Origin of the sequence: Rhodococcus sp. 21391, assembly GCF_016772255.1 — a bacterium.
Lineage (GTDB): Bacteria > Actinomycetota > Actinomycetes > Mycobacteriales > Mycobacteriaceae > Rhodococcus_F > Rhodococcus_F opacus.
In genome coordinates, this window is sequence record NZ_CP063781.1 from 799,000 (window position 1) to 911,195 (window position 112,196).

Annotated in this window: 112 protein-coding genes (1 of these 112 running past the window's edge); 54 read left to right on the plus strand and 58 right to left on the minus strand. The window is 67.7% G+C overall.

The genetic code is table 11. The features are described from left to right. Together GO592_RS03715 and GO592_RS03720 are read left to right on the plus strand one after the other, a co-directional pair. A protein-coding gene (locus GO592_RS03715; RefSeq protein WP_007301315.1) for a glutamate--cysteine ligase crosses the window boundary here: on the plus strand, positions 1-365 show its final stretch. Its footprint begins 760 nt before the window's first position; the window shows 365 of its 1,125 coding nt (coding positions 761-1,125); its start codon lies beyond the left edge, outside the window; the stop codon is at positions 363-365. A 118-nt stretch (positions 366-483) separates the two neighbouring features. Next, on the plus strand, positions 484-1,767 hold the full coding sequence (locus tag GO592_RS03720) for a phosphatase PAP2 family protein (RefSeq protein WP_007301316.1): 1,284 nt from the start codon (positions 484-486) through the stop codon (positions 1,765-1,767). Here the strand turns inward: GO592_RS03720 and mnhG are convergent. Genes mnhG through GO592_RS03750 form a run of 6 tightly spaced genes read right to left on the minus strand, consistent with a single transcriptional unit; the run spans position 1,736 to position 7,916 of the window. Further along, on the minus strand, positions 1,736-2,074 hold the full coding sequence (gene mnhG / locus GO592_RS03725) for a monovalent cation/H(+) antiporter subunit G (RefSeq protein ID WP_005264391.1): 339 nt from the start codon (positions 2,072-2,074) through the stop codon (positions 1,736-1,738). The genes GO592_RS03720 and mnhG overlap by 32 nt on opposite strands. Then, a complete protein-coding gene (locus GO592_RS03730) occupies positions 2,071-2,331 on the minus strand; it encodes a monovalent cation/H+ antiporter complex subunit F (protein WP_005264390.1) in 261 nt (86 codons plus the stop codon). Before GO592_RS03730 ends, mnhG begins: the two co-directional genes overlap by 4 nt. Continuing rightward, positions 2,328-2,900 carry a Na+/H+ antiporter subunit E gene (locus GO592_RS03735; RefSeq protein WP_007301317.1) on the minus strand — a complete coding sequence of 191 codons (573 nt, stop codon included), beginning with the start codon at positions 2,898-2,900 and terminating at the stop codon, positions 2,328-2,330. The genes GO592_RS03730 and GO592_RS03735 overlap by 4 nt, the downstream gene beginning before the upstream one ends. After that, positions 2,897-4,519, minus strand: a complete 1,623-nt coding sequence (locus GO592_RS03740; protein ID WP_007301318.1) for a Na+/H+ antiporter subunit D — start codon at positions 4,517-4,519, stop codon at positions 2,897-2,899. The genes GO592_RS03735 and GO592_RS03740 overlap by 4 nt, the downstream gene beginning before the upstream one ends. Next, a complete protein-coding gene (locus GO592_RS03745) occupies positions 4,516-5,085 on the minus strand; it encodes a Na(+)/H(+) antiporter subunit C (protein WP_007301319.1) in 570 nt (189 codons plus the stop codon). Before GO592_RS03745 ends, GO592_RS03740 begins: the two co-directional genes overlap by 4 nt. Beyond that, the gene (locus GO592_RS03750; protein WP_039953061.1) at positions 5,082-7,916 is read right to left on the minus strand and encodes a Na+/H+ antiporter subunit A; all 2,835 of its coding nucleotides are present in this window, start codon (positions 7,914-7,916) and stop codon (positions 5,082-5,084) included. Before GO592_RS03750 ends, GO592_RS03745 begins: the two co-directional genes overlap by 4 nt. Positions 7,917-8,076: 160 nt before the next feature. On the opposite strand from GO592_RS03750, the gene GO592_RS03755 reads away from it, so the two are divergent. Then, entirely contained in the window at positions 8,077-8,529 is a 453-nt protein-coding gene (locus GO592_RS03755) for an NUDIX hydrolase (RefSeq protein ID WP_050998721.1), read from the plus strand. Here the strand turns inward: GO592_RS03755 and GO592_RS03760 are convergent. Beyond that, positions 8,526-9,866, minus strand: a complete 1,341-nt coding sequence (locus GO592_RS03760) for a hypothetical protein (protein WP_007301322.1) — start codon at positions 9,864-9,866, stop codon at positions 8,526-8,528. The genes GO592_RS03755 and GO592_RS03760 overlap by 4 nt on opposite strands. Before the next feature lie 112 nt (positions 9,867-9,978). On the opposite strand from GO592_RS03760, the gene GO592_RS03765 reads away from it, so the two are divergent. Continuing rightward, the gene (locus GO592_RS03765) at positions 9,979-10,731 is read left to right on the plus strand and encodes an isocitrate lyase/PEP mutase family protein (RefSeq protein ID WP_007301323.1); all 753 of its coding nucleotides are present in this window, start codon (positions 9,979-9,981) and stop codon (positions 10,729-10,731) included. A gap of 39 nt (positions 10,732-10,770) precedes the next feature. On the opposite strand, the gene GO592_RS03770 is transcribed toward GO592_RS03765, so the two are convergent. The 6 genes from GO592_RS03770 to GO592_RS03795 form a co-directional block, all read right to left on the minus strand. After that, a complete protein-coding gene (locus GO592_RS03770) occupies positions 10,771-12,954 on the minus strand; it encodes an AAA family ATPase (protein WP_007301324.1) in 2,184 nt (727 codons plus the stop codon). A gap of 27 nt (positions 12,955-12,981) precedes the next feature. After that, a complete protein-coding gene (pssA, locus tag GO592_RS03775) occupies positions 12,982-13,842 on the minus strand; it encodes a CDP-diacylglycerol--serine O-phosphatidyltransferase (RefSeq protein WP_007301325.1) in 861 nt (286 codons plus the stop codon). Further along, on the minus strand, positions 13,839-14,552 hold the full coding sequence (locus GO592_RS03780) for a phosphatidylserine decarboxylase (protein WP_007301326.1): 714 nt from the start codon (positions 14,550-14,552) through the stop codon (positions 13,839-13,841). The genes pssA and GO592_RS03780 overlap by 4 nt, the downstream gene beginning before the upstream one ends. 62 nt (positions 14,553-14,614) lie before the next feature. Next, positions 14,615-15,652 (minus strand): DNA polymerase III subunit beta family protein, encoded by a 1,038-nt coding sequence (locus GO592_RS03785; RefSeq protein ID WP_039953062.1) that lies wholly within the window; start codon positions 15,650-15,652, stop codon positions 14,615-14,617. Further along, positions 15,627-16,151 (minus strand): hypothetical protein, encoded by a 525-nt coding sequence (locus GO592_RS03790; RefSeq protein ID WP_007301328.1) that lies wholly within the window; start codon positions 16,149-16,151, stop codon positions 15,627-15,629. The genes GO592_RS03785 and GO592_RS03790 overlap by 26 nt, the downstream gene beginning before the upstream one ends. Positions 16,152-16,185: 34 nt before the next feature. Further along, positions 16,186-16,641, minus strand: coding sequence for an SRPBCC family protein (locus GO592_RS03795; protein ID WP_007301329.1), 456 nt, complete (start codon positions 16,639-16,641; stop codon positions 16,186-16,188). A 477-nt stretch (positions 16,642-17,118) separates the two neighbouring features. Here GO592_RS03795 and hutH point away from each other — a divergent pair, with 477 nt between their 5' ends. After that, positions 17,119-18,666 carry a histidine ammonia-lyase gene (gene hutH, locus GO592_RS03800; RefSeq protein ID WP_007301330.1) on the plus strand — a complete coding sequence of 516 codons (1,548 nt, stop codon included), beginning with the start codon at positions 17,119-17,121 and terminating at the stop codon, positions 18,664-18,666. 70 nt (positions 18,667-18,736) lie between these two features. Next, positions 18,737-19,600 (plus strand): alpha/beta fold hydrolase, encoded by an 864-nt coding sequence (locus tag GO592_RS03805; protein WP_039953069.1) that lies wholly within the window; start codon positions 18,737-18,739, stop codon positions 19,598-19,600. A 7-nt stretch (positions 19,601-19,607) separates the two neighbouring features. Here GO592_RS03805 and GO592_RS03810 read toward each other — a convergent pair whose 3' ends face one another. After that, positions 19,608-20,864 carry an NAD(P)/FAD-dependent oxidoreductase gene (locus tag GO592_RS03810; protein WP_007301332.1) on the minus strand — a complete coding sequence of 419 codons (1,257 nt, stop codon included), beginning with the start codon at positions 20,862-20,864 and terminating at the stop codon, positions 19,608-19,610. Between the two features lie 85 nt (positions 20,865-20,949). Next, positions 20,950-22,113, minus strand: coding sequence for a helix-turn-helix domain-containing protein (locus GO592_RS03815; protein ID WP_007301333.1), 1,164 nt, complete (start codon positions 22,111-22,113; stop codon positions 20,950-20,952). A gap of 147 nt (positions 22,114-22,260) precedes the next feature. Between GO592_RS03815 and GO592_RS03820 the strand changes: the two genes are divergently transcribed. The 5 genes from GO592_RS03820 (at position 22,261) to groL (ending at position 27,548) form a co-directional block, all read left to right on the plus strand. Further along, positions 22,261-23,262 carry a zinc-binding alcohol dehydrogenase family protein gene (locus GO592_RS03820; protein ID WP_039953070.1) on the plus strand — a complete coding sequence of 334 codons (1,002 nt, stop codon included), beginning with the start codon at positions 22,261-22,263 and terminating at the stop codon, positions 23,260-23,262. Positions 23,263-23,274: 12 nt separating this feature from the next. Continuing rightward, positions 23,275-24,168, plus strand: a complete 894-nt coding sequence (locus GO592_RS03825; RefSeq protein ID WP_007301335.1) for a universal stress protein — start codon at positions 23,275-23,277, stop codon at positions 24,166-24,168. Positions 24,169-24,280: 112 nt separating this feature from the next. Then, positions 24,281-25,060: an HAD-IIA family hydrolase gene (locus tag GO592_RS03830; protein WP_007301336.1), complete on the plus strand. Its 780-nt coding sequence runs from the start codon at positions 24,281-24,283 to the stop codon at positions 25,058-25,060. 80 nt (positions 25,061-25,140) lie between these two features. Continuing rightward, positions 25,141-25,695: a DUF6764 family protein gene (locus tag GO592_RS03835; RefSeq protein WP_007301337.1), complete on the plus strand. Its 555-nt coding sequence runs from the start codon at positions 25,141-25,143 to the stop codon at positions 25,693-25,695. Between the two features lie 227 nt (positions 25,696-25,922). Beyond that, positions 25,923-27,548 carry a chaperonin GroEL gene (groL, locus tag GO592_RS03840; RefSeq protein WP_005263938.1) on the plus strand — a complete coding sequence of 542 codons (1,626 nt, stop codon included), beginning with the start codon at positions 25,923-25,925 and terminating at the stop codon, positions 27,546-27,548. Positions 27,549-27,762: 214 nt separating this feature from the next. On the opposite strand, the gene GO592_RS03845 is transcribed toward groL, so the two are convergent. Beyond that, positions 27,763-27,969 (minus strand): PspC domain-containing protein, encoded by a 207-nt coding sequence (locus GO592_RS03845; RefSeq protein ID WP_005263939.1) that lies wholly within the window; start codon positions 27,967-27,969, stop codon positions 27,763-27,765. Positions 27,970-28,208: 239 nt separating this feature from the next. Here GO592_RS03845 and GO592_RS46470 point away from each other — a divergent pair, with 239 nt between their 5' ends. The 3 genes from GO592_RS46470 (at position 28,209) to GO592_RS03860 (ending at position 30,713) form a co-directional block, all read left to right on the plus strand. Further along, complete coding sequence (locus GO592_RS46470; RefSeq protein ID WP_157234353.1) at positions 28,209-28,442, plus strand: hypothetical protein; 234 nt, start codon at positions 28,209-28,211, stop codon at positions 28,440-28,442. Positions 28,443-28,762: 320 nt separating this feature from the next. Continuing rightward, entirely contained in the window at positions 28,763-29,806 is a 1,044-nt protein-coding gene (locus GO592_RS03855) for an alpha/beta hydrolase (RefSeq protein WP_007301339.1), read from the plus strand. A gap of 73 nt (positions 29,807-29,879) precedes the next feature. Next, complete coding sequence (locus GO592_RS03860) at positions 29,880-30,713, plus strand: alpha/beta hydrolase family protein (RefSeq protein ID WP_237720650.1); 834 nt, start codon at positions 29,880-29,882, stop codon at positions 30,711-30,713. Between the two features lie 39 nt (positions 30,714-30,752). Here GO592_RS03860 and GO592_RS03865 read toward each other — a convergent pair whose 3' ends face one another. Then, the gene (locus tag GO592_RS03865) at positions 30,753-32,840 is read right to left on the minus strand and encodes a prolyl oligopeptidase family serine peptidase (RefSeq protein WP_257226416.1); all 2,088 of its coding nucleotides are present in this window, start codon (positions 32,838-32,840) and stop codon (positions 30,753-30,755) included. 67 nt (positions 32,841-32,907) lie between these two features. Between GO592_RS03865 and lpdA the strand changes: the two genes are divergently transcribed. Both lpdA and GO592_RS03875 read left to right on the plus strand, forming a co-directional pair. Further along, a complete protein-coding gene (lpdA, locus tag GO592_RS03870) occupies positions 32,908-34,308 on the plus strand; it encodes a dihydrolipoyl dehydrogenase (RefSeq protein WP_007301341.1) in 1,401 nt (466 codons plus the stop codon). Positions 34,309-34,420: 112 nt separating this feature from the next. Further along, a complete protein-coding gene (locus GO592_RS03875) occupies positions 34,421-34,867 on the plus strand; it encodes a DUF5709 domain-containing protein (protein ID WP_007301342.1) in 447 nt (148 codons plus the stop codon). On the opposite strand, the gene GO592_RS03880 is transcribed toward GO592_RS03875, so the two are convergent. After that, positions 34,860-35,270, minus strand: a complete 411-nt coding sequence (locus GO592_RS03880; RefSeq protein ID WP_005563350.1) for a winged helix-turn-helix transcriptional regulator — start codon at positions 35,268-35,270, stop codon at positions 34,860-34,862. The two genes, GO592_RS03875 and GO592_RS03880, sit on opposite strands and share 8 nt — an antisense overlap. Positions 35,271-35,393: 123 nt before the next feature. Here GO592_RS03880 and GO592_RS03885 point away from each other — a divergent pair, with 123 nt between their 5' ends. Further along, positions 35,394-36,251, plus strand: a complete 858-nt coding sequence (locus tag GO592_RS03885) for an SDR family oxidoreductase (RefSeq protein ID WP_007301343.1) — start codon at positions 35,394-35,396, stop codon at positions 36,249-36,251. Here GO592_RS03885 and atzF read toward each other — a convergent pair. The 14 genes from atzF to GO592_RS03955 all read right to left on the minus strand — a co-directional run bounded on the left by atzF (position 36,248) and on the right by GO592_RS03955 (position 53,620). Further along, positions 36,248-37,993, minus strand: a complete 1,746-nt coding sequence (gene atzF, locus GO592_RS03890; protein WP_007301344.1) for an allophanate hydrolase — start codon at positions 37,991-37,993, stop codon at positions 36,248-36,250. The two genes, GO592_RS03885 and atzF, sit on opposite strands and share 4 nt — an antisense overlap. Next, positions 37,993-41,643 (minus strand): urea carboxylase, encoded by a 3,651-nt coding sequence (gene uca / locus GO592_RS03895; RefSeq protein WP_050998722.1) that lies wholly within the window; start codon positions 41,641-41,643, stop codon positions 37,993-37,995. The genes atzF and uca overlap by 1 nt, the downstream gene beginning before the upstream one ends. A gap of 92 nt (positions 41,644-41,735) precedes the next feature. After that, positions 41,736-43,175, minus strand: coding sequence for a short-chain fatty acid transporter (locus GO592_RS03900; RefSeq protein ID WP_007301346.1), 1,440 nt, complete (start codon positions 43,173-43,175; stop codon positions 41,736-41,738). Positions 43,176-43,208: 33 nt separating this feature from the next. Next, positions 43,209-43,742 carry a carboxymuconolactone decarboxylase family protein gene (locus GO592_RS03905; protein ID WP_007301347.1) on the minus strand — a complete coding sequence of 178 codons (534 nt, stop codon included), beginning with the start codon at positions 43,740-43,742 and terminating at the stop codon, positions 43,209-43,211. Then, positions 43,739-44,575, minus strand: coding sequence for an SDR family NAD(P)-dependent oxidoreductase (locus tag GO592_RS03910; protein ID WP_007301348.1), 837 nt, complete (start codon positions 44,573-44,575; stop codon positions 43,739-43,741). Before GO592_RS03910 ends, GO592_RS03905 begins: the two co-directional genes overlap by 4 nt. Before the next feature lie 99 nt (positions 44,576-44,674). Continuing rightward, positions 44,675-45,373, minus strand: coding sequence for a GntR family transcriptional regulator (locus GO592_RS03915; protein WP_005261085.1), 699 nt, complete (start codon positions 45,371-45,373; stop codon positions 44,675-44,677). Further along, entirely contained in the window at positions 45,373-46,086 is a 714-nt protein-coding gene (urtE, locus tag GO592_RS03920) for an urea ABC transporter ATP-binding subunit UrtE (protein WP_007301349.1), read from the minus strand. Before urtE ends, GO592_RS03915 begins: the two co-directional genes overlap by 1 nt. After that, entirely contained in the window at positions 46,073-46,918 is an 846-nt protein-coding gene (gene urtD / locus GO592_RS03925) for an urea ABC transporter ATP-binding protein UrtD (protein WP_007301350.1), read from the minus strand. The genes urtE and urtD overlap by 14 nt, the downstream gene beginning before the upstream one ends. Further along, positions 46,915-48,033: an urea ABC transporter permease subunit UrtC gene (gene urtC / locus GO592_RS03930; protein WP_007301351.1), complete on the minus strand. Its 1,119-nt coding sequence runs from the start codon at positions 48,031-48,033 to the stop codon at positions 46,915-46,917. Before urtC ends, urtD begins: the two co-directional genes overlap by 4 nt. Beyond that, positions 48,030-48,914 carry an urea ABC transporter permease subunit UrtB gene (urtB, locus tag GO592_RS03935; RefSeq protein WP_007301352.1) on the minus strand — a complete coding sequence of 295 codons (885 nt, stop codon included), beginning with the start codon at positions 48,912-48,914 and terminating at the stop codon, positions 48,030-48,032. Before urtB ends, urtC begins: the two co-directional genes overlap by 4 nt. Positions 48,915-48,956: 42 nt before the next feature. Continuing rightward, a complete protein-coding gene (gene urtA / locus GO592_RS03940) occupies positions 48,957-50,210 on the minus strand; it encodes an urea ABC transporter substrate-binding protein (RefSeq protein ID WP_007301353.1) in 1,254 nt (417 codons plus the stop codon). A 262-nt stretch (positions 50,211-50,472) separates the two neighbouring features. After that, positions 50,473-51,885 carry an acetate metabolism transcriptional regulator RamB gene (gene ramB, locus GO592_RS03945; protein WP_007301354.1) on the minus strand — a complete coding sequence of 471 codons (1,413 nt, stop codon included), beginning with the start codon at positions 51,883-51,885 and terminating at the stop codon, positions 50,473-50,475. Between the two features lie 136 nt (positions 51,886-52,021). After that, positions 52,022-53,281 (minus strand): formamidase, encoded by a 1,260-nt coding sequence (gene fmdA / locus GO592_RS03950; RefSeq protein WP_007301355.1) that lies wholly within the window; start codon positions 53,279-53,281, stop codon positions 52,022-52,024. A gap of 21 nt (positions 53,282-53,302) precedes the next feature. Further along, complete coding sequence (locus GO592_RS03955) at positions 53,303-53,620, minus strand: FmdB family zinc ribbon protein (protein WP_007301356.1); 318 nt, start codon at positions 53,618-53,620, stop codon at positions 53,303-53,305. A 373-nt stretch (positions 53,621-53,993) separates the two neighbouring features. Here GO592_RS03955 and aceA point away from each other — a divergent pair, with 373 nt between their 5' ends. From aceA to metE, 3 genes are all read left to right on the plus strand, one after another. Further along, the gene (gene aceA, locus GO592_RS03960) at positions 53,994-55,283 is read left to right on the plus strand and encodes an isocitrate lyase (RefSeq protein ID WP_005261078.1); all 1,290 of its coding nucleotides are present in this window, start codon (positions 53,994-53,996) and stop codon (positions 55,281-55,283) included. A 120-nt stretch (positions 55,284-55,403) separates the two neighbouring features. Then, positions 55,404-56,300, plus strand: coding sequence for a 3-hydroxybutyryl-CoA dehydrogenase (locus GO592_RS03965; protein WP_007301357.1), 897 nt, complete (start codon positions 55,404-55,406; stop codon positions 56,298-56,300). A 123-nt stretch (positions 56,301-56,423) separates the two neighbouring features. After that, the gene (metE, locus tag GO592_RS03970) at positions 56,424-58,718 is read left to right on the plus strand and encodes a 5-methyltetrahydropteroyltriglutamate--homocysteine S-methyltransferase (RefSeq protein WP_005261076.1); all 2,295 of its coding nucleotides are present in this window, start codon (positions 56,424-56,426) and stop codon (positions 58,716-58,718) included. Positions 58,719-58,896: 178 nt separating this feature from the next. Here the strand turns inward: metE and GO592_RS03975 are convergent, their stop codons facing one another. Then, positions 58,897-59,694, minus strand: coding sequence for a SigB/SigF/SigG family RNA polymerase sigma factor (locus GO592_RS03975; protein WP_005261075.1), 798 nt, complete (start codon positions 59,692-59,694; stop codon positions 58,897-58,899). Then, a complete protein-coding gene (locus GO592_RS03980; RefSeq protein ID WP_005261074.1) occupies positions 59,691-60,125 on the minus strand; it encodes an ATP-binding protein in 435 nt (144 codons plus the stop codon). Before GO592_RS03980 ends, GO592_RS03975 begins: the two co-directional genes overlap by 4 nt. Before the next feature lie 221 nt (positions 60,126-60,346). Here GO592_RS03980 and GO592_RS03985 point away from each other — a divergent pair, with 221 nt between their 5' ends. Together GO592_RS03985 and GO592_RS03990 are read left to right on the plus strand one after the other, a co-directional pair. After that, positions 60,347-61,111 carry a GAF and ANTAR domain-containing protein gene (locus GO592_RS03985; protein WP_007301358.1) on the plus strand — a complete coding sequence of 255 codons (765 nt, stop codon included), beginning with the start codon at positions 60,347-60,349 and terminating at the stop codon, positions 61,109-61,111. Between the two features lie 358 nt (positions 61,112-61,469). Further along, positions 61,470-61,778 (plus strand): STAS domain-containing protein, encoded by a 309-nt coding sequence (locus GO592_RS03990; RefSeq protein WP_231137685.1) that lies wholly within the window; start codon positions 61,470-61,472, stop codon positions 61,776-61,778. Between the two features lie 23 nt (positions 61,779-61,801). Here the strand turns inward: GO592_RS03990 and GO592_RS03995 are convergent, their stop codons facing one another. The 3 genes from GO592_RS03995 to GO592_RS04005 form a co-directional block, all read right to left on the minus strand. After that, a complete protein-coding gene (locus tag GO592_RS03995) occupies positions 61,802-63,016 on the minus strand; it encodes a glycosyltransferase (RefSeq protein ID WP_039953064.1) in 1,215 nt (404 codons plus the stop codon). Between the two features lie 174 nt (positions 63,017-63,190). Then, positions 63,191-63,346, minus strand: coding sequence for a DUF6131 family protein (locus GO592_RS04000; RefSeq protein WP_005251863.1), 156 nt, complete (start codon positions 63,344-63,346; stop codon positions 63,191-63,193). Between the two features lie 16 nt (positions 63,347-63,362). Next, the gene (locus GO592_RS04005; RefSeq protein ID WP_007301359.1) at positions 63,363-63,920 is read right to left on the minus strand and encodes a DUF2231 domain-containing protein; all 558 of its coding nucleotides are present in this window, start codon (positions 63,918-63,920) and stop codon (positions 63,363-63,365) included. Positions 63,921-64,016: 96 nt separating this feature from the next. Between GO592_RS04005 and GO592_RS04010 the strand changes: the two genes are divergently transcribed. Next, the gene (locus tag GO592_RS04010; protein ID WP_005261069.1) at positions 64,017-64,247 is read left to right on the plus strand and encodes a hypothetical protein; all 231 of its coding nucleotides are present in this window, start codon (positions 64,017-64,019) and stop codon (positions 64,245-64,247) included. Positions 64,248-64,268: 21 nt separating this feature from the next. Here GO592_RS04010 and GO592_RS04015 read toward each other — a convergent pair whose 3' ends face one another. Further along, complete coding sequence (locus GO592_RS04015; protein WP_039953065.1) at positions 64,269-65,129, minus strand: polyphosphate kinase 2 family protein; 861 nt, start codon at positions 65,127-65,129, stop codon at positions 64,269-64,271. A 35-nt stretch (positions 65,130-65,164) separates the two neighbouring features. Between GO592_RS04015 and GO592_RS04020 the strand changes: the two genes are divergently transcribed. Beyond that, complete coding sequence (locus GO592_RS04020; protein ID WP_007301362.1) at positions 65,165-66,640, plus strand: flavin-containing monooxygenase; 1,476 nt, start codon at positions 65,165-65,167, stop codon at positions 66,638-66,640. Here the strand turns inward: GO592_RS04020 and GO592_RS04025 are convergent. Then, entirely contained in the window at positions 66,627-66,935 is a 309-nt protein-coding gene (locus GO592_RS04025) for a DUF4873 domain-containing protein (protein WP_007301363.1), read from the minus strand. The two genes, GO592_RS04020 and GO592_RS04025, sit on opposite strands and share 14 nt — an antisense overlap. A gap of 50 nt (positions 66,936-66,985) precedes the next feature. Next, positions 66,986-67,726 carry a TetR/AcrR family transcriptional regulator gene (locus GO592_RS04030; RefSeq protein ID WP_005261065.1) on the minus strand — a complete coding sequence of 247 codons (741 nt, stop codon included), beginning with the start codon at positions 67,724-67,726 and terminating at the stop codon, positions 66,986-66,988. Positions 67,727-67,871: 145 nt separating this feature from the next. On the opposite strand from GO592_RS04030, the gene GO592_RS04035 reads away from it, so the two are divergent. The 6 genes from GO592_RS04035 to GO592_RS04060 all read left to right on the plus strand — a co-directional run bounded on the left by GO592_RS04035 (position 67,872) and on the right by GO592_RS04060 (position 72,980). Further along, positions 67,872-69,143 carry a DUF445 domain-containing protein gene (locus GO592_RS04035; protein WP_007301364.1) on the plus strand — a complete coding sequence of 424 codons (1,272 nt, stop codon included), beginning with the start codon at positions 67,872-67,874 and terminating at the stop codon, positions 69,141-69,143. Between the two features lie 103 nt (positions 69,144-69,246). Further along, complete coding sequence (locus GO592_RS04040) at positions 69,247-69,753, plus strand: helix-turn-helix domain-containing protein (protein ID WP_005261063.1); 507 nt, start codon at positions 69,247-69,249, stop codon at positions 69,751-69,753. Then, positions 69,746-70,576 carry a major lipid droplet protein TadA gene (gene tadA / locus GO592_RS04045; RefSeq protein WP_007301366.1) on the plus strand — a complete coding sequence of 277 codons (831 nt, stop codon included), beginning with the start codon at positions 69,746-69,748 and terminating at the stop codon, positions 70,574-70,576. The genes GO592_RS04040 and tadA overlap by 8 nt, the downstream gene beginning before the upstream one ends. Positions 70,577-70,648: 72 nt before the next feature. Continuing rightward, complete coding sequence (locus GO592_RS04050) at positions 70,649-70,942, plus strand: DUF2516 family protein (protein ID WP_005251878.1); 294 nt, start codon at positions 70,649-70,651, stop codon at positions 70,940-70,942. Between the two features lie 212 nt (positions 70,943-71,154). Further along, positions 71,155-71,931: a MerR family transcriptional regulator gene (locus GO592_RS04055; RefSeq protein ID WP_007301367.1), complete on the plus strand. Its 777-nt coding sequence runs from the start codon at positions 71,155-71,157 to the stop codon at positions 71,929-71,931. Between the two features lie 17 nt (positions 71,932-71,948). Next, positions 71,949-72,980, plus strand: coding sequence for an alpha/beta fold hydrolase (locus GO592_RS04060; RefSeq protein ID WP_007301368.1), 1,032 nt, complete (start codon positions 71,949-71,951; stop codon positions 72,978-72,980). An 84-nt stretch (positions 72,981-73,064) separates the two neighbouring features. On the opposite strand, the gene purU is transcribed toward GO592_RS04060, so the two are convergent. The 3 genes from purU to GO592_RS04075 are packed head-to-tail and all read right to left on the minus strand — an operon-like array spanning position 73,065 to position 75,906. Further along, positions 73,065-73,949, minus strand: a complete 885-nt coding sequence (purU, locus tag GO592_RS04065) for a formyltetrahydrofolate deformylase (protein WP_007301369.1) — start codon at positions 73,947-73,949, stop codon at positions 73,065-73,067. A gap of 13 nt (positions 73,950-73,962) precedes the next feature. Continuing rightward, positions 73,963-74,796, minus strand: coding sequence for a class I SAM-dependent methyltransferase (locus tag GO592_RS04070; RefSeq protein WP_007301370.1), 834 nt, complete (start codon positions 74,794-74,796; stop codon positions 73,963-73,965). A 9-nt stretch (positions 74,797-74,805) separates the two neighbouring features. Further along, positions 74,806-75,906: an IS630 family transposase gene (locus GO592_RS04075; RefSeq protein WP_202715098.1), complete on the minus strand. Its 1,101-nt coding sequence runs from the start codon at positions 75,904-75,906 to the stop codon at positions 74,806-74,808. Positions 75,907-75,997: 91 nt separating this feature from the next. Here GO592_RS04075 and deoC point away from each other — a divergent pair, with 91 nt between their 5' ends. Continuing rightward, the gene (gene deoC / locus GO592_RS04080; RefSeq protein WP_005251893.1) at positions 75,998-76,663 is read left to right on the plus strand and encodes a deoxyribose-phosphate aldolase; all 666 of its coding nucleotides are present in this window, start codon (positions 75,998-76,000) and stop codon (positions 76,661-76,663) included. 12 nt (positions 76,664-76,675) lie between these two features. Here the strand turns inward: deoC and GO592_RS04085 are convergent, their stop codons facing one another. Continuing rightward, positions 76,676-77,443: an LmeA family phospholipid-binding protein gene (locus tag GO592_RS04085; RefSeq protein WP_007300720.1), complete on the minus strand. Its 768-nt coding sequence runs from the start codon at positions 77,441-77,443 to the stop codon at positions 76,676-76,678. Between the two features lie 113 nt (positions 77,444-77,556). Between GO592_RS04085 and GO592_RS04090 the strand changes: the two genes are divergently transcribed. After that, entirely contained in the window at positions 77,557-78,174 is a 618-nt protein-coding gene (locus GO592_RS04090; protein WP_005261055.1) for a type IV toxin-antitoxin system AbiEi family antitoxin domain-containing protein, read from the plus strand. Positions 78,175-78,192: 18 nt separating this feature from the next. Here GO592_RS04090 and GO592_RS04095 read toward each other — a convergent pair whose 3' ends face one another. From GO592_RS04095 to GO592_RS04110, 4 genes are all read right to left on the minus strand, one after another. After that, the gene (locus GO592_RS04095) at positions 78,193-79,740 is read right to left on the minus strand and encodes a TROVE domain-containing protein (protein WP_007300721.1); all 1,548 of its coding nucleotides are present in this window, start codon (positions 79,738-79,740) and stop codon (positions 78,193-78,195) included. A 339-nt stretch (positions 79,741-80,079) separates the two neighbouring features. Further along, positions 80,080-80,877 carry a hypothetical protein gene (locus GO592_RS04100; protein ID WP_007300722.1) on the minus strand — a complete coding sequence of 266 codons (798 nt, stop codon included), beginning with the start codon at positions 80,875-80,877 and terminating at the stop codon, positions 80,080-80,082. A 21-nt stretch (positions 80,878-80,898) separates the two neighbouring features. Then, positions 80,899-81,399: a DUF2505 domain-containing protein gene (locus GO592_RS04105; protein ID WP_005560412.1), complete on the minus strand. Its 501-nt coding sequence runs from the start codon at positions 81,397-81,399 to the stop codon at positions 80,899-80,901. Positions 81,400-81,450: 51 nt separating this feature from the next. Beyond that, positions 81,451-81,948, minus strand: a complete 498-nt coding sequence (locus tag GO592_RS04110) for a DUF2505 domain-containing protein (protein WP_039952862.1) — start codon at positions 81,946-81,948, stop codon at positions 81,451-81,453. Between the two features lie 25 nt (positions 81,949-81,973). Between GO592_RS04110 and GO592_RS04115 the strand changes: the two genes are divergently transcribed. Together GO592_RS04115 and GO592_RS04120 are read left to right on the plus strand one after the other, a co-directional pair. Next, a complete protein-coding gene (locus GO592_RS04115) occupies positions 81,974-83,065 on the plus strand; it encodes a UDP-N-acetylmuramate dehydrogenase (RefSeq protein ID WP_007300724.1) in 1,092 nt (363 codons plus the stop codon). Positions 83,066-83,097: 32 nt separating this feature from the next. Continuing rightward, the gene (locus GO592_RS04120; RefSeq protein ID WP_039952856.1) at positions 83,098-84,282 is read left to right on the plus strand and encodes a L,D-transpeptidase; all 1,185 of its coding nucleotides are present in this window, start codon (positions 83,098-83,100) and stop codon (positions 84,280-84,282) included. Between the two features lie 290 nt (positions 84,283-84,572). Here GO592_RS04120 and GO592_RS04125 read toward each other — a convergent pair whose 3' ends face one another. The 3 genes from GO592_RS04125 to GO592_RS04135 all read right to left on the minus strand — a co-directional run bounded on the left by GO592_RS04125 (position 84,573) and on the right by GO592_RS04135 (position 87,077). Then, positions 84,573-85,319 carry an SDR family NAD(P)-dependent oxidoreductase gene (locus tag GO592_RS04125; protein WP_005261046.1) on the minus strand — a complete coding sequence of 249 codons (747 nt, stop codon included), beginning with the start codon at positions 85,317-85,319 and terminating at the stop codon, positions 84,573-84,575. Positions 85,320-85,328: 9 nt separating this feature from the next. Beyond that, complete coding sequence (locus tag GO592_RS04130; protein WP_007300726.1) at positions 85,329-86,276, minus strand: TauD/TfdA dioxygenase family protein; 948 nt, start codon at positions 86,274-86,276, stop codon at positions 85,329-85,331. Between the two features lie 105 nt (positions 86,277-86,381). Continuing rightward, positions 86,382-87,077, minus strand: coding sequence for a hypothetical protein (locus GO592_RS04135; protein WP_007300727.1), 696 nt, complete (start codon positions 87,075-87,077; stop codon positions 86,382-86,384). 641 nt (positions 87,078-87,718) lie between these two features. On the opposite strand from GO592_RS04135, the gene GO592_RS04140 reads away from it, so the two are divergent. Next, the gene (locus GO592_RS04140; RefSeq protein WP_039952864.1) at positions 87,719-88,993 is read left to right on the plus strand and encodes an ROK family transcriptional regulator; all 1,275 of its coding nucleotides are present in this window, start codon (positions 87,719-87,721) and stop codon (positions 88,991-88,993) included. A gap of 92 nt (positions 88,994-89,085) precedes the next feature. On the opposite strand, the gene GO592_RS04145 is transcribed toward GO592_RS04140, so the two are convergent. Then, positions 89,086-89,673, minus strand: coding sequence for a DUF742 domain-containing protein (locus tag GO592_RS04145; protein ID WP_007300729.1), 588 nt, complete (start codon positions 89,671-89,673; stop codon positions 89,086-89,088). Between the two features lie 120 nt (positions 89,674-89,793). Here GO592_RS04145 and GO592_RS04150 point away from each other — a divergent pair, with 120 nt between their 5' ends. Further along, entirely contained in the window at positions 89,794-90,459 is a 666-nt protein-coding gene (locus GO592_RS04150) for a cysteine hydrolase family protein (protein WP_007300730.1), read from the plus strand. On the opposite strand, the gene GO592_RS04155 is transcribed toward GO592_RS04150, so the two are convergent. The 3 genes from GO592_RS04155 to GO592_RS04165 form a co-directional block, all read right to left on the minus strand. Next, positions 90,452-91,483 carry a tocopherol cyclase family protein gene (locus tag GO592_RS04155; protein ID WP_007300731.1) on the minus strand — a complete coding sequence of 344 codons (1,032 nt, stop codon included), beginning with the start codon at positions 91,481-91,483 and terminating at the stop codon, positions 90,452-90,454. The two genes, GO592_RS04150 and GO592_RS04155, sit on opposite strands and share 8 nt — an antisense overlap. A 3-nt stretch (positions 91,484-91,486) precedes the next feature. After that, the gene (locus GO592_RS04160) at positions 91,487-91,891 is read right to left on the minus strand and encodes a PaaI family thioesterase (RefSeq protein ID WP_005251933.1); all 405 of its coding nucleotides are present in this window, start codon (positions 91,889-91,891) and stop codon (positions 91,487-91,489) included. Positions 91,892-91,958: 67 nt separating this feature from the next. Beyond that, complete coding sequence (locus tag GO592_RS04165; RefSeq protein WP_007300732.1) at positions 91,959-92,732, minus strand: PIG-L family deacetylase; 774 nt, start codon at positions 92,730-92,732, stop codon at positions 91,959-91,961. A gap of 56 nt (positions 92,733-92,788) precedes the next feature. Between GO592_RS04165 and GO592_RS04170 the strand changes: the two genes are divergently transcribed. The 8 genes from GO592_RS04170 to GO592_RS04205 all read left to right on the plus strand — a co-directional run bounded on the left by GO592_RS04170 (position 92,789) and on the right by GO592_RS04205 (position 101,194). Beyond that, positions 92,789-93,991, plus strand: coding sequence for an MFS transporter (locus tag GO592_RS04170; RefSeq protein WP_039952857.1), 1,203 nt, complete (start codon positions 92,789-92,791; stop codon positions 93,989-93,991). Then, positions 93,937-94,764 carry an alpha/beta fold hydrolase gene (locus tag GO592_RS04175; protein ID WP_039952858.1) on the plus strand — a complete coding sequence of 276 codons (828 nt, stop codon included), beginning with the start codon at positions 93,937-93,939 and terminating at the stop codon, positions 94,762-94,764. Before GO592_RS04170 ends, GO592_RS04175 begins: the two co-directional genes overlap by 55 nt. Before the next feature lie 12 nt (positions 94,765-94,776). Beyond that, positions 94,777-96,135 carry a D-inositol-3-phosphate glycosyltransferase gene (gene mshA, locus GO592_RS04180; protein WP_193385511.1) on the plus strand — a complete coding sequence of 453 codons (1,359 nt, stop codon included), beginning with the start codon at positions 94,777-94,779 and terminating at the stop codon, positions 96,133-96,135. Beyond that, positions 96,132-96,623 (plus strand): YbjN domain-containing protein, encoded by a 492-nt coding sequence (locus tag GO592_RS04185; RefSeq protein ID WP_005258397.1) that lies wholly within the window; start codon positions 96,132-96,134, stop codon positions 96,621-96,623. The genes mshA and GO592_RS04185 overlap by 4 nt, the downstream gene beginning before the upstream one ends. A gap of 150 nt (positions 96,624-96,773) precedes the next feature. Then, positions 96,774-98,366, plus strand: coding sequence for an AMP-binding protein (locus tag GO592_RS04190; RefSeq protein WP_007300736.1), 1,593 nt, complete (start codon positions 96,774-96,776; stop codon positions 98,364-98,366). A 43-nt stretch (positions 98,367-98,409) separates the two neighbouring features. Beyond that, a complete protein-coding gene (locus GO592_RS04195; protein ID WP_169692668.1) occupies positions 98,410-99,165 on the plus strand; it encodes a phosphoglyceromutase in 756 nt (251 codons plus the stop codon). A 149-nt stretch (positions 99,166-99,314) separates the two neighbouring features. Further along, positions 99,315-100,508: a sensor histidine kinase gene (locus tag GO592_RS04200; protein WP_007300737.1), complete on the plus strand. Its 1,194-nt coding sequence runs from the start codon at positions 99,315-99,317 to the stop codon at positions 100,506-100,508. Continuing rightward, the gene (locus GO592_RS04205) at positions 100,505-101,194 is read left to right on the plus strand and encodes a response regulator transcription factor (protein ID WP_005251956.1); all 690 of its coding nucleotides are present in this window, start codon (positions 100,505-100,507) and stop codon (positions 101,192-101,194) included. Before GO592_RS04200 ends, GO592_RS04205 begins: the two co-directional genes overlap by 4 nt. A gap of 84 nt (positions 101,195-101,278) precedes the next feature. Here the strand turns inward: GO592_RS04205 and GO592_RS04210 are convergent, their stop codons facing one another. Together GO592_RS04210 and GO592_RS04215 are read right to left on the minus strand one after the other, a co-directional pair. Continuing rightward, positions 101,279-101,614, minus strand: a complete 336-nt coding sequence (locus GO592_RS04210) for a hypothetical protein (RefSeq protein WP_005258391.1) — start codon at positions 101,612-101,614, stop codon at positions 101,279-101,281. Positions 101,615-101,683: 69 nt separating this feature from the next. Continuing rightward, positions 101,684-102,469 carry a hypothetical protein gene (locus GO592_RS04215; protein WP_007300738.1) on the minus strand — a complete coding sequence of 262 codons (786 nt, stop codon included), beginning with the start codon at positions 102,467-102,469 and terminating at the stop codon, positions 101,684-101,686. A gap of 66 nt (positions 102,470-102,535) precedes the next feature. Between GO592_RS04215 and GO592_RS04220 the strand changes: the two genes are divergently transcribed. The 10 genes from GO592_RS04220 (at position 102,536) to GO592_RS04265 (ending at position 111,055) form a co-directional block, all read left to right on the plus strand. Further along, a complete protein-coding gene (locus tag GO592_RS04220) occupies positions 102,536-103,489 on the plus strand; it encodes a Ppx/GppA phosphatase family protein (RefSeq protein ID WP_037204265.1) in 954 nt (317 codons plus the stop codon). Further along, positions 103,486-104,730, plus strand: coding sequence for a hypothetical protein (locus GO592_RS04225; protein WP_007300739.1), 1,245 nt, complete (start codon positions 103,486-103,488; stop codon positions 104,728-104,730). The genes GO592_RS04220 and GO592_RS04225 overlap by 4 nt, the downstream gene beginning before the upstream one ends. Positions 104,731-104,737: 7 nt before the next feature. Continuing rightward, complete coding sequence (locus GO592_RS04230) at positions 104,738-105,679, plus strand: sugar phosphate isomerase/epimerase family protein (RefSeq protein WP_050998705.1); 942 nt, start codon at positions 104,738-104,740, stop codon at positions 105,677-105,679. Positions 105,680-105,787: 108 nt separating this feature from the next. Next, a complete protein-coding gene (locus tag GO592_RS04235; RefSeq protein ID WP_007300741.1) occupies positions 105,788-106,423 on the plus strand; it encodes a MerR family transcriptional regulator in 636 nt (211 codons plus the stop codon). Beyond that, complete coding sequence (locus tag GO592_RS04240; RefSeq protein ID WP_007300742.1) at positions 106,420-107,262, plus strand: thioesterase family protein; 843 nt, start codon at positions 106,420-106,422, stop codon at positions 107,260-107,262. Before GO592_RS04235 ends, GO592_RS04240 begins: the two co-directional genes overlap by 4 nt. A 36-nt stretch (positions 107,263-107,298) precedes the next feature. After that, positions 107,299-108,114: a pyrroline-5-carboxylate reductase gene (proC, locus tag GO592_RS04245; RefSeq protein WP_007300743.1), complete on the plus strand. Its 816-nt coding sequence runs from the start codon at positions 107,299-107,301 to the stop codon at positions 108,112-108,114. Positions 108,115-108,239: 125 nt separating this feature from the next. Next, complete coding sequence (locus tag GO592_RS04250; RefSeq protein ID WP_005258384.1) at positions 108,240-108,476, plus strand: helix-turn-helix domain-containing protein; 237 nt, start codon at positions 108,240-108,242, stop codon at positions 108,474-108,476. Between the two features lie 220 nt (positions 108,477-108,696). Further along, complete coding sequence (locus GO592_RS04255) at positions 108,697-108,798, plus strand: 30S ribosomal protein bS22 (protein ID WP_003402602.1); 102 nt, start codon at positions 108,697-108,699, stop codon at positions 108,796-108,798. 197 nt (positions 108,799-108,995) lie between these two features. Continuing rightward, positions 108,996-110,039 carry an NAD-dependent epimerase/dehydratase family protein gene (locus tag GO592_RS04260; protein WP_007300744.1) on the plus strand — a complete coding sequence of 348 codons (1,044 nt, stop codon included), beginning with the start codon at positions 108,996-108,998 and terminating at the stop codon, positions 110,037-110,039. After that, positions 110,036-111,055 (plus strand): lysophospholipid acyltransferase family protein, encoded by a 1,020-nt coding sequence (locus GO592_RS04265; RefSeq protein WP_007300745.1) that lies wholly within the window; start codon positions 110,036-110,038, stop codon positions 111,053-111,055. The genes GO592_RS04260 and GO592_RS04265 overlap by 4 nt, the downstream gene beginning before the upstream one ends. Before the next feature lie 17 nt (positions 111,056-111,072). On the opposite strand, the gene GO592_RS04270 is transcribed toward GO592_RS04265, so the two are convergent. Beyond that, positions 111,073-112,059 (minus strand): HAD family hydrolase, encoded by a 987-nt coding sequence (locus GO592_RS04270; RefSeq protein WP_005258382.1) that lies wholly within the window; start codon positions 112,057-112,059, stop codon positions 111,073-111,075. Positions 112,060-112,196: the final 137 nt, after the last annotated feature.

The following is a 112,196-nucleotide window of genomic DNA, read 5'->3' on the forward strand; positions in this document are numbered from 1 at the left end:
TCGTCGCGCTCGTGCACTGCCTGATCGTCGACCTGGACCGGCGTTTCGAGGCAGGTGAGAATCTGCCCAACCTGCAGCCGTGGCACGTGAAGGAGAACAAGTGGCGGGCCGCGCGGTACGGGCTCGACGCCGAGATCATTCTCGACGAGGACAGCAACGAGCGCCTCGTCACCGACGACCTGAACGACCTGCTCGAGAAGCTGGCCCCGACCGCTGTGCGTCTCGGCTGCGCGGACGAACTGGCCGCCGTGGCCGAGATTCCCCGTCGTGGCGCTTCCTACCAGCGGCAACGTCAGGTCGCGGAGGCGACCGGCGGTGACCTGGTGGCCGTGGTCGATGCGCTGGTGAAAGAGCTCGGGACCTGAAAGACGGTCTCGGGCAGGACACTCGTCCACTTCCCGTTCACGTGTTGTTTACACTTGGCAGGTGTCGATCGACGATGTTGCCGTTGTACGGCCGGGTGGGCCCGTCGATCGATCCCGCATGTTCGCGGCAGGCGGGGCGCTCGGGGTGGCGATCCTGCTGGTGGTCGTCCAATTGGTCGCGTCCACGCAGGGTTTCCAAGGCCCCCTCGAAAGCCTGTTCCACGACTATGTCCTGACCCCCAAGTCGGCGTCCGTCCCGTGGGCCGGCCTCGCGATCGCGATGGTCGGGCTCACCAATCGCCAGCGCGTCGTGGCACTGTCGGCCGCGGCCGGTATCGATGTCGTGGTCGCCGCGGTGCGCTATCTGTCCGGTGGCCCGCTGACCGTCGGAAACGGCGCGACCTGGGTACTCACGGCCGTGGGCGTGTATGCGGCGGTCCGATGGACGGGCGACCAGCGGCGCAGCGCCCTCAGGGGTGTCGGACTTGGTGCGCTGCTGATTCTCGCGACCAAATTCGGCGACGCCTGGCTGCAGGTCACGATCATGGCCGGGCCGATGATCCTCGACGAATACGCGCAACTGGCCGATCACGCGCTGGGCAGCCCCTCGTGGCACCTGGGGCAGTTCGTCGACGCCCTCGGACCCGTCGGCTACGGCATCCTCCACTGGGTCTACATCGAACTGCCAGTCGCGGCCATCGCGGTGGCCGTCTACCAACTGCGGAACGGCTGGCCGTCGCACTACCTGGTCCGCACGTTCCTGTTGATCGGTCTCATCGGTCCCGTCTTCTACGTGCTGTTCCCGGTGGTCGGTCCGATCTTCGCGTTCGGCACCGAGGGGCAGGGGTTCCAGGTCAGCGACTACTGGCCCAACCTCGTCCCGACACCCGACTTCGCGCCCGAACCGATGTCGTTCGATTCGGCGACCCCCCGCAACTGCATGCCGAGCCTGCACACGGCGTGGGCTCTCGCCCTGTTCATCCACTCCCGGCACGGCGCCTGGTGGCTGCGGCTCGGTGGCACGTTCTGGCTGGTGTGCACGCTGACGGCGACCCTCGGGTTCGGCTACCACTACGGCGTCGACCTGGTCGCCGGAGCCGTCCTGTGCCTGACCATCGAATCCGCGTTGCGCGACCCGGAACGGGGATGGGGCTGGTTCCGGCTCCGCCTCGTCGGAGGCGGCGCGCTGGTGCTGGCCGGACTGCTGCTCAGCTACCGCTACCTCGCGGTGCCGATGGGCCGATTCCCCGAGGTGTCCGGACCACTAGTCCTCGGTGCCCTCGCCGCGATGAGCCTCGTGTTCTACGCGACGTTCTTCGCCCGGCCCGACACCGCACTCGCACGGTGGGGCAGCGGCGCCAAGGCAGCGGTCATGGACGTTCTGGCGGCTCCAACTCGTTGATCATCAACAGCCCGTCCTGATCTCGCTGCTCCCGGTACGCCACCCGGCCGACGCTGTGCGCGATGACCGGCGCGGTGAACAGGGTGAAGATGCCGACGAGGATCAGCATCCAGATGTCGACGTTGCCACGCAGTTCGAGGACGGCGCCCGCGAGAACCATGATGAGACCGACCACCTGCGGTTTGGTGGCGGCGTGCATGCGGCGCAGGGTGTCCGGGAATCGGACGATGGCGATGGCGGCCGTCAGCGCGAGCAGCGAGCCGCACAGCATGAGCGTGGCCCCGATGACGTTCAGCACGGTGGTCACGACTTGTCACTCACCCGGAACCGGGCCACCGACACCGAACCGATGAACCCCACCAACGACAGCGCGACGATGGCGGGCACGATCGTCGTGTCGCCGGTGTACGCGGCCCACACGGCGAGCCCGCACATCGCGAGCGCGATCAGGGTGTCGAGGGCGACGAGGCGATCCAGCGAGTTGGGCCCGTCGAGCAGCCGGAACGTCGTCAGAACCCCGGCGACGACCAGGACGATTCCGGATATGACCGAGACGACTGTCATGAGCTGCCCTCCTGAGTGGGGTCGTCGTATTGCAGGTCGCGGTTGTGCCAGGGGCTCGGTTTCCAGTCGGAGTCGCGTTCGAACGCCTCGATGAACAACCGCTCCAATTGCGCGACCGTGCGGTAGAACTGGCTGACCGCCTTCTGCGATCCCATGTCCAGGACGTGCACGTAGACGATCCGCCGCACCTGGTCGATCTCGAGGACCATGGTGCCCGGAATCAGGTTCAGTACGTCGATGCACAGCGTCAGGACGAGGTCCGACTTGATTCCCAGCTGGTAGCGCAGGACCCCGGTGACGGGCGGCGGCCCGGGCCGGAGTGCGAGCCACGCGATCTGGAGGCTCGACTGGAGCGAGTAGTACACGAATATCACCGCCAGCCGGAGCAGCGGCAGGACGTGCACCCGGCCTTCCACGGGCACCCGGGGCAGGGGCATGAGCACCATGATGAGCGCGCCGACGGCGAGCCCGCCGAGGATGTTGGCCCAGCTGACGTTGCCCCACAACAGGATCCACACTGCCATCAGCCACAGCAGCGCGCCGAACTGGAGAAGTCTCTCGCGTTTCATCGCGGTGCCTCCTGCGCTTCGCCGCCGGGGTGCCCGCCGAGGACGGCGTCGATGTAGATGGACCGGTTCTGCAGATCGCTCGCCGCGCGATCACTGATCTGGATGATCTGGCCGGCGAACACCGTCATCGCCAGCCCTACGGCGACGAGGGCGACGGTGGGGATGAGCATCATCGCGGGGATACGGCCCACGTCGGCGCGGTCGTCGAACGAGATGTCGGCCTCGGACTCGTCGAGCAGCGCCGACGGGCTGACGTCCGCGAGGTCACCCTCGGGGGCGTCGGCGCGGGCCCGCCAGAACGCCTTGGTCCACACACGGGCGACGACGTACAGCGTGAGAAGGCTGGTGAGGGTGCCGCCCGCGACGAGGATCCACGCCAGCACGCTCGCATCCGCTGAGCCGGCCTGCAGCAGCGCGACCTTGCCGATGAACCCGGAGAACGGGGGAATGCCACCGAGGTTGAGGGCCGGAACCAGGAACACGATGGCCAGGACGGGGCTCGCCGCGGCGAGCCCGCCGAGACGTCGCAACGACGACGACCCGGCCTGGCGTTCGATCAGACCGACCACCAGGAACAGTGTGGTCTGCACCAGAATGTGGTGTGCCACGTAGTAGATGGCCCCCGACAGCCCCGACTGGGTGGACAGCGCGACACCGAACACCATGTACCCGATGTGGCTGACCAGGGTGAAGGACAGTAGTCGTTTGATGTCGCTCTGCGCGATCGCACCGAGGATGCCGACGAGCATCGTCAGGAGGCCGCACACCATCAGCACGTTGTCGAGTTCGCCCTCCGGGAAGAGCAGCGTGTGCGCGCGGATGATCGCGTACACACCCACCTTGGTGAGCAGGCCGGCGAACACGGCGGTGACGGGGGCGGGCGCGGTGGGGTAGGAGTCGGGCAGCCATGTCGACAGCGGGAACACCGCCGCCTTGATGCCGAACGCCACGAGCAGCACACCGAAGATGGCGGTGCGCGTGCCGGACGGGATGCCGTCGAGGCGGGTGGCCATGTCGGCGAGGTTGAGGGTTCCGGTGGCCGCGTAGGCGAACGCGATACCCGCCAGGAAGATCAGCGACGACACCATCGACACCATCACGTACGACACACCCGCACGGACACGGTCTGCGCTCGCACCGAGCGTCAGCAGCACGAAGCTGGCGGCGAGGAGCACCTCGAAGCCGACGTACAGATTGAACAGGTCGCCCGCCAGGAACGCGTTGGAGATGCCCGCCGTCAGCGCCAGATACGTCGGCAGGAAGATCGAGACGGGCTGGTCCTCACCGCCGTCGCGGATGCCCTGACCCACGGCGTACGCCATGACGGCGAGCAGCACGATCGACGAGACCACCAGCATCATCGCGGACAGCCGGTCGACCACCAGCGTGATGCCGATCGGCGAATCCCAGCCACCCACCTGGATGGCCGTCGTCCCGTCGCGGTCGGCGAGGAACAGCAGCAGTCCGGACACGACGAGGACACCGATCAACGCGACGAGCGTGATGATCCGCTGGGCCCGCGGACGCCGGCCGAGCACCAGCGTGGCCGCGGCGGCGAGCATCGGGACGAGGACGGGCAGCGGCGCGAGGGCCGTGATGATGTGCGGGGAAATGGTCACGACTTCTCCCCGATCCCGGCCTTGTCGGAGTCCTCTTCGTCGTCGAAGTCACCCTCGTGCAGGTCTTCGTAGCATTCGAGGTCTTCGAGGTTCTTCAGCTCTTCCAGGGGAATAGGGTTTCCGTCCTTGTCGAATGCGTCGCCGCTGAAACTCGGCTCGCCGGTGACCGGGTCGTCGGAGCGGTCGCGGTCGGGAGCCTCGGCGGGCGACCGGCGCCGCAGGACCTTGGTGTCCTCGGGGTCGTTCTCGACGGCGTCCTGCGTGGTGATCTTGAACGACCGGTACGCGAGCGCGAGCACGAAGCCGGCGATGCCCATCGTGATGACGATCGCCGTCAGGATCATCGCCTGAGCCAGCGGGTCGGCCATCGACTCGTGAATGGACTCGCGGCCGACGATGGGCGGATTGCCGTCCGTACCCCCGGACGTGAGGATCAGGAGATTGATGCCGTTGCCGAACAGCAGCAGTCCCAGCAGCATGCGGGTGATGCTGCGTTCGATGAGCAGGTAGACGCCGGCCGACACCAGGACGCCGATGATGACGAGAAATCCGATGTTCGCGCTCATCGCTGGTTCACCTCGATCTGTGCGTCGAGACGTGCGCCGAGACTGCGGAGCACGTCGAGTACGAGCCCGACCACGATGAGATACACACCCAGGTCGAAGAACAGGGCGGTGACCATCTTGACGTGGCCGACCAGTGGCAGCGTCACCTCGAACACCGCGGAGGAGAGTGCCGGGGCGCCGAGGAACAGCGACGCCAGCGCGGTGCCCGCGGCAAGGGTGAGCCCGAGGCCCAGGATCTTGCCCGCGTCGATCGGGACGGTTTCGCCGAGTTCGTACCGTCCGCCCGCGAGGTATCGCAGGACCAGCGCGAGACCGGCCGTGAGGCCGCCGGCGAACCCGCCGCCGGGTGCGTTGTGGCCGGCGAAGAAGAAGTAGACCGACAACACCATGATGGTCGGGAAGATCAGCCGGGTCGTCACCTCGAGGACCAGGGACCGGTGTTTCGGATCGATGAGATCGCCGCCGAGCAGCCACGTGGTCTCGGAATGCGACGCCGACGAATCGGCGGTGACCGCGGGGGCGTCGGACACTCGGGGGGCGCTGCCGAAGCGGCGGTTGCGGAACACCAGGCTCGCGACACCCGTGGCCGCCACCAGCAGCACCGAGATCTCGCCGAGCGTGTCCCAGGCACGGATGTCGACGAGCAGGACGTTGACGACGTTCTTGCCGTTGCCGAGGTAGTACGCGGCGTCGGGGAGTCGCTCGTAGATCGGCACCGAGTTCCGCGCATTGATGGCGTACGCGCCGATCGTGGTGATGGTGGCACCGACCGCGACCGCCAGCAGCGCCCGCGGAATCTTGAATCCGATGGCCCGTCGCTCGTCGACCTCGGCGGGCAGTTTCCGGAACACGAGCACGAAGATGACGAGGGTCAGCGTCTCGACCAGGAACTGGGTGAGTGCGAGGTCGGGGGCGCCGTGGAGGGCGAACAGCACACCGCAGCCGTAGCCGCTGAGACCGACGAGGATCACGCTGGCCAGACGGTTGCGCATCACCGTCGCGGCGAGCGCGGCCGCGACCATCATCAGCCCGATCACGAACTGCACCGGCGAATCCCACAACCGGACGTCGGCGCCCGTATTCGTGCCGACGACGAGCAGCACCAGCGGCACCACCACGAGGGTGCCGAGGATGGTCGCCTGGGTCAGCGGGAGCGAACCGCGCTGGGTGGCGCCGGTCAGCCGCATCGACAAGGCGTCCATGCCGCGCAGCGTCGCGTCGTAGATGCGGTCGGCGTTGCCGAGCGGCGGATGCTCGAACCGCAACCGGTTGACCCAGCGCTGCGCCACGAAGAGCGCGGTGCCGACGGCGAACACCAGCAGGGTGAGCAGCAGGGCGGTGTTCACGCCGTGCCACAGTGCGAGGTGGTAGTCGGAGACGCCCTCGGCGGGCAGGGTCTGCGAGTACGGCGTCAGAAGCTTCTCGAGCTGCGGCGCCACGAGTCCCGCCGCCAGGCTCAGTACGGACAGAACGGCGGGCGCGGCGATAAACAACGGTCCCGGTGCGTGCATGCCCTGCACGGCCGGGCTCGGCCGCGCGAGCCGCTTGCGACCGAAGGCGCCCCACATGAACCGCACGCTGTAGGCGAGCGTCAGGATCGAACCGAACACCACGACGCCGACGGTGACGATCCGCGCCGGGTCGGCGAGGACGGTCGTGCTCAACAGGGAGTCGAATGCGGCTTCTTTTCCGATGAACCCGAGGAACGGGGGAAGCCCGGCCATGCTCGCCGCGGCCAGCGCGGCGACGACCATCAGAGCGGGAGCACGGTCACCGAGGTGCGCAAGTTTGCGGATGTCGCGGGTGCCCGTCGTGTGGTCGATGATCCCGACCACCATGAACAGCGCGGCCTTGAACATCGCGTGGGCGACGACCATCGTCATGCCGGCGAGCGCGGCGTCGCGGGTGCCGAGGCCGACGAGGACCATCATGAAACCGAGCTGGCTGACGGTGCCGAACGCGAGCACCAGTTTGAGGTCGAAGGCACGCATCGCCCGCCACCCGGCGAGGACCATCGTCAGCAGACCGAGCGTGATGATCGTGAACCGCCAGGGCGCCGAGTCGGCGAAACCGGGCGACAGTCTGGCGACGAGATAGATGCCGGCCTTCACCATGGCCGCGGCGTGTAGGTAGCCGCTGACCGGGGTCGGGGCGGCCATCGCTCCGGGCAGCCAGAAATGCAGCGGCACGATCGCGGATTTCGACAGGGCACCGATCAGGACAAGCACGATGGCGACACCGGCGAGCCAGCCGCGAGGTGCGATCTCGATCAGTTCGGACAGGTTGTACGTGCCACTCACCTGGCCGAGGATGATGATGCCGACCAGCATGGCCAGACCACCCGCGGTGGTGACGAGCAGCGCCTGCGTCGCCGCCCGGCGACTCGACGCGCGTTCGGCGTAATGCCCGACCAGCAGGAAGGACAGGACCGTCGTCAGTTCCCAGAATATGTACAGCAGCAACATGTTGTCGCTGGCGACGAGGCCGAACATGGCCCCGGCGAAGGCCACCATCTCGGCGGCGAAGATGCCGAGGCGGGGTTCGTCGTCGGTGAAGTAGCGCGCGCAGTAGACCAGGATGAGCGTGCCGATGCCCAGCACGAGCACCGACATGATCGCGGCGAGCGGATCGAACCAGAAGTCGAGGTCCATCGACAGGCCCGGAGCCCACTCGATGGACACGGTCTGCTCCGTGCCCCAGTTCGCGATCACCCATCCGAGCGACGCCAGCGGGACGAGGGAGAGAGGGTAGAAACCATTGCGGCCGAACTTGCGCACCACAAGCGGAGCCAGAACGGCGGCAACGGCATGGGCGAGCAGAACAGCAAGCAAAAGGCACTCCGTCGGGGGTCAGCGGGCGGCGGGGTGTCGGAACGAAACGAACCGAGTCGTGTAGACCGTTCGCTTAGCTAGCGAACTGGGCTACGGGGTACATCCTACTGGGTCGGTTATTCGGACTCACAATCGCGGCAAATCGGACTAATGGGGCGGAATGTGTTATGGGCGGCCGGCCGGACTGTTCTATCTTGTGACGGTGCCTGCCGAGATCCGAACCGCCGCGCTCGCCCACATCCGCGACCGGAAACTCCTCCAGACCCGATCGGTGGGGAAGACCGCGTTCTACATGGCAGGTGGAAAGATCGATCCGGGCGAGAACGCCGAACAGGCTCTGCACCGCGAGGTCCGGGAGGAACTCGACGCCGGAATCGTCGACGGGACGCTCGAACATTTGGGGGTCTTCGAGGCGCCCGCGTACGGACACCCCGAGGGCACCGACCTGCACATGACCTGCTTCCTCGCCGAACTGAGCGCCGAGCCGCGGCCGGCGAGCGAGATCGCCGAACTGCGGTACTTCACCGTCGACGAATACGCGGCCATGCCCGACGTCGCGCCCGGTTCGATGCTCGTGTTCCGTCGGCTGCAGTCGCTCGGCCTCCTCGACTAGCTGCCTTCCGGGGTACTGCGCCGCTCGTGGACCGAGTAGACGCAGAACGCGACGACGAGCAGCATCACGAAGCCGACGAGATGGTCGGACGCGGCGGTCGAGGCAGGCGACGACGGCAGACGGTGTTCGCTGCTCGAGCCCGGGTAGACCACCCGGCTGCGGGGAACGGTGGTCGCCGCCACGAACACCAGCGACGCGAACGGCAATGCGAAACCGAGCACCGCGACGGGCGCCGACCCCGGCAGAGCGGCGGCGAGCGCGAAACCCGTGCCGCAGCCCAGCACGGCCAGCCGGATCAACAACGCGACGCCGTCGTCGCCGAAGTCGGGCCAGATTGCGGCGAGCAGCGGAACGACGGCGGCCAGGCTCAGTCCCCACTGCGGGCGCCGCCACTTCGGCGGGACCCTGACCGCCACCGCGATGCCCGCGGCAAGCGCGACGACGCCCACCGCCAGCAATGCCGCCGCGGGCGTCGTCACCGGCGGAGTCCGGAGGTCGTCGAGGACGAGCACGGCCGCGGCGGTGACACCGGTCGCGGCGAGCAGGAAGCGTCCGTCGATCCCCGGGATCCGGCGTGCGATCAGCACCGTGACCGTCAGAATCACGGCGAGCGAGAACGCGACGATCAGCCAGACCGTCAGGGGTTCGCCGAATTCCTGATCGTCGATCCATGCCCCGAGCAACCGGTTGAGCAGGGCGAGAGCCAAGGCGCCGACCAGCGCGGTCAGCAGGGTCTTCCGGTCGGGACGCTGCACCCGGAACTGCGACCGCGCCACCACCGCCGATGCGAGCGCGAGCACGAGAACTCCGATCAGCAGCCACTGCGGGGGTTCGCCGATCGCGGAGGTGCTCATACTCGCGGGCTCGACATACGCGGTGTCGCCGCGCGGTAGTCGCTGCACACTCGCGAGGAGGAACGCGCTCGCCACACCGAGAGTCGACGCCAGCTGCGAAACCCAGCGACCCCACACCGCGGCGACCGCCGCGCCCAGCAGGAACCCGGCAGTCGCGGTCTTCGCGAAGTGCAGGGCAATCAGCGTGTCGACCCCGCGGACGTCCGGCACGACCCAGCGCGCACCGATCAGGGCGAGCGCGCACGCCGCCGCCAGGAGCCACGACACCCGCCGGGAGCCGGACCGTTGCAGACCGGCGACCGCGATGACGGCGAGAACGAGAGCCACCACCACACCCGTCGGCTGGCTGCTGAGCCACCGGTCGATCTCCCGGTCGGACGCGTTGATCGTCCAGGCCCGGTTGCGGGGATTGGTGAGGACGAAACCGGCCAGTGCACCGGACGCGAGAGCAGCCGCGGCCGACAGGGGTTCCCGGAAGTCCATTCGCTCACGGTACTCGAGCGGGTAGGAATGGAAATGGCGAACCCGGCGTTGGCACCGAAGGCGTGCCCGAGAACGACTCCGATCGAATACCACCGAGGCGAGGAGCCCACCTATGACGTCGATCAACGAGAAGGCCACCACCCTGCTGGGACTGCACCAGCCCGGCAACCCCGTCATCCTGCCCACCGTGTGGGATGCCTGGTCCGCGAATCTGGCTGTGTCCGCTGGCTTTCAGGCGCTGACAGTCGGAAGCCACCCGGTATCCGACTCGATCGGCAAGCCCGACAACGAGGGGATCACGTTCGACGAGCTGCTGCACCGCATCTCGCAGATCACCGCAGCGGTGGATCTGCCGCTGTCGGTCGACATCGAATCGGGATACGGGCTCGAGCCCGCCCGCCTGATCGAAGGTCTGATCGGCGTGGGAGCCGTCGGCCTGAACATCGAGGACACGGTCCACAGCGAGGGCGGGCGTCTCCGCGAACCGCAGGAGCACGCCGACTTCGTCGGAGGTTTGCGGCAGGCGGCCGACGCTGCCGGGGTCCACGTGGTCGTGAACGCGCGCACCGACCTGTTCGTCAAGCAGGTGGGCGACGAGTCCGACCGTGTCGACCGCGCGATCACTCGGCTGAAGCTCGCCGCAGAGGCCGGCGCCGACGTGCTGTACCCCGTGGGCCGTCACGACGACGCCACCCAAAAGCGGCTCACGTCGGAGCTGCCGCTGCCCGTCAACGCCATCGGTCTGCCCGATCAGGACGATCCGGCGAGCTTCGGGCCGCTCGGCGTCGCGCGGGTGAGCTTCGGCCCGTTCTTCCAGGCCGCCCTCGCCGCACACGCGGCCACGCTGCTCGGCCGCTGGTCCTGACCCGTGAGTACTTGTTAACCGCGGGCGGTTAACAAGTACTCACGGGCGCGTCAGCGCATAGGATTCGAGGTGCGCCACTTGCTCGGGATCGAGTGAGGGGCGCACCTTTTCGCGTGCCTCCGCCACGTCGGCGGCGGAGACGTCGGCCGCGTCGATGTTCCGGCGCATGGCGGCCAGCGCGGCTTCCCGCAGCAGCGCCGAGCAGTCGGCGGCCGAGTAGCCGTCGAGGTCGTCCGCCAGGGCGTCGAGGTCGACGTCGGCGGCGAGCGGCACCGACTTCCCGGACGTCCGCAGGATCGCGCGGCGGGCAGCACCGTCCGGCGGCGGCACGAACACCAACCGCTCCAGGCGGCCGGGCCGCAGCAACGCCGGGTCGATGAGGTCGGGCCGGTTGGTGGCGCCGACGACCACCACGTCGCGCAGCGGTTCGACGCCGTCGAGTTCGGTGAGCAGTGACGCCACCACCCGATCGGACACCCCCGAGTCGGAACTCTGACCGCGGCGCGGCGCGAGGGCATCCACCTCGTCGAGGAAGATCAGCGACGGGGCCGAATCCCGCGCCCGCTGGAACAGTTCGCGGACCGCCTTCTCGGACGCACCCACCCACTTGTCCATCAGTTCGGCGCCCTTGACGGCGTGCACGCTCAGATGTCCCGAACTTGCCAGCGCCCGAACGAGATAGGTCTTGCCGCAACCGGGCGGGCCGTACAGCAGTACGCCGCGCGGGGGATCGACCCCCAGCCGGGCAAACGAATCCGGGTGCTGCAACGGCCACAGCACCGCCTCGGTGAGCGCCTGCTTGGTCTCCACCATGTCCCCGACGTCGTCGAGGGTGACACTGCCGATCGCGAGTTCCTCGCTGCCCGACCGCGACAGCGGGCGGATCACGTCGAGCGCGCCGAGCAGGTCGTCCTGGGTGAGCGCCGGGTCGACGGGTTTCCTGGCCGCGCGTGAGGCGGCACGCAGGGCTGCTTCCCGGCACAGCGCGGCGAGGTCGGCGACGACGAATCCCGGTGTGCGGGCCGCGATCGCGTCGAGGGCGATGCCGTCGGTGGGGACCTTCCGCAGAAGCAGTTCCAGCAGCGCCCGGCGGGTGGAGCCGTCGGGCAGGGTCAGGGTGAGTTCGCGGTCGCACAGGTCCTGTCCGCGCAACCTGGCGTCGACCGACTCCGGGTGCGCCGACGTCGCGACGAACGCGACCCCGACGGTGTCGACCGCGCGGCGGAGCTGTTCGACGATCAGCGCCGACACCGGCTCCGGCGTGGCGGGCAGCAGGGCATCGATGTCGGTGATCAGCAGGACGCCGCCGCTGCGGATCGCGTCGACAGCCGAGGTGACCCGCTGCAACCGTGAGTCGGCTTCCAGCGCGCCGGCACTCGGCCCGTCGAGTTCGACGACTCGGCGGGAGGCGAGCACCGCTCGGGCGAGCGTCGCCTTCCCGACGCCGGCGGGCCCGGTCACCAGGACGCCCAGATGCGGTGAGGCCCCGAGTTTGCGGAGCAGTTCGGGTTCGTCGAGCGCCAGTCCGAGCCATTCGGTGAGTTTGGCTGCCTGGGTGTGGGAACCGACCAGGTCCTCGACCGGGACCGGGGGAACTTCCTCGGCGGGCCGGACAGGCGGCGCGGGCAACCGGGACGGAGCCGCGGACACCGTCGCGCGCACACCCTCGCCCCATCCGACCGCGGTGTTGGGCTGCACGCTCACCGGACCACCGGCCGGGTCGACCCCGGTGACGGTGAGCAATTCGGATGTCCACGCGACCCCGAACGTCCGGGACAGTGCCTGCGTGGCGGGGGCGGTGCTGGTTCCGGGGCCCAGATCGCGGGGGAGCAGCGACACCGTGTCGCCGACGGTGAGGACCTTGCCGAGCAGGGCGTGACGCAGCGTGACGTCGGAGACGGAGTTGACGGCCAGGTTCGAGCCGCTGACCGTCACCGTCTTCCCGCCGTACACCGTCACCGGTGTCACGACGACCGTGCTGTTCTCGGTCAGCCCGGCGTTGGACAGGGTCACGTCGTCGAGGAGCACAGTCCCGGTGGGCGTTCCGGACGGCGCGCGACCTGCCACCGCGGCGGTGCGGCGCGCGCCGACGAGGGCGATAGCGTCCCACTCGCGGAGGCCGAGCGCGGCCAATGCTTCCGGATGCAGCCGGACCACACCGCGCCGGGTGTCGGCGGCCGAGGTGTTCAGTCGGACTGTGAGCGCGAGTTCCGGTGAGGTCACGTCGTCGAGCCTACGTGCGGGAGCGAACTATCGGGCCGGCCGGCGCAGTCCGAGCCGTGCGGCGGATCGCCTGCCGCGGGCGTCCGGCTGACGCCGGATGGCCCGCCGCTCGGAGGGCTTGATGTCCCACGTCTCGGGTCGCGCGGCCACCCACCGCTTCGAATGGACCGCGAACGGAATGTGCCCGAGGTACACCGCGACGAGCGCGATCAGCAGGATGTACGGGTAGGTGACCAGAGCCGCCGCCGCGAGCGCCACGAGGACGAGCAGACCGGCGGCCATGTGCGGCGGCACCGACACCGTCTTCAGCGCCAGCGTGGGGATCCGGCTGACGATCAGCGCCGCGGAGATCACGGTCCACGCCACGACGACGGGATACGACGACCACCAGCCGTCGCCCCACTGCGCCGCAGCAGCCAGCGGGGTCAGCGCGACCAGCGCACCCGCGGGCGCCGGGACCCCCGTGAAGTACTCGTTGGCGTAGCCCGGCATGTCGTCCTCGTCGAGGAGCGTGTTGAACCGGGCCAGCCGCAGCACGATGCTCACCGCGTAGATCAGGGCGATGATCCAGCCGAAACTCTGGCCGTCCAGCAGCGTGACGTAGAGGACGAGGGCCGGTGCGACGCCGAACGAGATGGAATCGGCAAGCGAATCCAGCTCCGCGCCCATCTTGCTGGTGGCGTCGAGCATCCGTGCGATCCGGCCGTCGAGCGAGTCGAGGACCGCGGCCGCACCGATCATGGCCAACGCCGTTCCGAGGTCGCCGTCGAGCGCGAACTTGACCGCGGACAGCCCCGCGCACAGCGCGAGGATCGTGACCACGCTCGGCAGGAGCCGGACCGCCTGCTGGGGTCGACCCCTCCGCTGTCGCTTCGCGTTGGCGATCACGGCAGTTGAGCGATGACGGTCTCGGCACCGATCGTCCGTTGCCCTCGCTCGGCGAACAGCGTGGTGCCCACCGGGAAGTACGTGTCGACGCGGGAGCCGAACCGGATCAGGCCGTACGTGTCACCGATCGGGAGGGTATCGCCGACCTTGGCGTCGCAGACGATTCGGCGGGCGAGCAGACCGGCGATCTGCACGACGGCGACGTCGTGGCCCTCCGGGGTGTGCAGCAGCATGCTGTTGCGTTCGTTGACCTCGCTGGCGTCGGCGAGGTCGGCGGAGAGGAACTGGCCCGGCCGGTGGACGACTTTCGTGACCTCACCGCCGACAGGACTGCGCTGGACGTGCACGTCGAGCACGGACAGGAAGATGCTGACCCGGGGGAGCGGCTCGGTGCCCATGTCGAGTTCGGACGGCGGGACCGCGGAGTCGACGAGCGCGACCTCGCCGTCGGCGGGCGCGACCACGACGCCGACACGGTTCGGCGGTACGCGGTGCGGATGCCGGAAGAACGCGGCGCAGGCCGCGGCGGAGGTCAGCGCTCCGCGCCGGACCCACTTGCGCTTGCGACCGAGGACGGCCACACCGAGTGGCGCGAGGACGAAGGGCAGCCCGGCCGGATGCAGGGGCGGAACTGCTCCGCGGACGAGGTCGACGATATGCCCGACGCTCGTGGGTTGCGGGGTTCCGGGGGGTGTGGGCTTGCGTGCCACGGGCTCCTCTAACTGTGTCGGACGGACGTGCTGCCTGCGCGCCATCGCGCCGCACTCACAGATTACGTGAGCGCGACCGGCTGCAACGGCATCAGGAGAGAGTACGCACTCGCGGGGTCCGATGTGTGAACGGATCGTGGCCGGATGGCGAGCGGCGTGATGGGTCCACCCACCTGGAACGTCAACTGCTCACCCGGCAGCGCATCGACGGCTTCGAGGAGAAAACCGGCGTTCACCTGCACATGGAAGCGCGCGGGCTGCTCCGTCGCCGGGCTGCCGACGACGATCTCGCCCGACTCGAGAACACCGAGATCCACCCGGTCGCCGGCGTCCGCCAGGAGTGCGCGCAAGTCCGCCGAGGAGAAGGTGTGTTCGATTCCGCGGTCGAGGTGCGGCAGACTGCGATGGTCGGGGAACGCGCCGTCGACGAGGCGGGTGGTGAGCTGCTCGGCGCCGCAGCGGAGGGTGATGCTGTCGACGCCGACGACGACGGTCACCGTGTCGTGGCGACCCAGCAGTCCGGCCGCGTCGTCCAGGAACGTGCACGGGACGACGGCGGAGATCGGTTCGTCCGGCGGTTCGAGGACGGCCACCGTGCGGACCGCCAGCCGGTAGCGGTCGGTGGTGACGAGCCGCAGCACGTCGTGGTCGGTTTCCAGGAGGCAGCCGCGCAACACCGGGAACGGCGAGTCGGCGTCGGCGGCGAACCGCACCGAGCAGAACGCGGTGAGGAGGTCGGTGGTGCGGAGGACGATCGTGCACTCCCGCGCCGCTCGCGCGTCGAGCAGGCGGTGAATCCTCGTCAGTTCGTGCCGGGCGTCGTCCAGCCCCTTCTCGAGCCGGCCGAGATGCCGGTCGAGAAGTCCGTGGGCGTCCGTGCCGCTCAGCACGGCCGCCATCTCCTTCACGGGCATCCCCACCCGGCGCATCGCGGCGACGAGGACCGCTGCGTCCACGTGCCGGTCGGCGTACCAGCGGTAGCCCGTGCGCGGGTCCACCACGTGCGGGGTGAGCACGCCCGCCTTGTCGTAGAACCTCAGCGCGCTGACCGACAGACCGGACGCCCGGGCGAGTTCACCGATGCTGAGCACGGTGCTCACTCTGCCCCTGCGGTCCGACAGCGTCGGCGTCGAGTTCTGCGCGGAGTCGCTCGACGGCCCCGCGGATCGTCCGTCCATATCCGTTTTCGGCGAGGTGTTCGCAGCTCTGCGCGGCCCGATCGAAATGGTGGCGTGCCTCGGACGACTGGCCGAGCGCGTGATGAGCGGCCGCCACGTTGAGGTGCAGCGACGGATAGAACCCCGCGACCCGGAGCGAGGAGTGGTGCTGCCGAGTTCGGTCGTCGATCAGTGAGTCGGCGGCGGCGAGGGCCCGCAGATCCCAGCGCAGCTCCTCGGCGGGGTCGGTCTGGACGTCCGCCAGGTAGTGGGCCAGCGTGACGACGTGCAACGGGTCCGGTGTGGCGTCGCCGGGACCGGCGAGGGCGTCCCACACCTCCTCGAAGATGCGTCGGGCGCCCTCCCGGTCACCCGTCACTGCCAGTTCCTGTCCCTGCGCGATCCTCGCCATGACGGCGTCCGGTGTGTCCATGCGGACCACGCTGAGGCCTCGACCAGGTCGAGGGTCAACCGGACTACGTGCGTTCGGCCGCCGACTTGATGCGGGCGAGGGTGGTGTTCATGCCCTTGACGAGGTCGACCTCGAAGTCCTCGTTGCCGCCGAGGACGGTCTTGACCAGGAACTGCGACACCTTCGACGTTCCGGTCGGGGCTTCGCGGCGCTCGGTGACCTTGGTTCCGCCTGCCGTCGGCTCGAGTTCGTACGACCAGATGGTGCGGTTCTCGAGGATCCGGAACGCGATGGTCTTGTTCGGCTGGAACTTCACGACCTTCGACGTGGTCGGCCACACGAGGAAGCCCTTGCGGTTGATGTTGACGGTTTTGGTGCCCTCTTCGACGACGCCACCGAGGACGCGCATCGTGCGGCATTGGGGGCTCCATTCGCCCATCCGCTTCAGATCCGACACGACGGCCCACACGTCTTGCGGGGTCGCGTCGATGTCGATGCTTGCTTCGAGGGTGTTTGCCATCGGCTGTCTCCAGTCAGGGAAGGTGGTACGTAAGGTAACAATTACTTAGACGTCATGGTAGGCGCTCGCGCCAGAGGGGTGTGCGGTAGGTCACTGAATTCTTGTCCCGACCGCAGTTTTCCAGCACTTCCGCGCGCCTCATCGAAACCGTGTAACCAAAAGGGCACGATGGGCGATGAGTCAAGAGCGCGACGAAATGTCGCCGGTGCAATGGCGTAAAATGGAAAGTTGTCGAGTCGGTGTTCGGAAGTGATCGGTAGTGAATGTTCATTCGATCCTGCGGTGGGACCGCAGCCCTCTCCCTCTACTCGAATCAGCCCGATTGCAAGGACGTCCGTCCTCGTGGCCGAGTGAAAAACTCGAACGTCTGATGACGCCACGCGAAATCGAGGAAGCTCTCCGCGGCCGGTTGTAGACGCCGTCGTCGCTCCCGCAATCCCGTCACTCTCCGCCCGACCCCGGGGGAGACTGGGGGTTGTGGGAGCCGAAGAGTCTGTCGTTGTCGGAACCGGAGCGGTCTCCGCCGAAGAAGTGATCCGGGTGGCGCGTCTCGGCGCGCCGGTGCGGATCTCGCGGGACGCGATGTCGGCCATGGCGGAAACCCGGAAGCGCATCGAGGCGCTGGCCGAGGATCCGAAGCCCGTGTATGGGATCTCGACGGGTTTCGGGGCCCTCGCCACCCGGCACATACCCTCTGCGCTACGGGCGCAGCTGCAGCGCAGTCTGGTGCGCTCGCATGCCGCCGGAAACGGCCCGGAGGTGGAACGTGAGGTCGTGCGTGCCCTGATGCTGCTCCGGTTGTCGACCCTGGCCACCGGCAGGACCGGTGCGCGGCCGGAAGTCGCGCAGGTCTACGCGTCGCTCCTGTCGGCGGGGATCACTCCGGTGGTCCACGAATACGGCAGTCTCGGGTGCTCCGGCGACCTGGCGCCGCTGGCCCATGTCGCGCTCGCGGTGATCGGTGAGGGCACGGTGCGGGACGCGGACGGCGAATCGATGCCGGCTGCGAAGGCGCTGTCCGCCGCCGGTATCGCACCGGTGGTCCTCGAGGAGAAGGAGGGGCTGGCCCTCATCAACGGCACCGACGGCATGCTCGGCATGCTGCTGCTGGCGTGCGAGGACCTGCACGGGCTGCTGCGTCTGGCCGACGTCACAGCGGCGATGAGTGTGGAGGGGCTGCTCGGCACCGACAAGGTGTTCGCCCCCGATCTGCAGGCGCTCCGGCCGCACCCCGGACAGGCCCGCGCCGCCGCGAACATGGTCCGGTTGCTCGCCGGCTCGGAGATCGTGCAGAGCCACGCCAATCCCAGCTGCACCGTGGTCCAGGACGCCTACTCGTTGCGGTGCGCACCGCAGGTGGCCGGGGCGGCGCGGGACACGCTCGCGCACGCCGAGCGGGTGGCGTCGTGGGAACTGGCGAGCGCAATCGACAATCCGGTGGTCACGCTGGACGGGCGGGTGGAGTCGAACGGCAATTTCCACGGGGCGCCGGTCGGATACGTGCTGGACTTCCTGGCCATCGTTGTCGCGGACGTGGCGAGCATGAGCGAGCGCCGCACCGACCGCTTCCTCGACGTCGCCCGCAATCACGGGCTGCCCCCGTTTCTGGCCGACGATCCGGGGGTGGACAGCGGCCACATGATCGCGCAGTACACCCAGGCGGCGATCGCCTCGGAGCTGAAGCGGCTGGCGGCGCCGGCGAGTGTGGACTCGATTCCGTCGTCGGCGATGCAGGAGGACCACGTGTCGATGGGGTGGTCGGCCGCCCGGAAGCTGCGCCGGGCGGTCGACGGACTGACCCGGGTCCTGGCGATCGAGGCGTTGACGGCCGCTCGTGCGCTGGACCTGCGTGCCCCGCTGGCGCCGTCGCCCGCGACGGGTGCGGTGCGGGACACGATCCGCGAGCACGTTCCCGGACCGGGAACCGACCGTCACCTCGCGCCGGAAATCGAGGCCGCGGTCACCCTCGCGGCCTCCGGCGCGCTGGTCGCGAGCGCGGAGACGGTGGTGGGAAAGCTGGACTGAGCGGCGTGCCCCACGGCCCGTTGATGCCTCGAGCTTTGCGAACTACCGTGGAATGCAGGAGATGGTCCTCATGACTCTCGCGGAGTTCGACACACGAAGGAAGGCCGTCGACACGGACCGTGGTCCGGTGAGCTGCCTCGATTCCGGCACCGGCCCTGTGGCCTTCTTCATTCACGGTGTCGGGACCTCCGGCTACCTCTGGCGCAACGTGATCCGTCAACTCGAGGGAGAACGGCGGTGCGTCGCCCTCGACCTCCCGCTGCACGGTCACACCCCCGCCGCGCCCGATCAGGACTTCACCCTCGGCGCACTCGCCGACGTGGTCGCGGCCACGTGCGACGCGCTGGGGCTGTCGAAGGTCGACGTCGTCGCCAACGACACCGGTGGGGCGGTCGCGCAGATCTTCGCGGCCCGGCACCCCGACAGGTTGTCGTCGCTGACGTTGACGAACTGCGAAACCCACGACAACGTGCCGCCGAAGGCGTTCCTTCCCGCCGTGCTGCTCGCCCGGGCGGGACTGCTCGCCCGAATTGCGCGACCGCTGGCGAGGAACGTGTCGAGGGCTCGCAAGTTGTTGTACGGCAGTGGGTATCAGAACGTGCGATCACTGCCGGAGGAAGTCGTGGCGTCGTACGTCGAGCCGCTGCTCGGCACCCACGACCGAGCACTACTTTTCCAGCGCTGGATCGCGTCCCTCCATCCACGCGACCTGCTCGCGGTCGAGTCGGACCTCGCGGCACTCAAGGTGCCCACACTCGTCGTGTGGGGCACCGGCGACGTGTTCTTCCGGACGAAGTGGGCCTACTGGCTGCGCGACCTCATCCCGGGAGCGCGGGAAGTCGTGGAGATCCGGGGTGGCAAGTTGTTCTTCCCCGACGAGCGGTCGCGCGAACTGGTCGTCGAATTGCGCAGATTCTGGGCAGCCCGTTCCTGAGCCGCGCTCAGCGCAGCGGGTCGAAATGCCGCATGACACCGGGAACCTCGCCGCCGGTCATGGAGTCGGCCAGCATGCGTCCGGTGAGCGGCCCCAGAGCGATGCCCCACATTCCGTGACCGCCCGCCACGTGCACGCGGGGGGAGCGGGTGGCGCCGACGAGCGGAAGTCCGTCGGTGGTGCAGGGCCGGGACCCGACCCACTCCTCCCGACGCGATTCCCAGTCGATGCCGGTGAACATGGGCGTCGCGGCCTCGATGATCGCCTGGACCCGGCGCGGGTCGAGCGGTGCGTCCGGACTGCGGAATTCCATCATTCCGGCGACGCGGAAACGGTCCTGCAAGGGCGTGCACGCCACTCGCTGGGTGGGGAAGTAGATCGGGTTCTTCGGCATCTGCTGGGGCTGGACGCTGAAGCTGTAGCCGCGGCCGGCTTGCACGAGGGCGCGGACACCGAACGGGCGGGCGAGTGCATTGAGGCGTGCGCCGCTGGCGATGACGACGGCATCGGCGGCTACCGCGTCGCCGGTGGCCGAGACCAGCCGGACCCCTGACTGTCCCCGATCCTGCACAGCCGTCACGTCGAAGCCGGACCTGATCTCGCCGCCACGGGCCCGGACGGCGTCGGCGAGTGAGTGCACGAAGCGCGGCGGGTCGATGAAGCGCTGGTTGCGCAGCCTCAGACCGGAGTGCACACCGTTACCGAGACTCGGCTCGAGAGAGTGGATCTCGTCCCTGTCGACGCGGTCGTACTCGACCTCCCCGCCAGCGGCCTCGACGTGACGGAACTCGTCGACGAGCGCTTCGCGGTCCTCGTCCGACTTGAACGCGGTGAGGAACGGGTCGGCGAGATGGGTGTGCTCCCGCACGCCGCCGTCCGCGAGTTCGTCGTAGGCGCCCAGGGAGATCCGGTTGACCTCGGCGAATACCGTCATCGCGTCCGTCCACCGGGAGGGTGTGCAGTGCCGCGCGAAGCCGACGAGGAAACGCACCAGGCGCAGATCGGTCGTGAACGGAACGTAGACCGGCGACGACGGATTCAGCATCGCGCGCAGCCCGTACTTCAACACGGCGGGCTCGGGCAGCGGCAACGTCAATGCCGGTGCGAGCCAACCCGCATTGCCCCAGGACGCGTCCGACGCGACACCGTGCCGGTCGACGACCGTGACGCGCACGCCACGCTCCTGAAGGAACCACGCCGTGGACAATCCGACGACGCCTGCTCCGACGATCGCGACATGGTCAGGGCGCTGCACTGTGCTCATGACTCCATCATCGGTCGGCGACGGCGCCGGGGGAGTAGCCGTTCGGCCAGTCCCGGACAGTGACCCCTGTGCAATCGGCCAGGGGTCACATATCCCGCAGTCCCGTCAGCTTCAGATGCAACATCAGGATGAGCCGGGTGTCCGCGTCGGTCAGGTCCACATCGCACGAATCGACGGAGCGTCGCAGCCGGTTCCTCAGGGTGTTGGGGTGCACGTGCAGTGCGGCCGCCGCATCGGCGACATCGCCGCCATGGGCCAGGAAGGCACGGGCCGTGGCCACGAGATCGGTACCGTGCTGCTCGTCGTGCCGGGTCAGCGCGGCGAGCGGGGTGAGCTCGCCCAGGCCGTCGAAGATGTCCGCGACGCGCAACGCCAGCACCGACGCGAGACTGTCCCGCATCGAACCGACGACACCGCCGGACCGGGCGTGCTGCAGGACGGTGAGGACCCGGTCGGCGTCCCCCCGCGACAGGTGAGCCTGGCTCGCCGTGGTCACTTCGCGCCCGACGGCGACCACGAACGCGGCCCCGCTGCGGGCGCGACCGAGGAAATTCTCGGCGAGTCGCCGGACGTCCTTCTCCGATGCGGCGATGACCACATAGATGACGTCGTCGAGCTGGGCGGCGACCGAATCGACCGCCAACGTGTCGAGGTACAGGCCGAGGGAGGCGAGCAAGCCGGACGGCAGTGGGCGCCCGACCGCGACCGGGGCGGCCGCCGCGACGGTCAGCCTTCCCTCCAGCCGGAGGTCGTCGGCGGCACGGAAGGCGGGCTCGCCACCGTTGATCAGTGCGCGCACCCGGTCGACCTGCATCCGGCGCGTCACGTCCACCCGTTCCCGCTCCGCCGCGATGTGTTCGGCGACGACGGGGACCGCGGACCGCAGGATCGATTCCTGTTCCGGGGTGGGGGCGGACGTCATCGCCGCCCAGATGGACCCGACCGAGCGTCCCGCGTCCCGCACCGCGATCACCGCGCGGGGAGTCATGTTCGGCATCCGCATGTCCACGTAGAAGACGTCGGTGTCGCGATGCAGGCGTTCGAAGATACCGGCGTCCGCGAGGAGCTGCCGGTACTTCCCGGGCACCTGCCGTCCCAGGATGGTCTCGATGCGGGCTTGGTCCACGGCCTGCTCGCCGCTCGAATAGGCCAGAACCGTCGAGTTCTCGTCCTCGATCGTGATCGGCGCGCCGATCAGCTCGGCCAGCGACCCCGCCACCGTGAACAGGTCTTCACCGCGCAGGTCCATGTCTGGGAGCCTAGTTGCCAGGGACGGTCCGGCCCGGTCTTCGCCGCGACACCGTGTCCTCGAGACACGAGCCTCCGGGTCCTGGCGGTGGCCACCCCGCACGGGCATTGTGGGAGTATGGCGGCGGCGCAGGGCGGACCCGGAACGATGGCCGCGTGGCGCGTGGTCGCGCCCGGCCCCGTCGCGGGCCACCCCCTGGAACTCGGACGTGAGGCCGTTCCCGAGCCGGGACCGGGCGAACTTCTCGTGAAGGTGCTGGCGTGCGGAGTGTGCCGCACCGACCTGCACGTGACCGAAGGTGACCTGCCCGTGCACCGGTCCCGGGTGATTCCCGGCCACGAGGTGGTGGGGGAGGTTGCCGCACTGGGTGATTCGGTGTCGGGGACCTTCGCTGTCGGCGACCGGGTGGGTATCGCCTGGCTGCGTCACACCTGCGGACACTGCGCGGCCTGCCTGCGCGGTTCGGAGAACCTGTGCAGGCAGTCGCAATACACGGGTTGGGATGCGGACGGCGGATACGCCGAATTCGCAACGGTCCCGGCCGACTACGCGCTGCACCTGCCGGACGGCTACACGGATACCGAACTCGCACCACTGCTGTGCGCCGGGATCATCGGCTACCGCGCACTCGAACGTGCCGCGGTCCCCGACGGCGGTGCACTGGGCCTCTACGGGTTCGGCGGCAGCGCGCACCTCACCGCCCAGGTCGCGTCGATCCGCGGCGCCCGGGTGCACGTCATGACGCGTGGGGCGGAGGCCCGTGCGCTGGCGCAGCGACTCGGGGCGGCGTCCGTGCAGGGAGTGCGCGACGTGCCGCCGGAACCCCTCGACTCCGCGATTCTGTTCGCCCCGGTGGGCGATCTGGTGCCCGTCGCGATGGAGGCGCTCGCCGACGGCGGCACCCTCGCCGTCGCGGGGATCCACCTCTCCGACATTCCCGCGCTCGAGTATCAGCGGCATCTGTTCCGGGAACGGCAGATCCGCAGCGTCACCGCCAATACCCGTTCGGATTCCGTCGAATTCCTGCGCATCGCAGCGGAGCACCGGCTGAGTATCGACACCCACCCGTACCCACTCGACCGCGCCGACCGGGCCCTGCGTGACCTGGCCGGCGGAAAGTTCAGCGGTGCAGCAGTTCTCGAGCCGTAGAGGGAGAGAGATATGAGCGAACATGCAGGGGCGCCCGTGGTCGTCGGCGTCGATGGTTCCCGCGCCGCGCTCGACGCGGCGCGCTGGGCCGCGGGCACGGCGGTCCGGCTGCACGCCCCACTCCTGCTCGCCCACACGTACCCGGACGAGGCCACGTTCTACAACGGCACCGCGATGATGATCGACGCCCAGTTCATCCAGGAACTGCGCGAGGACGGCAACTCGATGCTCGACGCCACCACCGCAGCCGTCTTGCAGGACCATCCCGGACTCGCCGTCGAGCGCGACGTCCGGTCGGGCGCGGCGGCGTCCCACCTGATCGAGTTGTCGAGGGCGGCGCGGATCGTGGCGCTCGGTGCGCAGGGTGCGGGCGCGGTCACCGACTACCTCCTCGGGTCCACCGTGCTCCGGACGGTCAACCACGCACACAGCCCCGTCGCGGTCGTCCGCGGCGCGTCCGTGACGGCGGCACCGGACACCCGCCCGATCGTCGTCGGCGTGGACGGCAGCCAGGTCAGCGAGAAGGCCGTCGAGGAAGCGTTCGCACTCGCGTCCGCGTTCGGCGTCGGTCTGGACGTGGTGCACGCGTGGAGCGGCGAGAAGCAACACGGGCTCGCCCATGCGTCGAAGTACGTGGACTGGACCGCCTACGAGGAAGGGGAGAAGGCCATCGTGTCCGAATGCCTCGCCGGCATCCGGGACGAGTACCCGGACGTGCCGGTGAACGCGGTGACGACGCAGGGGGTGTCCGCCGACGTCCTGCTGCGGCACGCGACGCGGGCGCAACTGCTGGTGGTCGGAAGCCACGGCCGCGGCAAGGTGCTGGGTGCCCTGCTCGGATCCGTCAGCCAGAATCTGGTGCACCACGCACCCTGTCCCGTCCTCGTCTGCCGGGCTCGGCAGTGACACCGTCCGAGCCGGGCTCGGCAGTGACACCGTCCGAGCCGGCTCGGCAGTGACACCGTCCGAGCCGGGCTCGGCAGTGACACCGTCCGAGCCGCGCGGATAGGCTCCTGTCATGGCTGGGGTCGAGGGTGTCCTGCTCGATATCGACGGGGTGCTGGTTACTTCGTGGCATCCGATCGACGGTGCCGCCGCCGCGGTGCGGGAGGTGCGCGAGCGCGGACTCGCGTGCGCCTACCTCACCAACACGACGTCCCGGACGTGCGACGAGATCGCCGACGCCCTGCGGTCGGCGGGCATCGAGGCCGACGCCGACGAGATCGTCACGGCGGCCCGGCTCACCGCGGAGTACGTCCGGTCGACCTACCCCGGGGCGCGGGCCTGGGTCCTCAACAGCGGCGACATCACGGCCGATCTGTCCGGGATCGAACTGGACGACGACGACCCCGAGGTGGTGATCCTCGGTGGGGCCGGGCCGGAATTCACCCACGACGCACTCAGCCGTGTGGTCGAGCTGATGCTCGACGGTGTCCCCGTCGTCGCGATGCACCGGGGCACCACATGGGCCACCCACGACGGGCTGCGCATCGACACGGGCACCTACCTCCCCGGTATGGAGGAGGTCGCGGGAACCAACGTCGTCTCGGTGGGCAAACCGTCGCTCGCGGCGTTCCTCACCGCCACCGATCTGATGGGCACGGAACCGGACGTGACGGTGATGGTCGGTGACGATCTGACGGGTGACGTCCTGGCCGCGCAGCGGGTGGGACTGATCGGCGTGCTGGTGCGGACGGGCAAGTTCCGCCAGTCGATTCTGGACCTCGCCCCGCAGCGTCCGGACCACGTCGTCGACTCGGTCGCGCAGCTGCCGAAGCTCCTCGACGAACTCGCCTGACCGCGGTCCGGGACTAACCGCCCGCGAGCGGGTACTCTCGCGGCGAATCCTCCAATTCGACGTTCCCAGAAGGAGCTTCCATGCTCGCTGTCTCCACACCCGTCACCTCGACCGCCTCGGCATCTCGTACTCGTATCTCGTCTCTGTTCGGCCGACGGCTGGCACGTGTGGGAGCGGCGATGGCCGTGGGTCTGGGCGTCGCGGCGGGAATCTCGGTGGCCGGCGCAGGCGTCGCCGGTGCCGCCCCCGTCAACTGTGTCTCCCCGCCGTCGGCGAACGACGTCCAGGTGTCGGACACCGCGAGCTGCGGCGCCAAGGCGACCGACGCCGGCGTCGCCCACGCGATGGCCGCGGACAGCGGCACCGCGGTGAGCGTCGCCAACGGACACAGCGGCGCCACCACGTACGCCAACGGATACGGAACGTCGCTCGGTGCGTCGACCGGCTCGGGGCAGGCGTACGCGCTCGCGCTCGGCGGCGGCATCGCCCGTTCCGGTGCGGCCGACGGCACCACCACCGTCGCGATCGCCGGGTGGGGTTCGGGTGCGACTGCCGACGCGAATGGCGTCGACTGCGTCGGTGCCCTGTCCCTCGCGTTCAACGTGAACACCGGTCAGGTGTGCGCGATGTGCTGATCGCCCGGCCACCGGTTCCGTCCCGACCTTGCACTCACCCTGTCCGAGTGCTAAAAATGCACTTGGCACTCACGACGCGTGAGTGCCAGGTCGGGACGGTGAGACCGGGAACCAAAGACACCCCTGGTCGTCCGTCGCGGGCACCGAACTCGGCCGAAGGCGTAAATGAGGCGACCCGACTAGCGGTCGCCTTGTGTGTCACCCCCAATCCGGAGGATCACTTCGCAATGGCCAAGATCATCGCGTTCGACGAAGAGGCCCGTCGCGGCCTCGAGCGGGGACTCAACGCCCTCGCCGACGCAGTCAAGGTGACGTTGGGCCCCAAGGGTCGCAACGTCGTGCTCGAGAAGAAGTGGGGCGCCCCCACGATCACCAACGATGGTGTTTCCATCGCCAAGGAGATCGAGCTCGAGGACCCCTACGAGAAGATCGGTGCCGAGCTGGTCAAGGAGGTCGCCAAGAAGACTGACGACGTCGCCGGCGACGGAACCACCACCGCTACCGTTCTCGCCCAGGCTCTCGTCCGTGAGGGTCTCCGCAACGTCGCTGCCGGCGCCAACCCGCTGGGTCTGAAGCGCGGCATCGAGAAGGCCGTCGAGGCCGTCACCGTGCGTCTGCTCGAGACCGCCAAGGAGATCGACACCAAGGAGCAGATCGCTGCTACCGCTGGTATCTCCGCAGGCGACCCGTCCATCGGCGAGCTCATCGCCGAGGCCATGGACAAGGTCGGCAAGGAAGGCGTCATCACGGTCGAGGAGTCCAACACCTTCGGCCTGCAGCTCGAGCTCACCGAGGGCATGCGCTTCGACAAGGGCTACATCTCGGCGTACTTCGCCACCGACCCGGAGCGTCAGGAAGCCGTCCTCGAGGACGCGTACATCCTGCTCGTGAGCTCCAAGATCTCCACGGTCAAGGACCTGCTGCCGCTGCTGGAGAAGGTCATCCAGTCCGGCAAGCCGTTGGTCATCATCGCCGAGGACGTCGAGGGCGAAGCCCTGTCCACCCTGGTGGTCAACAAGATCCGTGGCACCTTCAAGTCCGTGGCCGTCAAGGCTCCCGGCTTCGGTGACCGTCGCAAGGCTCAGCTCGCCGACATCGCTATCCTCACCGGTGGCGAGGTCATCAGCGAAGAGGTCGGCCTCTCCCTGGAGACCGCCGGACTCGAGCTGCTCGGCCAGGCACGCAAGGTCGTCATCACCAAGGACGAGACCACCATCGTCGAAGGCGCGGGAGACCCCGAGGCCATCGCCGGTCGCGTGGCGCAGATCCGCGCCGAGATCGAGAACAGCGACTCCGACTACGACCGCGAGAAGCTGCAGGAGCGCCTGGCCAAGCTGGCCGGTGGCGTTGCAGTCATCAAGGCCGGCGCTGCCACCGAGGTGGAGCTCAAGGAGCGCAAGCACCGCATCGAAGATGCCGTGCGTAACGCCAAGGCTGCCGTCGAAGAGGGCATCGTCGCCGGTGGTGGCGTGGCTCTGCTGCAGTCGGCTCCCGCGCTCGACGACCTGAAGCTCGAAGGTGACGAGGCCACCGGTGCGAACATCGTTCGCGTCGCCCTCGAAGCACCGCTGAAGCAGATCGCCTTCAACGCGGGCCTCGAGCCCGGCGTCGTTGCCGAGAAGGTTCGCAACCTGCCCGCAGGTCACGGCCTCAACGCCTCGACCAACGAGTACGGCGACCTGCTCGAAGCCGGCATCAACGACCCGGTCAAGGTCACCCGCTCCGCGCTGCAGAACGCAGCGTCCATCGCGGCTCTGTTCCTGACCACCGAGGCCGTCGTCGCCGACAAGCCGGAGAAGGCCGGAGCGCCCGTGGGCGACCCGACCGGCGGCATGGGCGGTATGGACTTCTAAAGGCGGCTACGCCTCCTGTGAGTGATTGAGGAGTCCTCGGACTCGCCTACCACTCACGGGCACGAAGTGCTCGAAGAGCCCGGGACACCATCTGGTGTCCCGGGCTCTTTCGTGTCGGTGACCCGCCCCTTCCCGTGTGCGCGTCGGCAGATCTCCTGTCGGCAGTGGCCGTGGATTCGTTACACGGCCACAGTGCTTTTCGGTGTCGCCCGGGTCAGTGTCCGGCCGGCATCAGCATCCAGGCGGCGAGGTAGACGAGGGCCGCGGTGCCGCCGGTGACCAGCGTGGCGACCACGGTGAGCAGCCGGACGAGGTTGACGTCCACCGAGAAGTATTCGGCGATGCCGCCGCAGACGCCTGCGAGCATCTTCTGGTTGTCGGAACGGGTGAACTGGCGGGGAGTGTTGCTCTCGAATGTCATGCTCCCATTCTGTTGGGCGAGACCTGCCGGCACATCGGGATGTACCCCGATCCCGACCCTGGTCTTTCACCCTGAGTGCCCGCGCCGCGGCGTCGTGTCGTTCCTGTCTGCTTCGTCGCGGCGACTCTGTTGCGCCGCTGTCGGCGGGAACAGGCTCGTGGAGGACTTCGGGCTGGTCGAGGCTCGCCCTCCGTCAGGTCGACCCGGGGCGCCGACGGAAATAGGCGCAGAGGGACATTGTGTGGCTCGGAAAATGGTCGGCTTATACCGCAGCCAAGGAAAGCATGCTCCGCTTCACGGATACCGATATCACACTGTGGACTGCAGCCAAGGGCAATGGCAAGAAATGCGCTCGAATCTATGGCATGAAGTATGTTTTGTCGCTGTTTGATTACGGCAACAAGGTGTTCGACCCGAGCGGAACGGTAGATCCGCTGGTGGTAGGCCGTGCGAGGGGAGTAATTGGGGAATAACCAGAAAATCAAACTCGTGATGCACCGGTAACTGTTCGAAATGTTATCTAGATTCTCTTTGGCTGACGCGTCGGGTCCGGTACAAAGGACAAAGCGTCATGACGGGCGCGGAGCAAACCCACACGACGATCAGGAGTTTTTATGTTCTCTTCGGAAATCATGAGCTTTCTGCAGATCATTCAGACCCTGCTGCCCCTCCTCTCCGGCTCAATGGGCGGATAGACCGAACTTCGCTGATTCTGGGGCCCACATGCAACACTGTGGGCCCCAGTTTCGGTGCTCGGAGAAGGTGCGAGCAGCGTCCAGACGGAAGGTGAAGGATGGTCAACCGCACGACAGCGGGTAGGTACGGGATTCGTTTTGCGCTCGCGGTTGCTCTGACCACGGCGATTCCGTGCCTCGGAGTCCAGGCGTCCGCTTCCGCCGATCCGACCGGAGACACCAGTGTCGCGGCCGGTGGCTCCCACCTGGTGAGCACCGACGAGATCGACGACCGGCAGTTGACCATGCAGGTGTATTCGGCCTCCATGGACCGGGAGATTCCGCTGCGGGTCATCACTCCCGCGGACACGAGCGCACCGAGGCCCACGCTGTACCTGCTCAACGGGGCGGGCGGCGGCGAGGACTCCGCCACGTGGCAGGCCAGGACCGATGTCGTCGATTTCTTCGCGGACAAGAACGTCAACGTCGTCACGCCCATGGAGGGCGCGTTCAGTTACTACACGGACTGGGAGCAGTCCGACCCGGAACTGGGCAACAACAAGTGGACGACGTTCCTCACGCAGGAACTTCCGCCCATCGTGGACTCCGCGCTCGGCACCAACGGCGTCAACTCGATCGCCGGTATCTCGATGGCGGGTAGTTCGGTGCTCAGCCTGGCGCAGTCGGCTCCCGGCCTGTACGAGAGCGTCGGCGCCTACAGCGGTTGTGCGATGACCAGCACGGACCCCGGCCGTACGTACGTGCGGCTGGTCGTCGAGGGCCGCGGCGGCGGCGACACCTCCAACATGTGGGGACCGGAAGACGGCCCCGGGTGGACGGCCAACGACCCGTACATCAACGCGGAGAAGCTGCGCGGACTCGACATCTACGTCAGCAACGGATCCGGACTGCCCGGGCCCGGCGACCAGCTGAACGGGCCGGGGATCAACGGCGACGTCGGAACGCTCGCCAACCAGATCCTCCTCGGCGGCGCCATCGAGGCGGCCACCAACCAGTGCACCCACGCGCTCGCGGACAAACTGAACGAACTGCAGATTCCCGCAACGTTCGACTTCCGGCCCGTCGGCACGCATTCGTGGTCGTACTGGCAGGAAGACCTGCACAAGTCGTGGCCGATGCTCGCCGCGTCGATCGGCCTGTAATCACCGGTCTCGGATGAGACTCGACCCCCGCAGATCCCGGATCTGCGGGGGTCGAGCCGTCTAGTCTGACGAAGTGGAGACAGTACCGATCCAGATGCCCGACGGAACCACCACTCCGGTTCGCCTGTTTCCCGGCCCGGACGAGGCCCCCGTCATCGTCGTGTTTCCCGGCCTGGGAATTCCCGCCGGCTACTACGAACCCTTCGCCGAGGAACTCGTGTCCCGGGGGTTCAACGCGGCAATCGGCGAGCTCCGCGGCCAAGGCGACAGTCGTCCCCGCCCGAGCAGCGCCAGCACGTACGGCTACCACGAACTGGTGGCCCTCGACTTTCCCGCAATCTTCGAAGTGGTGCGGGAGCGATTTCCCGCCGCCACGCCCTTCCTGCTGGGACACAGCATGGGGGGTCAGCTCGGCGTGATGTACGCGGCCCGGATCCGCGGCCGGCTCGGCGGGATCGTGCTCGTCGCGTCCGGGTCGCCGTATCACCGGGGGTTCCCCGGCATCCATGCCCCGCGGATGCTGGTCGGCGCCGCGGCGATGTCGATGACGGCCAACCTTGCGGGGTTCTGGCCCGGCGACAAACTCGACATCGGAGGGTTCGGGCGGCAGTCGAAGGCGCTGATCACCGATTGGTCGCGATTCGCCCGCACCGGCAGGATCGAACCCGACGGCGCCGACATCGACTACGAGGAACGCATCGCCCGGCTGAAACTGCCGGTGCTGGCCGTGACCGTCGAAGGAGACGATCTGGCGCCGGAATCCTCGGCGAAGAACCTCCTCGCGAAGCTCCCGAACGCCGACGTCACGCTGTGGCACCAGCCGCAGCCGCTGGGCCACAACGGGTGGATCCGCGACCCCGCCGGCACCGTCGACCGGATCGTCGAGTGGATCCACGACCACACCTGACCCGTGAGTACTTGTCAACCGCGGGCGGTTGAGAAGTACTCACGGGACGTAGTCACGGGTGAGTTGCTCCCACAGGAACGTGAACGTGAGCGCCGATTTGAATGCGGCCTGCGCGTTGTCCGCGGCCCCGCCGTGCCCGCCCTCGATGTTCTCGTAGTACCAGACCTCGTGGCCCTGCTCCTCGAGCAGTGCCGTCATCTTGCGGGCGTGGCCGGGGTGGACGCGGTCGTCGCGGGTGGACGTGGTGACGAGGATCGGCGGGTAGTGCGCGGTCGCGTCGGTGTTCTGATACGGCGAGTACTCGCTGATGAACTTCCAGTCGTCCGGGTTGTCCGGATCGCCGTACTCGGCCATCCACGACGCCCCGGCGAGCAGCAGGTGGTACCGCTTCATGTCGAGGAGCGGAACCTGGCACACGATCGCCCCGAACAGTTCCGGGTAGCGGGTGAGCATGACGCCCATGAGGAGTCCGCCGTTGCTGCCGCCTTGGATCCCGAGCTGCTTCGACGTCGTGATGCCGCGGGCCACCAGGTCGCGAGCGACCGCGGCGAAGTCCTCGAACGCCTTGTGACGACCCTCCCGCACCGCCTGGGTGTGCCACGACGGGCCGTACTCGCCGCCGCCGCGGATGTTCGCCACCACGTACGCGCCGCCGCGTTCGAGCCACGCGAACCCGACCGAACCGCTGTACCCCGGGACCATCGAGTTCTCGAAGCCGCCGTATCCGTACAGCATGGTGGGGCAGGGGCCGGTGACGTCGTCGCGGCGCACCACGAAGTAGGGGATCTCGGTTCCGTCGTCGGACACCGCGAAGTGCTGCGCCACGGACATGCCGTCTGCGTCGAAGAACGACGGCGCCTGCTTGACGGGTTCGAGCGGTCCACCGACCGTGCCGTACAGCAGCGTCGCCGGCGTCGTGAATCCGCTGGAGTTGACGAAGAAGCTGTCGCTGGTGCGGGGATCGGTGCTGATAATTCCGCTCGCCGTGAGTTCCGGTACGCCGTCGAGAGGCTTCTCCTCCCACCCGGTGTCGTTCGGTGTGAGCACAGACAGCTTGGTCTGCACATCCGACAGTCGCACGAGGAGAAGGTGGTTCCGGGTCCACGTTCCCTGCTCGAGGGACGTGTGCTCGTCCGGGGTGAACAGTGGCGTCAGCTCGCGTGACCCGGCGAGGAAGTCGGAGTAGTTCGCGGCGAGCAGCGACCCGGCCGGGTAAACGGTGCCGTCCACGTCCCAGTCGGTGCGCGGACGGATGGTCAACCAGTCGCGGTACACGGACGAGCCCGCGTCGTCGGGGGTGTCGATCCGGACCTTCGACCCGTCCGGGAGCAGCTGGTAGCGCTCGGAATTGTAGAAGTCCATGGACCGGCCGACGAAGTGCCGCTCGTATCCGGGGGTGTCGTCGTACGAGGCGCCGACGGACACGTCGGTGGTCTCACCCTCGAAGACGGTGACCGCCTCGGTGAGCGGGGTGCCGCGATGCCAGCGTTTCGCGATTCTCGGGTAGCCGGAGTCGGTCATCGAGCCTTCGCCGAAGTCGGTCCCGACGTACACGGTGTCCGTGTCGATCCAGCTGATGCTGGTCTTCGCCTCGGGGACGTCGAATGCGTGGTCACCGCCGACGAATTCGCGCTTCTCGATGTCGAATTCGCGCACCACGGACGCGTCTGCGCCACCACGCGAGAACGACAGCAGGGCGCGTGACTGCTCGGGTCGCAGCACGCTGGCCCCGGCCCACACCCAGTTCTCGCCCTCCTGTTCGGCGAGGGCGTCGACGTCGAGCAGGACGTCCCACTCGGGGTTCTCCGTGCGGTACTGCTCGAGCGTGGTGCGCCGCCAGATGCCGCGTTTGTGGTCACCGTCGCGCCAGAAGTTGTACAGGTACTCGCCGCGCATGCCGGCGTAGGGGATCCGGTCGTCCGTGTCGAGCACGTCCAGGATCCGGCTCTCGAGCGCGGAGAACTGGGCGTTCTCGGTGTACTCGGCGAGCGTGCGGGCGTTGCGCTCGCGCACCCAGTCGAGTGACCGTTCCGCGGTGACATCTTCGAGCCAGAGGAAGGGATCCGTCATGGCGCCATTCTTGCAGGCGGTGTCGTGCCTGGTCGCGGCGGCAAAGGTGTGACGGATGAGGCTACTCGCGGGTAATACGACCGCGTGGAGACAGCGATTCCGGACGGGACTACCCTGAACAACCGTGACCTCACACTATGACGTCGTTGTCCTCGGAGCCGGTCCCGGTGGGTACGTCGCTGCTATCCGCGCGGCACAGCTGGGATTGAGCACCGCCATCATCGAGCAGAAGTACTGGGGCGGTGTGTGCCTGAACGTCGGCTGCATCCCCTCCAAGGCACTTCTCCGCAATGCCGAACTTGCGCATCTCTTCACAAAAGAGGCCAAGACGTTCGGCATCTCGGGAGAGGCGTCCTTCGATTTCGGCGCCGCCTACGACCGCAGCCGCAAGGTCGCGGACGGGCGTGTCAAGGGCGTTCACTTCTTGATGAAGAAGAACAAGATCACCGAGTACGACGGCAAGGGGTCGTTCACCGACGCCAACACCATCTCGGTCGAGCTGTCCAAGGGCGGGACGGAGACGGTGACGTTCGACAACGCCATCATCGCCACCGGTTCCACCACCAAGCTGCTGCCGGGCACCTCGCTCAGTGAGAACGTGGTCACCTACGAGGAGCAGATCCTCACCCGCGATCTCCCGGAGTCGATCCTCATCGTCGGTGCCGGCGCGATCGGCATGGAGTTCGGGTACGTCCTGAAGAACTACGGAGTGGACGTCACGATCGTCGAGTTCCTCGACCGTGCGCTGCCCAACGAGGACGCGGACGTGTCCAAGGAGATCGAGAAGCAGTACAAGAAGCTCGGCGTCACGATCAAGACCGGTGCCGCCGTCCAGAGCATCGACGACGACGGCAGCAAGGTCACCGTCTCGATCAAGAACAACAAGTCCGGCGACATCGAGACCGTCGTGGTCGACAAGGTGATGCAGTCGGTCGGATTCGCGCCCCGCGTCGAGGGCTTCGGCCTCGAGAAGACCGGCGTGCAGCTCGATCGTGGTGCGATCGGCATCACCGACACGATGCAGACGTCGGTGCCGCACATCTACGCCATCGGTGACGTGACGATGAAGCTGCAGCTGGCGCACGTCGCCGAGGCGCAGGGCGTCGTGGCCGCCGAGACGATCGCCGGCGCCGAGACGTTGCCGATCGAGGACTACCGGATGATGCCGCGGGCCACGTTCTGCCAGCCGCAGGTCGCAAGCTTCGGTCTGACCGAGCAGCAGGCCAAGGACGAGGGTTACGACGTGAAGGTCGCGACGTTCCCGTTCACCGCCAACGGCAAGGCACACGGCCTCGGTGACCCGACCGGTTTCGTCAAGCTGATCGCCGACAAGAAGTACGGCGAACTGCTCGGCGGGCACCTGATCGGCCCGGACGTCTCCGAGCTGCTGCCCGAGCTGACCCTCGCGCAGAAGTGGGACCTCACGGTCAACGAGCTGGCCCGCAACGTGCACACGCACCCGACGCTCAGCGAAGCCCTGCAGGAGGCCATCCACGGTCTCGCCGGGCACATGATCAACTTCTGACCCGAACACCGAGAGGGCCCGCACAGTCTCTGTGCGGGCCCTTCGCGTTTCTCCCCAAGTTGCTTCCGCGATCCGATGGCGAAGTGCCCGCTGCGGTGGCATCGTGGGGAAGATGACCATGCCGGACAGCACGCCAGAAGGATCCGAGGGCGAGTACAGCCTGGACGAAGAGGACCAGTTGCAGCCGGAGGACACGTTGGTCGACCGAGGTGTGGACGACGTTCTCGATGAGGGCTATTCGCCTCCGGAGAGGCCGCTCGGCCTCGACGCGTACGGGACGACGGCCGCCGAGCAGCGCGAGGGTGAGACCCTCGATCAGCGGCTCGCGGAGGAGGAGCCCGACCCGGCTCTGGAAGACGACGACGCGGAGATCCTCGACGACAACGAGGTCGGGCGGCTGCGGTCGGGCCGGCTCGTCGCAGAGGACGAGGGTGTGGGCGAGGACGAGGAGAAGGACCTCGTGGCGTCCGACATCGGCATCGACGGGGGAGCGGCGTCGGCCGAGGAGGCCGCGGTCCACATCGTCGACGAGGACACCGACTTCGACGAACTCAGCTGACGCCGCGAGCGGCGTCGTATTTCTCCTGCGCTGCCCGGACGTCGGGTACGCGCGCTTCGACGAGTTCGATCAGGCCGATGAGGCGTGAGCCGACCTCGGCGCCGAGCGGCGTGAGGCTGTACTCGACCTTCGGCGGAATGGCTTCGAGCACTTCGCGGACCACGAGGCCGTCTCGTTCGAGGGCTTGCAATGTCTGGGACAGCATGCGCTCGCTGACGCCGTCGACGCGTCGACGGAGCGCGCTGAACCGGTAGCTGCCCTCGGTCAGCGCCGCGAGCGCGAGCACACCCCATCGGCCGGTGACGGTCTGCAGCGTTTCGCGCGACGCGCAGTCGCGTGCGAAGACGTCGGCTTCGAGGGTGCGGTCTTCACTTTCCTGTGCTGGGTGCGCGGGCTCGGACATACGTCCAGTCTACCCCACATGCAGGAAGTGCTTACGGAAACATTTGCACTTACGAAAAATTAGTGCATGATGGGAGGTGAGCTTGAATAGTCAACTCGCACCACTACGCGCTAGGAGTTCGTCATGACCATTGCCGTCACAGGAGCAACCGGACACCTCGGACGACTCGTCGTCGAGGCACTGCTCGACAAGGGCGTACCCGCCGGCGACATCGTCGCCGTGGTCCGTACCGCCGCCAAGGCCGCGGACCTCGCCGACAGGGGCGTAGAGATCAGGCAGGCAGACTACAGCGATCGCGTCGCGCTCGAGACCGCCTTCGCCGGCGTCGACAAGCTGCTGCTCGTCTCCGGCAGCGAGGTCGGTCAGCGGGTTGCCCAGCACACCAACGTGATCGACGCCGCGAAGACCGCCGGCGTCGGCTTCGTCGCCTACACCAGCGTCCTCGACGCACAGAACAGCCCGATCGGACTGGCCGTGGAACACCGCGCCACGGAGGACCGGCTGACGCAGTCCGGAATCGACTTCGCGCTGCTCCGCAACGGCTGGTACTGGGAGAACTACCTCGGCAGCATTCCCGCTGCGGCGGAGACCGGTGCGCTGTTCGGCAGTGCCGGAACGGGTGTCGTCGCCGCGGCTGCCCGCAAGGACTACGCCGAGGCCGCCGCCGCGGTCCTGCTCGCCGACGGGCAGGCAGGCAAGGTGTACGAGCTCGGTGGCGACGAGCGCCTGACGTACGGCGAACTGGCGGAGGTCGTCTCCGCCGTCCTCGGAAAGCCGGTGTCGTACAAGGACCTTCCGCAGGCCGAGTACGCCGCGGTGCTCGAGGGCGCCGGACTGCCCGCACCGATCGCGAGCATGCTCGCCGACTCCGATGCGGGAGTCGCCGTCGGCGCCCTCGACACCGAGAGCGGCGACCTGCAGAAGCTGATCGGCCGCAACTCGACCCCCGCCGCCACCGTCCTTGCCGTGAGTACTTATTAACCGCCCGTGGTTGACAAGTACTCACGGGCGTAGGCAACCCAACTGCCGAATTCGGTGATGTCCGTGGCCCCGTCGACCGCGTCGTGGGTGCAGCTGAAGCCGACCACGGCCCGGCCATCGGACAATTCGACGCTCGTCAGCGCCATCGGGGCGGGCAGGGCGGCGAGGAAGTTGCCCAGCCCGGCGGGCGACACCCGGAACAGTTCCCCGACGATCGCCGCTCCCGCGCCGGGACCGCGGCGGACGAGGCCGGGCTTGGGCGGTGTCGTGGCGAGTGCGGTGAGCCGGTAGGCGTCGGTGGTGGTGACGGTGTCGACGAACCGTGCGCCGATGTCCTCGAGCTGGAAGTGCAGGGGCTGCCCGCGCAGGTGGGCGCCGAACACGGCCAGTTCGACGCCGTCCTCGACGAGGGCGGGCGCCGGTACGGCGACGAGCCGGGCCGCGAGGTCCACGGCCACCTGATCGGCGAACGCCGGCACCACGAACATGACTCCGAACGGTGCGCCGGCGGCGGTCGGGGCGCCCGGGACCGCGACGGCCGCCATGTCGAGCAGGTTGCAGAAGTTCGTGTACGTGCCCATCCGCCGGTTGATGTCGATCGGATCGGCTTGTACGGCAGCGATGGTCGGGTGTTCGGTGGTGGTGGGCAGCAGGAGGCCGTCGAAACCGGCCAGCAGTTCCCGCGTCTGCGCCTTGACGCGGGTGAGTGTGTCGAGGTCGGCGGCGAACTCGTGGCCCGCCGGCTTCCTCGCCGACTCGACGATGGCGGTGACCACCGGGTCGGCGCCCGCCGGTGCGGTGTCGAGGAATTTCCCGACAGCGGTGTACCGCTCGGCGACGACGGCGCCGTCGTACAGCAGGCGGGCGGCGTCGAGGAGCGGGGAGATGTCGACCGTCTCGAAAGAGAAGCCTCGGTCCGTCAACGACGCCACCGTGGCGACGAATGCCTCACGGTACTCCGGCGTCAGCAGCGCGAGATTCTCTTCCGCGGGAATCGCGAGCCTCGGCTGCGCGGGCGCCGCGAGGCGGACGTCGGACGGCCACGCGCGGCTCCGCGGGTCCGCACTCGCCGGGCCCGACATGATGCGGGCGGCGGTCACGGCCGTGTCGAGTTCGGTGGCGAAGACGGTGACGCAGTCGTAGTCGACGCAGGCGGGAACCACTCCGTCGGCGGGGATGACGCCGAGTGTCGCCTTGATGCCGACGAGACCGTTGAACGCGGCCGGGACCCGACCGGATCCCGCTGTATCGGTGCCGATTCCGATGTCGGCGATGCCAAGGGCGACGGCGACGGCGGAACCCGAACTGGATCCGCCCGACACTCGTTCGGGATCCCACGAGCACCGGACGGCGCCGTACGGACTGCGTGTCCCGACCAGTCCGGTCGCGAACTGGTCGAGGTTCGTCTTCCCCAGCACGACCGCGCCCTGCTCGACCAGTCGGCGCACAGCGCTCGCGGTGACGTCGGGGAGGTAGGCGAACTCGGGGCATGCGGCCGACGTCGGCAGTCCCGCGACGTCGATGTTGTCCTTGACCGCCACGACCTTCCCGGCCAGGGGGAGGTGCTCGCCGGCGTCGAGGCGGGCCTGCACGGCAAGGGCATCCGCGTGCACGTGCTCGGCCGGCCGGAGGGTGATCCACACCTCCGGACGGTCCACCTCGGCGACCCGCCGGAATGCGTCCTCGACACGGGCGGTGGGGGAAAGGGTGGTCTGTCCGCGGTTCACGGCATCGACAGTCATCAGTTTTCTGCTCCAATCACGACGAGAGGGGTGCCCGGTTCGACGATCGCGCCCGGTGACACGAGGACTTCGAGGACTGTTCCGGACGTGGTGAATGCAACCGGCATCTCGAGTTTCATCGCCTCGAGTACCACGGCGTTCTGGCCCGGTTCGATGCGTTGCCCGGTTTCGACTTCGACACGCCACACGCTGCCGACCATGGGAGCTTCGACGACCGTCGCCCCGGGCGGAAGGTCGATCCGTGCGGACGGTTCGGGTGCGGGAGCCTGTTCGACGCGGTCGAATTCGCCCGACGCGCGCCACGCGGACTTCTCCGCCTCGAACGCCGCGGACTGCCGGGAGTCGAACTCGGCGATGGATTCGGCATTGTCCCGCAAAAACTTCAGATGGTCGGCAAGCGCGAACGTGCCGTCGGAGATCTCCGCGTCGAACCGCCCCGCGACCGCCTGCTCGCGGTACTCGCGCAGCTGATCCGGGGTGGCGGGTTCCCACACGATGCGGTCGAAGAACCGGAACATCCAGGGTTTGCCCTCGTCGAAAGGGCGGTGCTGCCGGTAGCCCGACCAGATCGGGACGGTGCGGCCGATCAGCTGGTAGCCGCCCGGCGACTCCATGCCGTAGACGCACAGGTACTTGCCGCCGATCCCGACCGCGTCGGACGGCGTCCACGTGCGCGCCGGGTTGTACTTGGTGGTGACCAGGCGGTGCCGCGGGTCGAGGGGCACGGCCAGGGGCGCGCCGAGGTAGACGTCGCCGAGCCCGAGGACCAGGTACTCGGCGTCGAACACGGCGTCGCGGACGTCGTCGACGCTGTCCAAACCGTTGATGCGCCGGATGAACTCGGTATTCGACGGCAGCCACGGCGCCTCGTCGCGGACACCGTTGTGGTACCGGTCGATGGCCTCCGCGATGGACGGGTCGTCGAACGACAGCGGTAACCGGACCGTGCGACTCGGCACCACCAGATCGTGCGTCGCCGGCAGCAGTTCCTCGATGTCCTGGAGGATGTCCAGCAACCGGCCGGCCGAAAGTTCGTCGGCGTCGAAATGCAGGTGCAGGGAGCGCACACCCGGAGTGATGTCGATGATGCCCGGAACGCGACGCCGGACCAGCGCTTCCGACAGTGCGTGGACGCGAATGCGGAGTCCGAGGTCGAGTTCCCGGTCCCCGTACTCGACGAGGATGTTGTCGTCGCCGCCGCGGAGGTACGCGACCTCCGGACGGTCCAGTACGGGCGCGATGCGGCGGAGGACTCCGCCGTCGCTGTTCGTCGAGCGGGTTGACGTGGGCGGAAGGTCCAGTCTGCGAGACGAATCCGAAGCCCGCAACACGTGCGCACCGTCGTCGGAGACGGCGACGAACCGCACGTCGTCGCCGGGCCTGATCTGCCCGAGTTTCCACCGGTGCGCCTTCACCACTGTGAGGGGGCACGCGAAGCCGCCGAGGCTCGGGCCGTCGGGGCCGAGCAGGATCGGAGTGTCGCCGGAGACGTTGAGGGCTCCGACGCTGTACGGGTTGTCGTGCAGGTTCGACGGATGCAGCCCGGCGTCACCGCCGTCGGTCCTCGACCAGACCGGCTTGGGGCCGTCGAGCCGGAGGCCGGTCCGGTTGGCGTGGGTCTGGACCTTCCAGGTGGTGTCGTAGAACTGCGCCATGTCGGCGTCGGTGAAGTAGGAGGGCGCCGGCTGCGGTCCCTCGGTGACGGCGAGATGCCACAGGTGCGTGAACTCGGGGCGCGAGTCGTCCGGGACGGGGTGCGGCGCGCCGAGACCCGTGGTGTTCTCGAACAGCGAGTCGTCGAAGAGACCCAGCACGTCACCGGTGGTGACGGCCCTGCCGGTGATGCCGCCGAACCCGCCGAGCGTGAACGTGGACGCGCTGCCGTGGTACAGCGGAGCGTCGATTCCGCCCCGGAACGCGAGGTACGTGCGCAGGCCCGTGTCCGCCGGGGTGCCGACGTCGAGGACGGACCCGGCCGGCGCTTCCACCGGTTCCCAGAGGGTGATCGGTTCGCCGTCGAGCGTGACCGGGGTGTCGGCGCCGCCGACGCAGATCACGGTGGCGTCCGAGAACACGAGGCGCGGCCCCTGCAGGGTGCATTCGAGTCCCGGTGCGCCGACCGGATTGCCGACCGCGGTATTGACCAACTGGAACGACAGGTCGTCCATCGGACCCGACGGCGGAATTCCGACCTCCCACAGTCCGATTCGGCCGGGGTGGTCCTGCACGGTGGTCATCGTCCCGGCGCGGAGTACGTCGACGCGTCGGCCGGTCGGCCGCAGATCGGCCAGCGACTGCGTGGTGTGTTCGGCGCCGAGAACAGTGTCGGCGACGCAGATCCGCCGCAGCTGGGGCAGGTTCGTCTGGACCCCGTAGAGGTGCGTGTCGGCGAGCGCTTCCGCGAGGGCGGCGAACGCCGCCGTGCGCCGGTGCCCGCGGGTGATCACCTTCGCCAGCATCGGGTCGTAGTAGGCACTCACCTCGGTGCCCGTGTCGACCCACGTCTCGACCCGCGTGTGAGCCGGGAACTCTACCCCGGTGAGTCGTCCGGCGCTGGGACGGTAGTCGTGGCCGGGGTCCTCGGCGTAGATGCGGGCCTCGACGGCGGTTCCCCTGATCTCGGGTCCGGAGTCGGGCAGCCCGTCGAGCATGGAACCGTCCCCGCGGGCGAGTCTCAGCATCCACTCGACGAGGTCCACCCCGGTGACCTCCTCGGTCACCGGGTGCTCGACCTGCAGTCGCGTGTTCATCTCGAGGAACGACGCCTCGCCGCGGTCCACGTCGTAGACGAACTCGACGGTTCCCGCGGACCGGTAGTTCACCGACGACGCGAGACTGCGGGACGAGCTGAGCAGTTGTTCCACCACGTCGTCGGAGAGCCCGGGCGCCGGGGCCTCCTCGACCACTTTCTGGTTGCGGCGCTGTAGCGAGCAGTCGCGGGTGCCGAGGCTCACCGTGCGGCCGAGTCCGTCGCCGAACACCTGCACCTCGATGTGCCGGGCGCGGGCGACGAAGCGTTCCAGGAATACCCCGGACGAGGAGAAGTTGGCCTGGGCGAGGCGCTGGACGCGGTCGTAGGCTTCGCGGAGTTCGGCGGCGTCGAAGCATGCCTGCATGCCGATGCCCCCGCCGCCACCGACCGCCTTGATCATCACCGGATAGCCGATGTCGGAGGCCGCGGACAGGGCATCGTCGACGGAGTCGAGGAGCCCGCTGCCCGCGACGAGCGGGACGCCGACGGCGCGGGCGGCCTCGCGTGCCGTGTGCTTGTTCCCGAACGTGCGGAGTTGTTCGGGGGTGGGGCCGACGAACGCGATTCCGGCGGATTCCGCCGCCGCGGCGAACGCGTCGTTCTCCGACAGGAAGCCGTATCCGGGATGAATCGCGCCCGCGCCCGTCGCCAGGGCGGCGTCCACGACGGCGTCGGCCCGCAGATACGACTCGTGGGCGGGAGCCGGCCCCAGCCGGACGGCGACGTCGGCCATCTCGACGTGCGCGGCCGCCGAATCGGCGTCCGAGTGGACCGCAACCGTCTTCAGTCCGAGGAGGTGCGCCGATCGCATGATGCGGCAGGCGATTTCGCCCCGGTTCGCAACGAGCAGAGTGTCGAAGGAGTACTCGATCGGCGGCGTATTCATCCCTGTGGACATGGTTGTATACGCTAAGGACGGGGTGTTTCACCGAGATTTCTCGAGGTAAAGCGTGGGTTAGTAAGACCTCTCACGGCCGGCGCGAATCGGGATCACGGTGAGGACGGCTGCACCGGGGGTACGAACTCGAATGTCGTTCCAAGCAGCCACACCAGGAGCAGGACCACCGGCAGGTGGAACATGAACTGCAGGAACGTGAATCCCACCAGATCGCGCGCCTTGAGCCCCAGTACTGCGAGCAGGGGCAGCATGAAGAACGGGTTGATCAGGTTCGGCAGCGCCTCGGCGACGTTGTACACCTGGACCGTCCAGCCCAGGTTCATCCCGACATCGGTGGCCGACTGCATGACGTAGGGCGCCTCGACCAGCCATTTTCCGCCTCCGGACGGCACGAAGAGGCCCAGCACGACCGTGTAGAGGGCGATGACGACGGTGAAGCCGCCGCCGCTGCCGATGTTCGTGAAGAAGTCGGCCAGGTGCTCGGAGATGGTGAGGCCGTTTCTGCCCTCGGCCTTCGTGAGGATCGCGGCCATCGCGGCGTACAGCGGGAACTGGACCAGGATGCCTGCCGTGGCGGGGACGGCCAGCGCGACGGCCTGCAGGAACTTGCGCGGCGTCCCGTGCAGCACCAGGCCCAGCATGAGGAAGACCAGCAGATAGGCGTTCAGGCTACTGACGACGGTGAGCACGGGTTTGGTCACCAGCTGGGAGATCAGCCACCCCAGCGTCATCAGACCGGCCAGCACCGGCAGGATCCGGCTGTATTCGAGCCATTCTCCCGGTCGCGTTCGGGGTGCCACCTCCTTCGGCCGGTCGTCGAGGTCGACGTCGAGATCCTGGGCGGTGGTGACGGCCGCACCCCTCGGCGCGGAGAAGTGGGCGATCACCACGGTCAGGGCGATGATGATCACGCACATCAGCAGCGACTGCCAGGTGAAGATCGTCGTCCCGAAGTCGAGGACACCGGTGATCTCCAGCAGCGCCGGCGGCAGGGACGCGGCGGTGGCCTGCAATTGCGCGGCGGACGAGGACATGCCGAGCGCCCACACTGCGCCCAGGCCCATGAAGGCCGCTGCACCGAGCGCACGGTAATCCACTCGCAGGTCGGATCGGCGGGCGATCGCCCGGGCGAGCAGCCCGCCGAACACCAGACTGAGCCCCCAGTTCAGGAAGGAGACCGACATGGACAGGAACGCGACGAAACTGACTGCGGTGCGCCCCGACTGAGGCACCAGGGCCAGACGATCGATCAGCCGGGCGACCGGCGGGGACGTGGCGACGACGTATCCGGTCAGCACCACCATCGCCATCTGCAGGGTGAACGCCGTCAGATCCCAGAAACCGTCACCGAACGCGTCCACGACCGTCTGCGGCGAGGAACCATTGGCGAGCGCGGCCACCGAGACGACGAAGACTCCGACGAGCGCGAAGACGTAGGCGTCCGGAAACCATTTCTCCGTCCAGCCGGCCAGTGACTGCGCGACCCGCGCCAGTCCTTTCTCGGAACGGACCTCGTCGGTGGCGGATGTCATGCGGCCGTTCCTCTTCTCTACGCGATGCGGAAGCTACGAATAGTCGCGTTCGATCCTCAGAGTCCCGATGGTGGTGGCCAGGGCCTCGTACTGGGTCACCAGAAAGCAGAATTCGATCATCCGGCGGTCGTCGAAGTGGGTGCTCAGCGCCGACCACGTGGCATCGTCCAGGTTGTCGGTGGCGACGAGTTGGTCGACGGCAGTGAGGATGGCGCGGCGGCGCGCGTCCCAGCCCTCCGCATCGGGGCCTTCCCGCACCTGTTCGAGAAGCGCCGGGGTGACGCCCGCCCGGCGTCCGAGGCGCACGTGGTGGTCCATCTCGTAGCTGCACTGCCGCAGGTGTGCCACCCGAAGGATGATCAGTTCGGTCTCGTACCGGGAGATCTGACCGCCCGGCATCAGCTTGCCGGAGTACTGCAGCCACGCACGGAAGAGGCCCCCCGTGCGGCCTACCGTGCTGAACAGATGTGCGTCCGGCACACCGGCGACACGGGAGATGATTCGCCACAGCACCCAGTTGACGGGGCCGAGTTCCTTCAGACGTCCGGGTGGAATGCGTGCGGTCACGCCGCCCCCTCTCCTTCTACTCGTCCCCTCGCGGGAACGGCTGCGTGCGCGCGTAGTTCGATCGAACGGGTCATCTCCGTGGCCCGAAGTGCGAGCATACGCACAGAATCCGACCCGGGTACCCGGGACGGCGCGTATATCCGATTCTTCCTCCCCGCGATTCCCCGTTCGAGTGCATCGACCGCCACCGTGATCGAGGAGGTTCGAGTCAGTGCACTGCCGCGGGGTGGGGGAACCGCGAGGCCGTCGAAGTCGATCAGGGTCCGGTCCGTGTCGATCTCGCCGAGCCGGGCGATACCGACCCGGGTCCCCAGCGGTTTCATCTCGTCCCGCAGGGCCCAGCCGAGCTCCTCGGCACCGCCTCTCGTGGCGCCGTGCACGCCGCGCAGGGGGCTGAACGTCGTCGACGACGCCACCACGAGCGCGTACCCGTTGCGGTGGCCGATGTACGGTCCCGCGGCCCGCAGCGTGTGATACGTCCCCATCACGTTCACCTCGATGGCATACCGCATCACCTCCGGATCGCCCTCGACGATGTGGGCCGGGGGCGTCACACCCGCGTTGGCGACGACGACGTCGAGGCCGCCGAGTCGGTCGGCGAGGTAGTCGAACGAGTCCTCGACGGCTCGCCGGTCGCGGATGTCACATCGACGCCACGGTGCCCGGCCGCACGTGGTGGCGGTCTGTTCGAGGAGTTCGGGTTCGAGACCGAGCAGCCCGACGCGGGCGCCCCGCTCGTGAAGTCGTCTGGCGAGTCCGGCGCCGATACCCCGGGCTGCGCCGGTGATCAGGACGCGGCGTCCGACCAGATTCTCTTCGAGAGTGCGTGACATGAAGCGAGTTCCCAACCTGTGTTACCGAGCGGTAGCAAGACGCTAGCACCCGCTCGGTTCGTTGGTGGGAAAAATGTCCAACCGAGTTGGACAACTGTCTCAATCCCGGATCGCCCACGCCATCCGTGCGAGGGAAAGTGCCTGTTCAGCACGCTCGATGACCACTTCACGCGACTCGCTGATATGCGCAAGCAGCGTGTCATACGCCGTATCCAGCTTGCCGTCGAGAGCGAACTCGGCCACCGAGATGTGCTCGTCGATGGTCGCGCTCATGCGGTCGGGGGTGAGGTAGTCGAACATCCGGACCGGCCGCACCTTCGCATTCACGCTGACGAGCGCATCGGACAGCGCCCGGTTGCCGGCCGACCGCAGCAGAACGGTGTGGAACTGCTCGTCGAGCGCCACGAACCCGGCGTCCGGCTCGGGGTTCTCCTTCCGCAACGCGTACCACCGGTCGAGCTCGGGTCCCAGAACGTCCGGGTCGTGCGACAGCGACTCGTCGGCGCGGACCCGGGCGATTCCCTGGAGTTCGAGCGTGATGCGCAGTTCGTACAGGCCGGCGAGCTCGTCGATGCGGGGGCGGTACGGAAACAACCCGCCCACGTCGCGCTGGACGAGTCCGTCGGCGAGAAGCCGGGCCAGGGCCTCCCGCACCGGCGTCCGGGACACCCCGTAGGTGTCGGCGAGACGCTCCTCGCCGAGACGCTGTCCCGGTGGGATCCGTCCGCTCATCAGGTCGGTGCGCAGCGACAGATACACGTGATCGCTGAGGGAGCCGGCCGGTTCTCGGCGCGCCATCAGATGGCCATCGCCGCGCGGACGTCGGAGACCGCCGTACGGACGTCGGTATCGGGTGCGGCGCCACCCGCGCCGGAGGACGTGACCCGCCCCGACTCGAGGACGTAGTAGCTCTCGGCGGATTCGAGCGCGAACCCGATGTGCTGTTCCACCAACAGGACTCCGAGCCCGCCGCGGCGGGTGAGTTCCACGATGGTGCGCTCGATCTCGGCCACGACGGACGGCTGAATGCCCTCCGTCGGTTCGTCGAGGATCAGCATCTTCGGTTCCGTGATCAGGGCCCGCGCGATGGCGAGTTGCTGACGCTGCCCGCCGGAGAGGAGACCGGCACGCCGGTCGAGCAGGCCGCGCAAAGCCGGGAACAGATCCAGCACCTCGCCGACGAGTTCCTTTCCGCGCTTGCGGCCATCGGCCACCACCTGCAGATTCTCCGCGGTGGTCAGCTGACCGAACGACTGCTGGCCCTGCGGCACGTAGGCGAGGCCGCGCGCCACGCGGGCGCTCGGCCGCAGCGCCGTGACGTCCTCGCCGTCGAACAACACCCGGCCGGTGTCGACCTTGATCAGTCCGACCGCGGCCCGGAGAAGCGTGGTCTTGCCCGCGCCGTTGTGTCCCATCACCGCGGCCACACCGTCCGACGGGACCGTCAGCGCGACTCCGTGGATCACTTCGGTTCGGCCGTACCCGGCCCGGATGTCGTCAAGCTCGAGCATCGCTGTCCTCCTTAGAAACCTCGGGCTGCAACTCGGGGGCGGCGCCGGCCGCGGCGGTCCCGAGGTACACCTCCTGCACACGCGGGTCGGCCTGCACCTGCTCCACGGTTCCCTCGCTCAGCACCTTCCCGGCGTGCAGCACGGTCACCGACGTCGCGAACGCGCGCATGAAGTCCATGTCGTGCTCGACCACCACGACGGTCCGCTCACCGCCGATGCGGCGCAGCAGGTTTCCCGTCTCGTCGCGTTCCTCGTGGCTCATGCCGGCCACCGGCTCGTCGAGGAGCAGGACGGAGCAGTTCTGCACCAGCAGCATCCCGATCTCGAGCCACTGCTTCTGCCCGTGCGCGAGGATTCCCGCCGGGGTGTCGCGGAGCTTGCCGAGACCCGTGACGTCGAGCGCCTCCTCGATGGCGGGGAGCACCGTCTTGCGTCGGCGCAACAGTGTGAGTGCCGAACGGCCGGCGCCCGCCGCGATGTCGAGGTTCTGGAGAACCGTCAACTCCTCGAACACGCTGGCGGTCTGGAACGTGCGGCCCACGCCGAGCCGGGCGATGCGGTGCACCTTCTTGCCGATCAACTCGACACCGGATTTCGTGACCGATCCCGTCGCGGGGACGAGCCCGGTGATGGCGTCGACGAGAGTGGTCTTGCCGGCGCCGTTGGGGCCGATGAGGAACCGCAGGTCGCCCTGCATGAGGGTGAGGTCGACGCCGTCGACCGCCTTGAAGCCGTCGAAGCTGACCTGAAGGTCCCGGACCTCGAGGTACTCGCTGGACATTCCGGCGTTGCCGCCGAGCACGGGTTCCTTGGCCGTGGCAGGAATCGTCATCGCGCCATCTCCATTCGTTCCGTCGGCTCGGTTTCGTCTTCCGGTTCGGGCGGGGCAGGTTCGTCGGAGGATGCCTTCTTCTTCCGCTTCAGCAGCGCGAACAGTCCCGCGACGCCGGCCGGGAAGAAGCCGACGACCACGATGAACAGCAGGCCCTGCGCGTACGTCCAGCCGGAGGGGAACGACTCCGAGAACGCGCTCTGCGCCCACGCCACTCCGATGGCGCCGAGGACCGGGCCGAGGAGTGTGGAACGTCCGCCGATGGCCACCCCGATCAGGAACGCGATCGACGGGACGATCCCGACGTCGGCGGGGGAGATGATGCCGACGATCGGCACGAACAGCGCGCCGGCGAGGCCCGCGAAGAACGCGGCCGTCACGTAGGCGACGAGTTTGATGTTCGCCGGGTCGTACCCGAGGAAGCGGACGCGCTCCTCCTGATCCCGGACGGCGACGAGCAGTTCGCCGTAACGGCTGTTCATCAGCTGCCGGGTGATCGCGACCACGGCCAGCAGCACACCTGCGGCGATGAAGAACAGCATCTGCTTGTTGGCCGGATCGTTCAGGTTGAAACCGAAGAACGTGCGGAACCGGTTGAGGCCGTTGCTTCCTCCGGTGCTCTGCTGGCCCACCAGCAGGATGGCGAACGCGGCGGCGAGCGCCTGGCTGAGGATCGCGAAGTAGGCGCCCTTGACGCGGCGCTTGAACACGCCGAGCCCGAGGACGAACGCCACCAGCGCCGGGATCAGCAGGATTCCCAGGATCGTCACGATCGGCGACGTGAACGGCACCCAGTAGCCCGGCAGTTCGCGGATGCCCGCGATCTGCATGAAGTCTGGCACGGTGTCGCCGCGGAGTTCGGCGTCGGCGATCTTCAGGTGCATCGCCATCATGTAGGCGCCCAATCCGAAGAACACACCCTGGCCGAGGGTGAGCATGCCGCCGCGGCCCCACGCCAGGCCGATGCCGACCGCGACGATCGCGAAGCACAGGAACTTCCCGAGCAGGCTCAGCCGGAAGTCGCTGAGAACCGCGGGGGCGACGACGAACAGAAGCAGTGCGGCCAGCGCGAATCCCGCCCACGCGCGGTAGCGGGCACTCGTCAGGATGCTCATACGAGACTCCTCGTCTTGACGGCGAACAGGCCCTGCGGCCGAACCTGGAGGAACACCACGATGACCAGGAACACGATGACCTTGGCGATCGACGCCGTGGTCGAGTACTCGACGAACGAATTGAGGATGCCGAGCGCGAACGCGGCGATCACCGCTCCCTTCATCTGGCCAAGGCCGCCGACCACGACCACCAGGAAGGCGTCGATGAGGTAGCTCTGCCCGATGGTCGGGCTCGTCGAGCCGATCAGGGTGAGCGCCACACCCGCGACACCCGCCAGACCGGAACCGATGAAGAACGTCGTCACATCGGTTCGGCGACTGGAGATCCCGCTCGTCTCCGCGAGGTCGCGGTTTTGCACCACGGCGCGGATGCGGCGTCCCATCGGGGACTTCTGCATCGCCAGCGACAGCGCGACCACGGCCACGACGGCCAGCACCAGGATGAACAGGCGCGTCTTCGGCACCACCGCGCCGAGGATCTCCACACCGCCGGAGAGCCACTCCGGTGCGGCGACGTTGACGGCGGGTGCACCGAAGACGTCCCGCGCCAGCTGCTGCAGGATCAGTCCCACCCCGAACGTCACCAGCAGCGTGTCCAGCGGCCGGTGGTACATCCGCTTGACGAGGGTGACCTCGAGGAGGACGCCCATCGCGCCACCGACCACGAAGCCGACGAGCAGAGAGATGAACAGAGAACCGGTGGCGCTCGACACCACCTGCTGCACCACGTAAGCCGTGTACGAGCCGGCCATGATGAATTCGCCGTGGGCCATGTTGATGACGCCCATCTGGCCGAACGTCAACGACAGCCCCAACGCCGCCAGCAACAGGATCGATCCGATACTCAACCCGGTGAACAGCTGTCCGATCACGACATCCATCGATGTATGTCCTCTCTTCCCTCGTGCTCGTCGGACCGTGTCCTAGCTACCCAGCGACTCGGCCCACGGGTAGGACTTCAGGTACGGGTCCGGCTGAATTGGGGTGCCCGAATCCCAGACCGTGTAGATCAGGCCGTCGTTCCGGATCTCACCGATGCGCGCGGTCTTGGTGATGTGGTGGTTGGACCCGTCGATGGTGACCAGTCCCTCGGGTGCGGCGAACGTGACGCCGTCCGCGTTGTCCTGGATGTCCTTGGTGGCGAAGGAGTTCGCCTTCTCGACGGTGTTCTTCCACAGGTACACGGACGTGTAGGCGGCCTCCATCGGGTCGGACGTCGGCTTGTTCGCGCCGTACCGGGCCTTGTACGCGTCGACGAACTTCTTGTTCTCCGGCATGTCGATGGTCTGGTAGTAGTTCCAGGCGGTCAGCTGTCCCTCGATGTTCTGGACGCCGATACCGCCGACCTCCTCCTCGGCGATCGACACGGACACGACGGGCATGTCGGCGGGCTTCAGGCCGACGTTCGCGTACTCGCGGAAGAACGCGACGTTGGAATCGCCGTTCAGGGTGTTGAAGACGGCGTCCGCATCGGCGGAGCGGACCTTGTTGACGATGGTCGAGAAGTCGGTGGAGCCGAGGGGGGTGTAGTCCTCGCCCTTGATCTCGATACCGTTGGCCTCCGCGTACGCCTTGATGATGCGGTTGGCGGTCTGCGGGAACACATAGTCGCTGCCCACCAGGTACAGCGACTTGACGCCCTTCTCCTTCAGGTAGTCGAGGGCGGGCACGATCTGCTGGTTGGTGGTGGCCCCGGTGTAGAAGATGTTCTTCGAATCCTCGAGCCCCTCGTACTGCACGGGGTAGTAGAGCAGCGAGTTGTTGTCCTCGAACACCGGCAGCATCGCCTTGCGGCTCGACGACGTCCAACCGCCGAACACGGCTGCGACGCAGTCACTGCTGATCAGCTTCTCCGCCTTCTCGGCGAACACGGTGGGCTCCGAGGCCCCGTCCTCCGCGACGATCTGGATCTTCTTGCCGAGCACGCCGCCCGAGTTGTTGATCTCGTCGACCGCGAGCGCGATCGAATCCCGGACGGTCACCTCGCTGATGGCCATCGTGCCGGACAGCGAGTTCAGTGACCCGACCTTGATCGTGTCCCCGGAGGTGTCCACACAGGACGCCGCGGTGGACTCGCCGGCCGTGTCGGACGCCTTGCTGCCACAACCGGTCAGCACGAGCCCGATGGCGGCGAGCGCGGTCGGTGCAGCGAGGGCGCGCTTGGAGAAGGTGCGCATGTACGGGCCTTTCCGTCGGAGGACTTGGGGACCTCCGCAACCCGGGACATGTATCCGCCCCACGTATACAGAGGTGTATTCGTGGGGCGAACATTAAGCGGCCGTTGTTGCGTCTGAATGTCTGTCGGTGACGTGTTCGTGACGCGAATTACGGTTACGTGAACAAGCGCTCACAGAGCCCCCGGCGTGGCCGGATGCTGCTGCCGCTGCGGCCAATGTCACACCGGTTCAGTCGGATTGAACCGATGTGACAAAGGACGAGTCAGCGGATCAGGTACGGGGAGACCGAACTCTGGTGCTCGCTGATGTCGAGTTGCTTGCCGAGCGGCGGGAACGCGCGCTGCGGGCAGTTGACGCGCTCGCACACCCGGCAGCCGGCGCCGATGGGGGTGCCCGGGTTGGAATCGTCGAGGTCGAGACCGTCGCCGTAGACGAGGCGGTGGGCGTGCCGGATCTCGCAGCCGAGCCCGATCGCGAAGATCTTGGCGGGCTGGCCGTAGCGCTGGGCGCGACGTTCGACGGTGCGGGCGATCCACAGGTACCGGCGGCCGTCCGGCATCTGCGCGATCTGGTTCATGATCTTGCCGGGGTACGCGAACGTCTCGTACACGTTCCACAGCGGGCACGTGCCACCGCTGGTGGAGAAGTGGAACCCGGTGGCGGACTGCCGCTTCGACATGTTCCCGGCCCGGTCGACGCGGACGAACATGAACGGAACACCGCGCAGCTTCGGACGCTGCAGCGTCGAGAGACGGTGACAGATCGTCTCGTAGCTCACCGAGTAGAACGCGGAGAGCCGCTCGATGTCGTACCGGAAATCCTCGGCCACGTCGTGGAACTGGCCGTACGGCAGCACCGTGGCCGCAGCGAAGTAGTTGGCCAGCCCGAGCCGGGCGAGCGCAACGGACTCGTCGCTCGTGAAGCCGCCCTCCGCCACCAGCTTGTCGAGCAGGTCGCCGTATTCGAGGAACGCCAGCTCGGTCGCGAACTTGAACACCTGCTGGCCGCCCGACAGGTGCGGCGAGATCTCCAGCAGCCGGGATTCGGGGTCGTACCGGTGCAGGACGTTCTCGCCCAGGTCGATGCGCTTGACGATCTGCACGTCGTGCACGGTCTGCAACCTGCGGGCGATCTCACCGCCGACGTCGCCGCGGTGGAATCGCATGCGCGCGGTCAGTTCCTCCGCCGCCGTGTCCAGTTCGTGCAGATAGTTCTGCCGCTGATAGAAGTAGTCGCGGACCTCTTCGTGCGGCATCGTGATCGAGCCGCTACCGCTGCCGTCGCTGTAGCGGTCCTCCGTGGCGAGAGCCAGCTGCGCGGTGGTGTTGCGGAAGCGGCGGTGCATGTTGACCATCGCCTTCGCCAGACCCGGATGCGACGCCACCATCTCGGCGATCTCCTGGGCGTCCGCGTCGATGCCCATCTCCTGATCCAGCGCCACCTCGCGCATCTCCGCGATGAGGCGCGTGTCGTCCTGGGAGGAGAAGAACGTGGTGTCGACGCCGAACACCTCGCTGATCCGCAGCAGCACCGGCACCGTCAGCGGCCGCACGTCGTGCTCGATCTGATTGAGGTAGCTGGCAGAGATCTCCAGCGTCTTCGCCAGCGCCGCCTGGCTCAGTCCACGCTCGGTTCGGAGCTGACGCAACCGGGTGCCGACGAAGGTCTTGGACATACGGCAATGGTACCGGCGCAGGTCAGATGTGCGAACGGATCCTTCGCAAGATTTACTCGCGGGTCGGAACGCGATGACGCGGGGCGAACGTACCTCTGGGCGCACTGGAGGCGCTGAAAGGTACATTCGCCCGTGCTCAGGCCTTGTTCTCCGAGCGCGGCGCGCCGACACCCGGGTCGATCTGGAACGGACCCGACGCGGACGGTGCGACGGGGAAGTCGAACATCGCCGTCGGCAGGTACACCGTCGAGCAGGAGTTCGGGATGTCCACCACCCCCGACAGCCGGCCCTCGATCGGTGCGGCGCCGAGCAGGAGGTAGGCCTGCTCGGGGCTGTACCCGAACTTGGTGAGGTAGTCGATCGCGTGGAGACAGGCCCGCTGATACGACAGGTGCGAGTCGAGGTACTTCTGTTCCCCGTCGAGGGTGACGGACGTTCCGGAGAACGCGAGCCACTCCGAGTACTGCGGGTCCGTGTTGCCGGGCATGAAGATCGCGTTCTCGGACACGCCGTACGTGTCCATGCCGCCCTTGATGATGTCGACGCGCAGGTCGATGAAGCCACCCATCTCGATGGCGCCGCAGAACGTGATTTCGCCGTCGCCCTGGGAGAAGTGCAGATCGCCGACGGACAGGTTCGCGCCGTCGACGAACACCGGGTAGAAGACGCGGCTGCCCTTGGTGAGGTTCTTGATGTCCTGGTTGCCGCCGTTCTCGCGTGGGGGCGCGGTGCGGGCAGCCTCGCCGGCGACGCGGTCGAAGTCGGCGCCCGCCAGGGACCCGAGGACGGCGTCCTGCGGTTCGGGCGGCAGGGCGAGTGGGGGAACCCGGCCCGGGTCGGTGGCGATGAGCGCGCCCTCCCTCGCGTTCCACTTCGACAGGAGGGCGGCCGACGGCGCGGTGCCCATCAGTCCGGGGTGGACGATGCCGGTGAACGAGACGTGCGGGACGTGCCGCGACGTGGCGGTCTGACCGGAAAAATCCCAGACGGCCTTGTAGGCGTCGGGGAACTGCTCGGTGAGGAATCCGCCGCCGTTGTGGCGGGAGAAGATCCCGGTGTACCCCCATCCCTGGCCTGCCAGCGGGCCGGAATCCTCCTGGGGGATCGGTCCGACGTCCAGGATGTCGACGATCAGCAGGTCGCCGGGCTTCGCGCCCTCCACGGCGAACGGTCCGGACAGTGTGTGAACCGTGGTGAGGGGCGCGTTCAGGATGTCGTCGGCGGAGTCGTCGTTGTGGATGGCGCCGTCGAACCATTCGCGGCAGTGCACGCGGAAGGAGTCGCCCGGTTTCACCGTGACTGCGGCCGGGATGTCCGGGTGCCAGCGGTTGTGGCCGACGATCGCCTGATCGGTGAACTTCTTCGAGGAATCGAGCGGAAACAGCAGTTCGGGCATGGGCGCTCCTTCGGTGACCGGTCAGGGACGAGGAAGTCGGCGGTGCAGCGGGTTGTTCGTGACGGGTGAACGCCCGGCCGTGGTCCGGGGCGGCGGACCGGTGACGACGTCCGGTTCGTGAGCCGACCTCTTCGTGCTGTCGAGGAGGTTCATCGCGGACGACGACCCGTGTCCGAGCCGCGGCGAGGAGACGCGCCGGACGGCGTCGCGGTCGCATCGGGGGCAGCGGGTGGTGCCGGGTGCGTCGGCCATGGGGAACGACCGCTCGAACGGGCCGCGGTCGGCGGCGCATCGGAATTCGTACAGCGGCATCTGGTGCCCTTCGCCGGAGGAGACCATTCGAGGTCACGGTAACCGACCTGATTGGTGATTGCAGTCACAACGGGCGCGTCGAGGGGTATGCGGCGGCGGGAAGGCGAGGGGCACAGGGGCGGAACTATCTGTGTACGACGAGTTGCGTGCATTTGGTTCACCACCTGCGGCTTTTTGCTACTGGCGAGTATTTTTCCTCTCCGATCGGGCAGGTATGGCGCCGAACTTTCTTAGCGGTCTTTGCAAGGAGCTGTGAAAAGCTAGCCAAGATTGGCAGTAGCAACAGGTAGACGGCACTTTTTGCTTGTGTCACTCTGGGTAAGTACATACGAAGGGCCTGGCAAGGATGTGAAGCAGTACATCCGTACCGGACCAGCAGATCGAAGAGAGTGGAGTCTTGATGTCGACCACCGGCACCCCGAAGACCGCAGCTGAAATCCAGCAGGATTGGGACACCAACCCGCGCTGGAAGGGAGTAACCCGCAACTACACGGCGGAGCAGGTCGCCAAGCTCCAGGGCACCGTTGTCGAAGAGCAGACCCTCGCACGCCGTGGTTCCGAGATCCTCTGGGACCTCGTGAACAACGAGGACTACATCAACTCGCTGGGCGCGCTGACCGGTAACCAGGCCGTTCAGCAGGTCCGTGCAGGCCTCAAGGCCATCTACCTGTCCGGCTGGCAGGTCGCCGGTGACGCGAACCTGTCCGGACACACCTACCCCGACCAGAGCCTCTACCCGGCCAACTCGGTCCCGCAGGTCGTGCGCCGCATCAACAACGCCCTGCTGCGCGCCGACGAGATCGCCAAGGTCGAGGGCGACACCTCCGTCGACAACTGGCTCGCCCCGATCGTCGCCGACGGCGAAGCAGGCTTCGGTGGCGCGCTCAACGTCTACGAGCTGCAGAAGGCCATGATCGCGGCCGGCGTCGCCGGTTCGCACTGGGAAGACCAGCTCGCGTCGGAGAAGAAGTGCGGCCACCTCGGTGGCAAGGTCCTCATCCCCACGCAGCAGCACATCCGCACCCTGACCTCGGCTCGCCTCGCGGCCGACGTCGCGGACGTTCCCACCGTGGTCATCGCCCGCACCGATGCCGAGGCCGCGACCCTCATCACGTCCGACGTCGACGAGCGCGACCAGCAGTTCCTGGACGGCACCCGCACCGCCGAGGGCTTCTTCGGTGTCAAGAACGGCATCGAGCCCTGCATCGCTCGCGCCAAGGCCTACGCCCCGTACGCCGACCTCATCTGGATGGAGACCGGCGTGCCGGACCTCGAGGTCGCCAAGAAGTTCGCCGAGTCCGTTCGCAGCGAGTTCCCGGACCAGCTGCTCGCTTACAACTGCTCGCCGTCCTTCAACTGGAAGGCGCACCTGGACGACTCGACCATCGCGAAGTTCCAGAAGGAGCTCGGCGCGATGGGCTTCAAGTTCCAGTTCATCACCCTGGCCGGCTTCCACTCGCTCAACTACGGCATGTTCGACTTGGCCCACGGCTACGCCCGCGAGGGCATGACCGCCTTCGTCGACCTGCAGGAGCGCGAGTTCAAGGCCGCCGAGGAGCGTGGCTTCACCGCCATCAAGCACCAGCGTGAGGTCGGTGCCGGCTACTTCGACAGCATCGCCACCACGGTCGACCCCAACACCTCGACGGCTGCTCTGAAGGGATCCACCGAAGAGGGTCAGTTCCACTGAGCCTTGTCCTCCAAGGCTTCGACCGATCACGGTTTCACCTGATCAACCCGACCCCGGGGAGGGGCCTGTAACCGGGCCCCTCCCCGGGCGACGACTCCACTAGACGAAAAAGGAGCTGACGTGACCAGCGAAAAGATTCAGCGCGTCGGCGTGATCGGCGCCGGGATCATGGGTGCCGGAATCGCTGAGGTGTGTGCTCGCGCGCACGTCGACGTTCTGGTGTTCGAGCAGACCCGCGAGCTTGCGGCGGCGGGGCGTTCGCGCATCCTCCGTTCGCTCGACCGCGGAGTGAGCAGCGGCAAGATCACCGAGCGGGAACGTGAGCAGGCCGCCTGGCGGCTGCGGTTCACCTCCGATCTCGGTGATTTCGCGGACCGACAGCTCGTCGTGGAGGCCGTCGTCGAGGACGAGAAGGTGAAGAGCGAAATCTTCACCGAACTCGACCAGGTCGTGACGGATCCGAACGCCGTACTGGCGTCCAACACGTCGTCGATCCCGATCATGAAGCTGGGCATCGCCACGAAGTCCCCGGAACGGGTCATCGGGATGCACTTCTTCAACCCCGTTCCGGTGCTTCCCCTCGTCGAGTTGGTGACCACGCTCAAGACGAGCAGATCGGTGTCCGAGCGGGCCGAGGCCTTCGCCAGCGATGTGCTGGGCAAGCAGGTCGTCCGTTCCGCGGACCGTTCCGGATTCGTCGTCAACGCCCTCCTGGTGCCCTACCTGCTCTCCGCAATCCGCATGGTGGAGTCCGGGTTCGCCACCAAGGAAGACATCGACAAGGCAACGGTTCTCGGCCTCGCACACCCGATGGGTCCGCTCGCGCTGACCGACCTGGTGGGCCTGGACACGGTCAAGTCCATCGCCGACTCCATGTACGAAGAGTTCAAGGAGCCCCTGTACTCGGCGCCGCCGCTGCTGCTTCGCATGGTCGAGGCCGGGTTGGTCGGCAAGAAGTCCGGAGCGGGCTTCTACGAGTACGGCGACAACGGTCGTGCCAGCAAGAAGGCCAGCTAGTAGGTAGGTAGGCGACTACACCTGTGCGCCTTTCACGACCACTGGCGGTTGTGAGAGGCGCACAGGTGCATCGAGCCCAGAGGCATACTCAGCCACTGGACTGAGTCCAGAAAGGTCGACCGCATGTCCAGCACCGCAGCATACGGATCCAGCATCCTGGGGTATCCCCGCATCGGACCTCGCCGCGAACTCAAGCGTGCCCTCGAGTCCTACTGGCACGGCACGAGCACGAAGGAAGAACTCGTCGCCGTCGCCCGGGACCTTCAGGAGGAGACGTGGAGCGAACTCGCCGCGACCGGTCTGACCCAGGTCCCGGGCAACACGTTCTCCTACTACGACCACGTACTCGACAACGCGCTGCTGTTCGGTGCCGTGCCCGAGCGGTTCGAGCCGCTCGAGAGTCAGCTCGATCCGCTGGACTTCTACTTCACGCTGGCCCGCGGCCGGCCGGACTTCCCGCCGCTCGAGCTGGTGCGGTTCTTCGGCACCAACTACCACTACCGTCAGCCCGAACTGGACGAGAACACCGAGTTCTCGCTGCGGTCCGAGACCGTGATGGACGAGTTCGAGCGGGCGAAGGCGCGCGGGATCGAACTACGTCCCGTCATCCTCGGCCCGGTGTCGCTGCTCCTGTTGTCGAAGGTCGGTCCGACGTCGAAGCGGCACGGCTTCTCGACCCTCGACCTGCTGGACAAGGTGCTGCCGGAGTACGAGCGGCTGTTCGAGCAGCTCGCGAAGGCGGGCGCCACGTGCGTCCAGCTGGACGAGCCGTCGTTCACCGAGGACCGCACACCGGAAGAACTGGCCGCGCTGGCCAAGGCGTACGAGAAGCTGTCGCACGCACCGCTGCGGCCCCGCATCCTCGTCACCGGTCCCTACGGGCATCTCGGGGAGGCGCTCGCCATCCTCGCCTCTACCAAGGTGGAGGCCCTGGGCCTCGATCTCGTCAGTCACCGGCTCAGCGCCGACGAGCTGGCGAAGATCCCGGGCATGAAGCGCAAGCGCATCTACGCCGGTGTGGTCGACGGCCGCAACGTGTGGCGCGTCGACCGGTACAACACGCTGACGTACCTGAACACGCTGAAGGACGTCGTGCCGGATCTCGTGGTGTCGACGTCGACGTCGTTGCTGCACGTGCCGTACGACGTGTTGTCCGAGTACGACATCCCGGGTGATGTCGCGGACCGGCTCGCGTTCGCGAAGCAGAAGGTCGGCGAGGTGGTCTCGCTGGCGAAGGCGCTCACCGAGGGGCCGTCCGACAAGTGGCGCAAGCGTCCCACGTCGGTGCACTTCAAGCTCAAGCACGCGGTGCGAGCACGGGTCAATGCGATCAAGCCGGGCGACCGCTTCCGGGTTCCGTACGAGGAGCGGCGGGTCGCCCAGCAGGAGCGACTGAACCTGCCGCTGGTCCCGGCGACGACGCTGGGCTCGTTTCCGCAGACGGACGCGATCCGCCAGGCCCGGTACGAGCTGGGTGAGGGACGCCTCGAGTGGGAGGAGTACTACAAGCGGATCCAGGCCGAGATCGAAAGCACGATCCGGTTGCAGGAAGACATCGGTCTCGACGTCTTCGTGCACGGTGAGCACGAACGCAACGACATGGTGCAGTACTTCGCGGAGCTTCTCGAAGGGTATGCCTTCACCCACAACGGGTGGGTGCAGGCTTACGGCTCGCGGTGTACACGTCCGCCGATCCTCTACGGGGACGTGTCGCGGCCGAAGCCGATGACCGTCGAGTGGATTTCGTACGCGCAGTCGCTGACGGACAAGCCGGTCAAGGGCATGCTCACGGGTCCGGTGACGATGATCGCGCGGTCGTTCGTCCGCCAGGATCAGCCGCTGTACGAGACGGCAGACCAGTTGGCGCTGGTGATCCGTGACGAAATCGCCGACCTCGAGGCGGCGGGTATCGCGATCATCCAGGTCGACGAGCCGGCGATCCGGGAATTGCTGCCGTTGCGCGAGAACGGCCGCGAGGCGTATCTCGAGTGGGCGGTCGACGCATTCCGTCTCGCGACGGGCGGGGCGAAGCCGGAGACGCAGATCCACACGCATATCACGTACACGAGCCGGGCGTCGGTGGTCGACGCCATCGAACGGCTCGATGCGGACGTGACCGCGATCGTGGCGACGCGCTCCATCACGTGGGTGCTCGATGCCATCAAGGAGCGCGCGCTGACCCACGGTGTCGGTCCGGGTGTGTACGAGAGCCGATCGGCCCGGATCCCGGACATCGACGAGTTGGACGAACTGCTCACGGAGGCGAGCGAGTCGATCTCACTCGAGCGGTTGTGGGCCAACCCGGACGGCGGACTGAAGACGCGGCACTACTGGCAGCTCGAGCCCTCGCTGCGCAATATGGTGGCGGCCGCGAAGCGTCTCCGCAGACGGGCCGAGAAGGAAGAATCCGAGGCCTGATTTCGCAGGCGTGTTCGGGGTCACCGCCTCAGCGGTGGCCCCGAACGTGCCTTTCGCCGGGCAAATATGTTGACGTGTAGGCCGCCACGAGTGTGGGCCAGCACGCGACGGCGCCTACGACCGCGTGGTCGGCAGCACGTGCGGTACCGATTCGTGATCGACACGGCAACGATCTGACCTACGCATCACCGAGTTGATCTCGCAGTGACGCCAGTGTCTTCGCCAGCAACCGGGACACGTGCATCTGCGAGATGCCGACTCGGTCGGCGATCTGGGTCTGTGTCATGTTGCCGAAGAACCGCAGCATGAGGACGGTCCGCTCCCGTTCGGGGAGAGATTGGAGCAGGGGGCGCAGGGTTTCGTGGTTCTCGACGTCGTCCATCGCGGCGTCGTAGTCGCCGAGTGTCTCCACCATCGACAGCTCGCCGGTCCGGTCCGACGACGTGTTGTCGACGGAGACGGTCTGATACGCGTTGCCGGCGAGGAGCCCCTGCGCCACCTCCTCCTGTTCGAGGTCCAGGTGTTCGGCGAGTTCGCTGACGGTGGGGGCGTGACCGAGGCTCTGGGACAGTTCGGCGACGGCCTGGCTGAGCGCGAGGTGCAGTTCCTTCATCCGGCGGGGTACTCGCACGGCCCACCCGGTGTCGCGGAAGTGCCGTCGTACCTCGCCCATGATGGTGGGGACGGCGAACGATACGAAGTCGGATCCCCGCTCCACGTCGAACCGGTCGACCGAGTTGACCAGTCCGAGGCGCGCGACCTGAACCAGATCGTCGTGCGCCTCGCCGCGGCCGTCGAAGCGTCGCGCGATGTGTTCGGCGAGCGGGAGACAGCGCGTCACGACGGCGTCCCGCAGTCTGCGGCGCCGGGGATCGTCCTCGTCGAGGGCTGCCATCTGTTCGAAGAGTGCTGTGACGTCCTGATACTCGTCCGGCCAACGGGCCGTGTGCCCCCCACTGTGAGTATGGGACGTCACAGACTCAGGCCGTTCTTCACCTTGGTGAATTCCATGGTGGTCACGAAACCCGCGGTAGCGGGGTCGGGTTCCTGTTTCAGATCGACCGAATCGGTGAGGGCGTTGAGTACGTGCCAGGCGAACGAACGCTCGCCGAGGGAGCCGACCGACGTGGTGGTGCTCGATACGTCGACTCGCAGGGTGTTGTCGAGATATTGCAGCCGGCACACCAGGAGCGCGTCCGGTGTCGCGCGGACGATCAGCTGGGTACAGATCTCGTCCATGGCCAGTTTGATGTCGGCGATGGAGTCGAGGTCGAAATCTTCGTGGATGGCAACGGTTGCTGCCAGGGCGCGCAGTACGGAGAGCTGATCGGGCGTTGCTCGAACGCGCAGTTCGACGACGGGATGTGTGTGATCCTGGTCGGGTTCGATTGTCTTGGCGATGGCCATGAGACCTCCGGGTCGGGCGTACCGTGCTGTCGGCGGGCGGTGGGTCGGCTCGCGCTGCTGAGAAGTCAGGGTAGCGATCCGGCGACACCGCAGGTGGAATACCGCAGAACAGGACCGATCAAACCAGTCCGATCAGTACGTTTGCCCGAGTAATGTTGGCGGCACGATCAGCGTTCCTGAGGCCCTCGGCAGGGTCATGGTGGTCACGGGAGACGAGTGGGATGCCTGACGAGATTCACCTGCACACGTTGACGAGTGCTGTCGAGGCTGTGCACGCCGACGCGGTCGCCGTGTCGCTCGACTCGGTGCTCGAGTTGCTCGAGCCGGAGGACGAGACCGACGTCGCGCTGCACACGCTGTGCCGTCGGGTAGTCCAGACGTTCCCGGGTGCGGCGATGGCCGGGATCACCGTTGTCCGGGCGACGGGTCCCGTCACGGTGGCCGCGACCTCGGACGAGCTCGCGGCACTCGAGGAGTTGCAGTACCGCCTCGGTGAGGGCCCTGCGCTCGACGCCGTACGCTCCGGCGAGACCGTGCGGGCCGACCGTGCCGCCGCGCACGAGAGGTGGCCGGCGTATGCCGCGAGTTCCGAACCGGCCGGCGTCCACAGCTATCTGTCCGTACCCCTGCCCGTCGCGGAGCAGTCCGCCGCGCTGAATCTGTACGGACTGCTGCCGCACGCCTTCCACCGGATGGACGAGTCGGCGCTGGAGCTGTACGTCGAGGCGGCTGCGGTCGCGGTGCGTAATGCCCGGCGGTACAGCGAGGCGAGAAACCTGATCGAGCAACTTCGTATCGCCCTCCGGTCCCGCGCCGTCATCGATCAGGCGAAGGGAATCGTGATGGCGTTGCGGGGTCTCGACGCCGAGACCGCGTTCGACGTCCTCGTCACGCGTTCGCAGCGGGAGAACGTCAAACTGCGCGTGGTCGCAGAACGTGTCGTCGCGGCTGTTTCGGCGCGTACAACCGTGCATAACGGTTTGTAATCGCTCACCAGGGCAAATGAGAGCTCGAGTATCTGTTATTTCCTTGTGACACATCACAGGCGGGAGTAGTCTCGAACCGAGGTTGAACACACAGCCGATGTCGGGAAGCGCTGCGGTAGCAGACGGTGTCATGTGTCCGAGGTCGGGTCTGTCTGCAGGTGCTCCGCTTCCCCACTCAATGTTCGAGATGGGGTGAGCCATGTCTGTTGGTCCAGGGGTCCCAGAACCTGAAATGGCGTGTTCGGGCACGGAGTTCGGTACCACGTACAAGCCGAGGGTAACGCTCTCGGCTGTCGGTTCCGCTCCGACACGCTGTGCGAGCGCGGAATTCACTTCCGAGCGACTCGGGTCCGGGGTGATGTTGGTAGGGGTACGAGGCGAGATCGACCTGTTCAGTGCACCGGGGTTCCGCGACTACGTGTGCACGCGGATCTCGCCGGAGGGGCAGTTCATCCTCGACATGTCGCAGGTGGATTTCATCGGAACCGCGGGTCTGTCGGTGCTCGACACCGTCCACACGACGAACGTCCGGGACGGGCGGACGTGGGCGATGATCTGCGGCCGTCCCGTATATCGGCTGCTCAGAGCGGCGGGCCAGGAGTCGAGCTACCCCTGCTTCGCTTCCGTGGACAGTGCCCTCGGGGCCTGGCACGGCCGAACGGCCTGACCGTCCGAACCGGCGCCCGACTTTCAGTGGGCGCCGGTTCGACTCGTGCGCGGAGGGGCCGACACGCAGCGGCCGTAGGCGCGGAGAGTGTCGGTGGCGACCCGGTCCCACGAGTAGCGGGCGCGGGCGCGATCGCAGCCCGCCATGCCGTATCCCGTGCGCAGGGCGTCGTCGTCGAAGATCTGTCGCAGGGCCTCGGCCAGGCGGACCGGGTTGCGCGGTGAGATGAGCCGTCCGGTGATGCCGTCGACCACCGTGTCCCGCATCCCGCCGACGGCGGACGCCACCACCGGGGTGCCGCAGGCCATCGCCTCGAGCGGAACCATGCCGAACGGCTCGTACCACGGGGTGCACACGACGGCATCCGCCGAGCGCAGCAGCGAGGGCATGGCGTTTCTCGGCACGCGCCCGACGATCCGTACCCGGTTGCGCACCTTCGCCTCACGGGCCAGTGTCAACAGTCGCGACGCTTCCGGGTCGTCGGCGACGTCGTCGGCGGCCGGACCGCCCGCGATGACGAGTTCGGTGTCGGGGAAGTGGGAGAGTGCCTCGATCGCGGTGTCGAAGCCCTTGCTCGGCGCCAGCCGGCCGACCATGACGAGGCGATGCCGTTTACCCTTCTCGTCGGCTCGGCCGTCGGGCGTGAACTCGGCGACGTCGACGCCGGACGGAACCACGGACGTACGCGAGCGCGGCAGGCCGAGGTGGGAGAGTTCGAAGACCTCGTCCGTACACGTCGCTACCACCCGGGTGGCGCCGCGGGCGATCAACTGTTCCAAGTGAATTCGGTTGTGAGTGCTCGACGAATCCGCTCGCTCGAACCTCTGCTCGACCACCCCGAGCGCATGGAATGTCTGGACCACCGGAATGCCGAGCGTGCGGGCGGCGAGTTGCGTCGCGATCCCGGACATCCAGTAGTGGGCGTGGACGATGTCGGGCCGTTCGGATTCCCATTCGGTCTTGAGGAAGCTGCCGAATGCCCCCATCAGCGGCAGGATCTCGGCCTCGGACATCCGCCGCGCCGGCCCGACCGGCACGTGCACGACGGTGTACCCGCCCAGGGTGGTGACCCGCTCCGGGGCGTCCTCGCTGTCCGCCCGGGTATAGACGGTGACGTCGTGACCCTCTCGTGTGAGGGCTGCCGACAGTTCGGCGAGGTGAATGCTCTGCCCCCCGACGTCGGCGCCGTCCGAGACGTCGAGAGGACTGGCGTTGGCCGAGACCATCGAAATCCTCAATCGTCTCGAGGTGCCGACGGCTGCCGTTCTCATCGGTTGCCCGCCGCACACGGGAGGTCTGGGTTCGCGATGAATGGCCGTCATGCCACGGGGATTCCCGAACTTCGGGTTTGTAAACCGACCGGCTAGCACTCTGTCACAGGACAGGTTGCACCAGCCGGCCGGTATTGCGTTCTAATACCAACGCCGCCTGCCGCCGACCGCACGTCCGGTGGCGCCGAGAATCCACAGGATCGCGCCGATCACCAGGAGGATGATGCCGATGGTCCACAGCCAGGTGAGGCCGGTGAGCCATCCGATCAGGAGCAAGATCAGTCCGAGCACGATCATGGCGTTCCTCGATTCTTCATCCCACCGGGGTGATGAGAGTGTCCGGTCCCGGACCCTCCCGCACCCCGTCGACTCCTGCGCCCATTGCGTAGGTCAGATGCCCGCCGAGCGCGCCGCCGATGCCGATCGCGAGAAGTCCCGCGGTGCTCGTGACGACAGCGCGTGCGTCCGATCCGTGCCTGCGGCGAAGGTAGGACGCGAGCATGGCCGTGATGCCGATGGCGTTGGCCTCGGCGTGGATCAGGCCGACGCGGCGCTGACGCGTATCGCGTTCGGCCCAGTCCGCCCAGCCGGTCACCAACGTCGGGGGAGTGGCGAGCAGTCCCAGGCCGATCAGTCTGCGTGCGCCGACGTGATCGCGGAATGCCAGATCGAAGACGGTCGCGCCGACCCACGCCCCGATGGGAAGGCTGACGAGAACGGGATGGACGGGGTGCCCGAGCCAGGATCCGCGCAACACCGGGCCCGCGCCGGACGAACCGAGCACCCCCTGGATCCGCTGTTGCAGGAACCGGCTGCCGCCGTCGAGGAACCCGGCGGATTCCGCCTTCCGGAACAGGCTCTCGAGGTTCATGCCTTGCGATTACCCAGGGCGGCGCGAAGAAAACCGGCCCACCTTGTCGTCGATGCAGGTCGGGCGTAGCGTCGGGACCACGTTCTCGAAGGTGAGGTGAGTGCCGTGAAACTCAATCTCTTCGCTGCTTGGGTCAGCTTCGCTCTCGTGTTGTTCTCGGTGGTCTGTCTCGGCGGGTTCCTCGTCGCCGCCGGCTCGGGGCAGGGCGGCTGGGCGGTGATCTCCGGATCTCTGTGCGTCGTCGCGCTGGCCGGAGCGATGGCGCTGTACGGCGGAACCGTGCGTCACGATCACAGGCTGCACCACGAAACGCCGCACCTCTTCTGACGGCGGCATGTCCGGGAGGCCTCAGGATTCCGCGAGCCTCCGCTTCTCCGCTTCGATGTCGAAAGTCGCGGCCGGCCAGTCGAGGTCGAGCTTCTCCAGGGCGCCGATCAGCAGCTCGGTGACCGCGATCCGGCTGTACCACTTGCGGTCGCACGGAACCACGTACCACGGCGCGTAATCAGTCGACGTCTCGTCGAGCATCGCCTGATACGCGTCCTGGTATGCGGGCCACAGCCTGCGCTCGTCGACGTCCGACGGGTTGTACTTCCAGTACTTGTCCCGGCGTTCCACCCGTTCGAGCAGCCGCGCCTTCTGCTCGTCGAGTGACACGAACATCGCGACCTTCACCAGCGTCGTGCCGCCGGCGACGAGTTCCTTCTCGAATTGGTTGATCTCGTCGTAGCGGCCGCTCCAGACTTCCTCGGGCACGAGATCGTGAACCCGGACCACCAGCACGTCCTCGTAGTGCGACCGGTCGAAAACACCGAGTTGTCCGCCGCGGGGCAGGGCCTTGTCGATCCGCCACAGAAAGTGGTGGCGCTTCTCCTCGGGAGTGGGTACGCCGAACGACGCGTGATCCACGCCCTGCGGATCCACGTGCCCGACGACGTGGCGGACCATTCCACCTTTACCCGCGGTGTCCATGCCTTGCAGCACGAGCAGCACCGACCGGTGGTCGCCGGATCGTCCGTTGGCGTAGAGCTTCTCCTGGAGCGACGACAGTACTGCCCCGCGTTCCTCCAGCAGCGCGACCCCGTCCGACTTGTCGCCGACGAATCCGGGTGTGCTCCCGCAATCGAGTTCGGCGATCGGCTGACCTGGGCGCGACCGCAGGGCCTCGATCGCCGACATTTTCCACAATCCGCGTGCCTTGTCTGCCATGTGCAAACAGTGCCACAGGAGCGTTACATGGAGTTGTGAGCGGCGAGGTGCATCGGTGTCGCGTCCTGGTGATCGGGACGGGTTTTTCCGGTCTGGGCACGGCCATTCAGCTGCGCAAGCGGGGGCGCGACGACTTCATTCTGCTGGAGAAGGCGCGGGAGGTCGGTGGCACCTGGCGGGAGAACACGTACCCCGGTTGCGCGTGTGACGTGCCCTCGCATCTGTACTCGTTCTCGTTCGAGCCGAACTCGGACTGGACCCGGATGTGGTCGGGTCAGGAGGAGATCTTCGACTATCTGCGCGGTCTGGCCGACAAGTACGACCTGCGGCGCAACATTCATTTCGGCCGCACGATGACAGGCGGGTACTGGGACGCCGAACGGCAACGGTGGCACGTCCACACCGAGTCGGGCGACGAGTACGTCGCCCAGTTCGTCGTGTCCGGGATCGGCGCCCTCCACATCCCGAACGTCCCGCATCTGCCCGGCGCCGACACGTTCGAGGGCACGGTGTTCCACTCGGCGGAGTGGAACCACGACTACGACCTGCGGGGCAAGAAGGTCGCGGTGATCGGCACGGGCGCCAGCGCCGTCCAGTTCGTTCCCGAGATCGTGGGCGACGTCGCCGAGTTGCAGTTGTATCAGCGGACGCCGCCCTGGGTGATACCGGGCTTGAACTTCGGCATTCCGCCGCAGGCGCGGCGCCTGTTCGGCCGGGTCCCGTTGGCCCGTCGAATGGTGCGTGCCGCGGTCTACTGGACCTACGAATCGCTCGCGCTCGGGTTCAACGGGCACTCCCGCCTGATGCGGCCGATCGAGAGCGCGGCACGGAAGAACCTGAACAGGACCGTCACCGATCCCGAACTGCGCCGGAAGCTGACCCCGTCCTATCGCATCGGTTGCAAGCGGATCCTGGGGTCGGACGTGTACTATCCGGCGCTGATCTCACCGAAGACGGTCGTGCTCGCCGAGGGCATCGCGGAGGTGCGCCCGCACAGCATCGTCGCGGGCGACGGGGCGGAGCGGGTGGTGGACGCGATCATCTACGCCACCGGATTCCATGTCACCGACGGCTTCGACAATGTCGAGCTCACCGGGGTCGAGGGCCGGCGCCTCGCCGACGAATGGGAGGAGCACGGGATCCGCACCTACCTCGGTATCACCGTCGCGGGTTACCCCAACGCGTTCTTCCTCTTCGGACCCAACACCGGGCTCGGTCACAATTCGGTGGTCTTCATGATCGAGTCGCAGATTCGTTATGCACTGGAACTGATGGATCTCGTCGACCGGCGCGGCGCCGATTCCGCGGCCGTCCGGCCCGCGGTGCAGAGCCGCTTCAACACCGACATCCAACGGAAACTGGCGAAGGGGGTGTGGTCCACCGGCGGGTGCGTGAGCTGGTACCTGGACTCGCACGGCGTCAACCGCACCATCTGGCCGGGTTCGACCGTGCGCTACTGGCGCCGGACGCGGTCGGTCGAACCGGCGGACTTCGAGTTCACACCCGGCTGAACGGCGGGGGCGTCACTCCGTCGACGAGATGGCTTCCCCAGAGGTCCACCCCGGTGATCCGGGCGGTGGCCGTGCCTGCCGGGCTGGTGATCTGCAGTTCCGTGCCCGCGGACAGGTCGGCATCCGGGCCGAGGGCGTCCGTCAGGGTGCGGACGCGGCCGTGCCAGACGTACCGACCGCTGATGGGTTCGAAGTTTCCCGCCAACTGGACCTGCACGGTCACGGCGGGACGGTCGCCGACGACGACGTCGGCGGAGCCGCGGTAGCCCTCTTCTTCTTCCTCGTGTTCGTTCACACAGGCAAGTTTACCTGTAACTGCTAGTTACACAAGAAACGGTCGGGCGCCTAGTCGGCCTCGGCCGCAGGCGGCAGCAACGGGTGCGGGATCGCGTTGAATCGCGCGGGCGAGCCGTTGACCGCAGCGATACCGGTGACGCCACCCCAGGTCATCATCGTGAGGTAGTTGATCAGATCCTCGACCGACATGGACCGGTTGGAGATCCACCAGTGCGTCGCCAACTGCACACCACCGACGATTCCGTACGCCCAGGGGACGGCGCCGCCGGAGTCCATCTCCATCTGCCGCAGCCGCTCGCCGAGAACGGTGGAGAGCACCTCCGCGATCATCCGTTCCGAGTCGGCGACCGTCTCGCGGCCGGGGCCGGAGCCGTTGGCCATGATGTACAGGTAGACGTCGGGATCCGACGCCACCGTCTCGACGTACGCCGTGATGGTGGCGCGGGTCAGCTCGAAGTCGTCGAGGTCGCCGCCGATGGCCTCGTAGATCCGCGGGGCGAGTGTGGTCTCCACGTAACGCGCCATGGTCGCGTTCGTCAGATCGCTCTTGTCTGCGAAATAGCGGTACAGCACCGTCTTGGAGACACCGATCTCGGATGCGATCTCGTCCATGCCGATGTCGCGTCCACGCAAGCGGATGGCGGCGATCGTTCCGTCGACGAGTTCTTCTCGGCGCGCGATCTTGTGCTCACGCCAGCGGCGCTTGCGCCCATCGGGCTTTGCCGCCTTGTCCAGCTTCGTCATCGACTCGGTCACCTGCTCAGGATCCTTCACGTCGTCGTTCGCCACTGAGTCTCTTCACATCCGTTTCGTGTCGCGATCTCCTGTCAGCTTAGTGCTCCGGTCTTGTCGCACGGCACAACGCCGTCTGTGCGGGCGCGCGTCCAACGGCTGGGCTGCCGCCTCCGCGCCGTCCTTGGGCACAATGGCGTCTGTGGATCAACTGAGCCTTTCCGCCTTCGACGACGACGCGAAGCGCCGCGATCTCCGCAAGATGAAGGCTGTCGCGACGGGCTTCCTCGTGTTCGCCACCGTGGTCTACCTCGTGTGCAGGTGGCAGGAATCGCGGGGCGCCGGGGCTTGGGTCGGCTACGTGCGGGCCGCGTCCGAGGCAGGAATGGTCGGTGCGCTGGCCGACTGGTTCGCGGTGACGGCCCTGTTCCGGCATCCGCTCGGATTGCCGATCCCGCACACCGCGATCATCAAGCGCAAGAAGGACCAGCTGGGGGCGAGCCTCGGCAACTTCGTCGGCCAGAACTTCCTCGCCCCCGAGGTGGTGTCCGCCAAGGTGGAGGCCGCGGAGATCCCGCTGCGGCTGGGCACGTGGATGGCGCAGCCCAAGCACGCCGCGCGCGTCGCTGCCGAGACGGCCACCATCCTGCGCGGCTTCGTCGAGATCCTGCGCGACGAGGACGTGCAGCAGATCATCGACAGCACCCTGGTGCGCAGGCTGGCCGAGCCCCAGTGGGGGCCGCCGATCGGGCGGGTACTCGGCGAACTCCTGCGCGAGAACCGGCAGCTGCCGATCCTGGATCTGCTCGCCGAGCGGGCGCACCAGTGGGCGCTCGGGAGTCAGGAGACCATCGACCGGATCGTCAGCCGCGATTCGCCCGCCTGGTCGCCCAAGTTCGTCGACGCCATGCTCGGCGAGAAGATCCACCGGGAGCTCGTCGAATTCACCTGGAAGGTGCGATCCAACCCGGAGCACGAGGTGCGGCAGGCGGCCAACCGCTTCCTCGTCGACTTCGCCGACGACCTGCAGAACGATCCCGCGACCATCGAGAAGGCCGAGAAGATCAAGGCCGAGATCATGGGGCGCGAGGAGGTGACCGGCCTCGCCGCCGCGACGTGGACGGTCGCCAAGCGCCTGATCATGGAATCCGTCGACGACCCGAACAGCACGCTGCGCACGAAGGTCGCGGAGAACGTCGTGCGATTCGGTGAGCGGCTGCGCGACGACCACGAGCTGAGAACCAAGGTCGACGGGTGGGTGCTCGCCGGCACGCGCTACGTCGTCGTTCACTACACCGACGAGATCACCGCGATCATCTCCGATACCGTCGAGCGCTGGGACGCCGAGGAGGCGTCCAAGAAGATCGAATTGCAGGTGGGACGGGATCTCCAGTTCATCCGCATCAACGGCACGGTTGTCGGTTCGATCGCGGGCCTGCTGATCTACACGTTCTCGACGTTGCTGTTCGGGTGACATCTGCCTCGGCGGAGGGTCCGCTAGCTGGGTGCTAGCAGAGTGCTTGCAATTGCTAGCACCCTGCTTTAGGCTTGATACTGCCCAGCAACACGGAGGACTGATGGCAAGCGATGATCGCGACGCAGCCGGTGCAGGAGATCTGGCAGCTCGCGTAGTCAGCAACGCCGCTCACGACATCGGAGGTTTCATTCGTGCCCAGCGCGAAGCGGCCCAGGTGTCGATGCGGCAGCTGGCGCAGCTGGCCGGTGTCAGTAATCCGTATCTGAGTCAGATCGAGCGTGGGTTGCGCAAGCCCTCGGCCGAGGTGCTTGGGCAGATAGCCAAGGGTCTCCGGGTGTCTTCGGAGGTCCTGTACGTCCAGGCGGGTTACCTCGAGCAGCGGCCACACGGTCCCCTCCGTGACGCACTGCTCGCGGATACGGCCATTACCGAGCGGCAGAAGCAAGTGCTGCTCGAGATCTACGAGTCGTTCTGTCGTGAGAACGAATCGGCGGAAGCGGCCGAATCCCGGACGTCCGAGCTTCGGACAGAAGAACACCAGCGTTCTGATTCCCAGACGCCGGAACCAGAACCCCCCACCGTTGAACAGGAGAAAGCCGATGACTGACCAGAAGACCATCGACAGCGTCAAGACCTCGCTGTACGCGGCCGTAGGCGCCGGAGACGTCGTCGTGCAGGCCGTGGCCGACGTCGTCGCCCAGGTCCGCTCGCGCGCCGAGTCCACCCAGGGTGACGTCGAGGAGCGGGTCGGCGGCGCCAAGGAGCGCATCGCCGGACTCCAGGAAGAGGTCACCGAGGGTGTCGAAAACCTTCGCGACCGCCTCGCCGGACTGCCGTCCGAGCTGCCCGAGGAGCTTGCCGAGCTGCGGGAGAAGTTCACCGCCGACGAGCTGCGCAAGGTCGCCGAGGCCTACCTGAAGGTCGCATCCGACCTGTACACGTCTCTCGCGGAGCGCGGCGAGGACACCGTCGAGCGCATCCGCAAGCAGCCGGTCGTCGAGGAGGGCATCGGCCGCGCCGAGACTGCCTTCGGCGACGCCGTCGAGCTGACCGAGGAAGCTCTCGGCACCGTTGCACGCCAGACGCGCGCCGTCGGCGAGCAGGCCGCGAAGCTCGCGGGCCGCGCGTCGGGTCGCATCTCCGACACCGCCGAGGGGCTCGGCGAGGCCATCGCCGACGCCGGCGACGAGGCTGCCCTGAAGGTTCTCGACCTGGGCGACCAGGCGGAGGAGGCGTCGAAGGACGCTGCCGATCGCGTCACCGCCACCGCGGCCGACGTCCAGGCTCGCGCCGACAAGGCTGCCCCGGCCAAGCATGCCGCTCCCGCCAAGAAGGCTGCTCCGGCCAGGGCTGCGGCAACTCCGGCCCCGGCTCCGGCCAAGAAGGCCGCCGCTCCGGCCAAGAAGGCTGCTCCGGCCAAGAAGGCTTGATCCTTCAGGCTTTTCGGCCCCCGCACGTTCGGTGCGGGGGCCGTTTGCGTGTCGACCTCGTAGGATGGGGCTGTGATTCAAGTTGACGGCGTCGTCTCGGTGATCTTGTTGGTGATTCGCATCGTCGCCCTGGGCGGCGCCGCGTACGCGCTGTTCCACGCGGCTCGCCAGCGCAAAGACGCGTTCACCGCCGTGGACAAGTTGAGCAAACCGATCTGGCTGAGCATTCTCGCCGTCGCGTTCCTCGTCCTCCTGCTGTTCCCCGCCGTGCAGTTGTTCGGCATCGTCGCGGTGGTCGCGGTGTGCGTCTATCTCGTGGACGTGCGCCCGCGCGTCGACGACGTGCAGCGCGGGCCTCGCTGGTAGCCGCTCCCACTCCATGAGCAAGTGACGGCGTAGCTCTCGTGCGCCCAAACGATGACAATGGACATTGTGACAATGCTATTGTGATGACACGGCTACCGAGGAGCTGACATGTCCGTCGTCCACACACGTGACTCAGCGAGCGATGCCCACCCGGCCGTGGGACTCGTCGGCGGTCCGTCGCGGCTGCTGCTCCGACGGGCGCGCATCGTCTGATGAAGGAATACCGGATCGACGACCTCGCACGCGAGGCGCGGGTGAGCGTGCGCAACGTGCGCGTCTACCAGGACCGCGGACTGCTTCCGCCGCCACGGAAGCAGGGGCGCACCGGGTGGTACAACGAATCGCACCTCGCCCGGCTGCACCTGATCGGCCGCATGCTCGATCGCGGCTACACGTTCGCCACCATCAGTGAACTCCTCACGGCTGCGCACTACGGACTCCAGGTCAAGGACGTTCTGGAGACCGACGACCCGGGCAGCCGATGGAAGAAGCGCAGGCGAGCGGCCCGTCTCACGATCGCCGAGCTGAAACGCATGTTCGGTGCGCAGACCACCGAAGCCAACATCGCCAAGGGCACCGAACTCGGTGTGCTCGTTCCCGCCGGGGACGACTACTCGGTGAACAATCCGCGACTGGTCGAGGCTGTGCAGGTCCTCGTCGACGCCGGCATCCCCCTCGAGGGCGTCCTCGAACAGACCGCGGCGATGCGACGAGACCTCTCGGACGTCGCCGCGCGGTTCGTCACCGTCGTCGCGGACCGTTACCTCGCCGCCGAGGGTGAGCCGCTCGACCTCGACGAGGCGAAGGTCTCGGAGATCGCGCGGCTCGTCGACCAGATGCGTCCCCTCGCGCACGACGCCGTCCAGTCGCTGTTCGAAGAGGCCATGGAGGAGCAGATCTCCAAGGCCCTCGAGCGGGCGGCCCGGCAACTCGGTGAGACACCGGGTCCGGCGACGAGCACCGACACCAACACCAACAGAGCAAGTTAGACAGGACAGGGGCAGGAATGACCAGCAGTTCGCGCACCATCGCCTTCCGGGCACTCGCCGGCGCAGCCGGAGCGGGCGCCGTAGTCGCTGCGGCAGCGGCGATCCGCCGCACGCGCGCCACCCGCGGGTTGACGTTGTCGACCGAGGTGGCGCCGAACGAGCTGCTGCGCACCCCGAACCTGCGCCCGGACGTGACGGAGATCCTCACCGACGACGGAGCGACGCTGTACGTCCGCGCCTACGGTCCGGTGGACGGCGATCCCATTGTGCTGAGCCATGGCTGGACCTGTTCGACCGAGTACTGGTACCCGCAGGTGAACGCGCTGGCGGACGAGTACCGGGTCATCACCTACGACCAGCGTGGACACGGCCGCAGCACGGTCGGTTCGCTCGCACTCGGCCCGGACGTCCTCGCCGACGACCTGTCGGAGGTGCTGAGGGCGACGGTGCGTGACGACAAGAAGGCCGTGCTCGTGGGTCACAGCATGGGTGGCATGAGCATCATGGCGTGGGCAGGCCGGCACCCCGACGAGGTGAAGAAGTACGCGTCGGCGGTTCTGCTCGCCAGCACCGCCTGTGATCGGCTCATCGCCGAGACCACCGTCATCCCGCTGCCGAATCGTTTTCCGCGCGTGCCGGTCCCGGTCGGCCGCGCCGTCCTGAGCACCCCGGTGCCGTTGGTGTCGTCGCCGGTGATGACGCGCGCACTCCAGTACGTGTCGATGTCGCCGAACGCCTCCCGCGCCGAAGTCCAGTTCTGCGAGAACATCGTCCGGGACTGCAAGCCGCGCATCCGCGGCGGCTGGGGTGCCGCGCTCAGCGGCCTCGACATCCACGAGGCTCTCGACAACCTCGACGTCCCGACCACGGTGCTCGTCGGCTCCATGGACCGACTGACCCCACCGGTCCACGCTCGCAAGCTCGCTCGCGTCCTGGACGAGGCGGGTCACCTCGAGCGGCTGATCGTCCTGCCCGGCGTCGGCCACATGAGCTCCGTCGAGAGCATCGACGAGTTCGACAAGGAGATCGTCCGGCTGCGCAACCTCTGATCGGCAGTTGCCCGCGTATTGGTCAGGCTCACACGCAATAGCGTGTGAGCCTGACCGATACGTCGGAATCTGTGTTCGCCGGGGCTAGCTGAACACTACCGTCTTACGGCCGTGCACGAGGACGCGGTCCTCGAGATGCCAGCGCAGGCCGCGGGACAGCACGAGCTTCTCGATGTCGCGACCCTGCCGGACCATGTCCGCGACCTCGTCGGCGTGGTCGACGCGGATCACGTCCTGCTCGATGATGGGGCCCGCGTCGAGTTCGGCCGTCACGTAGTGGCAGGTGGCGCCGATCAGCTTCACACCGCGGGCGAATGCCTGGTGGTACGGGCGGGCGCCGACGAAGGACGGCAGGAAGCTGTGATGGATGTTGATCGCCCGGCCGGCCCAGTGCTCGCACAGTGCCGAGGGCAGCACCTGCATGAAACGTGCCAGCACCACGGCATCGGGGTCGTGGGCGTCGACCAGTTCACGCACCTGCTCGAACGCGGGCCCGCGTTCGGCGGGATCCTTCGGAAACGGCACGTGATGGAAGTCGATGCCGTGCTGTCGCGTGACGGTCTCGAGGTCGCGGTGGTTGCCGATCACCGCGCAGATGTCGGCGGGCAACTCGCCTCCGGCCGCACGGCCCAGCAGGTCGTGGAGGCAGTGCGCCTCCTTGCTCACGAGCAGCACCACCCGCTTGCGCTCCCCGGTGTCGGACACGGTCCACTCGGTCTCGGGGCCCAGTTCGGCGGCGACGGCCGCGAAGCGCTCCCGGAGTTCCTCGATGGACATGTCGACGGACGACGCACGCACTGCCTGACGGGTGAAGAACCAGCCGGTGTCGGCGTCGGCGTGGTACGCCGCCTCGACGATCCAGCCGCCGACCTCGGCGAGGAACGTCGAGATCCGGGCGACGATGCCGGTGCGGTCGGGGCAGCCGAGAGAAAGAACGTACCGGTGGTCCTCGGTCGAAGCAGCGCTCATGGGCAACAGTCTTTCAGGTCGCGCTCCGGCCGTTCACGACGGCGGTGCCGACGAGGGTGCCGGCGTCGATGTCGTGAATCGCGCGTTCGGTGAGCAGCTGCAGGAGATCGAGACGAATCTGCTCGACGGTCGCGGCGTCGAACGGGGCGAGCGCGCGGCGGAAGTTCCCACCCAGGACGAGGTCCCAGGAGAACTCGGGGGTCGCCGGAATGATGTTGGACAGCTCCCGGACCTCGGTCGAGTGCGCGCCCAGCTCGCCCAGCCACTGGTGGAGCGCGTCCGGGGTGTCGATGCGTTCGAGGGGATCGAACGGCGACCCGGCCGAATCGGGCTCGGGTTCCCGGTGCCGGGCGACGGCGTCCTGGAACGCGGCCGCGAAGTCGCGCAACGCGCCCCGCCGCCACACCGTGATTCCGACCTTGCCGCCCGGCCGGACGAGGCCCGCGAGCCGGGTGAACGCGGCGTCCATGTGGGGCAGGAAGAACACGCCGTACGAGCAGGCGAGCGCGTCGTAGCCCGCTTCCGGGACGGTGCTCGGGGGTTCCCAGGTGGTGGCGTCCGCGCAGACGAACTCGACGTTCTGCAGTCCTCGCTCCGACGCCTTCAGGCGCCCCTGCTCGAGGAGTTCGTCGGCCAGATCGACGCCGTGGACGAGGCCCGCCGGACCGACCGCGGTGGCCGCGGGGAGCGCCGAAGAGCCTGCGCCGCAACACACGTCGAGGACGGCGTCGCCGGGACGCAGTCCGAGCTGGAAGACGAGTGACTGCCCGGCAGGCGTCCACACGGCCGTCGTCAGCCGGTCGAACTCCAGCCGCGCCTCGTCGAAGATCGATCCCGGATCACTCATACGGCGATGCTAGTGGTCTGTCTGCGATTTGATCTTGTGGAGGGCGGTGCGGCCGCGTTGGACTTTGGCGATGATGTCTTCCGCGGTCGCTTTCCACACGAAGGGTTTGGGTTCCTCGTTCCAGTGTTGTGCCCACGTGGTGATCGCGTCGGCAAGGTCGGTGACGCTGGTGAAGACGCCGCGGCGCAGCCGCTTGTCGGTCAGTTCTTTGAACCAGCGTTCGATCAGGTTCAGCCAGGAACTCGACGTTGGGGTGTAATGCAGGCGCCACCGGCGACGGTTCTTGTGCGCCAACCACGCTTTGATCTCCGGGGTCGAGTGCGCGGACAGGTTGTCGAGCACGACGTGAACGTCGAGCGAGCGCGGGACGCTGGCGTCGATCTGCTTGAAGAACCGCAGCACATCGGCTCCGGCGTGGCCCTTGCGGAGGTCTGTGAGGACCTCCCCGGTGCCGACGTTCATCGCCGCGAACAGATCGATGGTGCCGTTGCGCTTGTAGTCGTGGGTCATCGTCCCGGCGCGTCCTGGCTTCATGGGCAGCGACGGCTGGGTGCGGTCCAACGCCTGGCATTGCGTCTTCTCGTCGAACGAGAACACCACCGCCCGCGCGGGCGGGTTCAGGTACAGCCCAACGACATCGACGAGTTTCTCCTCGAATCGCGGATCGTTGCTGATCTTGAACGTCGCGACCCGCCAGGGCTTGAGATTGTGATCAGCCCAGATCTTGGCGACGGAGTCCTTCCCGATCCCGACGCGGGCGGCCATCGTCCGGGTGCTCCAGTGTGTCGAGCCGTCCGCCGGACGCTCCTGATGGGTCAACCGCAGCACTTCTTCGACTGTGCCCGCCGGCAAACTCGGTTTGCGGCCTCGCCCCTTCGCGACCGTCCCGACCCCGGAAGTTCCCTCTTCTGCGAAGCGAGAGCGCCAGCGCCGCACCGCTTCCGGAGTCACCTGGCAACGTCTGGCTATCTCGGCATTGGCGACTCCGTCGCCTGCCCACAGCAAGGCCCGTGCCTGGACCACCTTCCGGTGCGGCAGTGTCGTCGAGACCGCCATCCGCCTCAACTCCGCCCGCTGTTCGTCACTGACCGACAACGCCGCTGCAACCATGCATCGACTATACAAAACGCTCCACTAATTCGCAGACGGACCACTAGGCCGTGCCGCGAGCCCCGGAAGGCATTGTGCGAAGCTCACAGGTATGTCCGACGTTGCACTGACCCGCTCCCAGGTGGCCGACCTCGTCGACCACACGCTCCTCAAGCCCGAGGCCACCACCGACGACGTGAAGGCGCTGATCGACGAGGCGCGCTCGCTCGGCGTGCTCGCCGTCTGCGTGTCACCGTCGATGCTGCCGGTCAAGGCGCCGGGTCTGGTGACCGCCGCGGTGGTCGGGTTTCCCTCGGGAAAGCACCACTCGCTGGTCAAGGGGGCCGAGGCCCGGCTCGCCGTGGACCAGGGTGCGCAGGAGATCGACATGGTGATCGACATCGGTGCCGCCGTGGCCGGCGACTTCAACGCGGTGCTGGCCGACGTCCTCACCGTCCGCGAGGCCGTCGGCGACCGCACGGTCCTGAAGGTGATCCTCGAGACCGCCGCGCTCACCGACGAGGCGATCGTGGAAGCATGCCGGGCCGCCGAGCGGGCCGGCGCGAACTTCGTGAAGACGTCCACCGGATTCCATCCGGCCGGGGGAGCGACCGTGGAGGCGGTGCGGTTGATGGCACAGACCGTCGGCGGTCGGATCGGCGTGAAGGCGAGCGGCGGGATCCGCACCGCACAGGCCGCCCTCGACATGATCGCGGCCGGTGCGACGCGGCTGGGACTGTCGGGAACCCGTGCCGTCCTGGACGGGCTGCCCGACTGACCCGGTGGTCGGTCAGACCAGGAGGCCGCAGCTGCTCTGCTGTTCTTGCTGCTGTTGCTGGGTGCCGGCGGCAGGCATCGTGTAGGCGCCGCCTTCGAGGGTGATCTCGATGGCGTCGTCGGTGACCTTCAACGACGTCGGCTGCATGCCCAGCGGGTAGGTCTGCAGACTCGACGTGAGGATCTGGACGACCCCGTCGACGAGATCGGTGGGAAGACCGAAACCGAGGACCTCCGCACCCACCGTCTCCACCTTGACGGTCCCGTTCACGACCTCCGGTTTGACGGTCAGATCCGCGAGCCCGGCCGGGCCGACGGAGAACCTCAACGTCCCGGCGTTCGAATCGGCGGTGACGCCGCTGATGAGCGAACCGAACGCCTGCTGCTGCAGCGTCGCGAGGATGCCCGCGGTGGACCAGGTGATGTCCGCGTCGGAACTGCCGATGGTGCCGCTGCTGTCCGCGGTGTTCTCGATCCGGATGTCGTTGACCTGGGCGTGCACCTGCATTCCCTGGGCGGGGCCGAACTTGGTGTCGTCGCTGTCGATGGTGATGTACGGGACGTTCTTGTCGACCGACTGGAGCAGGACCGGCTTCCAGCTCAGGCCCACGTCCACCTGCGAGCCGAGTTGGCTCTCGAACTGGTCTGCCATGCAGGTCTTCACTCTGTTGCGCACGAAGAGTTCGCCGCCGACGAGGACCACCACGAGCGCGGCGATGACGACAAGTGAGATGACGAGCACGCGGTTACTTCGGGGTGCGGAGTTCGTTCGGGCTGCCATTGCACGGATTCTTCCCGACAACTCTGAACAATTTCTGTGAATGCGTCCGCGGCGGGTCGCCGAGATCCGCAGAAATTGTGATACGTGCCACAATCGCCCAGTAACCTAGGGGAATGTCCGGATGGTTGGCTCCACGTCCCGGTGACCCGGAGCGCGAAGGTGTCGGTGAAGAACTGACACGCGTCGCGACGGCTCAGGCGGGTTTCTTCACCACTGCGCAAGTGCTGCGCCTCGGTTTCGCCTCCGACGAGATCGGCGAGCGCGTTGCCGACGGCTCGTGGGTCAAGATCGAGCGGGATCTGTTCCGCTTGAAGGATTGCCCGCACTCCGATCTCGAGGAGTTCGCGAAGTGGTGCACCTGGTTCGGTGCCGCCGCCGCGGTGTCCCACCAGAGTGCCGCCGAACTTCACGGTCTCGGGCATCTGTACCCGCGGTTCATCCACCTCTCGACGGTGCTGTCGCCGCCTTCGCCGACGCAGCAGTTGGCGCTGCACCGGCGTTCGCTCCGCCCGGAGGACTGCGAGCAGGTCGGCCCCCTGCGCATCACCACGCCGCTGTGCACGGCACTAGACCTCGCCGCCAGCGGCATCTCGCAGGAATTGCTCGACGAGGTGGTCGCCGACGGCGTCGCGATCGGGCGACTGAATGCGCGCGCACTGCACGGGGAGTGCGGATCCCTGCCGGCGCAGGTGGCGCAGCGCGTCGAACACGCACTGGCCACCTGCACCTGACCGGTCACCGCCCCGGGATCAGAACGGCCACTCGCCGTTCCGGGTGCCCTCCAGGAGCGGGATCATCGAGAATCCCGCGTCCGACAGTCCGCCGAACGTGTGGCGGTTCGCGGATCCCGTCGGTCCGTGTCCGTGTCGGTAGCCCGCCACGTTCCACGTGTACACGGGGACGTCGGCCGGGACGTGCCGGGTCGGATCGCCCCACGTCGCCTGCTCGTCGGTAACGATGACGACGCGATCGTGGTCGCGGTAGTGTTTCCGCACCGCCGACGCGGTGTCCGTGCCGCCCAGGTCGCCGAAACTGTCGGCGACCCGCAGCACCGGCTGGTGCTTGAACGGCACGTACCGGCTTTCCGTGCCGAACTCGACCAGGTTGGCCCGTTCGGCGCGCGCCGCCAGAACGGTGCCGAACACCGCGGCCGCGTCCGCCCGCGTCAGTTCCGACCGCGCCGAGACGCGGCTGTAGAACATCGATCCGGACCGGTCGACGAGCACCAGGGTGCGGCCGGGCAGCGACGGGACTGCGGACAGCGATGCCCCGAGCGCACGTTCGAGCGCATGTCCCCACCGCAGGCTCGGCGCGTTCCGGTAGGCCGCGAGGAACCGCATCGGCAGCTGCCGCGACTTCGCGACCTCGCCCGGATCGGCGATCCGGGCCGCCACCTGTTCGGCGACGTGGTCGGGAAGCCTGGCCTCGTCGAAGTTCCTCAGGTTGCGCAGAAGCGCCATGTACCTCATGGACGGGATCACCGCCTGCCATGCTGCGGCGTCCATCGGCCCCTGCAGCCAGCCGGCGAGCGACTCCCAGGTCATGCCCGCCGCCGACAGCCGCTCCGGGGTCCGGAGGACGGCACGCCGATCCTCCGGCGGGAGCGCCGCCAGCGCCGCTCGTTCCGTGAGCATCCGCAGGCCGGTGGGGATCGTGTTCTCGCGTCCCTGCCGCCGATCGATCGCGTGCCGGAACAGCTCGCCCTGCCACGTCGCCGACGGCGACGCATGGGTGAGCTCGAGGACGTCGCCGAAGCGGACGTCCCTGGCATCGGAATCCCACTTCAGCAGTGAGCGTTCCGAGTACAGGCGGACGGCGGCATCGGCGACCCCTCGCTTGACCGGCTTCGGGATCGAACGACCGTGGCGCGCAATCCAGTAGGCGAGGATCTCACCCGGCTCGTCGGCCCGCTCCAGCGCCGACGAGATGACGGCGCGGTTGCCGCCGTGCAGACCGGCGCCCAGCCGGGCCCGGACGAACTCGGCCGCGGCCACCACGGACGCCGAACGCAGATGCGCGTCGCGGCGCAGCCACCCGATCAGGCGGGCGGTCCACTCCGGGTCCGACAGCGTGACCTCATGGATGAGTTCGACGAACCGGTTGTCGCGGTCCGGAGCCGACTCGTAGAACGTGTGGTCACCCACCATGTTGGTGACCGCGAGGAGGAACAGCTCGCTCTTCGCGCCGCGGGCGTAGCCGCTGCCGCCCTCGAACGTGCGGCCGGTCGGTTGCGTTTCCGACGTGATGGGGCTCTGTACCTTGGTGCGGCGCAGCGTCTTCAGGTTGAACTTGCTCATGGGGTTGTTCCTCCTTCCGGGAGGTGTCGGTGCTCGTGGGGTGCGCGCCACCCGAGGTCGAAGCGACGACGGGGTGCGGAGTCGAACCGCGTGCTTGCGCACTTCACCTGAGAAGTATCCGTCGTCTGCGCACCGGGTGGCGCGCACGCATGTCGTGCCGAGTTCGGAGTCGGCGGAGGCACGGACGCGCTCTACCGCTGAGCTACAGGGACCTGCGTCCCTGACCGGATTCGAACCGGCGACCACGCGATCCACAGTCGGAGTAGCCCTCGCCTGCGCACCGGCACAACATGTTTCGTGAAGTGACTCTACGGGGCGCTTCGGGGGATGTCGCGTGAATTAATTCGTGCCGGAACCGGGCGCGACCACGTCCCACGGAACGGTGAGGATGTTGTCGCGGAGCCGGCGGCGCTGGGGTTGCACGGGAAGTCCCTGCGCGCGCAGCAGTTCGAGGGCGGCCCGCCACCGTACCCGCGGTCCGAACGAGCCGTGGGGCGCCGCAGTGGCCCACGCTCGGTCCGCTGCCGCGAGGAGGGCGTGGACCGGCTCACCGGGGACGTTGCGATGGATCAGCGCCTTGGGTAGCCGTTCGGCGATGTCCGACGGCTTCTCCACGGCGAACGGATCCCATGCCAGCGTCAGCGATAGCGGGCGGGTGGCGTCGAGCAGCACCCACGCGCAGCGGCGGCCCAGCTCGTCACATGTGCCGTCGACGATCAGCCCGCCCGGTGCGAGCCCGGACTGCATCCGCGACCAGGCCGGCCCGACGGCATCCTCGGGATACTGCCGCAGCACGTTGAATGCGCGGACCAGGACGGGTCGCAGCCCGGAGAGCTCGAACCCGCCGCGGGCGAAACTCACTCCGTTCCTGCTCTCGACCACACGCTCGGGATCGATCTCGAGCCCGATCACCCGGCGGTCGCCGCGCACGGCGGTCAGCCGGTCGGCGAGCTCGAACGTGGTGTGAGGCCGGGCGCCGTACCCGAGGTCGACGACGAGCGGGTCGACGGACGCGTGCAGCGTCCGGCGCACCAACGCGTCGTGGACGAGCCAGCGGTCGCTGCGTCGCAGCCGATTGATGCCTGTCGTACCCCGGGTGATGACACCGTGAGGCCGCTTCAGCGTCGCTGAAGTCATGGGAAATCCGTGCGGTGGTTGCTAGTGCTGCGACAACCACGTTTCGGTGATCTCGGCCTCGGCGCGGAAGAGGTCGATCAGGTTGACGAGCATCAGCTGCTCGAGCTTCCCGCCGATGAACGGCAGGTACACCTTGGCCTCGGACGAGGTGCGGAACGTGCAGCCGGTCTCGGTGGCGAACAGCTTCATGGTGCCCGTGAGGCTGCCCGGGCCCGCGGGGATCGAGGCTTCGTACGTGCCCGTGGTCGGCTCACCGAAGGGCGTGTACGACTCCTTGCGCGTGATGACCATGTCCTTCTTCATCACGGTCTGCGCGATCTCGGGGAGTTCCGACCGCGGCAGGATGTGGTGCAGGACGATGTCGATCCCGTCGTCGTTCACGTCGAAGTGCTCGATGTGGTTCTCGGAGTACTTCCGCATCTCCTCGATGCGCGCATCCCAGTAGTCACGGTTGGTGAACGCGTTGTACACCTCTTTCGGGGTGTGCTTGTAACGGGCTGAGTAGTCGATGCGGCGAGCCATGATCGCCAAGGTTACCGGCTGTGACGGAACACAAGGGACACCCGCCCCAGGTCAGGCCCCGAGCCACTGCTGCGTGAAGCCCTGCTCCTTCTCGATCAGGCGCAGGACCTCGTCCGCGATCGCGCTCTCGATCTTGCCGCCGATCAGCGGGATCCTCACGTCGGCCTTGCCTTCGACCTGCACCTTCGACCCGGAACCGGCAGCCGTCAGGGTCTGGGTCCCCGAGATCGTTGCCGGCGCACCCTGGACTTCGGCCGTGAACGTGCCCGCGGCGTGATCGCCGTCGAGCGTGCCCCACGTCTCCGTGCGCTTGATCACGAGATCGCCCGACCGGACCTTCGAGACGATGCTGGGCAGGTGCTCGGCGGGGATCGACTGCGACATGGCCACCGAGATGGTGCCCGGGCCGGTCGTGACCTCGTCCAGGGTTGCCCCCGGTCCTCCGACCCGGTCGAGACGGTCGCGCCAGTACTGCTCGGTGATCAGGCCCGCATGGACCTGGGCGACGGGAAACGTATAGGACGACGAATGCTCGATGCGGCGACTCACGATCGGCAGGCTACCGTTTGCGGTTGTGTGGGACGTGAGCATTGTCAGTCAACTCGTCGATTCGGGCGCATTCGTGTCCGAGAACCTCGAACTGTCGGGGATGACCACGCTGCGCGTGGGCGGGCCGGCGCGGATCGTGGCGGAGTGCCCGACCACGCAGGTCCTCGTCGACGTGGTGCGTCTCCTCGACGCCGCGCACATCCCGACTCTGATCCTCGCCGGCGGCTCCAATCTCGTGGTCGGCGACGACGGATTCGACGGTGTGGTCGTGCGTGTGTGCAACACCACCGTCGGTCTGGAGGAGGGATTCGTCACTGCCGAGGCGGGCGCCGAGTGGGATCAGGTGGTCGCGCAGACCGTCGCCGCCGAGCTGGGCGGGCTCGAATGCCTGTCGGGGATTCCCGGATCGACCGGGGCCACCCCGGTGCAGAACGTGGGCGCGTACGGCGTCGAGGTGGGGTCGATGCTGCGGCGGGTTCACCTCCTCGATCGACGCACCGGTGAGGCGCGCTGGGTCGAACCCGACGCCCTCGGCCTCGGTTACCGCACGAGCGTCCTCAAACACTCCGATGCCGCCCTGGTGCTGGCCGTGGAACTGACCGTGCATCCCGACGGGCTCGGCGAGCCGCTGCGCTACCGCGAACTGGTCTCCGCGCTGAACGCTGCCGAGGGCGACCGGTTGCCATCGGCGCAGGTCCGCGACGCCGTGCTGGACCTGCGGCGGGGCAAGGGCATGGTGCTCGATCCCGAGGATTACGACACCTGGAGCGCGGGCTCCTTCTTCACCAACCCCGTCGTTGCGGACGGCGAGTTGGCGGGCGTCCTCGCCGCGATCGAGACCCGCCTCGGCGACGTCCTTGTTCCCCAGTTCCCGGCCGACGGCGGAACCAAGTTGTCTGCGGGGTGGCTGATCGAGCGGGCCGGCTTCTCGAAGGGGTATCCCGGCGAGAACGCCGTCGCGCGGCTGTCGACCAAGCACACTCTCGCGTTGACCAATCGAGGTGCCGCGAAGAGCGAGGACCTGCTGGCATTGGCTCGCGACGTCCGGGACGGCGTCCAGGCGGCGTTCGGTGTCCGGCTCGAACCCGAACCCGTGACGGTGGGCTGCGCGATCTGAGACAGGTCCGTAGCGCAGGTAACCTGTTAGCTGTGCATGAACTGGGTTCTCGGACAAGTCGGTCGCGCGTCGCGTTGATCGCGACGGCGCTGATCGCGTTTCTCGTTTTGCTGACCGGATGCACGGTCGGCTCCGAGTCGGGAACCGCCACCGCGCCCCCCGAACCGGCGGTCGAGGTCACCCAGAATCCGGCGTCGGGCACCGAGGACGTCAATCCGGTGGCGCCGATCTCCGCGACCGCGTCGCAGGGCACGTTCACCGACATCTCCCTCGTCAACGCCGAGGGGCGTGCCGTGCAGGGTGTGCTGTCACCCGACCGGACCACGTTCACCGTCGGGGAGGCGCTGGGTTACGGCGCCACGTACACGTGGAAGGGCACGGCGCTCGGCACGGACGGCATGTCCGTCGCCGTCGACGGCAGCTTCACCACGGTCGAGCCCGACGAGACGATCGGCGCCACACTCAACATCGGCGACGGTCAGGAAGTCGGGATCGCCGCCCCGATCATCGTCCAGTTCCACGAGTCCGTCGAGGACAAGGCGGCGGTCGAGAAGGCGATGACCGTCACGACCAACCCGCCGACACCGGGCTCGTGGGCGTGGCTGCCCGACGACAACGGGTCGCGCGCACATTGGCGTCCGCAGAACTACTGGGCGCCCGGCACCACCGTGAGCCTCGACGCCCGGCTGTACGGACTGGACTTCGGCGACGGCGCGTACGGCGCGGAGGATTTGTCGCTGAACTTCACCGTCGGGCGTAGCCAGATCGTGATCGCGAACGCGCCGAGCCACCGCATGCAGGTGGTGCGCGGCGGCGAGACCATCATGGACATCCCCGTCAGCTACGGCGAAGGCAACGAGGCCCGCAACGTCACCCGTAGCGGTATCCACATGGTGACCGAGAAGCACGAGGACTTCCTCATGTCCAACCCGCCGTTCTACGAGAACGTGCGCGAGCGCTGGGCGGTCCGTATCTCCAACAACGGTGAGTTCATCCACGCGAACCCCGAGACCATCGGCGTCCAGGGTTCGTCGAACGTCACCAACGGCTGCATCAACCTGTCCCTCGGGGACGCGCAGCAGTACTTCGGCACCGCGATGTACGGCGATCCCGTCGAGGTGACCGGGACGTCCATCGACCTCTCGGCCGCCGACGGCGACATCTACGACTGGGCCGTCAGCTGGCCCGAGTGGCAGTCCATGTCGGCGCTCGCATAGGCGAGCGAACTTTCTTCACACCCGGTGGAACCGAAACCGGGCCGCCTGCGTCTACCTGAATGAGGACGCGTCAACGGCGCCGTGTTCTCGGGTCACACAACTGTGGGGAGTCGTCCGCTGTCGAGGGGTCGACGGACGACCCCGACAGTCCGTTTCGGTCGAAAGTCGTTGATCGGCAGGGGGCTGTGGGATGGGATGGATGTTGCTGGGGGTCGTGACGATCGTGGCGGGACTGTGGACCGTGGTCCTGGTGCTCGAACACCAGGACCGGCGGACCGCCGCGAACGCGCCTACGTCGTGCGGTGAAAACGCCCGGACGAAGCCTGATCTCGTGGCTTGACGACGATCTGGTCGATGTTCACGTGGGAGGGCCTCGAGGCGACGAATCCGACCACGTCCGCGACGTCCGCGGCGACGAGCGGGGTGATGCCCGCGTAGACCTTGTCGGCGCGCTCCTGGTCGCCTTCGAAACGCACCAGGGAGAACTCGGTTTCCACTGCGCCCGGTGCGATCTCGGTGAGACGGACCGGCTTGCCGAGAAGTTCTCCGCGCAGCGTGCGGTGCAGGACGCCCTCCGCGTGCTTGGCGGTCGTGTATCCGGAACCGTTGTCGTACGCCTCCAGCGCGGCCAGCGATGTGATGGTGACGATCAGACCGTCACCCGACTCGACCAACTTCGGCAACAGCGCCTTGGTGATCCGAAGGGTGCCCAGAACATTGGTCTCCCACATCCACCGCCAGTCGTCGAGATCGGCGTCGGCGACGGTGGCCAGTCCCTTGGCGCCGCCCGCATTGTTCACGAGCACGTCGACCCTCGGCAGTACCGCGCTGAACGCGTCCACGGAATCCTGGTCCGTGACGTCGAGTTCGAGCGCGGTACCGCCGATGTCTTCGGCGATCTTCTCCAGACGATCCAGTCGCCGGGCCCCGATGACCACATGAAATCCCTGCTCGGCCAGGGTGCGGGCGGTGGCTTCTCCGATTCCGGAGCTCGCCCCGGTGACGACGGCGATGCGGGTGTCAGGTGAAAAGGTCATGCCGACATGTTAGGGCTCGTCGATGACGGAGTAGCCACTCGCGTCGCCGGCGACGCTGCGGCTGCGCTCGCCCCGGATGTCGACGGGGACGTCACCGGCCAGGGTGATGCGGTTGAGGCGCCGGTACTGATCGTCGTAGTCGGCGACGGCGTAGTGCTGAGTGGCACGGTTGTCCCAGATCGCGACATCGCCCGACTGCCAGTTCCACCGGGTCGTGAACTCGAGCGAGATCGCGTGATCCTGCAGAACCCGGAAGAGTGCCTGCGACTGGGTGCTGCTCAGGCCGACCAGGCTCTTGACGAAATGACCGAGCAGCAGTGTGCGCTCGCCGGTCTCGGGGTGCACCCGCACCACGGGGTGCTCCGTCTCGAAGTAGGTGGACTGGAACTCGGCGCGGTACTCCTTCGCCTTGTCGTCCTGCGCGCGTTCCGCGCTGGTCGCCGCGTAGTCGTAGACGTTGGTGTGCGTCGCCCACAGGTTGTCGGCGAGGACCTTCAGCGGCTCGGGCAGCGCGTTGTACGCGGCGACACCCGACGCCCAGGTGGTGGATCCGCCGTACGTGGGGAGTTGTACGGCGCGCAGGATCGACGCCTTCGGGATGCGATCGACGAACGTGACGTCGGTGTGCCAGCTGTTGGCCTTGCCGTAGTCGGAGTCGATGGGCAGCACCTTGGTGCCGCGCGACGTGACGGTCGGATGCGCCGTGGTGGGGGAGCCGAGAAGCTCCGCGAATTCGTACTGCGAGTCGTCGGTCAGATGTTCCTGGCCGCGGAAGAAGATCACCTTGTGCTCGAGCAGGGCCTGGCGGATGAGCGACACGGTGGCGGGGTCGAGGTTGCCGCCGAGCCGGACGCCGTCGATCCGGGCGCCGATGTGGGCACCGAGCTTGACAACGCTCGCCGCGTTCTGGGAACCCTCGGCGTCTGTCACGTGCTCGGGCGCGAAATCGATGGACATGGTGAGCCTTTCGGATACCGGAGACGGTGTGGAGTCCCGTAACCGAACCACCGGTGGGTGTGTCGCAGGAAGGATTTGCGTCACCCTGATCGCAAGGGGCGGGCGCTACGCGGCGGTGCGAACCTTCCGCGTGATCGCGACGACGCAGAGCAGGCTGAGCAGCGTGACCGCGGTGAGGTACAGGGAGATCGGTGCCGACGAACCCCAGTTCGCGTACAGCGCGGCGGCCACTGTCGGGGCGAGCCCGCCGCCGAGAACCGATCCGATCTGATAGCCGAGCGACGCACCGCTGTACCGGACCTCGGCACTGAACAGTTCGGTGAACAGAGCCGCGATCACCGGGGGGTTCCGGAGGTCGATCAGCGGGAACAGCGCGGCCGCCCAGACGGCCAGCCCCACCGAGCCCGTGACGAGGAGCATGAGCGTCTTGCTCATGCCCAGGACCTTCGTCGAATAGGACAGCAGGTACGCCATGAAGATGTAACCGACCGTGTTGATGCCGATGAACGCACCCGCGGCCAGCAGCACTTCGCGCAGGTTCTCCAGCAGGACGGTGACGATCGGCAGTCGTTGATCGCGGTGCGTGCTCTCGACCTTCTCGAAGTCGGGGCTCTCGGAGATGGTGAACCGGATGACGAGACCCATCGGCACCATCACCGCACTGGCCAGGAACGGGACCCGCCAGCCCCAGGACAGGAACGCTTCTTCGCTGACGGAGAACGTCGCGAACGCGGCCAGCGTCCCCGCGATCGAGGAGAAGGACGGGAAGAACGACGGGCCGAACACGATTGCCGCGGCCATGCCGTAGATGACGTAGTCGTACCACTCGATGGCGGTCCCGATGAGACTGGCGCCCGGCCACCTTCAGCGGCCGGACGGTCGCCCGGGGTGTCACGGAGTTCTGGTGGAGGTCACGTCGATTTCCTTCGAGGGTGCGAATGGAGGTTCGGTCACGATGGCGATCTCGGCCGTCTGATCAGCGACATCTCGGAGGTGCTCACATCGATACATCTCGCTCCTATAACTGTACGTTCGGTTGGTATTTCTGCGTAGTGCGTCGTGAAACACTCTTGCCGTCAAGGATGGTGATGCTCTCCGATGTGCACCGGCAGGCGCCACTCGCAGTGGCGGGAACAGGGGTAAGTGGCGCGGCGCGGAGGCACCCGCCGACGCGCCCTCCGATTGGTGAAACCGACCGAAGCTGCTACTTTCGTGTCATGTCTTCAGGCCAGTCGACCGCTCCGCGGGTCACCTATGTGACTTCCGCGCTGGGCTCGCGGCTGCCCTTGGCGCGGGAACTGTGTTGTCGCTGTCTCAGCATCTGCAGCTAATTCGCGCAGTCTTCTCCTGATCGATCGTCCTCGGTCGTCCCACTCTCGGCCCGGGACGGATGCAGCGTTCGGACGAAGGTGCGCACCGCCTCCGCATGCAAGGACTGCCACGTGTCTACCCCCACTCTTTCCAGCCCCACCCGGACCGGCTCCGCATCTCGATTCCAGCGGCCCGTGTCCCGTCCCCGTCTCCACATCGTTCCCCCCGAGCTGCGGATCAGCGACGGCCCGGCCGCCGGTGTTCTGCGGGTGGCCCGGTCTCGCGGCCCGTTGTCGCGGGACGTCGCCGCGAAGGCGACCGGCCTGAGCATCGCCACCGTCAACCGTCAGGTGTCGGCGCTCCTCGACCTCGGGCTGCTGCGCGAGCGCGGCGACCTCACGCCGTCCGGCGCGATCGGTCGTCCGCGGGTTCCGTTCGAAGTCAACCACGAGCCCTACCTGACGGTGGGCATTCACATCGGCGCGGTCGTGACCAGCATCATCGCCAGTGATCTGCGCGGGAAGGTCCTCGGCGCGGTCGAGGTGCCCACCCCGTCGGGCGCGTCCTCCGACGCACTCGCCGGCATTGCACGCAGCGCGCGGGCCTTCGCCTCCCGCTGGCACCGGCGTCGCCCGCTGTGGGCGGGTGTCGCACTCGGCGGTCGGGTCGATCCGCAGACCGGTGTCGTCGACCACCCCCGGCTGGGATGGAAGTCCGCTCAGGTCGGCGCCATCATCGCGACCGGACTCGGGTTGCCCGTCTCCGTCGCGGCGCACGTCGAGGCGATGGCCGCGTCCGAGCTGCTGCTGAGCCCGGACAGCGAAGGCGGTGTCGCGCAAGGCGAAACGGGCCTGTACTTCTACGCCCGTGAGACGGCCGGCATCGCGATCACCATCGACGGGCGCGTTCACACGCCGTCGAGCGGTCCCGGTTCCATCGCGCACCTGCCGACGGGCTCGTCGGCGCAGTGCTCATGCGGTTCACGCGGGTGCCTCGAGGCGACGATCAGTGATCGCGCGGTCATTTCCGCCGCCCTCGATGCGGGCATCCTCCCGGCGTCGAACCAGCGGCCGACGATGAGTGCCCTCTACAAGGCCGCGTCCTCGGGTTCCGTTCCCGCGCAGGCGCTTCTGGTGGTACGTGCTCAGGTGCTCGGGAAGACGGTCGCCATGCTGCGGGACCTGTTCAACCCGGATCGGGTGATCCTCGGAGGCCAGGCGTTCACCGAGTACCCGGCCGGTATCCCGCACGTCGCGGAGGCCTTTGCGCAGGCATCGTCGCTGGAGCGCAGGGACATTCGCATCTCCGGATTCGGCAACCGGGTGCAGGAGTACGCCTCGACGGTGGTGTCGCTGAGTACCATCTACTCCGATCCGGTCGGAGCGATGCGCCGGACATCGATCTAGCGTCACAGCGATTCGTCAGCCGCACAGGCAATAGCCTGTGCGGCTGACGAATTCGTATGCTTCTTCCCCGGGTGCTTGCTCCCCGGTGCGTCTCAGAGTTTGCGCAGCCCGTCGAGGACGCGCTCCATCAGTTTCCGGTCCGGCCCGGTGGACCCGGCGGTCTCCTTCACGGTGACCGCCCCGGCTGTCGCGAGGTCGCCGAGGAGTACGCGCGCGACGCCGAGCGGGATCGACGCGAGCGACGCGATCTCGGCCACCGACCGCGGTTCGGAGCACAGCGCGAAGACGCGGCGCAGTTCGTCCGGTGCGAGCATCCCGTCCACGACGGTGTCGCCGTCCGGGCGGGCGACGATGAGCGCCTCCAGTGGCAGATCGACCCCGGACTCGGTCCGCCCGCCCGTGAGGATGAACGGCCGGACGATGGAGACGGTGTCCTCGGGCGCCACCCACTCGGTGGGCTCGGCGGCAGGACTGTCGACGGACTCGGGAGTCTGATCGGCGTGTTCGGAAACGGGTTCCACCAGCTCGGGAGCGGCCTCGGCGCGGCCGGGCTCCACCCACTCGGCCGGCTGCGGCGGGCTCGGGTCCTGCTCTTTCCTGGCGCTGCGGCGCCGGCCGGCTGATCCGAAGCGCGCCCCTGTCGCGCCGATCGACGGCCAGTTCTCGTCGCTCACAGTCATCGGTTGGGACCCTTCTCGCACTACCCCACCCACTCCATGGTCCCAAACTCGCGTTTCGGGTGAATGCACCGGTCCCTGTGATTCCGGCTACAGGGTGCGCGCGAGCGTTAGATTTGCTGCGTGACCCACTGGCGGCAGAACTCGGATCCGTTCCTCGCTCCCGATCTCGGCCGGTCCGCGCTGCTCGTCGTCGACACGCAGGTGGACTTCGTCGACGGCGGGACCGCCCCGATTCCCGGCACCTCCGCGGTGCTGCCCGCGATCGCGCGTCTCGTGGACGCCTACCGGGAGGCCTCGGCGCCGATCGTGCACGTCGTCCGGTTGTACGAGGGCGACGATGTCGACCTCTGCCGGCGCCGCGTGATCGCGGCCGGACTCGACATCGTCAGACCGGGCACCGCCGGCTCCCAGGTGGCGCCGGAGCTGGCGGTGCCGCCGCTCGACCCCGAGTCGCTCCTCGGCGGCGGCCTCCAGTCCGTCTCGCCCACCGAGCACATCCTGTTCAAACCCCGGTGGAGTTCGTTCTACCGCACCGAACTCGATGACCGCCTGCGCCAGTGGCGGGTCGACACCGTGGTGATCGCGGGATGCAACTATCCCAACTGCCCGCGCGCCACGATCTTCGACGCCAGCGAACGCGATTACAAGGTGCTCGTCGCAGCCGATGCGATCTCGGGCGTCGACGCGCGTCACCTGGAGGAGGCCGGGCGAATAGGGGTTCTCCACGCGGAGACCGACGAGATCGTCGAGGCGTTGCAGCCACCCGAGCTCGAGGTGATCAGCTGAGCGGCGGCGCCGAGGTCGCGTCCGGTGGCGCACCCCGCCTGCGCAGCTCCGCGCGCGCCCGCTCGATGCCGCCGTGCTCCAACGCGGCGAGTGGTGACTCGTCGGCCCAGACGAGCTCACCGCGACGGCGGACCGTGACACTCATCGAGCCCGCGAGGTGCTCGAGGGCACCGGGGATGTTGCGACGCTCGGCGGGGAGCGGAACCGGCAGCACGTGCGCCGCGCTCAGCGGGGAACCGCCCTCGATCTCGACGCTCCACGTGCGACCGCGGCCCCGCAGCGACCACCGATCGTCCGTGACATGCGCCCGGACGGGGGAGGTGACCGGGTTGCCGAGGCGGAACACCGTGCCGTCGGGCAGCGCGACGACGACGGCCGTGACCTCGGTGCGCAGCCCGCCCGCGGTGATTTCGCCGCCGGCGAACGCGACGCACGCCTGCCGGTCGGCGAAACCCTGAGCCTGGCCCCACCACCAGGAGTGGGGGAATCCGCCCTTGCCCCAATTTTTTTCGCCGTAGACCTGGGCGCCGTCGAGGTCTATCTCGGTGCCGCCCAGCACGGCCGTGCCCTCGGCGCGTCCGCCGAGCAGCCACGGGTGCCAGTACTGGTTCAGCGCGGGCACGGTCTGGAACACACTCGATCCGCCGAGCCTGCGCCGCGGCCACGGGACCTGGGCGCCGACCCGGACGTCGAGGCGGGCGTCCGGCCCGAGGTCCACCCGCACACGGTCGACGGACCCGCGGAAAGCGTCGCCCGCGAACGCGCCGAGTCCGGCAGGGTTGGCGTAGCCCTCCGGATGCGCGGCGGTCCGCAGGAACCGGGTGGGGTGACCGGCGAGACCGAGCGTCGCCCAGTGCCCGTCCGCGGCCCGGTTGATTCCCGCCAGCGCGATGACGACCTGTCCCGTCGCGGGCTGGGTGAACCGCCAGAAATAGCCTTCCATCGCGACGTCGTGCGCGGCGAGGACGTTGCCGAACGGCAGATCCGCTCCCGTGGCGCGGTATGCCCGCAGCAGACGCGGCATCGGTCAGCTTCCCGGCTGGGGGTGCAGCACCGCCTGCGACTGCGTCACCTGCGCCACGAGTCGATCCTCGTCGTCCCGCAGTTCGGTGACGACGGCGACCGTGGTTCGTCCGGCGTGCAGCGGCCGCGCCGTCGCGGTGACGGTGCCCTTGCGGACGCCGCGGGTGAACACCGTGCTCGAACTCGTGGTCGACGTGGATGCCCCCGCCGGAAGATTGAGAAACGCGCAGACCGCTCCGACACTGTCGGCGAGGGTCATCAGCGCCCCGCCGTGCATGCCGTTTCCCGCGGTCGTGCGGTGCTGTTCCCACTCGAGGTGCCCGACGACCTCTTCGGGCGCGGCCTTCGTGAGGCGGACCCCGGTATGCACGGCGAACGGCATGGTCGCGACGAGATCAGCGGGATCCATACCCGTGGATGCTAGGCGCGGAACCGAACCCGCGCAGGCGGTTCGCGGAGATACCCGGGCCGGCTGATCAGAGGGGCAGCGAAGACTCCGCGAGCCCGGCCGGTGCCCCGCGACGGCGGAACCATTCCTGACCGAACGCCGCCCGCAACTGCTCCTCGGGCATCTGCAGGAACGGGCCGAAATCCCCGATCTGGGTGGCGTGCGCGTGCATCGCGGCACGCTTGGCGTCCATGGCCGAGGTGACGTCCACGACCGTGGTGATCTCGGAGTCCGGCAGACCGAACGTGTCGAGGTCCGGTGGCTGGGCGTTCTCGGACCACTCCGGATTCGCGGCCATGAGCCGCCGGAGGTGGTCGCGGCTCACGGCGGCCTCGTAGACGTGCGGCACACCGGCCAGTTCGGCGGCCCGGATGCCCACGTGATGCACCTGGACATGATCGGGATGACCGTAGCCACCGTTGGGGTCGTAGATGGTGACCACGTCGGCGGATTCCTCGACGAGGATCGCGGCCAGCCGGGCAGCGGCCTCCTCGACGTCGACGTTGCAGAACGCGGCGGGGTTCTCGTTCTCCGGCGTTCCCGCCATCCCGGAATCCGCGTAGTGGAGCAGCACCACACGCTGGGCGCCGAGCAGCGACGTCGACTCCTCCAGCTCGCGGCGCCGACGTTCGGCGAGTGATTCGCCGTCGGTCAGGATTCCGTCGGGGGCCTCGCCGAGCGCCCCGTCCGTCGCGGTGACGACGACGACGCGATGACCGGCGTCGGCGGCCTGACGCATGACGCCGCCCGTGGTGAACACTTCGTCGTCGGGATGGGCGTGGAAACACACCAGGACACTCATGAGCGCAATACTTGCACGTGCTGGAAGTCGCGGCCACGATCTGTGAGGCTCGACGCGTGCTCGGTACCTATCGTCAGATCTTCGCCGCCCCCGGCTCCGCAGCGTTCTCCGCCGCAGGATTCGTTGCGCGGGTACCGATCGCCATGGTCGGCATCGGCATCGTCACGATGCTGTCCGAACTGCGCGGCGACTACGCACTGGCCGGTGCCCTCGCCGCGGTGTTCGCGCTGACCTACGCGTTCATCACGCCGGTCGTGTCCCGGGCGGTGGACCGGTACGGGCAGTCCCGTGTCCTTCCCGTCGCGTCGGGGATCAGCGTGACGTCCATCGCCGCGATGCTGTTGTGCGTCCGGTTCGGGACGCCCGACTGGGTGCTGTTCGTGTGGGCAGTTCCCGCCGGCTGCATGCCCACGATCGGTGCGATGGTGCGCGCCCGCTGGACCGAGCTGTACCGCGGAACGCCACTGCTGCGGACGGCGTTCGCGTTCGAGGCGGTGGTGGACGAGCTGTGCTTCATCGCGGGACCGGTGGTCTCCGTCGGATTGTCCGTCACGGTGTTCCCCGAGGCGGGACCGCTCGCGGGTCTCGTCCTGCTGGTGGTCGGCACGCTCGCGCTCGTCGCTCAGCGCGGCACCGAGCCCCCCGTGCATGCAGCAACGCACGACGGCCGCCCGTCCGTCGTCCGGACGCCCGCCGTGTGGATCCTCGTGGCGGTGATGGTGTCGATGGGCACGATCTTCGGTGTCATCGACGTCGGTGCCATCGCCTTCACCCGAAGCCACCACGCACCCGCCTCCGCCACCGTGGTGCTCGCCCTGTTCGCGGCGGGTTCCGCTGTGGCGGGCATCGTGTTCGGCGCGATCCGGGTGTCGGCGTCGCTCCGGAAACAGCTGATGGTCGCGGTCCTCGCGGTGGCAGTGCTGACGGTTCCACTCCTTCTGGCGGACAGCATTCCGGCGCTCGCCGTCGCCTACGCGGTAGCGGGGATGACGGTGGCGCCGATCATGATCGTCACGACCGGTCTCGTCGAGCAGATCGTGCCCGCGGCCGCGCTGACCGAGGGCATCACCTGGATCGTCACCGGGCTGGGTGTCGGCGTCGCCGTGGGATCGGCACTCGCGGGCCGGATGATCGACGAATTCGGCACGACGGCGGGTTACGCGGTGGCGGCGGTCGCCGCGCTGCTGGCCTCTATGGTGACCCCATGGCTATTCGTGAAACAGTCGGCGTCGACGGAACGCCCCTCGTCTACTCGGTGACCGGTGACCCCGACGCGCGGGCCCTGGTGCTTCTGCACGGTTGGGCGCAGTCCTCGAAGTGCTGGGGCCCCGGGGTGCTCGACGAACTCGCGGCCCGCTACCGCGTCATCGCCGTCGACCTTCGCGGACACGGCTACTCGGGTGCGCCCGACACCGGCTACGCCGACTCCGCGATCTGGGCCGGGGACGTCGACGCGGTACTCACGGCCGAAGGTGTCACGTCGGGCGCCGTGCTCCTCGGCTGGTCCTACGGCGGCCTCGTGATCTGCGACTACCTGGCGTCGCACGGCACGTCCGCCGTCGACGGTGTGGTCCTCGTCGGAGCCATCACCAGCATCGGTCGCGGGGAGGCAGGCGGCAAGGTCGGTGCCGCGATGCGCGCGGCGATCCCCAGCGCGATGTCCGAGGAACCGCGCGAGGCGATCCGCGCGCTGGGTGCATTCGGCAACGCGCTCACCGGACCGCCGGAAGGCAAGGGCGCACAGTCGCAGGCGCTGTTCGGGGCCAGCCTCACCACCCCGCCCCGGGTGCGGGCCGCCCTCTTCAATCGGTCCGCGAGCCACGACGACCTGCTCCGGTCCCTCGACGTGCCGGTGCTCGTCCTGCACGGCACCGAGGACTCCGTCGTCGATGTCTCGGCTGGTAGGCACGCTGCAGAACTGATCCCGCAGGCGCGGGCGTCGTTCTGGGAAGGCTGCGATCACGGACCGTTCGTGGAGGATCCCGAGAGGTTCGTGAAGGAGGTCGGCGAGTTCGTCGACAACCTCGGTTAAAGGGGCCGATCGGTGAGGGAGCACTATGGAGTGGTGACGCCCATGCACAACTCGCGCCCCCGCAGGGTGGCCGTTCTCTCGGTCCACACCTCACCACTGGCGCAGCCCGGTACCGGCGATGCGGGCGGCATGAACGTCTACGTGCTGCAGTCCGCCATCCAAATGGCGCGTCGCGGCGTCGAGGTGGAAATCTTCACCCGGGCCACGTCGTCCGCCGACGCACCGGTACAGGAAGCGGCGCCGGGGGTCCTCGTCCGGAACGTCGTAGCGGGCCCGTTCGAGGGGCTGGACAAGCAGGATCTGCCCACACAGCTCTGCGCGTTCGTCGCCGGGGTGCTCCGCGAGGAGGCCCGCCACGAACCGGGCTACTACAACGTGGTGCACTCGCACTACTGGTTGTCGGGGCAGGTCGGCTGGCTCGCCCGCGACCGCTGGGGTGTGCCGCTCGTGCACACCGCGCACACGCTCGCCGCGGTCAAGAATCTGTCGCTGGCCGACGGTGACACTCCCGAACCGGCCGCCCGCCAGATCGGCGAGCAGCAGGTGGTGGCCGAGTCCGACCGGCTCGTGGCCAACACCACCGAGGAATCCGATCAGCTGGTCCGCCATTACGGCGCCGACCCGAACCGGATCGACGTGGTGGCGCCCGGCGCAGATCTGACGCGGTACCGGCCGGGTGACCGGGCCGCCGCCCGGGCGAAGCTGGGACTCGACCCGCGCGAGACCGTCGTGACGTTCGTCGGACGCATCCAGCCGCTCAAGGCGCCCGACGTCCTGCTCCGCGCCGCCGCCGAACTGATCGCCCGAGACCCCGAATCGACACTGCGGGTGCTCGTGGTCGGCGGTCCGTCCGGTTCCGGGCTGGCCCGGCCGGACGCGTTGATCGAACTCGCGTCCTCGCTCGGCATCGCCGCGTGGGTGACATTCCTCCCGCCGCAGGCGCCCGATCGGCTCGTCGACGTGTACCGGGCCTCGGATCTCGTTGCGGTGCCGAGTTATTCGGAGTCGTTCGGGCTGGTGGCCATCGAGGCGCAGGCCTGTGGCACGCCGGTGATCGCCGCGAACGTGGGCGGTCTCGGCGTCGCCGTCCGGAACGGCGAGACCGGGCTGCTCGTGGACGGGCACCGCACCGAGGACTGGGCGGCGGCGTTGCAGTCGCTGGTCTCCGAACCCGGCAGGCTCGCCGCGCTGGCCGCCGAGGCGCCGCGTCACGCGGAGAATTTCTCCTGGGAACACACCGCCGACGGACTCCTCGAGAGTTATCGGATGGCGACCGTCAACTACAACTACGGACACGGCCCCAGCGAATTCTCACCGCGTCGCGGACGCGGACTGTGGAAGCTGCGCAGGGCCGGGGGAGTGCGCGCATGAGCGACCTGGCCGACGTGATCGAGTCCGCCCTGACCGAACGTGAGATGGACTTCACGAGGAAGGACTCGACGCACTTCATCGTCGAGTTGCCCGGCGAGCGCAAGCTCAAGACCACCACGCTCCTGACCGTCGGCAAGCACGGTCTGCGCGTCGAAGCGTTCGTCTGCCGCAAGCCCGACGAGAACTTCGAAGGCGTCTACAAGTACCTGCTGCGGCGCAATCGCCGGCTGTACTCGGTGGCGTACACGATCGACAAGATCGGTGACATCTACCTGGTCGGCCAGATCGCCGAGCACGCGGTGACCGCGGACGAACTGGACCGGATTCTCGGGCAGGTGCTCGAGGCGGCCGACGGCGACTTCAACACTCTCCTCGAACTCGGTTTCGCCGGTTCCATCAAGCGCGAGTGGGAGTGGCGCGTCTCACGCGGGGAGTCGCTGGCGAACCTGAAACCGTTCGAACATCTCATCGAGGACTCGCAGCCCTGAGTGCTGGTTGACCGCCCGCGGACGCGAAATACGCACGGGTAGAGTTGCGACGAGCTTGTGACTGTTGTCACAGGTTAGGTACATGTTTCCGATGTTCACAGAAACTTGTACCGACAACTGCTGCTGCAACACTTCGAGGGAGAGGCCCCAGTGAGCTTCAAGAGCCCGTTTCCGGACGTCGAGATTCCGAACCTCAGTGTCTACGATTTCCTTTTCGGTCAAGTCGACCCGGCCGATGGGGACCGGCCCGCGCTGATCGACGGTGCCTCCGGCGCGGTCACCACCTACCGGTCGCTCATCGCCCAGATCGACGGGGTCGCCGGGGCGTTGGCCGAGCGCGGTCTCGCCGTCGGCGAGGTGGTGGGTCTGCATTCGCCGAACGTTCCCGCGTTCGCGTCGGTGTTCCACGGGATCCTGCGGGCCGGGGGTGTCGCGACCACCATCAACGCCCTCTACACCGCGGAGGACATCGCCAAGCAGCTCACCGACTCGAAGGCGAAGTTCCTGTTCACCGTCTCCCCACTGCTGCCGCAGGCCAAGGATGCCGCGGCCCGCGTCGGGATCCCGGTAGAGAACGTGATCGTCCTCGACGGCGCCGACGGGCACCCGTCGCTGAAAGATCTGCTGGCCGAGGGCGCCCCCGCCCCGGAGGTGTCGTTCGATCCGGCGACCCAGCTGGCGGTGCTGCCGTACTCGTCCGGGACCACCGGCCGGCCCAAGGGGGTGATGCTCACGCACCGCAACCTGGTGGCGAATGTGTGTCAGATCAACCCGCGGATGGGCATCGGTGCCGACGATAAACTGCTCGCGGTGCTGCCGTTCTTCCACATCTACGGGATGACGGTGCTGCTGAACGCGGCCCTGTACAACCGGGCGAGCTTGGTGACGATGCCGAAGTTCGACCTGGTCGAATTCCTGAAGATCGTGTCCGGGCAGAAGTGCACGTATGTGTTCATCGCCCCGCCGGTCGCGGTGGCGTTGGCAAAGCATCCGCTGGTCGACGATTACGACCTGTCGAGCGTGCATTCGATCTTCTCCGGCGCCGCCCCGCTGGATCAGGAGCTGGGCAAGGCCGTCGCGAACCGGCTCGGGTGCCGGGTGCGGCAGGGCTACGGGATGTCGGAGATGAGCCCGGTCTCGCACGCGATCCCGTTCGACCGTGACGACATCGCCCTGGACTCGGTGGGTCCGTCGATCGCGAACATGGAGTGCAAGCTGGTCGACCCGGCCACCGGGGAGGAGGTCGCCTACCCGGCGGAGGGTGTCAGTGAGCCGGGTGAGTTGTGGTGCAAGGGCCCGAACATCATGGCCGGGTACCTCGGCAACGACGAGGCCACCGCGGAGACCCTGGATGCGGACGGGTACCTGCACACCGGGGACATCGCGACCGTCGACTCCGAAGGTGTGGTGACGATCGTGGACCGGATGAAGGAGCTCATCAAGTACAAGGGTTACCAGGTGCCGCCCGCCGAACTGGAGGCGTTGCTGTTGACGCACCCGCAGATCGCCGACGCCGCCGTCATCGGGGTTCTCGACGACGAGGGTGAGGAGGTGCCGAAGGCGTTCGTCGTCCGCCAGCAAGGCGCCGACCTGGACGAGGCTGCGGTCATCGCGTTCGTCGCCGAGAGGGTGTCGCCGCACAAGAAAGTCCGCAAGGTCGAGTTCATCGACCTGGTGCCGAAGTCCGCCGCGGGCAAGATCCTCCGCAAGGATCTCCGGGCAAGCGAGGCCGGCCGGAGCTGACGGCAGGGGTTCACGGCGCGAGGGTTCCGGGAGGCATGCCAGGATGAACGGCATGAGTACCGGAACCCTTGTGCTGCTCCGCCACGGCGAGAGCGAATGGAATGCGCTCAACTTGTTCACCGGCTGGGTGGACGTCCACCTGACCGATAAGGGCATCGCCGAGGGCAAGCGTGCCGGCGAATTGCTGCTCGAGCACAACCTGCTCCCCGACGTGCTGTACACGTCGCTGCTGCGCCGCGCGATCAGCACCGCCAACATCGCGCTCGACACCGCCGACCGGCACTGGATTCCCGTCACCCGCGACTGGCGTCTCAACGAGCGCCACTACGGTGCCCTGCAGGGACGCAACAAGGCGCAGGTCAAGGACAAGTACGGCGACGAGCAGTTCATGCTGTGGCGCCGCAGCTACGACACCCCGCCGCCGCCGATCGAGGCCGGCAGCGAGTACAGCCAGGACACCGATCCCCGCTACGCGAACCTCGATGAGGTCCCACTGACGGAGTGCCTGAAGGACGTCGTCGTCCGCCTGATCCCGTACTGGGAAGACACCATCTCCGCCGACCTGAAGGCGGGCAAGACCGTGCTGATCACCGCGCACGGCAACTCGCTGCGCGCCCTCGTCAAGCACCTCGACGGAATCTCCGACGAGGACATCGCGGGCCTGAACATCCCGACGGGCATCCCGCTGCGCTACGACCTGGACGAGAACCTGAAGCCGCTCAACCCCGGTGGCACGTACCTCGACCCCGAGGCCGCTGCCGCGGGCGCCGCCGCGGTCGCGAACCAGGGCGGGAAGTAACCCGTGCGACCGGCCGGACGTCGCGTTCGCGGGACGTCCGGCCAACGGCAGGTTAACTGCGGACGAAGACTCCGGTTGCCGCGTGTGACGTGTGCGGAAATGCCCGGTCCCGGCGTAACCGGCCCGCCGCACGAACGTACGATTCAGGCGTGAGTGTTGTTCAGGCCGTCTTGCTTGCCATCGTGGGCGGCTTCGTCGGTTACCTCGTCGGTGGCGTGCTGATCCCCATGCTGTCCACCCGGCAGGCGCAGCGCATGGAAGAGCAGTCCGGGCTCACGATGTCGCAGGTGCTCGACCTGATCGTGCTGGCGTCCGAGAGCGGCATCGCCGTGGTCGACCAGTTCCACGACGTCGTCCTGTTCAACCCCCGCGCGGAGGAGCTGGGCTTGGTGCGGAACCGGCTCGTCGACGACCGGGCGTGGGTGGCGGCGCTCCGGGTCCTCGAGACCGGCGAACCCGTCGAGGTCGACCTGAGTACCAAGAACCCGCAGCGCGGACGCGATCGGATCGCGGTGCGCGGCACCGCACGTCTGCTCAGCAAGGAAGATCACAACTTCGTGGTCCTGTTCGCCGACGACGACTCCGAGCAGGTGCGGATGGAGGCGACCCGCCGCGACTTCGTCGCCAACGTCAGCCACGAGCTCAAGACCCCGGTCGGCGCGATGGGTCTGCTGGCGGAGGCACTCCTCGAATCGGCGGACGACCCCGATTCGGTCCGGCACTTCGGCGAACGCGTGCTCAGTGAATCCGTGCGGCTCGGCAAGATGGTCACCGAACTGATCGCGCTGTCGCGGCTGCAGGGCGCCGAGAAACTGCCCGACCTCGAGGCCGTCTCGGTCGACGAGGTGGTGGACGAGGCGCTGCAGCGTTGCAGGATCTCCGCGGAAGCCGCCGGCATCGCCGTCACGACGGACCACAACAGCGGCTACGAAGTGCTCGGCGACCGCGCCCTCCTCGTCACAGCGCTGTCCAACCTGGTGCAGAACGCCATCGCCTATTCGCCGAAGGGCACCCCCGTCTCGGTGAGCCGGTCGATCCGCGGCGACAACGTGGCGATCTCGGTGACCGACCGCGGCGAAGGCATCGCCAAGGCCGACCAGGAGCGCGTGTTCGAACGCTTCTTCCGCGTCGACAAGGCGCGGGCCCGCGCGACCGGCGGAACGGGACTCGGCCTCGCGATCGTCAAACACGTGGCCGCCAACCACAACGGATCGATCGACCTGTGGAGCAAGCCCGGAACAGGTTCGACGTTTACCCTGCAGATTCCTGCACACATCGAGACAGTGGACGCCGAGGGCGGAAACGTCGGGAAGAGAGAAACCGGTATGGAGGCCAAGCGATGACAAGTGTGCTGATCGTGGAAGACGAGGAGTCACTGGCCGACCCATTGGCATTCCTGTTACGCAAGGAAGGATTCGAGACGACGATCGTGGGCGACGGACCGTCCGCGCTCGCCGAGTTCGACCGGGCCGGTGCCGACATCGTCCTCCTCGACCTCATGCTGCCCGGCATGAGCGGCACGGACGTCTGCAAGCAGCTCCGCAGCCGGTCCGGTGTCCCCGTCATCATGGTGACGGCACGGGACAGCGAGATCGACAAGGTGGTGGGCCTCGAACTCGGCGCCGACGACTACGTGACCAAGCCGTACTCGGCGCGGGAACTGATCGCCCGCATCCGCGCGGTGCTGCGCCGCGGCGTCGACAGCGAACTCGACGTCGCACAGGACTCGGCCGTCCTCGAGGCGGGACCGGTCCGGATGGACGTCGAACGTCACGTGGTCCAGGTGAACGGCGAGGCCGTCACGCTGCCGCTCAAGGAGTTCGACCTCCTCGAGTACCTGCTGCGGAACTCGGGCCGGGTGCTCACCCGCGGGCAGCTGATCGACCGGGTGTGGGGCGCGGACTATGTCGGCGACACCAAGACCCTCGACGTGCACGTCAAGCGTCTGCGCTCGAAGATCGAGACCGACCCGGCCAAGCCGGAGCATCTCGTCACCGTCCGCGGCCTGGGCTACAAACTGGAGGCGTGAGCGGACGCCGATCCGCCACAGTTGCAAACGAATTCGTCAGCCGCGCAGGAAATTGCCTGTGCGGCTGACGAATTCGTGGGCGTGTCAGAACGGGTTGTACACGTAGACGCCGCGAAACGGCGCCGAGATGATCTGCGTGATGGCGTGCTCGCGACCCTGGTCGTCGAACTGCCTGCAGTAGACCGCGACGTAGTGTCCGTCGCCCTTGCACTCGATGACCCGACCGGTGCCGTACGGGCTCAGCACAATTGCCCGGTCACCCTTGTCGCCGAAGGCACCCGGATCGAACGGTGCGACGAAGTTGGCCGTCTTGTCGTAGAAGGTGTTCCAGTCCGGGGTCGGCTGGGCGGACGCGGTCGGCGCGAGGGCGAGCGTCGCGGCGGCGGTCAACAGGGCACCGGTCAGAATTCGAGCGAACATGATCTCTCCTGTCATGGCTGTGCCCGGAATGGGGCCGTGACGGGTAAATCGACCGGTGGGTCTGATGCGTTACTCGGCAGCCTTCTTCTGCGCCGCGGCGGTGGCGGGATGGACGGCGACGAGGCCGAGGCCGGCCCTGCGTTTGCACATCTTCGCCAGCTCCGAGTACGCGGCCTTGCCGAGCAGTTCCGTCAGCTCGGGTGCGTACGACTGCCAGACGGCCTTGGCGCCCACGTGGGCGTCGGGGGAGCCCGAGCAGTACCAGTCCAGGTCCGAGCCGCCCTCGCCCCAGCCGCGCCGGTCGTACTCGCTGATGGTGGTCTTGAGGATCTGCTCGCCGTCCGGGCGTTCGACCCACTCCTGAGTGCGGCGGATCGGGAGCTGCCAGCACACGTCGGGCTTGACCTCGAGTGGTTCGATTCCGCGCTTGAGTGCCATCGAGTGGAGCGCGCAACCGACGCCGCCCTCGAAGCCGGGGCGGTTCAGGAAGATGCAGGCGCCCTGATACCGGCGGGTGCGCAGCGCGGGCTCGTCCTCGAGGTCGTCCTCCTCGACGTAACCCTTCTTGCCGAGACCCTTCTCCATGAACTGCCAGTCCGCGGGTGTGAGCATCTTCACTGACCGGTTCAGCTTCTCCAGGTCCTCCTCGTCGGAGAGGAACGCGCCGTGGGAACAGCAGCCGTCGTCGGGCCTGTCGCCGATGATGCCCTGGCAGGCGGGGGTGCCGAACACGCAGGTCCAGTGCGAGAGCAGCCACGTCATGTCCGCGGCGATGATGTGCTCGGCGTTGTCGGGATCGGGAAACTCGACCCATTCACGAGCGAAGTCGAGGGGTACTTCCGGGCTGGGCGTCATCTTGTGTGAACGCCCTGCTTTACGTGCTGTCACAAAGCCCGACGGTAGACCCAGTACCGTGTCAATGTGCGACTAGGGGTACTCGACGTCGGAAGCAACACCGTCCATCTTCTCGTAGTGGACGCCCACAGGGGCGGCCACCCCACACCGATGAGTTCGACCAAGTCGACTCTGCGGTTGGCGGAGAACACCGACGACCGGGGTGACATCACCCCCCAGGGTGCGGATCGCCTGGTATCGACGGTGTCAGACTTCGCCAGCATCGCGAAGACGTCGGGGTGCGGTGAGCTCATGGCGTTCGCCACCTCCGCCGTGCGCGACGCCAACAATTCGGACGCCGTGCTCGAGCGAGTGCACACCGAGACCGGGGTGGCACTCGAGGTTCTGTCGGGTGTCGACGAGGCCCGGCTGACGTTCCTCGCTGTGCGCCGCTGGTTCGGGTGGAGCGCGGGCCGCATCCTGAACCTCGACATCGGAGGCGGATCCCTCGAGCTGACGGCGGGTGGTGACGAGGACCCGGACGTCGCGCTGTCGCTGCAACTCGGCGCGGGACGGCTCACCCGGGACTGGCTCGAAGCCGACCCGCCGGGCAAGCGTCGGGTGGCCGTGCTGAGGGATTGGCTGGACGCCGAACTGACCGTCCCGTCCAAGGAACTGCGCGCGGCGGGGCAGTGGGATCGGGCCGTCGGCACGTCCAAGACGTTCCGCTCGCTGGCCCGGCTGACGGGCGCGGCACCCTCCGGCGCGGGCCCGCGGGTCAAGCGCACCCTCACCGCCAGCGGTCTCAGGCAACTCATAGCTTTCATTTCGCGGATGACGGCCTCGGACCGTGCAGAATTGGAAGGGGTGAGCTCCGACAGGTCGCAGCAGATCGTGGCCGGAGCACTCGTTGCGGAGGCCAGCATGAGAGCACTGGGCGTGGAAGAACTGGAAATCTGCCCCTGGGCTCTGCGTGAGGGTTTGATCCTTCGCAAGCTCGATACGGAAATGGGCGGTGAATTGATGGTGGGTGCTCGATGACCGAGGACAGTCAGCAGATCTCTGTTTCAGAGCTGCTCAAACGCAACGGACAGCAGGTGGAGTCCCGGGGCGGGCGGCGTCGTCGCGGCGTCAAGGGGGGAATCTCCGTTGCCGAGCTGACCGGCGAAATTCCGGTAGTTCGGGATCCGTCCGATTCGCGGGCACTCGAACCCGAACCCGAACCGGAATCTGCCGCGCCCGAGCCGCCGCGCACCACCGCACCGGCGGCGCCGTCCGTGCGTGCAGACGGGCGCACCGCAGTATTCAAGGCTCCCGTCGACGACGAAGACGATGACGACGAGCCCATCGCCAGTCGCCCCGCCGGTCGTGGCCGCGGAGTGGTGTCGGGTGGGACGTCGCGTGATCACCAGGGAACCTGGGTCAGCCGCTCCGTCCAGAAGGAACGGCCGGCGCCCGAGGCCGCCGCGCCCGCACCGGCGCCCACCGTGGCCGCCCCGGCCGTGAAGAAGCCGGAGCCCGCGCCGACCGTCGCCGCTCCCCGCGTGAAGCCGGCGCCGAAGCCCGACACCCCGGCCAAGGCCGAACCGGCGGCGAAGACCGCAGCGCCTGCCAAGCCCGCCGCGCCTGCCAAGCCCGAGGTGCCGGCGAAAACGGAGGCGCCGGTGAAAACCGGAACCGCAACGAAGGCCGGTCCCGCAGCGCCGACGAACGGCGCGTCGAAGTTCGTCGAGACGCCGAAGCCCGAGGCTCCCGCCAAGGCGAAGCCCGAACCCGCGCTGCTGTCCGGCTCGACTCTGGCCGGTGACCTGATGCGGCAGTCCCGGGACTCGGACGCGGCGAACGCGGGCGAGGAGACGGACCTCATCGAGGCCGCCACCGACGACGCGGACACCGAGAAGCGCGAGGGCGACGCGCAGAAGCCCGAGAGCCCTCGCCGTTCCCGCAAGGAGGCGAAGGCAGAGAAGGCCGAGACCGCGAAAGCGGAGAAGGCGGGCAAGCAGGACGAGGCAGGCGAGAACTCCACCCGCGAGTGGGCCGTCCTCATCGGTCAGGGCGTCGTAGCCGTGATCGCCGGGGCCCTGCTCTTCAAGGGTTTCGAGAAGCTGTGGGACGTCTTTCCGTGGGTCGCGCTGATTCTGGCGCTGCTCGTCATCGTGGGACTGGTCGCGATGGTCCGCATCCTGCGTCGCACCGACGACATCACCAGCTTCGTGATCGCCGTCGTGGTCGGGATGATCGTCACTCTGGGGCCGTTAGCCTTCATGCTTGCGTCGGGCTGAGTTGCTCATGGTCGGGGACAGTGGGCACGGGCAGGTTCGACCGTCACCGCGCGGGCGGAAGGTACTGGTGGGCCTGTCGACGGCCTCGGTGTACCCGGAGAACACGGAGGCTGCGTTCCGGTATGCGGCCGATCTGGGATACGACGGCGTCGAACTGATGGTGTGGGCCGAATCGGTCAGCCAGGACATCGGGGCCGTTGCCGGGCTGGTGCGCAGGTACGCGATTCCGGTCCAGGCGATCCACGCGCCGTGCCTGCTCATCTCGCAGCGGGTGTGGGGTGCCGACCCGGTCGCGAAGCTGGAGCGTTCCGTCCGCACCGCCGAGTCGCTCGGGGCGACGAGTGTTGTGGTGCACCCCCCGTTCCGCTGGCAGCGCCGGTACGCCGAGGGATTCGCCGATCAGGTGGCCGAACTGGAACAGCGCAGCGATGTGGTCGTCGCGGTGGAGAACATGTTCCCGATGCGGGCGGACGGTTTCTTCGGCAGCAAGGAGAGGTCCGCGCAGCGGCTCCGGAAGCGGGGCGGACCGGGGGCGGCGCTGTCGGCGTTCAGCCCGTCCTACGACCCCACCGATTCGGGACACGCCCACTACACCCTGGATCTGTCCCACACGGCCACGGCCGGAATGGACGCGATGAAGCTGGCGGAGCGTATGGGGGAGGGCCTCGCGCATCTTCACCTCGCCGACGGTCGGGGCGCGTCGATGGACGAGCACCTGATCCCCGGCCACGGCGCCCAGCCGTGCGCGCAGTTGTGCCGTCATCTCGTCGACACCGGATTCGACGGGCAGGCGGTGATCGAGATCAACACGCAGAACGCCCGGACACAGCGGGAACGGTCCTCGATGCTCGCGCAGGCGCTGGCGTTCGCCCGGGAGCACCTCGAACCGGGTCGCGCCGCCTCGGGGTCGCCCCGCAGCCACTCCGGTGGCGATCACGACGACACCTGAGATATCTGCCGCGTCACTGCTGCGGTAGGCTCGTCGCCATATTGGATAGTTTTAGTATCTAGCGGTGGGGTATCCGAGGTCGAGAGTCGACGAGCCGAAGGAGGGGCCGTGCGCGTTTCCGAGTTGGTCGCCCGTACCGGCGTTCCGCTCGCGACGGTGAAGTACTACCTGCGCGAAGGTCTGCTGATGCCGGGCGAGGCGACGAGCGCCACCCAGGCCCGGTACGGCGAGAAGCACGTCGAGCGGCTGGGCCTCGTCAAGGCGCTGGCCGGAGCCGGACTCCCGATTCCGCGCATCCGGGAGATCCTCCGGCTCGTCGACCATCCCCACGGCTCGCTGTTCGAGGTGCTCGGCGAGGCCATCGCGCAACTCCCGCCCTACCTCGACGCCTCCGCCGACGACACGGACGAGTTCCCGCGGGCACGCGCCGTCCTCGACAGGCTCGGGCAGGTGTACGACCCGCGGTACGTCGCGGTCGGCCAGCTCGAACGCGCGCTCGAGGGGCTCGAAGAAGCAGGCATCCCGATGACCGAGGAGCGGCTCGAGGCCTACGGGCGGCACGTGCGCGGAATCGCCGAGATCGACATCGGACTCATGCCCACCGAATCGGCCGAGGACGCGATCCGCTACGCGGTGCTCGGCACGGCCATCTACGAGCCGGTGATCGCCGCGATGCGCCGCCTCGCACACCAGGACGTCGCGCAGAAGCGTCTCCGGAACCCCGAAGAACAGGATCAGCAGTGAGCTCAACTCCCTTCCGCGACCTCAACGTCCTCACCGCTGCCGGTGACGGGACCTATCAGGCGTCGATCGACCCGATCTGGACGATCGGCCCCAAGGTGCACGGCGGTTCGATGATGTCGCTCTGCGCGGCCGCGGCCCGCAGGCGACTGCTAGACGAGAACGGCGACGCCGAGCTGTCCCGGGTGCAGCCCCTCGCGGTCGGTGCCAACTACCTGTCCGCTCCCGATCCCGGCGAGGTGACACTGTCGACGACGCTGCGCAAGCAGGGCAAGCAGGTGTCGTTCGTCGACGTGGAGCTGATGCAGGGCGACCGCGTGGCCGTGCACGCGTCGGTCACGCTCGGCGTCCCCGACGTGGGGGAGCCGCAGTACAACGGCGACCACGCCCTGTCCCAGCTCCCGGTGGAACCGCCCGCCGATGCCGTCGTGCTCACGGCCGACCATCCGATGGGGCAGATCGTCCACGTGTCGCAGGGCTGCGACATGCGGGTCGACGGGACGTCAGCGCACTTCCTGACCGGCAACCAGGGCGAACCCGAGGTGCGCATGTGGGTGCGACCGCGCGCGGGCGACGAGGACGATCCCTACACGGCGGCCCTGTTCGCAATCATGACCGGAGACATCAGCGCCCCCGTGACGATGAACCGCGGCATGTTCGGCTGGGCGCCCACGGTGCAGCTGACCACCTACCTGCGCAGGCAGCCGGCACCGGGGTGGCTGCGCGTGATGGCCAGCAGCACGGTGCTCGGCGACGCGTGGTTCGAGGAGGACCACACCGTCCTCGACTCCACCGGGGCGATCGTCGTGCAGAGCCGGCAATTGGCGATGATCCCCCGCTAGGAAGGCGCCGCAGAGCGTCGTGGCAGGCTGTTCGGCATGACGAGAATTGCGGTAATCGGAGGCGGCAAGATCGGCGAGGCCCTCATCTCGGGGCTTCTGCAGGCAGGTCACGCCGTCAAGGATCTGGTGGTGGCCGAGCAGCATCCGGCGCGCGCCGACGAGCTGGCCGCGGCGTACTCGGTGCGCGTCACCACTCCCTCCGACGCCGCCGAAGGCGCCGACGTCATCGTGATGGCCGTCAAGCCGGGCGACGTCGAGGCCGCGCTCACCGAGGTGTCCAAGGTGGAACTCGACGGCGAGCGCGAGCAGTTGCTCGTGTCGCTCGCCGCCGGTATCCCCACCGCCTTCTACGAGACGAGACTGCCCGCCGGGTTCCCGGTGGTCCGGGTCATGCCCAACACGCCCATGCTGGTCGGTGAGGGCGTCAGCGTGCTCGCACCCGGCAGGCACGTGAAGAAGGAGCACCTCGAACTGGTGCGCGGCGTCCTGTCGTCGGTCGGCAAGGTCGTCGTCGTCCCCGAATCGCAGATCGATGCCGTCACCGCCGTCTCCGGCTCCGGTCCGGCCTATTTCTTCCTGGTAGCCGAGGCCATGATCGAGGCGGGCGTCGGGCTCGGACTGACCCGGGCGACCGCATCCGAACTGGTCGTGCAGACCATGGTCGGCTCCGCAGCAATGCTCGACAGGTCGGGGGAGAGCGCAACCGAACTTCGTGCCGCCGTGACTTCGCCCGGCGGAACCACCGCGGCGGCGATCCGCCAGCTGGAAGGAAACGGGCTCCGAACAGCTTTTTTCGACGCTCTCGAAGCCGCGAAGATTCGTTCCGCCGAACTCGGCACGTCAACCGAATGAATATTCGATTGCCCACACCCGTCGCAGTAACCCCATCCGTCCCGCTAAGCTCGAAGTAGCACGTGCGTGTCTGTTCCGCCGGAGGGGAAGCCGGCGGCGCGAGACGTGCCGGAGGTAAGTGGTTGATGACGTCTGCAAAAAAGCCATCCAAGGGCTCGGCCCCGGACGGACAACCGGCACTGGCCGGAACGCAATTTCTCACCGTCGCCGAGGTAGCGACGCTGATGAGAGTGTCCAAGATGACTGTGTATCGGTTGGTGCACAGCGGCGAACTGCCCGCCGTCCGTGTGGGCCGCTCGTTCAGAGTGCATGCGAAAGCAGTGCACGACTACCTCGAAACCTCGTACTTCGACGCCGGTTGACCGATCGGCACGAAGAGGGTCACCTCGGTTTCGCCGGTTGCGGTGCGACCTAGTTTTCAGAGAGAGGACCCGCACCGGTACGATTAGCGACTGTCGTACCAGCCAGCTGGTGTCGTAAGGCGCTGAGCTAGTTAAAACGAGGCCCAGGCGCCAGAGCGGCGCAGGCGTACGTGACCGGCGTGCGCAGGAACGCTAGAGAAGAACGTGAGGGACACCCGCTATGGGTTCAGTGATCAAGAAGCGACGCAAGCGCATGTCGAAGAAGAAGCACCGCAAGCTGCTTCGCCGCACCCGAGTGCAGCGCAGGAAACTCGGTAAGTAAAGAGTTGCGTCTGGATGCCCGTCACCTCCGGTGGCGGGCATCCGTCGTTTCGCCGACCCCTCCGCGTATTGGGCGGCCGACCAATTGTCGTTGTGCGGAGCGCCATCCCCCTCCTGCACGTATCGTTGACGTCACTCGCTACGTGATCGGGGGTCCTAGTGGTTGTGAGTGACGGAGACAGTACTACGCGAACGGCGGTGCCGCGCGTCGTGCTGGTCACCGGGGCAAGCAGGTTTCTGGGTGGGTACCTGGTCACCCGGCTCGCTCAGAATCCGGACATCGAGCGGGTCATCGCGGTGGACGCGGTGTCGCCGAGCAAGGACATGCTGCGCCGCATGGGCCGCGCCGAGTTCGTGCGCGCCGACATCCGGAATCCCTTGATCGGCAAGGTCATTCGCAACGCCGAGGTCGACACCGTGGTGCACGCGTCGACGCTGGCGCGCCCGCCGAAGTCGGGCAGTCGCGCGGCCATGAAGGACATGAACGTCATCGGCGCGATGCAGTTGTTCGCCGTCTGCCAGAAGGCGCCGACGGTCCGGAAGGTCGTGCTGCGCTCGGCCTCCGTGGTGTACGGCTGCAGCGCCAAGGACCCGGCCAAGTTCACCGAGGAAATGAGTGCCCGGCGGCGTCCCGCGGGCGCCTACGCACGGGACTGCATCGAGATCGAAGGATATCTGCGCGGAATGGGGCGCAGGCGCCCCGACATCGCCGTGTCGATTCTCCGCCTCGCACCGCTGGTCGGGCCCCGCCTCAACGCGACCGTCGCGCAGTACCTCACCTCACCGGTGGTGCCGACCATTCTCGGACGCGACGCACGCCTGCAGGTGCTGCACGAGGAGGACGCGCTCGCCGCACTGGAACGGGCCACGGTGTGGGGTCCGGCGGGCACGTTCAACGTCGCCGGCGACGGCGTGGTCATGATGTCCCAGGCCATCCGTCGCGCCGGGCGGATCGAGGTCCCGATGCCGTTCGGGTTGTTCCGCAACGTCGGACGTGCGCTGATGGGTCCGGTGATGCGGTCGTACACCACCGAGCAACTCGAGTACTTCCACTTCGGTTGCGGACTCGACACCACCCGCATGCGAAGCGAACTATCCTTCGAGCCACGGTGGACCTCGATGCAGGCGCTCGACGACTTCGCTCGCGCGGCAGGCGTCAAGCCGATCATCAAGAACGAATGGGTCGACGCAGCAGAAAACGCACTACTCGCTCTTACCGGCACGGCGAAAGGAGAGAGGTGAACGAAGTGGCGAAGGTCATTCCGTTGCACGGTGCGACAGCCGCGCGCGGGGCCGCTATCGGACGTTCGAGGCGTGAGCAGAGCGAGAGCCGACATCCGTCCGCGATGCCTCCACCCCCCGTGATCACCCCACCCGAGCCCGTCACCGAGTCCTCGGCCGTCGACGCCGTCCGCAACGCCCTGGCCGAGCAGATCGTCAACACCGCCGAGTTCGTGCGCCGCCGGCTGTCGGGTGACTATCACGTCGACGACTTCGGCTACGACCCGCACTTCGCCGAGAACGTGTGGCTCCCGATCCTGCGGCCGCTGTTCGACAAGTGGTTCCGCGTCGAGGTCAGCGGTCTGGAGAACATCCCGTCGACCGGTGGCGCGCTGGTGGTCGCCAACCATGCCGGTGTCCTGCCCATCGACGGTCTGATGACGTCCGTTGCCGTCCACGACCATCACCCCGCGCATCGCCCGCTGCGGATGCTGGCCGCCGATCTGGCCTTCGAGATGCCGCTGGTCGGCGGTGTCGCCCGCAAGGCCGGGCACACCCTCGCGTGCCACCCGGACGCCGTGCGCCTCCTGCAGGACGGGGAGGTCGCGGCCGTGTTCCCCGAAGGTTTCAAGGGCATCGGCAAACCGTTCAGCGAACGCTACAAGCTGCAGCGGTTCGGCCGCGGCGGTTTCGTGTCCGCCGCCATGCGGACCGGTGCGCCCATCATTCCGTGCTCGATCGTCGGGTCCGAGGAGATCTACCCGAAGATCGGCGAACTGGGGACGCTCGCCCGGCTGCTGGGGATGCCGTACTTCCCGGTGACCCCGCTGTTCCCGCACTTCGGACCGCTCGGCCTCGTTCCGCTGCCGTCGAAGTGGTACATCGAGTTCGGCAAGCCGATCGTCACCGACACCTACGACGTGGCGGCGGCCGACGATCCGATGGAACTGTTCGAGGTCACCGACCACGTCCGGGAGACCATCCAGCAGACGCTCTACCGGCTCCTCGCGAAGCGCCGCAACGTGTTCCTCGGCTGAATCGCTGAACCGGCGGCTCAGGCCGCCTGTTCGCGGCGGCGCGCGACGATCGCGGCGAGTGCGCCGCCGGCAGCGCCGAGGAGCAGCGCCGTGGGGACGCCGATCTTGGCAGCCTTGCGTCCGGTCCGGAAGTCGCGGATCTCCCAGCCCCGGTTCTTGGCGAGCTCGCGCAGATCGGTGTCGGGGTTGATCGCGACGGCCGTGCCGACGAGCGACAGCATCGGTACGTCGTTGTGACTGTCCGAGTACGCGGTGCAGCGCTTGAGATTGAGCCCCTCGCGGACGGCCAGGGCGCGCACGGCGTGCGCCTTGCCGAGGCCGTGCAGGATGTCGCCGACCAGACGCCCTGTGAACATCCCGTCCTCGCTCTCGGCCACCGTGCCGAGGGCCCCCGTGAGGCCGAGGCGTTTCGCGATGACCTGGGCCAGCTCCACCGGGGTCGCGGTGACGAGCCACACCTGCTGACCGGCGTCGAGGTGCATCTGCGCCAGTGCGCGGGTGCCGGGCCAGATCTTGTCGGCGATCACCTCGTCATAGATCTCCTCACCGAGCCGGGCGAGCTCGGCCGTCGACCGTCCGGAGACGAAGGAGAGGGCCTTCTCCCGGCCGGAGGCGACGTCGTCGCTGCTCTCCTTGCCGGTGATGCGGAACTTGATCTGCTTCCACGCGAAGTCCACGAGGTCGGACGTCTTCAGGTACTTGCGGGCCGCGAGTCCGCGGGCGAAGTGGATGATCGAGGCGCCCTGGACCATCGTGTTGTCGACGTCGAAGAACGCGGCCGCCGTGAGGTCGAGAGGAACGTCGTGTTCCACCACCTCGGTATCCTCGCCGGACGCGACGTGAAGTGCGAGGGCCGCATCGGCACTCGCCTCACCTGCGACGTTGGCACGTACCTCGGCTTCGCTGGGTCCCAGCGGATTCCTGAACTGGCGTCGGCCCGGGAGGATGATCCCCGCCAGACCTGAACCGAAACCCGTGCCGTTCGGTAGTGATCGCGCAGGCACTCGCACCTCCCGTATCGCAGAAGCCTCTGGGAGCAGCCTATCCCCCGAATCGGGGACGGGGCGGGTGGATGGCCGTGCAGGGGGGACTGTGTGACGTTCATCTCCGAGTCGATTGGCGTCTGTGGACCCCGAAACGG

What these genes read in the sequence shown, in the direction of transcription:
- GO592_RS03720 (WP_007301316.1), top strand. Translation starts at nt 484, where the DNA reads ATGTTCGCGGCAGGCGGGGCGCTCGGGGTGGCGATCCTGCTGGTGGTC.
- GO592_RS03730 (WP_005264390.1), bottom strand. Translation starts at nt 2,331, where the DNA reads ATGACAGTCGTCTCGGTCATATCCGGAATCGTCCTGGTCGTCGCCGGG.
- GO592_RS03735 (WP_007301317.1), bottom strand. Translation starts at nt 2,900, where the DNA reads ATGAAACGCGAGAGACTTCTCCAGTTCGGCGCGCTGCTGTGGCTGATG.
- GO592_RS03745 (WP_007301319.1), bottom strand. Translation starts at nt 5,085, where the DNA reads ATGAGCGCGAACATCGGATTTCTCGTCATCATCGGCGTCCTGGTGTCG.
- GO592_RS03755 (WP_050998721.1), top strand. Translation starts at nt 8,077, where the DNA reads ATGTGTTATGGGCGGCCGGCCGGACTGTTCTATCTTGTGACGGTGCCT.
- GO592_RS03760 (WP_007301322.1), bottom strand. Translation starts at nt 9,866, where the DNA reads ATGGACTTCCGGGAACCCCTGTCGGCCGCGGCTGCTCTCGCGTCCGGT.
- GO592_RS03765 (WP_007301323.1), top strand. Translation starts at nt 9,979, where the DNA reads ATGACGTCGATCAACGAGAAGGCCACCACCCTGCTGGGACTGCACCAG.
- GO592_RS03795 (WP_007301329.1), bottom strand. Translation starts at nt 16,641, where the DNA reads ATGGCAAACACCCTCGAAGCAAGCATCGACATCGACGCGACCCCGCAA.
- GO592_RS03805 (WP_039953069.1), top strand. Translation starts at nt 18,737, where the DNA reads ATGACTCTCGCGGAGTTCGACACACGAAGGAAGGCCGTCGACACGGAC.
- GO592_RS03810 (WP_007301332.1), bottom strand. Translation starts at nt 20,864, where the DNA reads ATGAGCACAGTGCAGCGCCCTGACCATGTCGCGATCGTCGGAGCAGGC.
- GO592_RS03815 (WP_007301333.1), bottom strand. Translation starts at nt 22,113, where the DNA reads ATGGACCTGCGCGGTGAAGACCTGTTCACGGTGGCGGGGTCGCTGGCC.
- GO592_RS03820 (WP_039953070.1), top strand. Translation starts at nt 22,261, where the DNA reads ATGGCCGCGTGGCGCGTGGTCGCGCCCGGCCCCGTCGCGGGCCACCCC.
- GO592_RS03825 (WP_007301335.1), top strand. Translation starts at nt 23,275, where the DNA reads ATGAGCGAACATGCAGGGGCGCCCGTGGTCGTCGGCGTCGATGGTTCC.
- GO592_RS03830 (WP_007301336.1), top strand. Translation starts at nt 24,281, where the DNA reads ATGGCTGGGGTCGAGGGTGTCCTGCTCGATATCGACGGGGTGCTGGTT.
- GO592_RS03835 (WP_007301337.1), top strand. Translation starts at nt 25,141, where the DNA reads ATGCTCGCTGTCTCCACACCCGTCACCTCGACCGCCTCGGCATCTCGT.
- groL (WP_005263938.1), top strand. Translation starts at nt 25,923, where the DNA reads ATGGCCAAGATCATCGCGTTCGACGAAGAGGCCCGTCGCGGCCTCGAG.
- GO592_RS03845 (WP_005263939.1), bottom strand. Translation starts at nt 27,969, where the DNA reads ATGACATTCGAGAGCAACACTCCCCGCCAGTTCACCCGTTCCGACAAC.
- GO592_RS03855 (WP_007301339.1), top strand. Translation starts at nt 28,763, where the DNA reads ATGGTCAACCGCACGACAGCGGGTAGGTACGGGATTCGTTTTGCGCTC.
- GO592_RS03875 (WP_007301342.1), top strand. Translation starts at nt 34,421, where the DNA reads ATGACCATGCCGGACAGCACGCCAGAAGGATCCGAGGGCGAGTACAGC.
- GO592_RS03880 (WP_005563350.1), bottom strand. Translation starts at nt 35,270, where the DNA reads ATGTCCGAGCCCGCGCACCCAGCACAGGAAAGTGAAGACCGCACCCTC.
- GO592_RS03885 (WP_007301343.1), top strand. Translation starts at nt 35,394, where the DNA reads ATGACCATTGCCGTCACAGGAGCAACCGGACACCTCGGACGACTCGTC.
- atzF (WP_007301344.1), bottom strand. Translation starts at nt 37,993, where the DNA reads ATGACTGTCGATGCCGTGAACCGCGGACAGACCACCCTTTCCCCCACC.
- uca (WP_050998722.1), bottom strand. Translation starts at nt 41,643, where the DNA reads ATGTCCACAGGGATGAATACGCCGCCGATCGAGTACTCCTTCGACACT.
- GO592_RS03900 (WP_007301346.1), bottom strand. Translation starts at nt 43,175, where the DNA reads ATGACATCCGCCACCGACGAGGTCCGTTCCGAGAAAGGACTGGCGCGG.
- GO592_RS03910 (WP_007301348.1), bottom strand. Translation starts at nt 44,575, where the DNA reads ATGTCACGCACTCTCGAAGAGAATCTGGTCGGACGCCGCGTCCTGATC.
- GO592_RS03915 (WP_005261085.1), bottom strand. Translation starts at nt 45,373, where the DNA reads ATGGCGCGCCGAGAACCGGCCGGCTCCCTCAGCGATCACGTGTATCTG.
- urtE (WP_007301349.1), bottom strand. Translation starts at nt 46,086, where the DNA reads ATGCTCGAGCTTGACGACATCCGGGCCGGGTACGGCCGAACCGAAGTG.
- urtD (WP_007301350.1), bottom strand. Translation starts at nt 46,918, where the DNA reads ATGACGATTCCTGCCACGGCCAAGGAACCCGTGCTCGGCGGCAACGCC.
- urtC (WP_007301351.1), bottom strand. Translation starts at nt 48,033, where the DNA reads ATGAGCATCCTGACGAGTGCCCGCTACCGCGCGTGGGCGGGATTCGCG.
- urtB (WP_007301352.1), bottom strand. Translation starts at nt 48,914, where the DNA reads ATGGATGTCGTGATCGGACAGCTGTTCACCGGGTTGAGTATCGGATCG.
- urtA (WP_007301353.1), bottom strand. Translation starts at nt 50,210, where the DNA reads ATGCGCACCTTCTCCAAGCGCGCCCTCGCTGCACCGACCGCGCTCGCC.
- ramB (WP_007301354.1), bottom strand. Translation starts at nt 51,885, where the DNA reads ATGTCCAAGACCTTCGTCGGCACCCGGTTGCGTCAGCTCCGAACCGAG.
- fmdA (WP_007301355.1), bottom strand. Translation starts at nt 53,281, where the DNA reads ATGCCCGAACTGCTGTTTCCGCTCGATTCCTCGAAGAAGTTCACCGAT.
- GO592_RS03955 (WP_007301356.1), bottom strand. Translation starts at nt 53,620, where the DNA reads ATGGTCTCCTCCGGCGAAGGGCACCAGATGCCGCTGTACGAATTCCGA.
- aceA (WP_005261078.1), top strand. Translation starts at nt 53,994, where the DNA reads ATGTCGACCACCGGCACCCCGAAGACCGCAGCTGAAATCCAGCAGGAT.
- metE (WP_005261076.1), top strand. Translation starts at nt 56,424, where the DNA reads ATGTCCAGCACCGCAGCATACGGATCCAGCATCCTGGGGTATCCCCGC.
- GO592_RS03980 (WP_005261074.1), bottom strand. Translation starts at nt 60,125, where the DNA reads ATGGCCATCGCCAAGACAATCGAACCCGACCAGGATCACACACATCCC.
- GO592_RS03985 (WP_007301358.1), top strand. Translation starts at nt 60,347, where the DNA reads ATGCCTGACGAGATTCACCTGCACACGTTGACGAGTGCTGTCGAGGCT.
- GO592_RS03990 (WP_231137685.1), top strand. Translation starts at nt 61,470, where the DNA reads ATGTTGGTAGGGGTACGAGGCGAGATCGACCTGTTCAGTGCACCGGGG.
- GO592_RS04000 (WP_005251863.1), bottom strand. Translation starts at nt 63,346, where the DNA reads ATGATCGTGCTCGGACTGATCTTGCTCCTGATCGGATGGCTCACCGGC.
- GO592_RS04005 (WP_007301359.1), bottom strand. Translation starts at nt 63,920, where the DNA reads ATGAACCTCGAGAGCCTGTTCCGGAAGGCGGAATCCGCCGGGTTCCTC.
- GO592_RS04015 (WP_039953065.1), bottom strand. Translation starts at nt 65,129, where the DNA reads ATGGCAGACAAGGCACGCGGATTGTGGAAAATGTCGGCGATCGAGGCC.
- GO592_RS04040 (WP_005261063.1), top strand. Translation starts at nt 69,247, where the DNA reads ATGGCAAGCGATGATCGCGACGCAGCCGGTGCAGGAGATCTGGCAGCT.
- tadA (WP_007301366.1), top strand. Translation starts at nt 69,746, where the DNA reads ATGACTGACCAGAAGACCATCGACAGCGTCAAGACCTCGCTGTACGCG.
- GO592_RS04055 (WP_007301367.1), top strand. Translation starts at nt 71,155, where the DNA reads ATGAAGGAATACCGGATCGACGACCTCGCACGCGAGGCGCGGGTGAGC.
- GO592_RS04060 (WP_007301368.1), top strand. Translation starts at nt 71,949, where the DNA reads ATGACCAGCAGTTCGCGCACCATCGCCTTCCGGGCACTCGCCGGCGCA.
- purU (WP_007301369.1), bottom strand. Translation starts at nt 73,949, where the DNA reads ATGAGCGCTGCTTCGACCGAGGACCACCGGTACGTTCTTTCTCTCGGC.
- GO592_RS04070 (WP_007301370.1), bottom strand. Translation starts at nt 74,796, where the DNA reads ATGAGTGATCCGGGATCGATCTTCGACGAGGCGCGGCTGGAGTTCGAC.
- GO592_RS04075 (WP_202715098.1), bottom strand. Translation starts at nt 75,906, where the DNA reads ATGGTTGCAGCGGCGTTGTCGGTCAGTGACGAACAGCGGGCGGAGTTG.
- deoC (WP_005251893.1), top strand. Translation starts at nt 75,998, where the DNA reads ATGTCCGACGTTGCACTGACCCGCTCCCAGGTGGCCGACCTCGTCGAC.
- GO592_RS04085 (WP_007300720.1), bottom strand. Translation starts at nt 77,443, where the DNA reads ATGGCAGCCCGAACGAACTCCGCACCCCGAAGTAACCGCGTGCTCGTC.
- GO592_RS04090 (WP_005261055.1), top strand. Translation starts at nt 77,557, where the DNA reads ATGTCCGGATGGTTGGCTCCACGTCCCGGTGACCCGGAGCGCGAAGGT.
- GO592_RS04095 (WP_007300721.1), bottom strand. Translation starts at nt 79,740, where the DNA reads ATGAGCAAGTTCAACCTGAAGACGCTGCGCCGCACCAAGGTACAGAGC.
- GO592_RS04100 (WP_007300722.1), bottom strand. Translation starts at nt 80,877, where the DNA reads ATGACTTCAGCGACGCTGAAGCGGCCTCACGGTGTCATCACCCGGGGT.
- GO592_RS04105 (WP_005560412.1), bottom strand. Translation starts at nt 81,399, where the DNA reads ATGGCTCGCCGCATCGACTACTCAGCCCGTTACAAGCACACCCCGAAA.
- GO592_RS04125 (WP_005261046.1), bottom strand. Translation starts at nt 85,319, where the DNA reads ATGACCTTTTCACCTGACACCCGCATCGCCGTCGTCACCGGGGCGAGC.
- GO592_RS04130 (WP_007300726.1), bottom strand. Translation starts at nt 86,276, where the DNA reads ATGTCCATCGATTTCGCGCCCGAGCACGTGACAGACGCCGAGGGTTCC.
- GO592_RS04135 (WP_007300727.1), bottom strand. Translation starts at nt 87,077, where the DNA reads ATGGCCGCGGCAATCGTGTTCGGCCCGTCGTTCTTCCCGTCCTTCTCC.
- GO592_RS04145 (WP_007300729.1), bottom strand. Translation starts at nt 89,673, where the DNA reads ATGACTGTGAGCGACGAGAACTGGCCGTCGATCGGCGCGACAGGGGCG.
- GO592_RS04155 (WP_007300731.1), bottom strand. Translation starts at nt 91,483, where the DNA reads ATGCCGCGTCTGCTGCGGGCATACCGCGCCACGGGAGCGGATCTGCCG.
- GO592_RS04160 (WP_005251933.1), bottom strand. Translation starts at nt 91,891, where the DNA reads ATGGATCCCGCTGATCTCGTCGCGACCATGCCGTTCGCCGTGCATACC.
- GO592_RS04165 (WP_007300732.1), bottom strand. Translation starts at nt 92,732, where the DNA reads ATGAGTGTCCTGGTGTGTTTCCACGCCCATCCCGACGACGAAGTGTTC.
- GO592_RS04175 (WP_039952858.1), top strand. Translation starts at nt 93,937, where the DNA reads ATGGCTATTCGTGAAACAGTCGGCGTCGACGGAACGCCCCTCGTCTAC.
- GO592_RS04185 (WP_005258397.1), top strand. Translation starts at nt 96,132, where the DNA reads ATGAGCGACCTGGCCGACGTGATCGAGTCCGCCCTGACCGAACGTGAG.
- GO592_RS04195 (WP_169692668.1), top strand. Translation starts at nt 98,410, where the DNA reads ATGAACGGCATGAGTACCGGAACCCTTGTGCTGCTCCGCCACGGCGAG.
- GO592_RS04205 (WP_005251956.1), top strand. Translation starts at nt 100,505, where the DNA reads ATGACAAGTGTGCTGATCGTGGAAGACGAGGAGTCACTGGCCGACCCA.
- GO592_RS04210 (WP_005258391.1), bottom strand. Translation starts at nt 101,614, where the DNA reads ATGTTCGCTCGAATTCTGACCGGTGCCCTGTTGACCGCCGCCGCGACG.
- GO592_RS04215 (WP_007300738.1), bottom strand. Translation starts at nt 102,469, where the DNA reads ATGACGCCCAGCCCGGAAGTACCCCTCGACTTCGCTCGTGAATGGGTC.
- GO592_RS04225 (WP_007300739.1), top strand. Translation starts at nt 103,486, where the DNA reads ATGACCGAGGACAGTCAGCAGATCTCTGTTTCAGAGCTGCTCAAACGC.
- GO592_RS04230 (WP_050998705.1), top strand. Translation starts at nt 104,738, where the DNA reads ATGGTCGGGGACAGTGGGCACGGGCAGGTTCGACCGTCACCGCGCGGG.
- proC (WP_007300743.1), top strand. Translation starts at nt 107,299, where the DNA reads ATGACGAGAATTGCGGTAATCGGAGGCGGCAAGATCGGCGAGGCCCTC.
- GO592_RS04250 (WP_005258384.1), top strand. Translation starts at nt 108,240, where the DNA reads ATGACGTCTGCAAAAAAGCCATCCAAGGGCTCGGCCCCGGACGGACAA.
- GO592_RS04255 (WP_003402602.1), top strand. Translation starts at nt 108,697, where the DNA reads ATGGGTTCAGTGATCAAGAAGCGACGCAAGCGCATGTCGAAGAAGAAG.